The following is a 112,246-nucleotide window of genomic DNA, read 5'->3' as shown; positions in this document are numbered from 1 at the left end:
CGAGGCCGATGGCCGAATTGACGATGAAGAGGCCGACGAAGAACGACAGCAGCCCGAACGCGGTGAGGTTGAGATGGAAGCTGTCGGTGAGACGTTCCAGCTCGGTCTCGGCGCTCGGCTCGACCCGCTGCAATCGGTCGCCGACGACGCTTGCGAGCTGCGCGGGCTTGCCCTTCGGCTTGCCGATCAGCAGGTGCGAGACCTGATCAGGTTTGTTCAGCAGCCGCTGCGCCACGCCAATATCGACCACCAGTACGCCGGGCACGAGCTGGGGCAGCACATGCAGCGGCGGCAGCTTGGCGCCGCTGCTGATCGACGGCGTTGCGCCGTCCTGCTCGTGCAAATCACTCAGCGTCTCCTGCGCCACCAGCGTCTGGCCCGGCGCGGCAACGAAGCTGCTCAAATCCGCAGCCCCCAGGCGCGGCGCGTTGCCGACTTCAGCCGGCAGCGTCACCGGCTCGATGCCGAGCAGCCGCATCGAACGTCCATTGATCTGAACCCGGCCTTCCAGCACCGGCGAGACTGGCCAGCCTGCGCGGCGGAGCTTTACAAAGAGGTCCTGCGGAAACGTCGCCGCATTGGGCGCGACCAGCATCGCCGTGCGGACGCCGCCAAACGTCGCCGCCGCGCGATCATAGGCGTTGCGGGCCTGCTGGTTGATCGCCTGCACCCCGCTCCACAGCGCGGTCGCCGCGATCAATCCGATCAGAAGCGTCGCGAACTGCATCCTGTGCCGCCGCCAATGGCTCAGCAATACCGCGAGCACCCACAGCGCACGCCTCATGCGGTTCGCCCCGCATGGAGAACGATATGACGGTCGAGCGTGCCGGCGAGATGCAGGCTGTGCGTCACCATCAGGAAGCCGCAGCCGGTGCGCGCGACGAGGTCGCGCGCTAACGCCAGCACGTCGTCGGCGGTGGCTTCGTCGAGGTTGCCGGTCGGCTCGTCCGCGAGCAGCAGCGATGGCTTTGTCGCCAGCGCCCGGCCGATCGCGACCCGTTGTTGCTGGCCGCCCGATAATTGCTCTGGATAACGCTTGAGCAGGGTGCCGAGCCCGAGCCGCTCGACCAGCTCCCTGGTCCAGGCCGCATCATGCCGGCCGGCGATCCGCGCCTGAAAGGCGAGGTTGTCCGCGACCGACAGGCTCGGGATCAGGTTGAACTGTTGAAAGACCAGGCCGATCCGGTCACGCCGCAGCTCGGCGCGGCCGGCATCGGAGAGCTCCGTGACCTCGGCGTCCTCCAGCCGGATCGTGCCGCCATCGGCGGCATCGAGCCCGGCGATCAGGTGCAGCAGCGTGCTCTTGCCGCTGCCCGACTCGCCCGTCAGTGCGACGCGCTCGCCAGCCCTCAGGTCGAGGTCGACACCGCGCAGCACATGGACCGGCTCGCCGGCCGATGCGAAGGTTTTGGAGAGGTTTCGGATGCTCAGCAAGATCAATGCGCCGGACGGAATTAACTCAATGCTGCGTAGCACACTTACCGTGGAAATGCCGGGGTTGCGTTGCCGTTCCAGCCGTTGTTAGCTCGCAAGACGGCCGGATCAAAGGTGCCGAAAAAGACATGCAGGGAGAACGATGAGCGCTCAGGGAACGCCCAATGTGGCGGGCAGGACGGCAGGGGTGTCCCAGGGGGCAACACAGGCAACGCCGAAGGGCGCCTGGACCGTCACTTTTCTCCTCTTTCTCTTCATGGTGGTGAACTTCGCGGACAAGATCGTTGTCGGCCTCGCCGCCGTGCCGATCATGACCGATCTGAAGCTCGAGCCTGCGCAATTCGGCATGCTCGGCTCCTCGTTCTTCATCCTGTTCTCGGTCTCCGCGATCGTGGTCGGCTTCATCGTCAACAAGGTGCCGACGCGCTATGTGCTGCTGACGCTCGCGGTGATCTGGGCGCTGGCGCAGTTTCCGATGGTCGGCACCGTCTCTTTCACCACGCTCTTGATCTGCCGCATCGTGCTCGGCGCAGGCGAAGGCCCGGCATTCTCGGTCGCCGCGCATGCGATCTACAAATGGTTTCCGGACGAGAAGCGCACGTTGCCGACCGCGATCCTGTCGCAGGGCTCGGCCTTCGGCGTCATCCTCGCCGTGCCCGCGCTGAACTGGGTCATCGTCAATCACTCCTGGCACTACGCCTTCGGCGCGCTCGGAATCGCCGGTCTGATCTGGGTCTGTGCCTGGCTGGCGCTCGGCAAGGAAGGCCCGCTTGAGGACACGCAGTCGCTCGCTGTCAATGAGCCGAAAATTCCCTACATCCAGCTTCTGACCTCGCGCACCTTCCTCGGCTGCGTCATCGCGACCTTCGGCGCCTATTGGGCGCTCTCACTCGGGCTGACATGGTTCACCGCGTTCATCATCACGGGGCTCGGCTTCTCGCAGCAGCAGGCCGGCTTCATCTCGATCATGCCCTGGGTGTTCGGCGCCACCATCGTGATCCTGACGGGCTGGATCTCGCAGCTCATGACGGCGCGCGGTTACACCACGCGCATCTCGCGCGGTGTGCTCGGCTCGGTGCCGCTGATCATCGGCGGCCTGGTCCTGGCGACGATGCCGCACGTTCAGGGCGCGGGCCTACAAATCGCGCTGCTCGTCGTCGGCTCGGGCCTGTGTGGCGCGATCTATGTGGTCTGCCCGCCGATGCTCGGCGAATTCACGCCGGCCTCGCAGCGCGGCGCCATCATCGCGATCTACGGTGCGCTCTACACGCTCTCAGGCATCATCGCGCCGATGGTGATGGGCACCGTGATCCAGCGTGCCGGCAGCATGCTCAACGGCTACATGACCGGCTTCACCATCAACGCAGTGGTGATGGTCGGCTCCGGCGTCATCGGCCTGCTGCTGCTCTGGCCGAACACGGAAAAAGCCCGCCTGACGCGAGGTGCGGCCCCTCGGGAAGCCGAGCTGAAGCGCGCGGTCTCGCCAACGTAAGGGAGGCGAACTGCCGGCCCCAATCACCACCGTCGTCCCGGACAAGCGAAGCGCAGATCCGGGACCCATAACCACAGGAAGTGGTTTGGCGGAGCCTCGGAGTTGCCCGCTTAACCCGGCAACTTCTCCCTGGGGTATGGGTCCCGGCCTTCGCCGGGACGACAGTTGAGATTGAGGCGCGGCCTTCGTGCCTCACCAGCAATCCGAGTTAATTCATCCCTGCGCGCCCCGAATCAGCTTCCCCGGCCGGCGCCCCGTCGCCTTGCCGTGCCGCCGCGTCACCACGCCCGAGACGATCGTAGCGTCATAGCCGTCGACATCCTGAAGCAGGCGGCGCCCGCCGACCGGCAGATCGTAATGCACCTTCGGCGGATGCAGATGCAGCCGGTCGTAGTCGATGACGTTGACGTCAGCCTTGTAACCGGCAGCAATGAGCCCGCGATCGGTCAGCCCCACCGACAGTGCGGTCTTGCGCGACTGTGCCGCGATTACGAACGGGATCGTCAGCTTCTCGCCGCGCGTGCGGTCGCGGGTCCAGTGCGTCAGCAGGTAGGTGGGGAAGGTCGCATCGCAGATGATGCCGCAATGGGCGCCGCCGTCTGAAAGGCCGGGCACCGATTGCGGATCGATCAGCATCTCGCGCGTGGCATCGAGATTGCCGTCGGCATAATTGAGGAAGGGCACGTAGAGCATGCCGCGGCCTTCATCCGACAGCATCGCCTCATAGGCGAGCTCTTCCGGCTGTCGGCCCTGCTTGCGCGCCTGCGGGCCCAGCGCGTTCTCCGGCGGCTGTTCGTAATCCGGGGGATCGCCGAGCAAAAACATCTTGTCGTAGTTCGGACGGAAGAACAGCGGATCGTCGGTCGCGGTCGCCGTCTCGCTCAGGATCGCTTTGCGCACATCGCTTTGATGCAGCCGCGCCAGCCGCTCTTGCAGCGGCAGATGCGCGATCGCGTTGTAGCTCGGATGGGTCTGGAACGGGTTACGCGACAGCTCGAGCCCGAGCAGCAGGCCGACCGGGCGCGCCGCGATCTGCGCGGTGATGGAGAGGCCGCGCTTCGCCGCCGCATTGATCTCGTCCAGCGTCTGGCGCCAGCGGTTTGGCGATTTGTCGTTCTGCGTGATCGAGAACGAAATCGGACAGCTTGTGCTATCCGCCACCCGCAGCATCATCGGTAAATCTTCGTGGATGGTGGAGAGATCGAGCACGAATTGCAGCACGCTGCGACCCTGGCTGTGCATCGCGCCCGCAATCGCGGTGAGCTCGTCCTCGCCCGCCTTCAAGGTCGGCGTGAAATCGCCGGTCGAGGTGCGGTGGTTGAGCGTACGCGAGGTCGAGAAGCCGAGCGCGCCGGAGCGCACCGCCTCGCCCGCGAGCTTTGCCATTGCCGCATTGTCTTCCGCCGTCGAGGGATCGCGGCGCGCGCCACGCTCGCCCATCACATAGACCCGCAGCGCGGCATGCGGCAGCTGCGCGCCGACGTCGATGTCGAAATCGCGCTTGGATAGCCAGTCCATGTAATCCGGAAAGCTCTCCCACGCCCAGGGAATGCCGGCGCTCAGCACGGGCTCCGGAATGTCCTCGACGCCTTCCATCAGCTGGATCAGGCGGGTGTGATCGGCCCGCTTGCACGGCGCAAAGCCGACGCCGCAATTGCCCATGATCGCGGTTGTGACACCGTTCTGCGACGACGGCGTGATGTCCTGGCTCCAGGTGACCTGGCCGTCGTAATGCGTGTGCACGTCGACGAAGCCCGGCGTCACCAGTTTTCCGCGCGCATCGATCTCTTCTTTGCCCTTGGCGGAGACCCTGCCGACCTCGCTGATCCTGCCGCCGGTGATGGCGACATCAGCCTCGAACAGTTCGCCGCCATGCCCATCCGCGACGGTGCCGCCGCGGATCACAAGATCAGGGGTGCTCATGGTGTTTCTTCCCGTATTGTTTTGTTGTTGTGCGCGTCTCTCTCAGCCGTCGTCCCGGACAAGCGAAGCGCAGATCCGGGACCCATAGCCACAGGGACTAATTTGGCGAAGACTCGGAGTGACCAGTCTCGCGCCGCGATTTCTCCCTGTGGTTATGGGTCCCTGCTTTCGCAGGGACGACAGTTGAGTTCTTGGCTAAGCCTTGGCTTGCGTCTTCCGTTCCGTGAACGGCGACAGCACCACGGTCGCGACCATGAAGACCACGGATGCCCCGAACACCCAGTGCGGTGCGTTCTGGTCCATGATCCAGCCGAACAGCAGCGGGCTGACGATGCCGCCGAGATTGAAGCCGGTGGAGACGATGCCGAAGGCGCGGCCGGCAGCGCCGGGAGGCGCGGCGTTGCGCACCAGCATGTCCCGCGAGGGCGCGATCACGCCGGAGAGAAAGCCTGCACTCGCCATCGTGGCGGTCAAGGCCCAACCCGGCAGCGTCACCAGCGCGATCAGCAGCACGATCGCCGCATTCGCCGCAAAGCAGGCGGCGGCGACATAGCCATGGCGCTCGGTGTGGTCGGCGAGGAAGCCGCCTGCAAGCACGCCGGCGGCGCTGGAGCCGAGAAACGCGGTCAACGCGACGTTCGCGGCGGAGTAGGTCGCGCCGTAGCCGCTCATCAGCGCCACCACGCCGAAATTGTTGATGCCAGCGACCGACAGGCTGAGCAGCATGAACAGCGCGGTGAGCGTGATCAGTGCCGGCGTGATGACGGCCTGCCTCGGCATGTGCGCGTTGCCTGGCTTGGTCTTGTGTGCGCCGGCATCGGGGATGTTCATCGTCACCAGCAGCAGCGCCACCAGTACGCCGATCGCGCCCGATGCGATCAGCGCACCGACCCCGCCCGACACTGCGATCAGCGCGGCGACGATCGCCGGCGCAACGGCGCCGCCAAAATAGCCGGCAAAGGTGTGGATCGAGAATGCGCGGCCCATCCGTGCCTCGTCCATGTGCTCGGCCAGGATGGCGTAATCGGCGGGATGATAGACGCTGTTGGCGAGGCCAAGCAGCACGGCGCAGGCGATCAGCGAGGCGTAGCTCAGATGCAGGCCGAGCAGGATCAGCGCGAGCCCGCCGAGCGTCAGTCCGCCGAGCAGGATTCTGCGCGCGCCAAAATGGTCGACGAGATAGCCGGTGGGCGCCTGCGTCAGCCCGGAGACGACGGCCGACACGGTCAGCGCGAAGCCAAGCTCGACATAGCCGACGCCGAGCTGGCTCTTCAGGAACGGGAATAGCATCGGCAGGACGAGCAGATGGAAGTGGCTGACCCAATGCGCGATCGAAATCCCGGTCAGCGTGCGCAGCGCGCTGTCCGCCTTGCCTTGTTGCGGTGCGGCGAGAACGTCGACCATTACAGTTCCGTTTTAGACCCTGGAGGCGCGCAAACTATCGGGGACAGCGGTTATTTGTCCATGAACGCAGGCGCATGGCAGGTAGCGCGGGTGGCGGCGTGGGGAGACGCCAGGGACCCTCCACATCGTCGTCCCTGCGAACGCAGGGACGACAGCGGAGTTTGGGGATCCCTCACAATGGCTCGTCATCGTTCCCATAACGATCACGCTTCGGCGTTGCAAAATCGCCGTCCTCGTAATCGTCGTCGATCTCGCGCGGAGGGGGCGGCGTTTTCGCCTTGTCCTCCGATGCCTTCGTCTTGGGCGGCTCGCTCGGCTTGACGGTCTTGGCCATGACTGATCCCGGATGGTGATGCGTCATCCGCTTCTAGCCACAAAATCTATGCGGTTCCTGACCTATCGCAAGGGCCTGCGACGATGGTGTCAGGCGTGCATCACCGGCCCGCCCGCCTTTTTCCAGGCATCGATGCCGCCGGCGATGTGGGCGGTGTTGGAAAGGCCGGCTTCCTTGGCGGCGGCAACCGCCATCGCCGAGCGCTCGCCGAAGGCGCAGAAGAACACGACGCGACGGCCAGTGGCGGCGGCGACCTCGCGCAGCATGCCGCCAGGCTTGAGGCTTTCCTCGACGGACGGATAGGGTGTGTGCAGCGCGCCTTCGAGCATGCCGTGCTTGGCGCGCTCATTGCTCTCGCGCAGATCCACCAGCAGGATATCGGGCCGGCCGAGCGAGCGGATCGCCTCGACCGCGCTCAGCGCGCGGCCCTCCTTCTCCAGCTCTTCCTGATGCAGGCCGACCCGCATGTTGGCCGGCACGGCGACATCCATCATTTTCGGATTGGGCAGCTTCAGGTTCGCCATCAGCTCGATATAGTCGTCGACCGAGCGCACCTGGAGCCGCGGATTGTAGCGCTTCTCCTCGCCGATGGTGGAGACGGTATCGCCCTTGTAGTCGTGCGCCGGGAAGACCATCGTTTCGTCCGGCAGCTTCAAGAGCCGGTTGAAGATTGACTCGTACTGTGCGCGCGACGAACCGTTCTGGAAGTCGGTGCGGCCGGTGCCGCGGATCAGCAGCGTGTCGCCGGTGAAGACGCGGTCGCCCATCAGATAGGAATAGGAATCGTCGGTGTGGCCGGGCGTGTACATCACGTCGAGCGACAGGCCTTCGATGGTCACCTTGTCGCCGTCGGCAACGCGCATGGCCACCACGTCGGCCTTGGTCTGGTCGCCCATCACGGTCATGCAATGGGTGCGGTCGCGCAGCTCACCGAGCCCGGTGACGTGATCGGCGTGCAGATGGGTGTCGACGGCCTTGACCAGCTTGAGATCAAGTTCGCGCAGCAGCTGGCAGTAGCGGTCGACCTTCTCCAGCACGGGATCAAGGATCAGCGCCTCGCCGCCGGGGCGGCTGGCAAGGACGTAGCTGTAGGTGCCCGAAACGCTGTCGAAGAGCTGGCGGAAGATCATGGCAAGACCCGGCGTGAGCTGATTTCGAGGATTCTACTACGCCGGAGGCTAGAAAGAGAAGCAAATCACTGTGCAGGCGATAAAATTTAGAAGATTTTTATTGCGCGGGATGAGGCTGGGCGGGAGCTTTTTGTTGGGGGCGGATGGCCGGTCCACACAATCTGTGTCGTCCCTGCGAAAGCAGGGACCCATAACCACAGGGAGTAGTTTGGCGAAGATAAGCGCTCGGTACGCCTACCGCCGCGATCGATAGATCACGCGGAATGGGTCCCTGCGTTCGCAGGGACGACACGGGAGTATGACGCAAAAGGCCCTACGGCCTCACCACAATGTACCCATTCTCCGCCAGAAACAGGATCTGCCCCACGCCCACCTGCACCGGCGTCGCCGCGGGGATGAACTCCGGCCGCTTCCCCGTCTCCCGCTCGATCGTATCGACCGTGTTGAGGCAGATGTCGAAGCGCACGCCTTGCGCGATCAGGCTTTCGACTTGCTTGCGGCGCTCGTTGCCGGACAGCAGCAAATCGATGCCGGGACCGAAGGCGACGACTTCAACAGCGATCTTGTCAGGGTCGTAAGCTTTGAGCAGATTGTTGGCGACGCTCAGCACCAGCGCCTGCTTCTTTGCATCGCCATCAGAGAGCTGCAGCACGATCTTGTGCTCGGCGAACGGCTTGTCCTGAAGCGGCACTTGTTGCGCAAAAGCGAGCGGCATCGCCGCCCACACGAGCAGCGCCAGCAGCATTGCGCGAGCGATTTGTAGCCGCATCATCCCTATCCTGCAACGCCTGGATTGCCGTCGACGCCCTTGAGCGTGACGCCGGAACCGAGGCGCTCCTGAAACATCCGGCCCGAGCGCAGATATTTTCCGACGACGTCCCACACCGGCGCGCCCTGCTGGCCATTGACCGAGGCCCAGCCCGCGACCTTGTAGTGCCTGACGGCGCTGAGCGTCTTGCCATTGGCGAGCTTGAGCTCGGAGATGCGGCTGCCGATCGCGTTGGTGGGGCTGCAGGCGTAGCTGAGTCCACCGGCGCGCACCATGTCGCCGCCCTGCTGATAATAGGGATCGGCATTGAAGAGGTTGTCGCAGATGTCTTCCAGCACGTCCTTGATCTCAGCGCCCGTCATCTCCTGCACATAGGTCTCGGGATAAGTGATCGCGGTTTCCGCGAGCACATCCTCCATCGTGATAGGCTGGCCTGATAGCGCAGTGACGCCCCAGCGGAAGCCCGGCGACAGCGCGATCTCGGCGTTAAGCTCGGTGCGTAGCGCGGTGCAGATCAGCTCGTCGACGGGGCCGGCGAAATTGTCGCGGCGATAGAGCAGGCGGTCCGGCGTGGCGATCTTCTCCGACCAGTCGGTGACATGCGGCGCGCGCAGCTTTCCGATCAGCTCGGCCATGGCAGGGTCCGGCTTCAGCAGCTCGGAATAGACCGGCAGCAGATGATACCTGACATCGCTGATCTTGCCCTTGTCGAGCGCGAGATCGAGCACGGCGAGAAACTTCCCGTTCGAGCCGGCATTGGTGACGAGCGTCGTACCGCTCGCATTCTTCACGAGAATCGGCTGCGGCACTGCATCATGGGTGTGACCGCCGAGGATGACGTCGATGCCGGCGACACGGCTTGCGAGCTTGAGGTCGACGTCCATGCCGTTGTGCGACAGCAGGATCACCGCATCGACCTTGTCGCTGCCACGCAGGCTGTCGACATGCTTCTGCAGCTCTTCCTCGCGGATGCCAAAAGTCCAGTCCGGCGTGAAGCGCTTGGGATGCGCGATCGGCACGTAAGGAAAGGCCTGGCCGATGATCGCGACGCGATGGCCTCCGAGCTCTTTGATGGTCGAAGGCTTGAAGACGCGTCCCGTCGCCTTGTCGAAGGCAGCCGCGTCGTTGAACGCGGCTTCCTCGTTCAGGAAGACGTTCTGCGCCAGAAACTCGCCCTTGAAGCGTTCGAGGTTCTCGCGCAGCACCTGCTCGCCATAGGTGAATTCCCAATGCCCCGTCATCGCCTCGATGCCGAGCAGATTGGCGACCTCGACCATGTCGCGGCCCTGCATGATGTTGGCGAGTCCCGTGCCCTGCCAGAGGTCGCCGCCGTCAACCAGCATCGCATGCTTCTCGCCGACATCGCCGCGTAAGCGGTCGATCAGCGTCTTCAGATGGGCGAAGCCGCCGAGCTTGCCGAAGCGTCCGGCGGATTTTTCGAACTCAATACAGGTGAAGGCATAGGCATCGGCGCTGTCGGGCCGGATGCCGAAGCGCTCGAGGAAGGCGCGGCCGACCAGATGCGGCGGCCGTCCCGCCATCTCGCCAATGCCGATATTGACGCTGGGTTCGCGGAAATAGACCGGGTTGAGCTGCGCATGGGTGTCGGTGAGGTGCAGGATCCGCGCGTTGCCGAAGCGCTCGATGTCGTAAATGCTCGCGGCCTCGGCGCCACGCGCAAGCCGCGGCAGCGCAAGCGACGCGGCTGCAACGGCTGAGCTTTTCAGGAAATCTCGGCGGCGGATCGCCATCACAAATTCTCCGCGCCTATTTCTGGCAGTTCGACGGTTCCACTACGCTTCAGTCTAGCGGATTTCCATCGCCTTCCAGGCCTCTTTTTCAGACGTCGCCTGGAAGATGGATGCCCTTGCCAGTGCCTCGGCTTCCTTTGCGGCGGCTACGCCGCGGTCGAAATCGCCGCCATCGCCCGCCTTCCTGGCGGCCGCCAGCGTCGAGACGGTCGTGGTCCACTGGTTGCGCATACCGGCTGCCTCCTTGGAAGCGGCCTCCGCAGCGGCATAGGCCGCCTTGTAGTCTGCCTCGGTTGCCGCGCGCGCCATCGGCGCAAGGCTCAAGACAAGCAGCATGGCGAGAGGAAGTGACCACTTCATGGCCGCGCTCCCGGGCCTGATATCGGCAGGCCGTTGGCGACGTAGGACAGGAAATATTCGACGTCGCGATATTCGTCCGCCTGCGGCTCCAGCGGAACCGCGCGGGTCTGGCTGTTGCAGGTGATGAAACGGCGGCTGGTGGTGCCCATGCCGCTCCATTCGGAGCGGTAGATCGGCATCGCGTTCAAAATGCCGAGCGCCGGCGCCAAAATCTCGGCGCGGATGCGCTCGCCCGGGCTCTGCACATGGCAGCTCGCGCAGGAGAAATTCATCTGGCCGCGGCGGGTGTAGAAATAGCGCTTGCCGTTCTCGAACGCTGCGAGCGCGCGGGGATCATCCGGGATCTTGATGTCCATCAGCTTGCCGCGCGACGTGACCGCCATATAGGCGGTCAGCGAGGCCATCTCGTCCTTGACGTAGGAATAGGGGGCCTCGCCATTGGCCTCGCGGCAGCGGTTGAGCGCGAGCTCCAGCGTGACAACCTTGCCTTCCTTGGTGTCGAAGTAAGGATAGTTCTGGCGAATGCCGATGCCGCGGTTCGGGAAGCAGTCGGCGTAGGTCTTGCCGTTCTTGAACGGGGTCGCAAACATCTCCCTGCCGGCGTCGAGCGCGAACTCGTAGGGCGGGAATTCTTCCTTCTCCTGCCATTGCCGCTTCATGTCCTCGTTCATGGAATAAGGACCGTTGACGAAATCCTCGTGCTTCACGTTCGGGAATTTCTGGAAGAAGAAGTTCTGGAACGCCTTGGCGTCAGCGACGGGATCGACCTTGTCGGCCGCGACGACGCGCGGAGAGGCGAGCGCGAGCACGACGAGCGCGGCGCTCAACGAGCCAAGCAGGAGGGAGATGCGGGCCTTCATCACGCGATCTTCGCGGTGGTCGCGTCGGACCCACCCTTGTTGTCGGTCCAGGAGATCTTGAGGTCGTCGCCCTTCTTGGCGCCCCTGAAGCTGAACTTGACGTAAGGGTCCTTGGAGACGGCCGGGCCCCAATCGGCGACGAAGACGTCCTTGCCGTTACACGCGAACTTCAGCTCCTGGATGAAATGCGGCGGAATCAGCTCGCCCTTGGCGTTCTTGACGAAGCCGGAATCCATGGGGTGCTGGATCAGCGCCTGCACCTCGGTGATGTCGCCGTTTGCGGTGGCGCGGACGCGAATGCTGGATGCCATCGGATCAATCCTCCTAACCGCCGCAGCCGCCGACGGTGACTTTGACTTCCTTGGTCGCGCTGAAAAGCTTGCCGTCGGCTTCCACGATCGCGACCACATTGGTGGTCTTCGCCATCTTCAGGCGGTTGGCGACGCTCGGGATCGTGCCATCCGGAATCTTGTAGGAGGCCGCCAGCGCGTTCGGGTTCTCGGCGACGAAGAACGAGATCGAGGTGACCTTGTCCAGCGTCGTCGTCACCGAGATCGGCACCACGCCGCCATTCTCGGCGATCTCGGGCGCATCGAGCTTGACCTTGTCGGACGGCTCGGCGGTCTTGCCGTAGAGCGCCTTGATCGCGTCGGCCTCGCTCTTCTGCTTGAAAGCCTCTTCCGGATATTTGTCATTGGCCGCGGCGCGTACAGGCGCAAATGCGAGATCGCCGAGGCCGATCAGCGCGACCGAGACCGCGCCCTGAAGGATCAGGCGCCGCGTCGGATGGGGGCTGGTGTGTGTGGTCATCTCAGGTCTCATCTGGGTTTTCCGGGCCCGCCATTACAGCGTCTGCAGGAAATCAACGATCGCGTTGATCTCCTGGTCGGTCAGAATGCGGTTGCGGCCGAACGGCGGCATCATGGTCTGCGGGTTGCGCTTGGTTTCGTCGAACAGGATCGCGACCAGCTCGTTGCGGTCGGGGTATTTCGCCTTGAGATCCTTCAGCTCCGGCCCGATCGTGCCTGGCAGATCGCCGCCCTTGATGACGTGGCAGGTCAGGCAATTGCCCTTGCCACGGTCGAAGGCGAGCTTTTGGCCCTCGGCGATTGCGGACTGCGCCCACGCCGGGCGCGCGGCGAGACCGGTGAGGACGACCAGCGCGAGGAGCAGGGCGGGCTTGCGAGGAAAGGCGGTCAAGGCGTCGTTCCGAGGCTTAATATGTTTGCGAAAGATAGTGTTCAAAAGCACAAAGGGCATGCCCTGACAATCAAGACTATGCAGGCCGCAAAATGGAGTTAATATCTGCCGCATTGCAACTGAAGTGATCATTCGTCCGTAAGGCCTGTTGGGGCCAGTCAATTTCCGGGGTGTTTGACCCTGATCGCGTTTTCGTCTGCTTTCTCATTTCCGGGGACTCCAATTGGCTGAATATGTCGTTGAATTTGGCAGGGACGGCGGGAGGGTCGAATCTGACGGCCGTCTCGATGCGCCCGCCTTCCATCGCAATCACGAACCGCTCTGGGCGGCGCTCGAAAAGTATCTCACCGGGCGGTCGGGCGACGTGGTCGAGGTCGGCAGTGGAACCGGCCAGCACGTGGTCGATTTCGCCCGTCATACGCCTGATCTGGTCTGGTGGCCGAGCGACCTCAACCAGCGCCACGTGAAGAGCATCGAGGCCTGGCGCGTGCATTCGGGGCTGGACAACGTCCGCTCGCCGCTGCGGATCGATCTTGTCGATCCCGACTGGTGCCCGGAGATGAAGAGCGGACAGGGGCCGAACAATCTTGCCGCCGTGTTCTGCGCCAATGTCATCCACATCGCGCCCTGGGCGGTGGCCGTGGGCCTGTTCGCTGGCGCCGGCCGCTATCTGCGGTCCGACGGCCAGCTGTTTCTGTACGGCCCGTTCAAGCGCGACGGCAAGCACACCGCACTCAGCAACGCCGTGTTCGACACCTCGCTGCGCGAAGGCAATCCCGATTGGGGCGTGCGCGATGTCAGCGATGTCGAGACACTTGCGCGCGGTGTGGGCCTCCGTCTCGTCGATACTATCGACATGCCGGCGAACAATCTGACGCTGGTGTTTGGGCGCGGTGAGGCGCGAGGCCTCTAGGCCTCGCCATCCCGCCAGCCGATCTTGTCCTTCAAAAACTGGTAGCCCAGCACCTCGAAGCCGGCGCGCTCCTTGTTGTCCTTGCCGTAGCCGTGACCGCCCGCGGCCGGCTCGTAGAACCAGGCCTCGTAGCCCATCGCCTGCAGCTTGGCGGCCATCTTGCGTGCGTGGCCGGGATGGACGCGGTCGTCGCGCCGCGTCGTCGCGATCAGGATCGGTGGATAGGGCTGGCCGGGTTTTGCGTTGTGGTAGGCGGAGTAGGTCTTCAACCACTCCCATTCCTCGGGCTTGTCGGGGTCGCCATATTCCGCGATCCAGCTCGCGCCCGCGAGCAGCTTTGTGTAGCGGCGCATGTCGATCAGCGGGATGGTGCAGAACAGCGCGCCGAAGCGCTCCGGATAGCGCACCAGCATGTTGGTGATGAGGATGCCGCCGTTCGATCCACCTTGCGCGGCGATGCGTTTCGGCCTGGTCACGCCGCGACGAACGAGATCGGCGGCGACGGCTGCGAAATCGTCGTGCGAGAGCTTCTTGCCGGCGAATCGTCCCGCATCGTGCCAGCGCGTGCCGAACTCGCCGCCGCCGCGCAAATTCGCCTGCACAATCGTGCCGCCGCGCTCCAGCCAGAGCTTGCCGAGCGACGAATTGTACTGCGGCTTTACGGCGAGCCCGAAGCCGCCATAGGCGGTCATGTAGACCGGCGCATCGCCGGCCACGCCTGCCGGGCCGGTCTGCACATAGGGAATGCGCTCGCCGTCAACTGAGATGGCCTCGTGCTGCGTGACCACGAGGCCATCGGCGTTGAACGTCTTGGGCGCCTGCTTCAAGACGGTCGGACTTTCGACGCCGCGCTCGATCAGCATCAGCGACGGCGGCGTGAGCGGGTCCTGCACATTGGCGAGCAAATCGCCATTGCTCTCGGAGGAATGGCGGTCGAGTGGCCAGATATCGATGACGCCAATGTGAGGGAGCCCGCCGAGTGTCTTGCGGCTCCAGCCCGAAGCAGATGGCGTGCAGATCTCGAAGCGTGGCTTGAGCTCATCGAGGATCGACAGTACCAATTTGCCGGCGGCCCAGAACAGGCCTTGCAGCGCGCGCCGCGGTCCCGGCTCGAACAGGATTGCAAAATCGCGGCCGCCGGCGATGAACGTCGAGAGGGAAATGCCGAGGACTGTGTCGGTGACATATGTCCGGCCTTCGACAGACCAGTCCGTGCGCAGCTTGATCGCGAACCAGTCGCCGTGCGCCTGCATCCAGATGCCTGTCGGCAGATCGAGCTTTGTCGTCGTGCCCGCTGCGTCGCGCAGCCAGATCGCATGATTGAAGAAGTCGATCTGGTCGACGATCCAGACCCGCGGCGCCGATCCGGTGTTGTCGGACATGCCGTAGATCATCATGTGATCGGCGGTGGTTTCGATAATCGTTTGCGCCTGATCGACAGGCTGGCCGCGCCGCCACAGGCGAACCGTCCGCGCGTATCCCGAGCTCGTCGCCATGCCCTCGCCATACGCACTCGACAGCAGCAGCGTGTCAGCGTCGAGCCAGTCGACGCCGCTCTTGGCCTCGGGCAACGTAAAACCGTCCACCACGAAGGTCTTCGTGCCGATGTCGAATTCGCGCAATGTGACGGCGTCGCTGCCGCCGCGCGACAGGCTCAAAATTGCCCGCGAGCTTCCCGGGATCGTGGCGATCTGGCTCAGCAGCCAGTCCTCGCCTTCGCGTGCGGCAAGCTGGTCGATATCCAGCATGGTCTCCCACGCCGGATCGGCCCTGCGAAACTCTGCCAGCGTGGTCCGCCGCCACAGGCCGCGCGGATGGGTGGTGTCCTTCCAGAGGTTGTGCAGGTCCGTGCCGCGCCGGCTGACATAGGGGATGTTGTCCGGACGATCATAAATCGCCGCAAGGGCGTCGCGGTCGCGTTCGAACGCCGCGCCGCCGAATCTGTCCAGCGTCAGGCTATTCTGCCGCTCGACGAAATCGAGCGCGCGGGCGCCTTCGATATCCTCCAGCCAGAGCCAGGGATCGTCGTCGGGAGCACTGAGCGTAGGCCTGTTATCGAGGGACATGAACGAAACTCCCCAAAATCGCGGCGGATAGGATTTGATCGAGTGCAGGCCGTCAAGAGCGCGGCCAGCTATCATCGGCCCGATTGCGTCAGAGGCATGGCCTGCGCCCGTTTGCGCTGGTTGCCCGGCCCTTTCGGCCCCTCCATAGTGCCGGGAATCACCAAGCCTGCTTGAAGAGACTTTCTGGCGGAAATGCCGATGATCGACGTGACTGCAGCCAATGAGATCGCCGACGACGCCCGTGCGCGTGCGAACGTGGTGCGCCTTGCCGCGGCTCAGGCGCTGACCGGTGCCAACTCGGCGGTGATCTTCGCCACCGGCTCGATCGTCGGCGCGACGCTCGCACCCGACATGTCGCTCGCGACTGTGCCGCTGTCGATGTACGTCGTGGGGCTTGCCGCCGGCACACTGCCGACCGGCGCGATCTCGCGCCGCTTCGGCCGCCGCTGGGCCTTCGTGATCGGCACCGGTCTCGGTGCGCTCACCGGCCTGCTCGGCTCGTTCGCGATCCTGCACGCCTCGTTCGCACTTTTTTGTCTCGCGACCTTCCTCGGCGGCCTCTACGGCTCCGTGGCGCAATCCTATCGCTTCGCGGCGGCCGACGGCGCCAGCGCGGCCTATCGGCCGAAAGCTGTCTCGTGGGTGATGGCGGGCGGCGTGTTCGCCGGCGTGCTCGGTCCGCAGCTCGTGCAATGGACCATGAATATCTGGTCGCCTTATCTGTTCGCGTTCAGCTTCCTGGTCCAGGCGGCCGTCGCGCTGATCGCGATGGGCATCGTCGCCGGCGTCGACATGCCGAAGCCGGCTCCGGCCGATCTGCATGGCGGACGGCCGCTGCTGACGATCGTGACCCAGCCGCGCTTCATCGCAGCCGCATTGTGCGGCGTCATCTCCTATCCCATGATGAATCTGGTGATGACCTCGGCGCCGCTCGCCATGAAGATGTGCGGCCTGAGCCTGTCCGATTCCAATTTCGGCATTCAGTGGCACATCGTCGCGATGTATGGGCCGAGCTTCTTTACCGGTGCGTTGATCGCCCGCTTCGGCGCGCCGAAGATCGTCGCCGCCGGGTTGCTGCTGGAAGCCGGTGCCGCCGGCATCGGTCTCTCCGGGGTCACCGCGATGCATTTCTGGGCGACGCTGATCGTGCTCGGCGTCGGCTGGAATTTCTCCTTCATCGGCGCTTCCGCTTTGGTGTTGGAGACGCACCGTCCGCAGGAGCGCAACAAGGTGCAGGCGTTCAACGATTTCCTGGTGTTCGGCATGATGGCGATCGGCTCGTTTTCCTCGGGCCAGTTGCTTGCGAATTACGGCTGGTCTGCGGTGAACATGGTGGTGTTCCCGCCGGTCGTGCTCGGCCTCGCCGTGCTCTCGCTCGCCTCCTTTGCCCGCCGTAGGGCGCGGCTGGATGCAGCGATGGGCGAGTTCCCGGACGCGATCTGAGTTGGCAGGAGGCTGTCAGCAACGTTGATAGTTCGATCCCGGTCGAAGTGATTTTCGGGAGCGGGATTGTTACATGATGCTCGTCATGGACAGACGAGCGTAAAGCGAAGCGCTCGCGGGGGAAGCTTCAAGGAGAAGCGCAAATGCTCGACAATCCCCGGCCCGACACTCCGATCGACGAATCCTCGCTCGGCTACGAAGGCTGGCGCATCGTTGCCGTCTGCTTCCTGCTCGCGACCTTCGGCTGGGGCCTCGGCTTCTATGGCCAGAGCGTCTATGTCGCCGAGCTGCAGCGCGCACGGGGCTGGCCGGCCTCGCTGATCTCTTCCGGCACCACGTTCTTTTATCTCTTCGGCGCGCTGCTCGTCGTCTTCGTCGGCGAAGCCGTCCGAAAATATGGCCCACGCATCTGCCTGATCGCCGGCACGCTGGCGATGGCGGCCGCCGCGGTCGCGATCGGCGCGGTGCGCGAACCCTGGCAGCTCTATCTGGCGGATGCCGTACTCGCCTTCGGCTGGGCGGGCACGAGCCTGGCCATGATCACCAACACCATCAGTCTCTGGTTCGACCAGAGGCGCGGCATGGCGATCAGCCTGGCGCTGAACGGCGCCAGTTTTGGCGGCATCGTCGGCGTGCCGCTGCTGGTGACCTTGATCGGCCATACCGGCTTTGCCAATTCAATGTACGCCGCAGCCGGCGCCATGCTGGTGCTGCTCGTGCCGGTGATTTTGCTGGTGGTCGGCCGGCCGCCCGATCTCCATGGCTGGCACGGGGCGACGAAGGCCAGGCCGCAATCGTCGAAGGAGATCCGAAAGAGCGCACTGCGCGATGTCGGCTTTCTCACGGTGACCATTGCATTCGCGCTGGTGCTGTTCGCGCAGGTCGGCTTCATCGTGCACCTGATCTCGTTCCTCGACCCCGTGATCGGGCGCGAGCGTGCGGCCGTGGCGGTCGCGGTGCTCACCGCGATGGCGGTGGTCGGCCGGGTGCTGTTCTCGATGGTGATCGATCGGCTCAACCAGCGGCTCGCATCCGCGCTGTCGTTCCTGAGTCAGGCCGCCGCGCTGTGCGTCGTCATCAATCTGCACAACGATTATGCGCTGATCGCGGCCTGCGCGGTATTCGGCTTCTCCGTCGGCAATCTCATCACGATGCCATCGCTGATCGTGCAGCAGGAGTTCGATAGTGCCTCGTTCGGCGTGCTGATCAGTCTCAACACCGCCATCAACCAGGTGACGTACGCATTCGGCCCGGGTGTCGTTGGCGTCTTGCGTGATTGGTCCGGCGGCTATGCGCTGCCGTTCTACCTCTGCATCGCGCTGGAGGTGGCGGCGGCGGCGCTGATCATGGTGCGGGGGAAGCCAAAAACAAAACTCTCGTAGGGTGGGCAAAGGCGCGCAGCGCCGTGCCCACGATTTCTCAATGAGTCAGCAAGAGTCCGTGGGCACGCTTCCGCCTTCGCTCTTCGAGCCACGGCGGACAAGCCGCTTTGCCCACCCTGCGGCACCACGGCATAGAGGCGCGACGCCGTCTCCACACACTCCGTCATTGCGAGCGCAGCGAAGCAATCCAGAATCTTTCCGCGGAAACGGTCTGGATTGCTTCGTCGCTTCGCTCCTCGCAATGACGAGGGGAGCGAGCGGGGCATCATGCCTCGCGCTGCTTCAGCAGCCCCCCCACATCCAGCCGCTTCGTAAACATCGCCAGGTTCCCGTCCGGCCCAAACGGCCATTGCTCCCGCGGCTTGTCCCAATACAGCTCCACGCCGTTCTCATCGGGATCGCGCAAATACAGCGCCTCGCTGACGCCGTGGTCGCTGGCGCCGTCCAGCGCAATGCCGGCTGACAGCACGCGATGCAAAGCGTCCGCCAGCGCCGGCCGGGTCGGATAGAGGATCGCGGTGTGAAAGAGCCCCGTCGTCCCCGGTGGCGGCGGTGAGCCACCCTTGCTTTCCCAGGTGTTGAGCCCGATGTGGTGATGATAGCCGCCGGCGGAGATGAAGGCCGCGCCTGATCCCATGCGCTGCATCAACTCGAAGCCAAGTACGCCGCAATAAAAGCCGAGGGCGCGATCGAGATCGGCGACCTTGAGGTGAACATGGCCGATCCTTGTGCCGGCATCGACGGTTGGGGTTTGAGACATGGTGTTGCTCCGTTAGTGTACTCCACTTAAGCCGGGCATCGGGACAGCGCTACGGCTCTATCCCGAAACCCAGGGTTTCCGGATACGCAACTGCGCATCGGAATGGGCAACTATGACAGCTCCGGCACCTCGCCCTCGGGCAGTTCGAACGCGAACGTGTTCAGCGTCATCGACACCATCGTGTAATAGCCGCAAAGACCAATCACCTCGACGACGCCGCGTTCGCCGAGCAATTTGACCGCCTCGTCGTAGAGCCCTTTCTCGACGCCGTGGCCCTCATGCAGCGATTTCGCGACGTCGTAGATCATCTTGCCTTTGGGATCGTCGAAGTCAGGCGTGCGGCGATCGCGGATCGCGTCGATGATTTTGGGATCCATGCCGCCGGCAAGCGCGAGGCGCTTATGCGCATACCATTCGTAATGCGCAGTCCAGTGCCGTGCCGTCACCAGGATCGCGATCTCCGAGAGCTTTGCCGGGAAGATCGTATCGTAGCGCAAGACTTCGCCGAGCCGCGTCGCATGACGGGCCATGTCGGGGCTGTTGAGCCAGGCCATCATCGGGGCCGGGGGCTTGCCGCGCTTGCCGGCAATCGACTCGTCATAGGTCTGCCGCTGGCTCTCGTTCATTTCGCCAGGCGAAAGAAGTTTCAGGCGCATTCGCGTTTCCTCTTTGTTTTCAAGCACCGTCGCTGTCACGACTATAGCGGATGGCGCGGCACGGAAGTGGTTGAATTCCACGGTGCGATGGCCCAGAGTCATCGGCAACAAGTCTTTTGGATTAGTGGAAACGATCATGAGCGAATCTGAAGCCGCCGATCTCGAAACATTCCGCAGCGAAACGCGCGCCTGGCTCGAAGCCAATTGCCCGCCGGAGATGCGCAAGGCCGCGGCATCCGACGCCGACGTGTTCTGGGGCGGACGGAATACGAAATTCTCTTCCGAGCCGCAGCGCATCTGGTTCGAGCGCATGCGCGACAAGGGCTGGACCGTGCCTGACTGGCCGAAGGAATATGGTGGCGGTGGCCTGAGTGCTGCTGAGCACAAAGTGCTGCGTTCCGAGATGACGAAGATGGGCGCGCGTCCGCCGCTGTCGAGCTTCGGCATCTGGATGCTCGGACCGGCTTTGCTCAAGTATGGCAATGAGGCGCAGAAGAGGGAGCATCTGCCGAAGATCGCGGCGGGCCTGATCCGCTGGTGCCAGGGCTATTCCGAGCCGAACGCCGGCTCCGATCTCGCCTCGCTGCAGACCCGCGCCGAGAGCGATGGCGACGATTTCGTCATCACGGGGTCGAAGATCTGGACGTCCTATGCCAACTACGCCGACTGGATCTTCTGCCTGGTGCGCACCGACTCGGCTGCGAAGAAGCATGACGGCATCAGCTTCATCCTGTTTGACATGACCTCGAAGGGCGTGACGACCAAGCCGATCCTCCTGATCTCCGGTTATTCGCCGTTCTGCGAAACCTTCTTCGACGGCGTTCGCGTGCCGAAGTCGCATGTGGTCGGCACCGTCAATCGCGGCTGGGACGTCGCAAAATATCTGCTCCAGCACGAGCGCGCGATGATCTCAGGCATGGGCGAGCGCGGCGTCGGCCGGCCGCTGGGCCAGATCGCGGCTGATTCCGTCGGCTCGGATACGCTGGGGCGGCTGGATGATTCGATGTTGCGCGGCCGGATCGCGAACTTCGACGTCGATGAAGCCGCTCTTGCGGCCTGCGCCGAGCGCGCGGTCGATCTCGCCAAGGCCGGCCAGGCGCATCCGGCGTTCTCGTCGGCGATGAAATATTACGGCACCGAGCTCAACAAGCGCCGTTACGAGATCCTGATGTCCGCCGGCGGCGTCGATGCGCTGGAATGGGAGAGCGAACGCTCGCGGCAGGGTGCTCGTCCGCGCGCATGGCTGCGCACCAAGGCGAACTCGATCGAGGGCGGCACGACGGAGGTGATGCTCGGCATCGTCGCCAAACGCATCCTCGATCTGCCGGGGGCCTAAAAGGAAGTCCTCATCCTGAGGAGCGGCCGCAAGGCCGCGTCTCGAAGGATGGCCTCTGGTTCGAGACGGCGCTGACGCGCCTCCTCACCATGAGGGTAACCATCGAATTCAGTCAAAATAGTACTTTTTGGAGCCCGTCATGGCCCTCGTCCTCACCGAAGAACAATCGATGCTCCGCGACAGCGCGCGCGGGCTGATCAGCGACAAGGCGCCGGTGGCGCACCTGCGCGGCTTGCGCGACAGCAAGGATCCCACCGGCTTCTCCAAGGAGTTTTGGCACTCCTTCGCCGAAATGGGTTTTGCCGGCCTCTTGGTGCCGGAAGAGTTCGGCGGCAGCGGGCTTGGTTTCATGGAAGCCGGCGTCGTGATGGAGGAGATCGGCCGCACCTTGATGCCGTCACCGTTTCTCGCCACCAGCGTGGTCGCGGCCTCGGCGCTGAATCGCGGCGGCAATGCTGCGCAAAAGTCAGAGTATCTGCCGAGGGTTTCCAACGGCTCGCTGCTCGCGACGCTCGCGATCGACGAAGGCGCGAAACATCGTCCGCTTCAAACCAATCTCCAGGCCGTGCGCGCCGGCAACGGTTTCAAGCTCAGCGGTGCCAAGGCACTGGTGGTCGACGGCCACGTTGCCGACCTCTTCATCGTTGCCGCGCGCACTGCCGGCTCCGCCGGCGAGCGCGACGGCTTGACGCTGTTCCTGATCAATCCCAAGGCCAAGGGTGTTGCGATCGAGCGCACCATCATGGTCGACGCGCACAATGCGGCGCGAATCGCGCTTTCCAACGTCGAGGTCAATGCCGACAGCGTGCTCGGCGAGGTTGATCAGGGCGCCGCCCTGCTCGACGGCGTGCTCGACATCGGCCGCGGCGCGGTCGCCTCCGAAATGGTTGGCTTGAGCGAAGAGGTCTTCAACCGCACGGTCGAGTACCTCAAGAGCAGAAAGCAGTTCGGCAAGCTGATCGGCGAATTCCAGGCGCTGCAGCACCGCGCCGCCGAGCTCTATGTCGACATCGAGATCACCCGCGCCGCCACCATGAAGGCGCTGCAGGCGCTGGATGCCGACGTCGCCAAGGCTGCCACAGCCGTCGCCGTCGCCAAGGCCCGCGCCGGCACGACCGCCACCCGCGCGGTGCAAGAAGGCGTGCAGATGCACGGCGGCATGGGCATGACCGACCAATTCGACATCGGCTTCTTCATGAAGCGCGCCCGGGTCTGCGAGGAGCTGTTCGGCGACGCGAGCTATCACACCGAGCAGCTGGCGCGGGCGCGGGGGTATTGAGGGGCTGCAGTCGCCTCGCTCTCCGCTGTCATCGCCCGGCTTGACCGGGCGATCCAGTACACCGCGGCCTCTCGGTTCATCACTGGTGTCTCGGAGTACTGGATCGCCCGCCCCAGTGCGCAATTGCGCACAAGGCGGGCGATGACAGTTGAGAGGGGAGAAGGAGCCTACCTCAAGCTCGTCATTGCGAGCGACTTGTCCGCCATAGCTCGAAGAGCGACGGCGGAAGCGAAGCAATCCAGACTGTCACCGGGCGGAGGGATTCTGGATTGCTTCGTCGCTTTGCTCCTCGCAATGACGAAGAGCTACCTGATCGGCGGCGCGTACTGCACGCCACCGGCGTTCCACAGCTGATTCATCCCCCGCGGGATCTTCAGCTGCGACTTCGCGCCGATATTGCGGTCGTACATCTCGCCGTAGTTTCCGACGTGGCGGATGATGCGGACGACCCAGTCCTTGGTCAGGCCGAGCTGCTCGCCGTAATTGCCCTCGGTGCCGACCAGCCGCATCACTTCGGGCTTCTTGGATTTCAGCGCCTCGTCGATGTTCTCCGAGGTGACGCCGAGCTCTTCCGCGTTGATCATCGCGTAGAGCGTCCACTTCACGATCATCATCCAGTCGTCGTCACGCTGGCGCACGACGGGGGCGAGCGGCTCCTTGGAGATCATGTCGGGCAGGATCATCTGGTCGCCGGGCTTGGACATGTTCAGCCGCAGCGCATAGAGCTGGGAGACGTCGGCGGTGAGCGTGTCGCATTTGCCGGTGTCGTAGGCCTTCACCACGTCTTCCAGCTTGTCGAACTTCACCAGCTCATACTTCATGTTGTTGGCGCGGAAATAGTCGGCGAGGTTGAGCAGCGTGGTGGTGCCGGCCTGCACGCAGATCTTGCTGTCGGCGAGATCGAGGGAGGTTTCCTTGTTGCGTGACCGCGGCACCATAAAACCTTCGCCGTCGTAATAGGCCACGGCCGGGAAATAGAGATCGTAGTCGAGCTCACGCGACATGCTCCAGGTCGAGTTGCGCGAGAGGATGTCGACCTTGCGGCTCTGCAATTCCTTGAAGCGCTCGCTGGCGTCGAGCGGCACGAACTTCGCCTTGCTCGGATCGTCGAAGATCGCCGAAGCCACTGCGCGGCAGAAATCGACGTCGAAGCCGGACCAGTTGCCCTTGTCGTCGGGGATCGAGAAACCCGGCAGGCCCTTGTTGACGCCGCACAGCACTTCGCCACGGCGCACCGTGCGCTTCAGCGTGCGGGTGTCGTAGAACTCGTAGATGACGGCCAGGGCGCCGACCAGGACGGCGACCGCGAGCCCGATCAGCAGGCCGCCTCGAAATGTGCGCATCATGTTGCTCTCTCGAATGAATCGGGAAAAGGAATTCTAGCGAAGGCGGGATGTTTAGAGTTCGGGCTTCTGTCGGATGACCACCTTGGTGCCGACAGGAACGCGATCGTAGAGATCGGCGACGTCATTGTTGACGAGACGGAAGCAGCCCGAGGACACCTTGGTGCCGATCGTATCGGGACGGTTGGTGCCATGGATGCGGTAGACCGTGGTGCCCAAATACATCGCGCGGGCGCCGAGCGGATTGCCGGGGCCGCCGGCCATGAAGCGCGGCAGATAGGGCTGGCGCTGGATCATCTCCGGCGGCGGCGTCCAGTCCGGCCACTCCTTCTTGTTGGTGATGTTCACCAGCCCCTGCCACTGGAAGCCGTCACGGCCGACGCCGATGCCATAGCGGATCGCGCGCCCGCCCGGCTGGACCAGATAGAGGTGGCGCTCGGTGGTCGAGATAATGATGGTGCCGGGCGGTTCGGTCGTGCGGTAGTACACGACCTGCTTCTGCCATTCCGGATCGAGCTGGTAGCTGTCGTCGGCGACCAGACCGGGCTCGTCGCCGCGGTCCGGCTGCTGCGCGAAGGCGTGCGGCGCGGCCAGGATCAAGCCGATTGCGGCCACAAACGCCCCGGTCAGGCGACGAAATTCCGTCATTTCAAGCTCTCCCCGCTGCCACAGCGCACATCGTTAGCAACCATCTGAACTCAGGGGCAGCTTCGTGGCAAGTTCAAGGCGCGTTCGTCTGGTATGTCATGAGAATGCTTTGGTTTTTTGACGGCACCCGGCAATGCCACAAACAGGGGATGGCGCGAAAAACAGTAAGCTGGGCTCGATGCGCTCCCTCCCTCGCTTGCGGGGAGGGTTGGGGGAGAGGGTGCTTCCTCCAGGGAGACTCCCCAAGAGGAGAGAACCCTCACCCGGCGCTACGCGCCGACCTCTCCCGCAAGCGGGAGAGGCTCAGACCGAACTTGCGGAAAGATCAGCTTCGACCATTGGCCCGGGGGGGCCGCTAAATCTGACTGGCCTCCGGCCCAATCCCTAGCCGGCGAACGATCTCGGCGCCCACGGCGCGCGCCTCGACCCGCGATCCGATGCGGGGGCTGCGAAACCGTCCTCCGGACTGCAACCGGATCACCACGATGCAGTGCTCGTCCTCGGATCGGCCGCGGCGGTCGACCGTGATCGCTTTGACGTTGTGACCCTCGATATGGTCCGCGCGTGGTGCGCCGTCGCCCCAGAGGCGTTCGACGCGGATATCGCCCTCGCGGACGATCCAGAAGGCGCCGGTCACGAGGTTGGCGTATCTGTAAACCGCGAATGCGGCGAGCGCGCCGAGCGGCAGCAACAGGATATCGACATGGCTGGGCGGCCATCCGCGCCAGAGCTTGTAGGCGTAGGGCACGGCGGACAAGGCGACGGCGATCAACGCAACGATCCGGATGTCCCGCGCGGAAAACGCCTCGAGAGGCTCGCCAAGATGCATCTCGGGATTGCTGGCATCGAGCGGATTGCGGGGTGCCTCGACATTGGGAACGTCGAACTGCGTGGCGACCCGGGCCACGGTGTCGCGAACATGGGTGACGTCCGAGATCGGCGGCGACGTCAGGCGCTCGCCCGAAGCCAGCGTGAAAACAAGTTGAAAGCGGGCTTTCACCCTCTTGCTGCCGGGAACCTGCAATCCGCTGATGTCGTCCTTTGCGACGATCCGCGTCTGGAGTTTTCCAAACGGACGCTGACGCCCGATCAGGATCTCCTTCGGCGTAATGATCCAGACCACTGCCGGCGCCATCATGATGCCGACGACGAACCCCGCTCCCACCACCAGCGCGACCACCGATATGACGATCTCCAGGGCATCGTGCGTGAACAGGCCCGGCGTGAAACACAGCGCAACGGCCGCAGCAGAGCCGGCCACGACCAGCCGCTGCGCGATCGAGGAACCTTCACGAAGGCGGATGTCGTTGCTGGTGGTCGCGTCGTCCATTGCTGCGGCTGATTTTCGTCGGCGCGAACCTCCACGGACGGGTCCGTGAAGTCAAGCAACAACGCAAAGCCGCCGTTCCCTGGCGTCAGCTGTCGGCGTTCAGCAGCTTGGCCACGGTGCGGTCGATCTCATCGTAGCGGCCTTCGCCTTCGTGCTGGAACACGATCTTGCCGGTCTGGTCGATGATGTCTTGCGCCGGCCAATACTGGTTGCGGTAGGCGTTCCAGGTCTTGGAATCATTGTCCTGCGCCACCGGATAGGTGATGCCGTGGCGCTTCAGCGCAGCCTGGACGTTGGAGGCCGAGCGCTCGAACGGGAATTCCGGCGTGTGCACGCCGACCACGACGAGGCCCTTATCCCTGTACTTGGCGTAGAGGTCGGTGACATGCGGCAGCGTGTTGACGCAGTTGACGCAGCCATAGGTCCAGAAGTCGACCAGCACGACCTTGCCGCGGAGGTCGGCGATGTTCAGCGGCTTCGAGTTGAACCAGTTGCTGATGCCGGCGAAGTCGGGTGCGGTCGTCGCCTGGCTGGCGGCCGCGACCTTGATCGGCGCCGCGGGCGTGGCCTCGTCGCAGATGCCGGGAATGACGGCGCCGGTGACGGCGAATCCGATCAGGGCGGCGGAGACGGCGAGCAGTTTGAAAGTCATGGACGTGTACTCCGTTGAGAGGTGAAGCGATCACAGGCCGATCTGGCCGGTGGGGTAGAATCCGGTGAGCCACGCCACGATCAGCGTGTCGTATTGGAAGTAGGCGGCGAGCGCGAAGGCGATCACGACCACGCCAAAGCCCTGCTGCAGCCGCGGCGAGATGCGGGCGAGGCTGCGCACGCGCGTGGTCGCGGCCTGGCCGCCATAGGCGATCGCCAGCATCGGGATCGCCGCGCCGATCGCGTAGGCGATCAGCAGCGTGCCGGCCCAGGCGAGGTTCTTCGAGGTCGCGACCAGCGTCAGGATCGAGCCGAGCACGGGACCCGCGCAGGGCGTCCAGACCAGCCCGAGCGTGGTGCCGAGCAGGAGCCCGCCGAGCGCGCCCTCGCGTTGCATGCCGCCCGCAGCGCCGAGATCGAGCCAGCCATTGAGCCGGATCGACAGCCATTCGAATGGCGCCGGCCACAGCATCAACAGGCCAAAGCCGAGCAGCAGGATTGCCGCCGCCTCGCGCAGCACATTCGGATCGAAATCGAACAGCCGCGTCAGCGCCCCGAGCAGCAGCGCGACCGCGGAGAAGGACATGACGAAGCCGAGCGCGATCATCGCGGGGCGCAGCTGCGAAGAGCGCCCGATCGAGGCGCCGAGCAGGATCGGCAACATCGGCAGCGTGCAGGGGGCCGCGATGGTGAGGATGCCGGCGAGGACAGCGAAGAGGAGCTCGAGCATGGGGCACTCGTGATTGATGTCACGAGGGCAGTTCGGGATGGAGCGGCGATCGTTACGTGGTGTCACGCGCTCGTGACGCAGCGGCTGCTGATGCCCGCCCCTCGAATACAAAACGACCCGGAGGGGGGCATCCCGTCCGGGTCGTTGGAGGTCTTGGGAGGTTTAACGAAACCCTATGTGATCCTTATAGGGACGAAGTTTTTCCGCCTGATGTTGTGCTTTGTTTCATTTGTTTCGTCGGCGGTAACGCTTTCGTGTCCCGGGATGGGCCCTCAAAGCAGGCGCTATCCCGTTGAAATTACTGGTCTTAGGCGGCGAAACGGTCGACGCCACAACCCTTAAGCAGATCGGCGAGCTGCTTGCGGGCATAGAACATCCGGGTCTTCACCGTGCTCTGGGGGATGCCGATGATCTGCCCGACCTCCTCCACCGACTTCTCATGGTAATAGACGAGGGTGATGATCTCGCGATGCGCGGGTGACAGTTTCTGCACGCAGGCGCGCAGGATGGCGCTGGTGTCGCTGCGGTCGAGCGAGGTCTCGGGCGTATCGCAATCATCAGGGATCTGGCGCACGTCTTCCTGGTCAATGTCCTCGAAGCGGCGCTGGCGCAACGCGGTCAGCGCCTTGAAGCGGGCGATCGAGAGCAGCCAGGTCGAGACCTGCGAGCGGCCCTGGAATTGGCCGGCGGTCCGCCAGACGTCCAGAAACACCTGGCTGACCAGGTCTTCCGCCGTGGTGGCGTCACGCACAATGCGCAGGATGAAGCGATAGACCCGCACATTGTGACGGCAATAGAGAATGTGCATCGACGTCCGGTTGCCGCCGGCAATGCTTTCGAGAAGCATATCGTCCGAAGTCGCCTGAGCGGCAATGATGCTCTGGCTGGCTTGGGCGTTGATGGCGATGACGTTCGGCATTGACTTAGCTCCCCGGTGCGCCGCAACCGAGCGGCGTTTCCTTGGACCAAAGTGTTAATGAGCCAACGTTTCGGGACGTCTGCACGAAAAGCGGAAAATGGTTTCGTGGGCCGCCAAATTGTTTCGTCGGACAAGGCACGACGAAACATTGGAGACAAAAGAGCGTGCAATTTCAATGTGCGGAAAATACGGGAGTGCGGATTTGGATTGGCAGGAACCAATTTCCGGGGCTTGCGTTGCGTGCGCGACCGCACACTCCTCCTTCTCCTTCGCCGGGGGGCCTACGCCTTCTCGCCCGCGGGCGAGAACAGATAGCCGCCGCCGCGGATGGTGCGGATCACGGCCGGCTTGGTCGGATCGGGCTCGATCTTGCGGCGGATGCGCATGATGCGGAGGTCGACGGCGCGGTCGAAAGCTTCGGCGTCGCGCGCGTTGGCCAGCTCCAGCAGGCGCTCGCGCGACAGCACGCGCTTCGGATTGGCCGCGAACACCTTCAGCAGCCCGAATTCGGACGCGGTCAGCGGATGCTCGTTGCCCTCGTCATCGCGCAGGGCCTGGGCTTCGAGGTCCAGCCATTTGGTGCCGAAGCGCACCAATTGATCCTTATCCGACTTCGCGGCCGCGTCCACCGCCACGATCTTCACCGGCGCGCTCCGCCGCAGCACCGAGCGGATGCGCGCCATCAGCTCGCGAAGCTCGCAGGGCTTTGCCACATAATCGTCGGCGCCGAGCTCGAGGCCGACGACGCGGTCGATCGGGCTCGCGGTCGCCGTCAGCATGATGACGGGAACGTTGATGCGACTCTTGAGGTCGCGGATGATCGAGAGGCCGTCTTCCTCGGGCATGTTGAGGTCGAGCACGACGAGGTCCGGCATGCTGCCGTCGATCGCGGTGCGCAAGGACTTGCCGCCGTCGCACAGCGTCACGGTGAAGCCGTGCATCTTGAGGTAATCTCCGACCATCTCCCGGGCCGGGGCCTCATCGTCGACGATCATGATGTGCTGGCTTTGTGTCATGTCACTTCAGCATTTTTGCAGATCTCAGGACTCAAATCACGGCATCTCGGTCGCGGGCAGGGTGATGGTGAAGGTCGAGCCCTTGCCCGGGCCGTCGCTCTCGGCGGTCACCTCGCCGCCATGCATGTCGATAATACGCTTGACGATGGACAACCCAAGCCCCGTCGAGCTCTCACCTGCCGTCGGCTTTGCGGATAGCCGCTGGAATCGACCGAACAGGCGGCCGAGATCCTCTGGCGACAGGCCGGCGCCCTCGTCGCTGACGCGGATGATGGTGTCGTGGCCCTCATGGGTGACCGCGACGGTGATCTTGCCGGCGATTGGCGAGTATTTGATGGCGTTGCTGATGAGATTGTCGATGGCTTCGCGGATGCGGTCGGTGTCGCACATGGTGACGATATTGGCCGGCGCGGTGACGCTGATCGCCTGCTGCTTGTTGACGGCGAGCGGCTGGTTGGCCTCGGCGACCTCCTTCACCAGCGCGGCGACGTCGACCGGCTCGCGGCGGATGGTGATGTCGAAGGCATCAGCCATCGCGTCCGAAATCAGATGATCGACCATCGTGGTCAGCCGCTTGGTGGCGTCGCGGATGTGATCGACCTGGGCGACCACGCCGCCTGCCGAGGCGCCGGTCGAGATCAGCTCCTTCAGCATCTCGGTGCGGCCGAGGATGACGCCGAGCGGGTTCTTCAGATCGTGCGCGACGGTACCCAAAATCTCATTCTTGAAGCCGTTGGCGCGCTGCAGCCGCAGCCACTGCGCCGACAGCCGGCGGTTGGCCTGCATCAGTGCACGGGTGCGCTGGGCGACGCGGTCTTCCAGCTGGGTGTTGGCGTCCTGGAGCTGCTGGTAGAGGATGACGTTGTCGAAGGCGATCGAGAGCCGGCTCGAGAAGATCTCGACCAGCGAGCGATCGGTCTCGGACAATTCGCGCTCGGCCTGGAGCAGCACCACGACCTCGCGGCCAGAGCCGGTGCGCAAATAGATCACGCTGCGATGGTCGGCGAACTCGTTCTTTCGGCCCTGGAAGGCGGCCTCCACCATCGCGCGCAAATCAGGGTCGAGCGCCTTCGACGAGGTGGTGCCGATGAAGCGGCTGTAGCAGCCGCTGCCCGCGAGCACCGAGAGCTCGGGATCGACGCCGCCATTGTCGCGCAAAACCAGTATACCGGCGCAGTCGACATTGAGCAGCGAGGCGAGCTGGGTCAGCACGCCCTCGGCGAGCCGCTGCATCGACTTGAAGTCGTACAGCGTCGAGGCGGCATCGATGATGATCTCGAGCCCGCGCCGTGTCTGCAGCATGCGCTCCAGTTGCTGGTAGGAACGCAGCGCCGCGGTCAGCGAGGTGAACAGCTTGTCGGCGGTTAGCTCGGTCTTGGCCTTGTAGTCGTTGATGTCGTACTGCACGATCACGCGCCGCTCCGGCGCCTGGCCGGGCTGTCCGGTGCGCAGGATGATACGCACGGTTTCGTTCTTGAGCTCGTTGCGGATGTATTCGACCAGCTCGAGGCCGGCGACGTCGGTCTCCATGATGACGTCGAGCAGCACCGCGGCGATGTCGTTGTGTGCCGCCATCAGCTTGCGACCTTCCGCCGCGGAATGGGCGGAGAGGATTTCCAGGCCCTGGCCGTTGAGGCTGTAGTCGGACAGCGCGAAGCGGGTGCCGTCATGCACGGCGGGATCGTCGTCGATGACGGCGATCTTCCATTTCCGGGCGTCAATATCCTCCGACGCGGTGCCGGTGTCGTCGATCAGGTGGAGGACATCGTCCTGTTCGGCCATTGAGAAGTCCCGTCACTTTCTGTGCTTGGCGCGCCGCCCTTGGCGATCCGCGGCATGATAATCCGAAAAGTGGTGCCTTGTCCCAGCTTGGATTCCAGCATCATTCGCCCGCCGAGCTGCTGGGTGACGAGGTTATAGACGATATGAAGCCCAAGTCCCGTGCCACCTTCATTGCGCCGGGTGGTAAAGAATGGGTCAAAGGCCTGGCGCTGCACGTCGGGGGTCATGCCGGCCCCGTCGTCGGCGAAGATGATCTCGATATCGTCGGTGCCGCGCGGCCGCGCCGAGATCGTGATGGTGCCGGCGCGCCCGTCGGCGAAGGCGTGATTGGCGGCGTTGAGGAACAGATTGGTCAGGATCTGGCCATAGGAGCCGGGATAGCCGTCGAGCAGCAGGCCCTCGGGCACGTCGACCTGGAGCGTGATCGGCGAGCGCTTCAGCACGGGCCGCAGGCTTGCAATGATCTGGTCGGTGGCTTCGCTCAATGAGAACTGCCGCCGCTCGACATGGGAGCGGTCGACCGCGACCTGCTTGAACGACTGGATCAACTCGCCGGCGCGGGTGAGATTGGCGACGAGCTGCTGCGAGGCGTCGCGCGAGGACTGCACGAATTCCTCCAGCTGCGAGCGGCGCAGGCCCCCATCGCCTTTGAGCTGGGCCTCGAAAATCTCGGTACGCCGGGCAAAACTGGAAGCGACGGTCAGGCTGATGCCGATCGGGTTGTTGACCTCATGCGCGACGCCGGCGACGAGTCCGCCGAGCGCGGCGAGCCGCTCGGCATCGATCAGATTCTGCTGCGCGGTGTTGAGCTCGAGCAGCGCGCTCTCGGCCTTTTCCTTCGACGCGCGCAGCTCGTCCTCGGTCTCGCGCTTCGCGATTGCGTTCTCGCGGAATACTTCCACCGCGCGCGCCATGGCCCCGACCTCGTCGCGTGCCTTGGTCCCCTGCACCTCACGGCCGAGATCGCCGAGCGTGATCGCGCGCATTGCGGCCATGATCTGCAGCAGCGGCAGCCGGATCGACAGTGTGATCAGGACGCCTGCGGTCAGGATGATGCCGAGGAAGATCACCGCGATCGACAGCACCCGCCGCGAGATATCCGCCAGTGTACGGTCAAACGTCTCCTGCGCCTTCTGCTCGCGCCGGCGCATCTTTGTCGAGAGGTCGTCGATGGCGCCGATCGCCTCGGCCTGGCTGGCGTCGATGGTATTGCGCAGCAATTCGGTGCGGTTGGTCAGTTGCTCGGACAGCTTTGCAAAGCCCTCGCGCAGCGCCATGGTGCGGGCTCCGAGCTTTTGCAGCGCCATGCGCTGGAGGTCGTTGTCGGCAAGATCGATCATGACCGGAATGGTGGTCTCGATTGTCTCGGTGTTGTGCCGCGCATCGTCGGCGGCGCCCGGCGACAGCGACAGATAATAGGAATTGGCCGCGACCAGCATCGCCGTGAAAGCCTCGCGCGACTTACCGAGCGAGGGCCAGATCAGCGCGTCGCGATGGCCGGTGGCGCCCTCGATGATCGAGTACAGGCCCGCCATGTCCTTGGCCGGGCCCTGCACCTGCTCCTCATAGGTCTTGGCGATGGTGGCCTGCACGGTGCGCAGCTCGCCGAAACCGTTGAGGAAGCGGTCGGTGGTGCGCTCCAGCTCCTCGACCGAGCCCGACAGCATCGGGTCCTTGGCGGCGCGGTCGGTCAGCGTGCCCAGCACGGCCTCGCGCAGCAGCAGGATCTCGGCGAACAGGTCCGGACTCGGCTGGTTGATGTAGCGATGGATCAGGTTCTGAAGACGTCCGGTCTCGCTTTCCAGCAGCGCCAGAATGCGGTCGGATTCGCGCACCTGGCGCACGTCGTCCCAGGCCGAGCTCAGCACCTGCGCGCCGTTCCAGATCATCGCCACCAGAACGATCACCACGGCGGAGTTCAGCGCCGCGATGGAGAGGATGCGCCAGCGGATCGGCACCGCCCGCAACACGCCAACGAGGCGCGCGCGCAGCCGCCCGATCCGGCCGGGCGGCCGCTCTGCGAACTCGCTGTGTCCGGGCGCAATCAAGCGGCCTCACTCCACCTTGCGAATGCGTTCGATCAGCGCGGCCGCGGCGGGATCCTGCGCGGCCTTGGCGTAGATCGGCGCCATCGCGTCCTCGAACGGCTTGCGGTCGATATCCTTGACGACGATGATGCCGGCGGCCTCCGCCTTGCGCTGCGACTGTTCCTCGAGGTCGCGCCACTTCTCGCGCATGAACTGGCTGGAGCGCAGCGCGGCCTCACGGAAAATCTGCTGGTCGTCGGCCGACAGGCTGCGCCAGGCCTTGAGCGAGATGACCAGCACCTCCGGGCTCATCGTGTGCTCGGTCAGGGTGTAGTAGCCGGCATTTTTGTAATGGTCTGTCGTCACGAAGGATGGCCAGTTGTTTTCGGCGCCGTCAATCAGATGGGTCGCGAGCCCCGTGAGCACCTGCCCATAGGGCAATTCGACCGGCTCGGCGCCGAGCGAGCGAATCATCTGGCTCATCAACTCCGACTGCTGCACCCGGATCCGCAATCCCCTGAGATCGGCGATGCTCTTCACCGGATGGACCGCATTGTAGATCGAGCGTGCCCCGGAATCGTAGAAGGCGAGCCCGACGAAGCCGTAGGGCTCGAAGCTGCCGAGGATCTCGTTGCCGATCGGCCCGTCCAGCACCTTCTGCATGTGCTCGATGGACCGGAACAGGAACGGCATGGCGAGCACGTTCATCGCCGGGACGAAATTGCCGATCAGGGCGACGTTGGTCCGGTTGAGGTCGATCGCGCCGGCGCGGGTCTGCTCGATGGTCTCCTTCTCCTCGCCAAGCTGGCGGGAGTGAAACACCTTGATCTCGTGCCGGCCGCCGGTGCGCTCGGCGATCAGCGCGCCCATGTAGCGCAGCGCCTGGACGGTCGGGTAGTCCTCGGCCTGGGTGTCGGCGGCGCGGAATTCACGCGCTGCAGCACTCGTCGCGCAGATGGCGAGCAGAAACGCGACGAAGATCACCCCGGTCCGCGAGAGTTCGGCACGGTTTAGCACTGGCACACTCAACCCCTCGGAGATGGAGTCTATGGCGGGACCAAAAGGTTCAATGCAATCTAAAGCGTTTTCAAGCGAAGTGGATACCGGTTCGCGTAAAGAAAACGCGTCAAACTAAGAATCCAGAGCCCGTTCCGATCGGAACGGGCTCTGGCAGATAGTAAAGGGAAGGCTATCCTGCCCGGGGCGGCCTGGCGATTGTGCGGCGCGGCCCGCCTTCATTCCCGGTTGAAACCGCAAGGCCCGCGCCTTAAGCAGGGTGCGGTCGCCTTTTGCCGCTTGATCCGGGAAGAGCCATCGTGACTTCAGCATTGCGCCTCTTGCAGGTCGCCGCCGCCTCCCTGGCCCTCACATTGAGCTGTGAGGCACGCGCCACGACCGACATCGCGTGGTGGCACGCCATGTCGGGCGAACTCGGCAAGCAGCTCGAAAAGCTCGCCTCCGACTTCAACGCAGCGCAGTCCGATTACCGCATCGTGCCGAGCTATAAGGGCAGCTACACCGAGACGGTGACGGCTGCGATCTTCGCTTTCCGCTCGCGCAGCCAGCCCGCGATCGTCCAGGTCAACGAGGTCGCCACCGCCACCATGACCGCGGCCAAGGGCGCGATCTACCCCGTGTACAGCATGATGCGCGACATGGGCGAGCCGTTCTCGCTCGACGACTATCTTCCGGCGGTCTCCGGCTACTACACCGATGCCGCCGGCAATCTGCTGTCGTTCCCGTTCAACTCGTCGACGCCGATCCTCTATTACAACAAGACCATGTTTCGCGACGCCGGTCTCGATCCCGAGACCCCGCCGAAGACCTGGCCCGAGCTTGGGCTCGCCGCAAAGCGCCTGCGCGAGCGCGGCGCTGTCTGTGGCTTCACCACGTCGTGGCCGTCCTGGATCCATGTCGAGAATCTCTCGGCCTTCCACAATCTGCCGCTTGCGACCCGCGCCAACGGCTTTGCCGGGCTCGATGCCGAGCTGACCATCAACAACCCGGTGGTGGTCAAGCACATCGCCCAGCTCGCCGAATGGCAGAAGACAAAACTGTTCGACTATAGCGGCCGCGGCCAGTCAGCCGAGCCGCGCTTCCAGAATGGCGAATGCGGCATCTTCATCGGCTCCTCGGCGACGCGTGCCGATATCAAGGCGAATTCAAAGTTCGAGATCGGCTACGGCATGATGCCGTACTGGCCCGACGTGAAGGGCGCGCCGCAGAACTCGATCATCGGCGGCGCCACGCTGTGGGTGCTGCGCGACCGGCCGCGCGAGGAATACAAGGGCGTGGCGCGGTTTTTCGCCTATCTGTCGCAGCCCGGCGTGCAGGCCGCCTGGCACCAGAACACCGGCTATCTGCCGGTCACCCGCGCTGCCTACGAGCTGACGCGCGCGCAAGGTTTTTACGAACGCACTCCGGGCTCGGCGATCTCGTTCGAGGAGATCACGCTGCATCCGCCGACCGAGAACTCGAAGGGCATCCGGCTCGGCTCCTTCAATCTGATCCGCGGCACGATCGAGGAGGAGCTGGAGCAGGCCTTCTCCGGCCAGAAGAGCGCGCAAGCCGCGCTCGATGCCGCAGTCGAGCGCGGCAACAAGCTGCTGCGCCAGTTCGAGCGCGCCAGCCCGGATAGGTAGATCTGCCTGAGCGCGCGCCTCGTCCTTCGAGACGACCGCTTTGCGGTCTCCTCAGGATGAGGCTAAGTGACACCAGAGCCTGCCAAGTTTGCCGCGACACACTCCGCCCTCATCCTGAGGAGCTCGCGAAAGCGAGCGTCTCGAAGGATGGCCGCACGGACATTGCCTTCGATGACACTGCCTCACTTCACCGACGCCCAGGCCTTTCGTGCCTGGCGCTCTCAGCCTCAGCAATGGTTGCCGATCGCGCTCGACATCGCGCGCAGCCACGGCATCGACGTCGGCTCGCCGCATGTGTTCTCGACCGGCACCAATCTCGTCGTCGGGCTCGGCGAGAAACTCATCCTGAAAATCTTCTCGCCGCTGTTGCGCGCGCAATTCGTCTCCGAGCGCGGTTCGCTGATGCAGCTTGTGAACCGGCTGCATCTGCCGATCCCCGAGATCGTCGCGGAGGGTGAGCGCGATGGCTGGCCTTATCTGATCATCACGCGCCTCGCCGGCACGCTCGGCTCGGAGGTCTGGCCGTCATTGCCCGAAGCGCAGAAGGAACGCGTGCTGCGCCAGATGGGCGAGACCATTGCCGCCGTGCAGCGCGCACCGCTCGGCCCGCTGGCGCATATCGAGCCGCGCTGGGATTCGTTCATGCGCGCACAGATGAACCGCTGCAAGGCGCGGCACACGCGTCTCGGTCTCGCGCCAAAATTTATCGCCGGCCTCGATGATCTCCTGCGTGACGCAACGACGCTGATTCCCATGGACGCGCCGCCGGTGATCCTGATCGGCGAATACATTCCGGAGAACTTCCTGCTCGCCTGCCGCGATGGCGACTGGTCGCTTGCCGGCCTGTTCGACTTTGGCGATGTCCGGGCGGGCTGGCGCGACTACGATCTGCTCGGCCCGAGCGCGTTCATGGCGGCGGGCCGGCCGGGCAGGGTGCGCAACCTGCTTGAAGGCTTTGGCTATGAGAAGCCGGACTACGCGCTGAAGCGGCGCCTGATGGCCTTGATGCTGCTGCACCAGGCCAGCGACCTCAACAGCCACATCTGCATCGCAGGCTGGCAGGACAAGGTGGACGATCTGGTCGGGTTGCAGAACCTGATCTGGGCGGAGTGATCGCGCTCCATCAGCCGTCATTGCGAGCGTAGCGAAGCAATCCAGACTGCTCCGGCGGAAAGACTCTGGATTGCTTCGCTACGCTCGCAATGACGAGTTCGAGGCGCGAGCTTTCATCCTCCCGATAGCTCGCGGAGGTCATAGCGTTCGTCTATGCATGTTTAATAAGCGGCAAACGATGTGGGCCTATTTAATAAGCAAATGCTCTTCTTTGTATGCAATGATTAAGATCTGAGCGTTGGCGCTCTATCGCCGATTTCTGTGATTTGTCCGATATATCAGTGCCTTAGGGTGCTGCTTTATCTCTCATTAAGCCTTGGCACGAACCTTGCGAATCCTGTTCCAACCAGAAACTTCCGTGTTGGAGCAGTCTCATGAAACGTCGCGATTTCCTCAAATCTGTGTCCGGATTGGCCGCCGGCGCGGCGCTTCCGGTCGTGCCACAGGTCATCTCCTCGGCCTATGCCGACGCGCGCTCGGAGACGCTGCTGATCGTCTCCGAGGGCGGCCCGAATAATCTCGACATCCACGGCGTCGGCACCAACGTGCCCGGCTATGAAGTCTCCTGGAATTGCTACGACCGGCTGATCAGCCACGAGATGAAGACCGGTCCCGGCGGCGTGCCCTATTACGACCGCGACAAGTTCAAGCCTGAACTCGCCGAGGAGTTCAAGATCGACGACATGTCGGTCACCTTCAAGCTGCGCAAGAATGCCAAATTCCACGACGGCGCGCCCGTCACCGCCAAGGACGTGAAGTGGTCGCTCGATCGCGCCGTCAGCGTCGGCGGCTTCCCGACCTTCCAGATGAGCGCAGGCTCGTTGACCAAGCCGGAGCAGTTCGTCGTCATCGACGACCATACGGTGCGGGTCGATTTCCTGAAGAAGGACAGGCTGACGATTCCCGATCTCGCCGTGATCGTGCCCTGCATCGTCAACTCCGAACTGGTGAAGAAGAATTCGAGCGAGAAGGATCCCTGGGGTCTTGAATTCACGAAACAGCAGACCGCGGGCTCCGGCGCCTACAAGGTGACGAAGTGGACCGCCGGCACTGAAGTGGTGATGGAGCGCAACGAGGACTGGGCCTGCGGTCCGCTGCCGAAGATCAAGCGCGTGATCTGGCGCATGGTGCCGCAGGCCGGCAACCGCCGTGCGCTGCTGGAGCGCGGCGACGCCGACATTTCCTACGAACTCCCGAACAAGGATTTCCAGGAGATGAAGGCCAGCGGCAAGCTCAATGTGGTGTCGCTGCCGTTCTCCAACGGCATCCAGTATATCGGCATGAACGTCACCAGGCCGCCGTTCGACAATCCAAAGGTTCGCCAGGCGGTCGCCTACGCGCTGCCCTATCAGAAGATCATGGACGCCGTGATGTTCGGGCTGGCGAACCCGATGTTCGGTGCGCCGAAGGACAAGCCCACCGAAGTCGCCTGGCCGCAGCCGCATAAATACAACACCGACATGGAGAAGGCGAAGGCGCTGATGGCGGAAGCCGGCCTCGCCAACGGCTTTGAGACCACGATCTCGTTCGACCTCAACTTCGCCGGCGTCAACGAGCCGCTCTGTGTGCTGGTGCAGGAGAGCCTCGCCCAGATCGGCATCAAGACCACCATCAACAAGGTGCCTGGCGCCAACTGGCGCACCGAATTGAACAAGAAGGAAATGCCGCTCTTCACCAACGTGTTCTCGGGCTGGCTCGATTACCCCGAATACTTCTTCTACTGGTGCTATCACGGCAACAATTCCGTCTTCAACACCATGAGCTACAAGTCGGCGGAGATGGACAGGCTGATCGACGGCGCGCGCAACGCCGTGGCGATCGGCGACATGGCGACCTATGACACCGACGTGAAGGGTTTTGTCGATCTCGCCTACACCGACATCCCGCGTATCCCGCTCTACCAGCCCTTCGTCAACGTCGCGATGCAGAAGAACATCAGCGGCTACCAATACTGGTTCCACCGCCGCCTCGATTATCGCGCGATGGCGAAGGGGTGAGGCGTGATTGGCGCGAGCGACATGGCCGCGACTCTGGCTGTCCTTTCGAGTGAGGTGGGCGCCGCTCTCTCATTCCCTCTCCCCTTGTGGGAGAGGGGCAGGGTGAGGGGTAGCCACGAACTCCGACCTCGCTTGGGGCAACCCCTCACCCCAACCCTCTCCCACAAGGGGAGAGGGGGCGCGGCGGCACGCGCAGCTCGATCTCGTTTCCACACCACGAGGTCATCATGCTGACCATGATCGGCAAGCGCCTGATGTTTGCGATTCCCTCGCTGATCGGCGTCGTCATCGTCACCTTCCTGCTGACGCGCGCACTGCCGGGTGATCCGGCCGCATATTTTGCAGGTCCCGCCGCCACCAAGGAGGCCGTCGAGCAGATCCGCAAGAAGCTTGGCCTCGACAAGCCGCTGATCGAGCAGTTCTTCCGCTACACCAACGATCTCGCGCACGGCGATTTCGGCAACTCGCTCACCACCGGCCAGCCGGTCGCAGCCGAAATCCGTAATCGCCTGCCGGCTTCTGCCGAGCTGACGCTGCTTGGCCTGATCGTCTCCATCGTCATCGCCATTCCGCTCGGTGTGCTCGCGGCAACGCGGCCGGGATCATGGGTCGATCATCTCTGCCGAATAACAACAACAGCGGGCGTCTCGCTGCCGGTATTCTTCACCGGCCTGGTGCTGGTCTATTTCTTCTATTTCCGGCTCGGCTGGTCGCCGGCGCCGCTCGGGCGGCTGGACGTCTTCTACAGCGCGCCGCCGGCCGTGACCGGCTTCTATCTGATCGACACCTTGATCGCACGCGACTTCGAGGCATTTCGCTCGGCGCTGAGCCAGCTCATCCTGCCGGCCACGACGCTCGCGATCTTCTCGCTGGCGCCGATCGCGCGCATGACGCGGGCCTCGATGCTGGCGGTGCTGGCTAGCGAATTCGTCCGCACCGCGCGCGCCAGCGGACTGTCGCCGGCGACCGTCATCGTCACCTACGCCTTCCGCAATGCGATGCTGCCTGTGATCACCACGCTCAGCATGGTGTTCTCGTTCCTGCTCGGCGCCAACGTGCTGGTGGAAAAAGTGTTCGCCTGGCCCGGCATCGGCTCCTACGCGGTGGAAGCGCTGATCTCGTCCGACTTCGCGCCGGTGCAGGGCTTCGTCCTGACCATGGCGGTGATGTACGTGCTGCTCAATCTCGTGATCGACATTCTCTATGGCGTGATCGATCCGCGCGTGCGGCTGGAGGGATAGCGCATGATCCGCAAAAGTGGAGACCGGTTTTCCCTCGCGACAAACGCGGAACGCGTTTGCGCGGAGATCATGCGCAAAAGGAGGGAGGCATGAGCACCGTTGCGCCTGCTGTTGAACCGGCCGGGCCTGCGCGAACCTCGGGACTCGTCGCGATCCTCGAACAGACCCGCTACGTTCTCGGAGAGAACAAGGTCACGGGCTTTTCCTTTGCTCTGCTGATCGTCATTCTCCTGGCCGCGATCTTCGGTCCCTATGTGGTGCCATACGATCCGCTGGCGTCCGATACCGCCGCGGCGCTGAAAGCGCCGTCCGCCGCGCACTGGTTCGGCACCGACCAGCTCGGTCGCGACATCTTCAGTCGCGTCGTGGTGGCGACGCGGCTCGACACCTTCATCGCGGTCGCCTCCGTCGTGCTGGTGTTCCTGATGGGCGGCCTCGCCGGCATCGCGGCGGGCTATTTCGGCGGCTGGACCGATCGCATCGTCGGCCGCATCGCCGACACCATCATGGCGTTCCCGCTGTTCGTGCTGGCGATGGGCATTGTCGCTGCGCTCGGCGACACCGTGCAGAACATCATCCTGGCGACCGCCATCGTGAACTTCCCGCTCTATGCCCGCGTCGCGCGCGCCGAGGCGAATGTCTGCCGCAATGCCGGCTTCGTGCAGGCGGCGCGGCTCTCCGGCAACGGCGAGTTCCGCATCCTGCTGGTGCACATCCTGCCGAACATCATGCCGATCATGATCGTGCAGATGTCGCTGACGATGGGCTACGCCATTTTGAATGCCGCCGGCCTGTCCTTCATCGGCCTCGGCGTCCGACCGCCGACCGCCGAATGGGGGATTATGGTCGCCGAGGGCGCGGGCTTCATGGTCTCAGGCGAATGGTGGATCGCGCTATTCCCCGGCCTCGCGCTGATGATCGCGGTGTTCTGCTTCAACCTCCTCGGCGACGGCCTGCGCGACATCGTCGACCCCCAGCGGAGGACGTGATGGCTGCCGGTTATCGACAAAAATTATTCAATGATTCCAACGTTGCCCTACTGTGCATGGGGTTGTTTTCGAGTTCGTTGAGTGACGGGAGGCCTTCATGACCGCCCAGCCGCTGCTCGACGTCCAGGATCTCACCGTCGAATTCACCACCCGCCGCGGCATCGTGAAGGCCGTGCAGCACGTCAACATCTCCGTCGCCAAGGGCGAGACGCTCGCCATCGTCGGCGAGTCCGGCTCCGGCAAGTCGGTGACATCATACGCGGTGATGCGCATCCTCGATCGCGCCGGCAAGATCGCCGAGGGCTCGGTGATGTTCTCCGGCATCGACGTCAAGGCCGCGACTGAAAGCCAGATGCGCGATCTCCGCGGTCGCGAAATCTCGATGATCTTCCAGAACCCGCGCGCCGCGCTCAATCCGATCCGCAAGGTCGGCGACCAGATCGAGGATGTGCTGCGCACCCATGTGCAGCAGGCGATGGTCTCGGATCGCGGAGAAAAGGCGATCGAGGCGCTGGAGCAGGTCAAGATCGCCCGCCCGCGCGAGCGCTATCATGCTTTTCCGTTCGAGCTGTCAGGCGGCATGTGCCAGCGCGTCGTCATCGCCCTCGCGCTCGCCTGCAATCCGCAGCTCCTGATCGCGGACGAGCCGACCACCGGCCTCGACGTCACCACCCAGAAGGCGGTGATGGATCTGATCGTCGAGCTGACCAGGCGCAAGGCGATGTCGACCATCCTGATCACCCACGACCTCGGCCTGGCCGCCGCCTATTGCGACCGCGTCGTCGTGATGGAAAAGGGCCGTGTGGTCGAGACCGCGAAGGCCGCCGACATTTTTGCTGATCCGCAGCACCCCTACACCAAGAAGCTGATGCGCGCGACACCGCGGTTAGGTGTGAGCTTGCGGGACCTGTTGCCGGAGGAGGAGGGGGCTGCGCCCGTGGCGGTCGTCCCGGTCACGGCAGCAGGCGCGGAGAGACAGCAGCCTCTCCTGCTCATCGAAAAGCTGGTCAAGGAATATCCCCGCCAGGGCGCCACCGCCACGCTTGGAAAGCTGTTCGGCCGCACACCGCCGGTCGAGCCGGACGTGTTCCGCGCCGTCGACGGCATCAGCTTCGCGATCGGGCACGGCGAGAGCGTCGGCCTCGTCGGCGAATCCGGTTGCGGCAAATCGACCACGTCGATGATGGTGATGCGGCTGCTCGACCAGACCTCCGGCCTGATCCAGTTCGACGGCGAGGACATCGGCGCGATCGCGCCCGCCTCCTTTGCACGGCTGCCGCAGCGTAGCCGCATCCAGATGGTGTTCCAGGATCCGACCGACAGCCTCAACCCGCGCTTCACTGCAGCGCGCGCCATCGCCGACCCGATCATGCAGCTCGGCGACATCAGGGGGCGTGACGCGCTCCGCGCCCGCTGCGAGGAGCTGGCCACCATGGTCGGCCTGCCCCACAATCTGCTCGATCGCTTTCCGCACCAGCTCTCCGGCGGCCAGAAGGCCCGTGTCGGCATAGCCCGCGCCATCGCCCCGCATCCCAAACTCATCGTCCTCGACGAGCCGACCGCGGCGCTCGACGTCTCGGTGCAGGCCGTGGTCCTGAACCTGCTCCAGGACCTCAAGGCGCGGCTAGGTATGAGCTATCTGTTCGTCTCGCATGATTTGAATGTAGTGCGCTTGTTGTGCGATCGTGTCATTGTGATGCGGACAGGGCGGATCGTCGAAGAGGGTTCTTCCGAAAGGGTCCTCAGCGATCCGCGGGACGACTATACCAAGGAGCTGCTGACGGCGATTCCGCATCCGCCGTTGCAGATTCACTGAGAGTGCACTGATTGTTTGGGAGCGTGATGGCAGAGCCGCTGGACGATTATATCGACGCCGTATCGAAAGCGCTGTCGCTGCCGGTCGAGGAGGCCTGGAGGCCCGCGGTGCGCGCCAATCTCGAAGTCTCGCTACGGCTCGGCCGCCTCGTTGACGAATTCGCGCTGCCGGATGAGACCGAGCCGGCGCCGATTTTCACCGTCTGAGCCGCCATGCCCATCAAGCCAGAGATGATGGCCTCCGAGATCGCGAGCGCGGTTGCCGGCGGCAAGATGTCGGCACTCGATGCCACTGAAGCCGCGCTTGCGCGCATCAAGCAGCACGACACCATCCTCAACTCCTTCACCGACGTCACCGCCGATCGCGCCCGTGCGAAAGCACGTGCGCTCGATGCCGAGATCGCCGCCGGCAAAACGGTCGGCCCGCTCGCCGGCGTGCCTTTCGCTGTCAAGAACCTGTTCGATGTCGCGGGTCTGCCCACGCGGGCCGGCTCGAAAATCAACCGCGACCTCGCGCCCGCAAAACGCGACGCGACGCTGATCGAGCGGCTGGAAGCGGCCGGCGCCGTGCTGGTCGGCGCGCTCAACATGGGCGAATACGCTTACGACTTCACCGGCGAGAACATCCACGAGGGCCCCTCGCGCAATCCGCATGACACGACGCGAATGACCGGCGGTTCGTCGGGCGGTTCCGGGAGCGCCGTCGGTGGCGCGCTGGTGCCGATTGCGCTCGGCTCGGATACCAACGGTTCGATCCGCGTGCCCTCGTCCTTCTGCGGAATTTTTGGTTTGAAGCCGACCTACGGCCGGTTGTCGCGGGCACGCTCGTTCCCGTTCGTCGCGAGCCTCGATCATCTCGGCCCGTTCGCGCGCTCCGTCACCGATCTCGCGCTCGCCTATGACGCGATGCAGGGGCCGGATGCGGACGATGGCGCCTGCACCACGCGCGGGCTGGAGCCGACGCTGCCGCTGCTCGCTAATCCGATCTCGGACCTGCGCATCGCGATCGCCGGGGGCTACTTCCAGAACAACGTCTTTCCGCAAGCTGTCGAGGCCGTCAGCTGCGTCGCCAAGGCGCTTGGCGCCGCGGAGGTCGTGGATGTGCCGGAAGCCTCGCGCGCTCGTGCAGCCGCCTATGTCATCACGACGACGGAAGGCGCCTCGCTGCATCTCGATCGTCTGCGCAAACGGCCGAACGATTTCGATCCCGCCGTGCGCGACCGGCTGATCGCGGGCGCCATGGTGCCCGCGCCGCTCGTTGATCGTGCGCAAAAATTCCGCCGCTGGTATCGCGCGCAGTTCGCCGAGATATTTAGGTCGGTCGACGTGCTGATCGCGCCGGCAACGCCCTGCACCGCGCCAAAGCTTGGCCAGGTGAATTTCAATCTCGACGGCGTCGAACTGCCGGTGCGCGCCAATATCGGCATCCACACCCAGCCGATCTCGTTCATCGGTTTGCCCGTGGTTGCGGTGCCGGTGCCGCTCGAGCCGCTGCCGATCGGCGTGCAGATCATTTGCGCGCCGTGGCGCGAGGACATCGCGTTGCGCGTCGCCTACGCATTGGAGAAGATGGGCGTCGCCACCGCGCCCGCGCCGAGAGGACTTTAAATGGAGATCGATCTCCCCGACGTGATCGCGGAAGTCAAAGCCGCGTTCGGACGCTATGAGCAGGCCCTCGTCACCAACGACGTCGCCGTGCTCGGCGAGCTCTTTCGCAACGATCCCCGCACGCTGCGCTACGGCATCGGCGAGAATCTCTATGGCCACGAGGCGATCTCCGGCTTCCGCGCGGGACGCTCGCCGGTCGGCCTCAATCGTCGCACCGCAAAGACCGTCATCTCGAGCTACGGTCGCGATACGGCTGTCGCCTCCACTCTGTTCTATCGCGACATGGCTCCCGGCAAGGTCGGCCGGCAGATGCAGACATGGATTCGCTTTCCGGAGGGCTGGCGCGTCGTCGCCGCCCATGTCAGCATCATCGACGAGTCGAAAGAGACCTGATCGTATGACGCTTGACGACCTTCCGCAGGGAACACTGGCGGCCGAGCCGGTGGTGCCGCGCGTCGACCGGGCGCAGCCCAGCGTGCACAAGATCACGCGCGCCGAGGAGTTGCGGCTTCAACTGGCCGACGAGATCGTGCGAGGAGCCCTGGCCCCCGGCGCGCCACTGGACGAGACCGACATCGCGCGGCGCTTCAGCGTCTCGCGGACGCCGGTGCGTGAGGCGCTGCGTCAGCTCGTCGCGAGTGGCTTGGTCGAATCGCGCGCGCACCGCGGTGCGGTGGTGGCGCAGCCGTCGGTCGAGCGGCTGACAAGCATGTTCGAGGCGATGGCGGAGCTCGAGGCGCTGTGCGCAGGCCTCGCCGCCGAACGGATGTCGGCTGCCGAGCGTCACGGCCTGGAGGCCATCCACGAGGAACTGCGGGTTCTCAGCTACGCCGGCAATCCCGATCGCTTCCACGAGGTCAATGAGCGCTTCCACAATGCGATCTATGCGGGATCGCAGAATGGCTACATCGCCGAGATCACGCTCGCCACCCGCGTGCGCGTGCAGCCGTTCCGCCGCGCCCAGTTCCGCAATCTTGGCCGTCTCGCAAAGTCGCAAGCCGAGCACGACTGCGTCGTCGTCGCCATCATGCGCGGCGACAAGCAGGGCGCTGCCGCCGCCATGCGCGCGCATATCGAATTGGTGCGCGGGGAGTATGAGATCTACGCGGTGTCGGTTTAGAGCCGCGCACTCGGTGCCCTAGGGTGGGCAAAGGCGCAAAGCGCCGTGCCCACGATCTTTCCCGATTGATGGCGGTGGTGGGCACGCTGCGCTTTGCCCACCCTACGGCACCTACGTCGTCGCGGCTTCCTTCATATACGCGCGCCAGCCGCCATACGCCGTGATGTCCCGCGCCTCGCCCAGCACTTCCGGCTCGACGAGAAATCCCTTCACCGAGCGGCCGCCGGCAAGCCGGATCGTGCCGATCGCCATCGGTGAGGGAATCGCGTTGACGAATTTTCCGAACGCCGAAGATGACAGCGACCAGATCTCCAGTTCGACCGACGCGCCCTTGCCGGTTTCGACGCGCAGCAGGCCCGGCTTCGGCGGCGTGGTCTTCAGCGCAAAGAGCCTGTAGTCCGGTGCGGTCGTGGTTGCCTCGATCAGCTTCGCGTTCAGCGCCTTCAATTCGCCATTCAGCGCCATGCCCGAGAGATGCGCCCCGACCACCGCGATCGAGATCGCGTCGCCGCTATTTGCCGGCAGGGGCGCGAGCGGTGCCTGCGCCACACCCTTCGCGCCAAGTGTCAGTTTCGTATCGGCATGGAACAGGCGGCCGATGCTCGCCAGCATCGCATCGCGGCCTGCGGGCGCCAGCAAAGTGATCCCGAACGGAATGCCGTCCGCGCGCATCGCCGCCGGCACGGCGAGGCCGCAGAGATCGAGCAGATTCACAAAGTTGGTGTAGGTGCCGAGCCGGCTGTTGAGTTCGATTGGATTGGCCAGCACCTGCGCGGTCGTGTATGCCGTAGGTGCCGTCGGCAGCACCAGTGCGTCGATATTGGTAAAAGTGCGCTCGACGATCTTGCGCAAGCCCTGCAAGCGATAGAGTGCGGAGAAGGTGTCCGCCGCCGTTAGCCGCGCGCCGGCCGCGGTGATCTCGCGCGTTACGGGATGAATAGAATCGGGCGCGGACGCCAGCAGATTCTTGATGACGAGATAGCGCTCGGCGACCCATGGACCCTCATAGAGCAGCCGCGCCGTCTCGTAGAACGGCTCGAGGTCGAACTCGACCAGCTCGGCGCCGAGTGTAGTCCAGCGCTTCAAGGCTTCGCCGTAAGCGGCTTCCGCCTTCTTGTCGCCGAAGAAGATCAGCTGCCCGTTGCGCGGCACGCCGAGGCGCAGATTTGCCGGGAACGGCGTGATCGCGCCCAGCGGCCGGTCGCGCGAGAACGGATCGGCCTGGTCGGGGCCGGCCATCACGGAGAGAGCGAGCGCGGCGTCGTCGACCGTCAAAGCAAATACCGAGACGCAGTCGAGCGTGCGGCAGGCCGGCACGAGACCCGCGGTCGAGATCATGCCGAGGCTTGGCTTCAGCCCGACGATGTTGTTGAGCATGGCCGGCACGCGGCCGCTGCCGGCGGTGTCGGTGCCGAGCGATAGTGGCACAAGCCCCGCGCCGACGGCCACAGCCGAGCCCGAGCTCGATCCGCCGGGAATGAGATCCTCGCGGATCGAATTCTTGGGAATGCCATAGGGCGAACGCACGCCGACGAGGCCGGTCGCGAACTGATCGAGATTGGTCTTGCCGATGATGATGGCGCCGGCCGCGCGGAGCCGTTCCACTGCGGTGGCGTCATGCGTCGGGGTATAGGAGAAAGCCGGGCAGGCCGCCGTGGTCGGAAAGCCCAGCGCGTCGATATTGTCCTTCACCGCGACCGGCACGCCGTAAAGGGGCTGGCTGGCTGCATTCTTCGTCGCCAGCTTCTCGGCCTCCGCGATCGCGTCCCTCTCGTCGCGCAGGCTGATGAACACGGCGGGATCGTTATGATCGCGGATGCGCTGATAGGTTCGCGCGATCGTCTGCGCCGGCGTCATCGTGCCCGCGCGATGTGCGGCCACAATCGCGGCGATCGTTTCAGGCTGCTGAGCCCCCATGGTGATAAAACTCCGGCAACAGGTCTTACCCGGATTGAAGCAAGCGATGTGCCATTGTGTACATTATCCGGGCAGCGGCGTCGCTCCCGATATTATTGTCAGATCAGTGGCTTGGTATTGCGCTGATGAGCGAGCGGGCTGTCACGGCAACGCCCCGTTCAAGGCAATTGCTCAATTCATGGGCAGTTAGTATCAGGTGAAGCCAGCGAGGATCTGAAGCAGCCGCTCCCGGTTGGCCTTGCCGATCTTCGCTTCGACATGCCGTTCGTGCTCGGCGGCGAGGCGCTTGAATTTGGCCAGTGCGGTCTCGCCCGGCGCTGTGAGGTGCAGGGCGTGCGAGCGCCGGTCCGATTTCGACTTGATCCGCTTCACCAGCTTGCGCTGCTCCAGGCTGTCGAGCAGGTGCACGAGGCGCGCGCGCTCGATACCGAGGCGTTTTGCCACCGCCATCTGCGACAGCCCGGGATTGGCGCCGATCAAAGTCAGCACCGAATATTGCGTCGGCCGGATGTCGACGTCGCCGAGCGTCTTGATGAAGTCCTGAAAGATCCAGATCTGGAAGCGCCGCACCGCGTAGCCGGCGTGGCCGACCAGCGCGTCGAGCCCGATCTCGTCCGCGTCGATGCGCCGCGTAGCGCCATTGCCGGTGCGTTTGCGGGGGGAAGGCTGGGCTGCGCTGGCTGTCACATCGTGTCTCCTGCCGGGCGACCTTAGCGCTTCGACAGTGCCAACGGAAGATTGTTGTTGACGACAACAATTGTCCCGCTCAACATTGTCGCCAAGGCAGCCCGGAACGAGGCCGCGGCCGGTCCCGGGCGTCTGGGGCGAGGAGGAAGCCATGACGTCAGCCACTCGCGGTGACGCTTCGAGCCTGTTCGCAACGCCGAAGACCGTCGCCGAGCATCGCGCCGACGGCAGCATCTTGCTACGCTCGCCGGAGCCTCTGCGCGACGGCGCGCGGTGCATCGGAGACTGGCTGGAGCAATGGACGCGGCAGACGCCTGATGCGATCTTCCTCGCCGAGCGTGACAGCGCCGACACGCCCTGGGCCACCATGACTTACGCGGGTGCCCTGCGGCGAGTACGCGCGGCAGCGTCGTGGATACTGGAGCAGGGGCTCAGCGCGGCGCACCCCGTCGTCATTCTCTCCGACAACAGCATCGATCATGCGCTGCTTGCGTTGGCTGCCCAGCATGTTGGCGTGCCCTCGGCCGCGATCTCGCCGGCCTATTCGCTGATGTCGAAGGATTTCGACAAGCTGAAGAGCATGATCGCGCTGCTGGAGCCGGGCGCGATCTACGTCTCCGCGACAAAACCGTTTGCGGCGGCGCTCGCTGCGATCAAGCCGCTGCACAGGGCGCAGATCATCAGTGGCAATGCTGGCGACGTCGATGCACTCGCCTTCCGTGCCATCGCGGCAACGCCTGAGACTGGCGGTGTCGCAAAAGCCTTCGCGGCAGTGACGCCGGACACCATCGCGAAGTTTCTGTTCACTTCGGGCTCGACCGGTGCGCCCAAGGCGGTCATCAACACCCAGCGGATGCTGACTTCGAGCCAGCAGGCCAAGGCGCAGACATGGACCTTCCTGGAGCAAGGTGGCGACGATCTCGTCATTCTCGACTGGCTGCCCTGGAGCCATACGTTCGGCGCCAACCACAATTTCAACCTCGTGCTGCGCAATGGCGGCTCGCTTTATATCGACGGCGGCAAGCCCGCGCCGGGGCTGTTTGCGACGTCGCTCGCGAACCTGAAAAGCGTAATGCCGACGGTCTATTTCAACGTGCCGCGTGGTTTCGACATGTTGATCGCGGCGCTGCGCGGCGATGAGGAGCTGCGCCGTCGCTTCTTCGGCGAGGTGAAGTTCGCCTTCTATGCCGGTGCCGCATTGCCGCAGAATCTGTGGGACGCGCTCGAAGAGCTTTCGATCAAAACTGTTGGTCGTGCGATGCCGATGGTCTCGGCCTGGGGCTCGACCGAGACGTCGCCACTGGCGACCGATTGCCATTTCCTTGCCGAGCGTTCCGGCAACATCGGCGTGCCGATTCCTGGAACGGAGCTGAAGCTTGTTACCTCCGGCGACAAGCTGGAGGTGCGCGTGCGCGGCCCCAACGTCACGCCGGGCTATTGGAAGGCGCCGGAGCTGACCAAGCAGGCCTTTGACGAAGAAGGCTTCTATCTCATCGGCGACGCCGTGAAACTTGCCGATGCCGAACGACCCGAGCGCGGCCTATTCTTCGACGGCCGCGTCGCGGAGGATTTCAAGCTCAACTCGGGCACATGGGTTAGTGTCGGCACACTGCGTGTCGCCGGCATCGCCGCGTTGGCGCCGCTTGCGCAGGACATCGTTGTGACCGGTCATGGCGGCAATGAGGTGCGCTTCCTGGTGTTTCCGAGCATCGTCGCTTGTCGCGCTCTTGCCGGTTTGCCAGAGGCGGTGGGCGTGAATGATGTGTTGGCGCATGACAAGGTCAGGACGGCCATTGCGCAGGGCCTTGCGACGCTGAAGCAGCAGGGCGCCAATTCCTCCGGCCATGCCACGCGCGCGCTGCTGCTCGCCGAACCGCCATCAGTCGACGGCGGCGAGATCACCGACAAGGGCTACATCAACCAGCGCGCCGTGCTGACGCGGCGAGCGGATGCGGTGGCGCGGTTGAACGATGATGCGTCGGGTGACTGGATCGGGCTCTAGCGATCGCCAAGCATGTAGGGTGGCGATCTTAGGCACGCTCGCAATGACGGGGATGGAGCTGTCCGTAAACTAGGTTAGCCAAACTGCCGCAATATCCTGCATGATTCCTTTGTTGCCGAAGCAACTAATCTGTGCGAACCGTTCTAGATAAGGATGACGGCGGGGAACCGCTGCGTTGGATCGGAGGAAACGATGCTCGGCAGAGAGGGTGCCGCGGGTAAATGCCGGCGCATGCCTGAGAGTGACGCGGGATCGCGCCCGGCGCATCGTCCGTCAGGCTTCGCTGCCGCCCGTCACCGCGCCGAGATTTTCGTGCAGCCGGCGCAGCAGGTCGATCAGCACCTCGCGCTCGTCCTTGCTCAAACAGGACAAAAGACGCCGCTCCCGCTCGAACGCCGCAACGATCACCTTGTCATGGGTGGTGCGCCCCTTCGCCGTCAGCGAAATCGAATGGGTGCGGCCGTCGTTCGGGTCGGTGCGGATCGACACATGCCCGCGCTTCTCCAGGCCGGCGAGCGTGCGGCTCACCGGGCCCTTGTCGAAGCCGATGACATGGCAGATGCGCGAGGCGGGAATGCAGGGCTCGATCGCCAGCAGCGACATGATCCTCCATTCCGTGACGTTGACGCCGAACTGCCGCTGATAGAACGCGGTCGCGCTGTTCGAGAGCTTGTTGGCGATAAAGGTGATGAACGCCGGGACGTAGCGATCGAGATCGAGCGTTGGCCCGATATCGGCGGGCGCAGGCTTTTGGCGGGATCTGTTCGAAGGCGGCATATCGGGGATCTGTCTCGCGGCGTGCCCAAAGACCTAAGGGCAAGCGCCGCTCTTTCACAAGATCAAAATAAGGGAGGACCTTTATGAGCGTACCCGGCTCGACCATATCAGGCGTCCCGCATCTCGGCGTCGATCCCTTCGACATGAGCTTTTTTGCCGACCCCTATCCCGCCCACGAGCTGCTGCGCGAGACAGGGCCGGTCGTCTATCTCGACAGATGGAAGCTCTATGGCGTGGCGCGCTATGCCGAGGTCCACGCCGTCCTGAACGATCCGGCGACGTTCTGCTCCAGCCGCGGCGTCGGCCTCTCCGACTTCAGGAAGGAGACGCCATGGCGGCCGCCGAGCCTGATCCTCGAAGCCGACCCTCCCGAGCACACCCGCACCCGTGCCGTGCTATCAAAGGTGCTGTCGCCGACCGTGATGAAGGGGCTGCGCGACCGTTTTGCCGCGGCGGCCGAGGAGCGGGTGGATGCGCTGCTGAAGCAACGCAGCTTCGATGCGATTGCCGATCTGGCCGAAGCCTATCCGCTGTCGATCTTTCCGGATGCACTCGGTTTGAAGCCTGAGGGTCGCGATCATCTCATTCCCTATGCGAGCCTGGTGTTCAACGCCTTCGGCCCGCCAAACGAATTGCGCAAGCAGGCGATTGCGCGCTCGGCGCCGCACCAGGCCTATGTCACCGAGCAGTGCCAGCGCGACAATCTCACGCCCGGTGGCATCGGCGCCTGCATTCACGCCCATGTCGATGAGGGCGCCATCACGGCGACGGAGGCGCCGCTGCTGGTGCGCTCGCTGCTGTCGGCCGGGCTCGACACGACGGTCAACGGGATCGGCGCTGCCGTCTATTGCCTCGCGCGTTTCCCCGATCAGTGGCAGCGCCTGCGCGGCGACCTCACGCTCGCGCGCAACGCCTTCGAGGAAGCCGTTCGCTTCGAAAGTCCGGTACAGACATTCTTCCGCACCACGACGCGCGAAGTCGAGCTATCAGGCGCGACCATCGGTGAGGGCGAGAAAGTGCTGATGTTCCTCGCTGCGGCGAATCGCGATCCGCGTCGCTGGGACAAGCCGGACAATTACGACATCACTCGCCGCACCTCCGGCCATGTCGGCTACGGCTCCGGCATTCACATGTGCGTCGGACAACTCGTGGCGCGGCTCGAAGGCGAGACGATGCTGTCGGCCCTGGCCCGCCGTGTTGCCAGCATCGAGATCACCGGCGAGCCGAAACGCCGCTTCAACAACACGCTACGCGGGCTCGACAGCCTGCCGGTGACGATCACACCGGCCTGACGCTGTCGGCGTCGGAAACAATAAAGGGGAGGGACCAATGAAGAACTTGAAGTGGCCGCTCGCGCTCGCTGCGAGTCTGATCGGCGGCGCGGCGAGCGCCGAGATATCCGACAATGTCGTGCGTGTCGGCGTGCTTAACGACATCTCCGGCATTTTTCAGGACACCAATGGCATGGGCTCGGTCGAGGCCGCGCGCATGGCGGCCGAGGACTTCAACGGCGGCGGCAAAGGCATCAAGGTCGAGATCGTCTATGCCGATCACCAGAACAAGGCGGACGTCGGCAACGCCATCGCGCGTAAATGGCTCGACGTTGAAGGTGTCGACGCCATCGTCGACGTCCCGAATTCGGCGGTCGGCCTTTCTATCAACACGCTGCTGCGCGACAGTCGCATGACCTTCCTGGCGTCGTCCACGGCAAGTTCGGATCTTACCGGCAAGGCCTGCTCGCCGAACACCATTCAATGGGTGAACGACACCTGGGCGACCGGCATCACTACGGCGGCGGCGATGATGTCGCGCGGCGGCAAGGACTGGTACTTCCTCACGGTCGACTACGCGCTCGGCAAAGGGATCGAGGCGGAGGCGCAAAAGTATATCGAGGGCCATGGCGGCAAGGTGCTCGGTTCCTCAAAGCATCCGCTCGGCACCTCCGATTTCGCCTCCTTCCTGTTGCAGGCGCAGGGCTCGAAAGCGCAAGTGATTGGGCTCGCCAATGCCGGCGGAGACACCATCAACGCCGTGAAGCAGGCCGCCGAGTTCGGCATTCAGCAGGGCGGCCAAAAGCTCGTCGCCTTCCTGCTCTTCATCAACGACGTTCACGGCATGGGCATCAAGGTCGCGCAGGGCCTGCAGCTCATGGAAGCCTTTTACTGGGACATGAACGATGACACCCGCGCGTTTGCCAAGCGCTTCGCCGCGCGTCCCGGCATGAACGGCAAGATGCCGAGCGGCAACCAGGCGGGAGTCTACGCGTCCACACTCGCTTATCTCAATGCGGTCGCGGCGACCGGCAGCGACAATGCCAAGCAGGTCGTGCCGGAGATGAAGACGTTCAAAGGCAAGGACAGGCTGTTCGGCGACACCGCGATCCGCCAGGACGGCCGCGTCGTGCATCCGATGTATTTGTTCGAGGTGAAGAAGCCGGAAGAGTCGAAGTATCCGTACGATTATTACAAGCTGATTTCGACGATCCCCGCGGAGCAGGCGTTCCGCCCGATGGCGGAGGGCGGGTGTGAATTGGTGAAGTAGGAATATAGCGGCGAGCGCGATGGCCCTTCACCTCGCCCCGCTTGCGGGGAGAGGTCGGATCGCTCTTGCGATCCGGGTGAGGGGGTACAGGTCTCACAGCTGTCTCATCCGCGGAGAGAGGCCCCTCACCCCAACCCTCTCCCCGTAAGAACGGGGAGAGGGAGATAATACCGCCTTACCCTACCTTGCTGCTCCCCTGCGTGATCAACCGCGCCGCGCGCTGGTCGCGGGCGTAGATCCAGAGCCAGCTCAGCGCGACGCTGAGGCGGTGGCGGAGGCCGATCAGGAAGTAGATGTGGGCGATGCCCCAGATCCACCAGGCGATGGTGCCACGCAATCTGATCCTGCCGAAGTCGATCACCGCGAGCCGCTTGCCGATCTGGGCGAGGCTGCCAGAGTGCTTGTAGCGGAATGCACCTTTGCTTTCGCTGCGCAGCCGCGCCTTGATGGTTTCGGCGACGTGCTTTCCCTGCTGCTTCGCTGCCGGCGCGATGCCTGGCACGGGCTTGCCCTCCCAGGCGTTGATGTTGATGGTGTCGCCGATCGCAAAGATTTCGGGATGGCCGGGGATGGTGAGGTCGTCTTCGACCTGCACGCGCCCGGCGCGATCGGCCGGTGCGCCCAGCCATTCGGCGGCGGGCGAGGCCCGCACGCCGGCGGCCCAGATCCGGGTTTTTGCGTCGAGCCGCGTGCCGCCGAAGACCACGCCATCGCGGTTGATGTCGGTGACGGCCTGGCCGAGCACGACTTCGACGCCGATCTTCTCCAGCGAGGCCTGCGCATAGGCCGAGAGGTCGTCGGGAAAGCCGGCAAGCACGCGCGGGCCGGCCTCAATCAGCACGACGCGCGCCTTGGTCGTGTCGATGTTGCGGAAATCGTCAGGCAAGGTGTGGTGCGCCATCTCGGCGATGGTGCCTGCAAGCTCGACGCCAGTGGGTCCCGCGCCGACGATGACGAAGGTCAATCGCGCGGCGCGCTTGGCCGGATCGGTCTCGCGCTCGGCGCGCTCGAACGCTACCAGGATGTGGCGGCGCAGCGTGGTCGCGTCTTCCAGCGTCTTCAGGCCCGGCGCCCATGTCTCCCATTCGTCATGGCCGAAATAGGCGTGGCGCGCGCCGGTCGCGAGCACCAGCGTGTCGTAGGGCACTTCGGTGCCGTCATCGATCTGCACGCAACGGCGCGTCGCATCGACGCCGCTGACGGTCGCAAACAGTGTCGTCACCTCGCGCCGGTCGCGCATCAGGTGCCGGACCGGCCAGGCGATCTCGCTCGTCGAGAGCGAGGCGGTCGCGACCTGGTAGAGCAGCGGCTGAAACAGGTGATGGTTGCGGCGGTCGATCAGCGTGATCTCGACCGGCGCGCCCGCAAGCCGGTGGGTCGTCTCCAGCCCGCCGAAGCCGGCCCCGACGATGACGACGCGATGTGGTGTCGTGGTCATGATGCACCCTTGAATCTCGCTGCACTATTCTCTCATTTAAGTGCGGATTGGGTGTCGCGGTCCAATAGTCGTCATCAATCGGGGAATAGGCTCGGCGTATCGATCCGCCGCGAAAAAGCGCCGCAGCCCCCGCCGAAGTAAGTAGAATTATATTTCTTGCCATCCCCGTTTGGGGCGAAATATGGTGCAGGGGTGGGCGCTGAGCCATTGGCGGCGCGACAGATTTTGCGATCAATAGAGACAGGCCCGGGGCGGCGAACACCCCGTTTCCGGGACCAATAATAAGGAGGGGAGTGGTTATGAGGACGGCATTCTGGCTGGCGGGCGCAGCAGCGCTGGTTCTGGCAAATCCGGCATTCGCCGGGGACACCATCAAGATCGGTTTCGTTTCGACATTCAGCGGCCCGACCGCCGTGATCGGCAACGACATGCGCAACTCCTTCGAACTGGCGCTGGATCACATGGGCCGCAAGATGAACGGCAAGCCGGTCGAAGTGATTTACGAGGACGACGGCCAGAAGCCGGATGTCGGCAAGCAGAAGACCGAGAAACTGGTGCAGTCCGACAAGGTCGACTTCATCGTCGGCTACATCTGGTCGAACGTTTTCCTTGCCTCGCTAAAAACCGCGGTCGACTCGCAGACCTTCATGATCTCGGCCAATGCCGGTCCGTCGCAGGTCGCTGGCGAACTGTGTTCGCCCTATGTGTTCTCGACCTCGTGGCAGAACGACCAGACGCCGGCCGCCATGGGCCTCTACATGAACCAGAAGGGCGTCAAGAGCGTGTTCCTGATCGGGCCGAACTACGCGGCCGGCAAGGACATGCTCGCGGGCGTGAAGAGCACGTTCAAGGGTGAAGTGAAGGGCGAGGAATACACGGTCTGGCCGAGCCAGCTCGATTTCTCCGCCGAGCTCTCAAAGGCCCGTGCCTCCGGCGCCGAGTCGATCTTCGTGTTCTATCCGGGTGCGGCCGGCGTGCAATTCCTCAATCAATATGCGCAGGCGGGCCTGAAGAGCACGATGCCGCTCTACACGGCTTTCACCGTCGACGAGCTCTCGCTGCCGCTGCAGAAGGAGAACGCGCTCGGCGTGCCCGGCGCGCAGGAATGGGTGAACGATCTTCCGAACGAGCAGAACAAGCGCTTCGTCGCCGACTACCGCAAGAAGTACACCGGCCTGCGCCCGACCTATTATGGCGCGCAAGCCTATGACGCGGCCCAGTTGATCAACAGCGCGGTCGTTGCGGTCAAGGGCGACACCAGCAAGAAGGACGCGATGAAGGCCGAGATGGAGAAGGCCAACTTCAAGTCGCTGCGCGGTCCCTTCAAGTACGGCAACAACCACATCCCGGTGCAGAACTTCTACCTCCAGGACGTGGTCAAGGACGGCGACGGCCAGCTCTCGCTGAAGACCGTCGCGACCATCGTGGAGAACGACCAGGATCGCTTCCACGACAAGTGCGCGATGAAGTGAGCTCTTTCCTCTCCATCTCCCCGTTCTTACGGGGAGATGGTCTCCTTCGTCATTGCGAGCGCAGCGAAGCAATCCAGAGTCTTTCCGCGGAGGGACTCTGGATTGCTTCGTCGCAGGGGCTCCTCGCAATGACGGCGTGGGGAGAGTGTCCTACACCCGCGGCATGCTCGCGGGCCGTACCTCGCGGGCCTGCGCCGCGAGCCTGATCCCGGCATTTGCCGCGCCAAACCCCTGATAGTTCCTGCGCTCGACGATCTCGAAGAAGAAGCGCTCATCAAAGATGTGGGTGTAGACCTGGAAGAATTCGCCGTCGCCCTCGCGGTCGTAGAGGATGTGGTTGGCGCGGAGCTTTGCCATGATTTCGGGCGCGAGGTCGTATTTGGCTTCGATGTCGTCGTAATAATTATCCGGAATATCGAGGAAGTCCGCGCCGCGGGCGCGCATCGCGGCGACGGTGGCAAAGATATCCTGGCACGCAAACGCGACGTGCTGAACGCCTGAGCCAAAAAACTCCGAGATGAATCGCGCCGGCAGTGTGCGGTTGGCGGAGGAGCCATTGAGCACGAAGCGCAAGCTCTGGTCGCCATTGATGACGGCCTGGCTCTGCACGAGGCCTCTGGGATCTGCGATCTCCATCTGCGGCAGGCGCTTGAGATCGAGGATGCCGGTGTAGAACAACAGCCAGGACAGCATCTCGTCGTAGGGCATCGACTGCGCGATATGGTCGACCGCGAGCAGCGCATCTGCGCTTGCGTCGCTCGCAACAGATGCGAAATCCGTGTCCCAGTTTTTGCCGGCCTGGTCGAGGAAATAAAGCAGGCTGCCGCCAACGCCGTGGATCGCCGGGATCTCCAGCTCGCCCGGTCCGACCGGCTGGTAGAAGGTGCGCGCCTTCAGCGTCTCGGCCCGCTGCATCGCGAGGCCGGCGTTGTCGACATCCAGCGCAATGGCGCAGACGCCCGGGCCGTGCGTGACATAGTGCGAATGCGCAAAGCCGTCAGCCTCGCAATTGATCACGAGCTCGACCTTGCCCTGCGACCAACGTTCCACCGCCTTGCTGCGATGCTCGCCGGTCTTGCGGAAGCCGAGCTGTGAAAACAGATGCGCAAGCTCGCCGGCCTTGGTCTCGTTGACCGCGAATTCGATGAATCCGGTGCCGCCGCTCTTGGCCTTCGGCGCCAGCGGCTCGCCGACGAGCTTTGGCCAATCCGGGGCGAGCTGGTCCTGCAACAGGATCAGCGAGCGCAGGCCGTCGACCGCGGTCTGCACCGCCGAGCCGGCGCGGAACTGGTCGTTGAAGATCTCCAGCGACCACGGACCGGAATAGCCGGTCGCGGCGATCGCCTGCATGAACTCGCCGACCGGCAGATCGCCCTGGCCGGGGAAGGAGCGGAAGTGCCGGCTCCACGACAGGATGTCGAGCTCGAGCTTTGGCGCGTCGGCCAACTGCACCAGAAATATCTTGTCGCCGGGGATCGAGGCCATGGCCCGCACCGGGAAGCCTGGCGCCAGCGCATGAAAGCTGTCGAGGATGACGCCGATCGCGGGATGATCGGCGCGACGTACGATCTCCCAGGCATCGCGATAGTCGTTGACGTGGCGGCCCCAGGCCAGCGCCTCGTAGCCGACGCGCAAAGACCGCTTGGCGGCGCGATCGCCGAGCTCGCGAAAATCATCCGCGGCGCGGTCGATGCCACCGAGCGAGTGAGGGGAGACGTTGGAGCAGATCAGCAGCAGATCGGTGCCGAGCTCCTGCATCAGATCGAACTTGCGTTCGGCCCGCGCAAAATTGCGCGAGCGCTGCGGCTCGGGCATGCCCTCAAAATCGCGGAACGGCTGGAACGCGCAGATCTCGAGATTGAGGTCCTTGCAGAGTTTTGCGATGTCGCGCGGTCCTGCGCCGAACGACAGCAGGTCGTTCTCGAAGATCTCGACCGCCTCGAAGCCGGCGGACGCGACCGCACGAAGTTTTTCGTCCAGCGCCCCTGAGAGGGAAACGGTCGCGATCGAGCGCTTGGTCATGCTGTCTGCTCCATGATTTGGCCCGGCGATATTTTCTGGCCCGTGCGTGCCGCTTCGCTGACGGCCTCGACGACCGCGAGCGTAGCCATGGCGTCCTCGACGGAGATCAGGGGCTGCTCACGGCCAGCAATCACAGCGAGGAAGTGCCTCAGCTGCTCGACCAAGGGATCGTACCCCGCGAGTGCGACAGGATTGCGCGATAGCGGCGCATGCCAGCCCGGATTTTGCGGATAGGACCACAGCTCCATGGTCGGAACCGAGAGCGAGCCGTTCGTTCCGGCGAAGACGTAACAGGGCTGATCCTGTCTTGGGTAGACCGCGTTCTCTCCCGCGGTGAGCTCCCAGCTCCACGGCGCCGGCGTCGCATCCGAGACGGTCACCGTTCCCAGCGCGCCATTGGCGAAGCGCAGCAGCAGCGCGGCGGTGTCCTCGACAGCGAAGCCGCGAACCTTGTTCGAGGTCAGCGCCTGCACCTCGATGATCTCGCCGCAGATGAAGCGGAGATTGTCGATGTCGTGGATGAGGTTGATGAGCAGTGGGCCGCCCCCGTGCTCGCGCCGCCACGTCACATCAAAGTAGTCGTCGGGCTTCTTCAGGAGCCATAACCCGACCACGGCCGTGAGTTGTCCGAGCTTGCCGCTCGCCACCGCTTCGCGCGCGGCCTTGATAATCGGATTGTGCCGGCGGTGATGACCGACCAGCATCGGTACGCCGGCCCGCCTGATCGCCGCACACAGGCGCTGCGCGGCCGCGACCGTGTCAGTCACGGGCTTCTCGATCAGGCCAGGTACGCCGGCTTGGGCGCAGTCGAGCGCCATCTGGAAGTGCAGCGCGTTCGGCGAGGCGATGATCAGGCCGTCGGGCTTCTCGTCCGCCAGCAGCGCGCGGTGATCCGCATGCCAGGGCGTGTTGCGCGTCTGCGCAAACTCTTTCGCCGCGGGGGAAGGATCGGCGATCCCCGCTAGCACGCAGTCTGGCGAGGCCTCGATCAATTCGATATGGCGGCGGCCGATCAGGCCGGCGCCGGCGACCGCAATGCGCATTGGCGCGTTCATGCCGCGCTCTCCTCCATGGCGCCGCCGAGGAACAGCTGGCCGATGCGCGGATCGTTCAGGATGCGATCCGCCTTGTCGACCATACGGGTCTGGCCGAGTTCGAGCACGATGCCGATATCCGAGATCTCCAACGCCGAGCGCGCGTTCTGCTCGATCATCAGGATGGTGACGCCGCGGTCGCGCAAGTCCTTCAGAATGTCGAAGGTCTGCTGCACCATCAGCGGCGACAGGCCGATTGAGGGCTCGTCGATCAGCACCAGTTTCGGCTCGAGCAGCAGCGAGCGCGCGATCTCAAGTTGCTTCTGCTCGCCGCCCGAGAGCGTCGAGGCCTGTTGCGCGGACTTCCGGCGCAGCGCAGGGAACAGGTCAAGCGCGGCTTCGATCCGCGTCGGCAGGTCGATGCCTTTCCCGGCCGAAACCCCGCCAAGCTCGATGTTGCTGCGGACTGAGAGCTCCGGGAAGATGTTGCGGCCTTGCGGCACGTAGCAGATGCCGGTGTTGAGCAACGCGCGCTGGCTCAAATTGGTGACGTCGCGGCCGGCAAAGCTGATCTTGCCCTCACGCAGCTTGAGCAGGCCGAAGATCGCCTTGAACACGGTGGACTTGCCGGCGCCGTTGGGGCCAATGATGGTGGTGATCGTGGCCTGCGGCACGGCGAAAGTCGTGCCGTTCAGGATCGTCATCTTGCCGTAGCCGCCGACGAGATTCTGAATCGAGAGGATCGGATCGCTCATGGCTCGCGCTCCCTAATGCCCGAGATAGGCTTCGATCACGGCGGGATTCTTCCGGACTTCATCCGGCCGCCCCATCGCCAGCACCTTGCCTTCCGCCATCACCATCACGCGCGAGCACAGCGACATCACGAATTCCATGTTGTGCTCGATCACGACGAAGGTCGCGTTCTTCTCGCGGTTGATCGCGACCAGCCGCTCCTTCAGATCCGACAGCATGGTCGGGTTGACGCCGCCGGCGGGTTCGTCGAGCAGCACCAGGCGCGGTCCGCCCATGAAGGCCATGGCCGCGTCCAGCAGCTTCTGTTGGCCGTAGGACAGGCCGCCGGCCGGCTCGTCGGCGAGATGATCGAGCTTGAAGAAGCCGATCATCTGGTTGGCGGTATCAGTCAGCCCGGCGTCGGAGCGGCCGACCAGGCGCGAAGCCATGTTGCCCTGGTGCTCCTGTCCTGCGAGGATCAGGTTCTCGCGCACCGAGAGCTTTGGAAACACTTGCAGAAGCTGGAAGGTGCGGCTGACGCCGAGCTTGTTGAGCTCGGCGGGCCGCAGGCCGGTGACGAGCCTGCCGTCGAGCTTGACCTCACCGCCGGTCGGCGTCAGCTGGCCGAGGATGCAGTTGAACAAAGTCGACTTGCCGCAGCCGTTCGGGCCGATCAGGCCGAGGATCTCGCCCTCGCGGACGTCGAAGGAGACGCCGTCCACCGCGGTGATGCCGCCAAAGCTCTTTCTGATATTGGTGACTTCGAGGACCGCACTCATTGCGCCGTCTCCAGGCGAGATTTGGCGACGGCGCGCAGCGCGGAGGCCGCCTTGGTGCGACGTTCAGCCAGATGTCGATCGAGGATTCCCAAAATTCCGGTCGGCGACCAGATCAGAAGTCCCATCACCGCGATCGCGTAGAGCATCAGGTAATAGCCTTCGGTGAAGCGCAGCCATTCCGGCAGCAGCACCGCGATCATCGCGCCTAGGAACGGGCCCAGGAAGAAGCCGGCACCGCCGACGATCACCATCATCAGGAGATCGAGCGAGAGCGACAGGTTGAACGGCACGGGGTCGATATATTGCGTCAGCGGCGCATAGAGCGCGCCGGCCACGCCGCCGAGCGCCGAGCCGATCGCAAAGGCCATCAGCGTGTAGCGGCGGGTATCGATGCCGAGTGACTGCGCGCGCAGCGGATTTTCGCGCAGCGCCATGAAGGCGCGGCCCCAGGGCGAGCGGATCAGCCACCAGACCGCGAGCGACACGATCGCGAGCGAGCCGAGGCAGACATAGTAGAACGGCAGTGGCTTGCTGGTCGCGATCCCGAAGACATGCGGGCGCGGAATGTTGGAGATGCCGTAGATGCCGCCGGTGAGCCAGCTCTCGTTACGGAACACGAGGAAGGCCAGCGTCGAGAAGGCCAGCGTGACGAAAGCGAGGTAATGGTGCTGCACGCGCAGTGCCGGGTAGCCGAGCACCCAGCCGACCGCGAAGGCGAGCATGATCGCCACTACGATGGCGGCCGGCAGCGGCCAGCCGTGGGTCGTCATGATCGCCGAAGCATAGGCGCCGATGCCGACGAATGCACCCTGCGCCAGCGAGACCTGGCCGGCATAGCCGAGCGTGAGGTTGAGGCCCATCGCGGCAATCGTCATCACCGCCCACTGGCTCAGGATGAACAGGCCGTAGCGGTTGAAGTTCATGGGAATGACGATCAGGCCGGCCATGACGATGAGGGCGAGCGCGATCTTCAGGGGTCTGGCGAAGCCGCTCATACCGTGCGCTCCTCGGCGCGGCCAAGCAATCCTTGCGGCCGGAACAGGATGACGACGATCAGGAAGATCATCGGCACGGCAGCGCGGTACTGCGTCGAGATGTAGGCTGCCGCGAGGTTGTCGAGCACGCCGATCAAGAGGCCACCTGCGATCGCGCCGCGCACCTGGTTGAAGCCGCCGACGATCGCCGCGATGAAGGCCGCCTGGCCCAGCACTTCGCCGCTCGAAAATTTTGCCAGATAGATCGGCGTGATAAGGAGAGAGGCCAGCGCGACCAGGAAAGCGTTGATCAGGAAGGTCAGCAGGATCATGCGCTCGACGGGCACGCCGATGATGCGTGCCACCGTCGGATTCTGCGCCGCCGCCTGCATCTGATGGCCGAGCGAGGTACGGTTGAGAAGCGTCGTCAGGCCGAAGACAGCAAGGATCGCGACCACGAGCACGCTGATGCTTTGCAGCGACACCACGTGTCCGAACACGGCGATGTCGCCGGTCGGCACGATCGAGGGGAAGGGCGAAGCTTCGGCGCTGAAGAACTGCTTCACGGCTTCCTTGATCCCGATTGCGAGCGCCATGGTCGCGATTGCGAGCGGTAGCACGCCGTGGCGCATCATCGGATCGACCAGCAGCATCTTGAAGCCGAGGCCGAGCAGGATCATCGAGAGGAGAGTGCCGAGGATGATTGCGAGCCAGAACGGCGCGCCGGCATGCATCGCCGCCAGCATCAGGAACGCAGGCAGCATCACGAACTCGCCTTGCGCGAAATTGATGGTCTGCGAGGTCTGCCACAGCAACGTGAAGCCAACTGCGACCAGCGCATAGATCGCGCCAGTGGCCAGTCCCGCGACCAGAAGGTCGAACAGATTGGACATGGGTTCTCTTGATCGTTAGAGCCCGAGTGAACTCGACGCGAATTCAGGTCTATCGCTCCCTCTCCCCGTAAGAACGCGGAGAGGGAGAAGAAAGACGAAGAGCCTCACTTTACCTTTGGCAGCACCTGCTTCACGACTTGCTTGCCTTCGACCACCTCGACCAGAAAGCTCTGGCGGTCGATGTCGCCGTTCTCATCGAAGGTGACGTCCATCAAAATGCCCGGCTCGTCGGCGGCCTTGATGGTGAGGCCATGCAGCGTTGCTGCAAACGCCTTGGAATCGACCTTGCCCATTTTTTCGGTGGTGGCCTTCACCATGTAGACGGCGAGGTAGCCCTTCAGGCCGTTATGGTCGGGCACGTAATTGTACTTCTTGGAGAAGCGGTCACGGAATCCCTTGATCAGGTCGACCGGCGCGTCCGTGGTGAGGCCGACATGGCCGCGCGCGCCGTTGGCGGCGTCGCCGGCGAGCTCGATCACCTTCTGGCCGATCAGCGTGGTCTCGCCCATCAGCGGCGCGGTGACGCCCTGGCGCTTCAACTCTTTCAGGATGCGCGCGCTTTCTTCCTCGTTCAGATAGACGAAGACGGCATCGGGATTAGCAGCCTTGATCTTGCCGACGTCGGCGGCGAAATCGGCTTGTCCCGCTTCGGTCGAGAGGTCGGCGACGACCTTGGAGCCGAGGCGCTCGAGTTCCTTGATCACGACGTCGCGTCCGCCGCGGCCGAAGTCATTGTTGACCCAGACCACCGCGACCGACTTCGCCTTCATGTCGTCGTGGATGTATCTTGCGACCTTCGGCATCGAGGACTGCTGGCCGAATGAGGTGCGGAACAGGAACTTGTTGCCGGCCTGCGTCAACTCGGCGGCTTCGCCGCCCATGATCTGGGCGATGCCCGCTTCGGCTGCAAGCGGGGCCGTGACCTTCACCGACCCGGAATAGCCGGGCCCGAGCAGCACATAGGGCTCGGCATCGAGCGCCTTCTGCACCTGCGCGCGGGCGACGCCGGGGTTGGACTGCGAGTCGGCGTGGGTGACTTCAAGCTTGCGGCCGAGCACGCCGCCCTTGGCGTTGATCTCCTCGATCGCGAGGTCGATGCCGTTCTTCCAGTTGGTGCCGACAGTGGCTCCGCCGCCCGAGAGCTCAGCGACGTCGGCGAGCTTGATCGCCTGTGCGAAGGCACCCGTGGTCGCGATTGCGGTGAGTAGCGCACCCACCAGTAGCGTTGATTTCATCGTCCTCTCCTCCCGTTTCAATTTTGCAAGCGGCCTTGTGTCCGGCCGCTTCGCCTCAAGCTGCCTGATAGGCGGCGCTGCGCGCGGCCATCACGGCGTCAAATGCCTCTCCCATGACTTCGGTCGACGGGGCAAGGCCTGTGAACAGTTCGAAAGCGTCGGCAGCCTGGTAGATCGCAAGCTCGCGCCCGGTCATGATCCGCGCGCCCTTGGCCTGGGCTGCCGCCAGCAGCGGCGTGATCAGCGGCGAATAGACGGCATCCGCGACCCACATTTTGTCATGCAGCAGCGCCGCCGGAACCGGCGTGCCCCGGTTCGGCAGCATGCCGACCGGTGTGCCGTTGACGAGGCCAGTCGCGCCATCGAGCGCGTCCTCGACGCTTGCGGCTACCCTGGCGCCACCTTGGCTGGCGAGCAGCGCGGCGAGCTTCCCGGCGCGCGCCGGCTCGCTGTCGAAGATGCGGATGTCGGCCACCTTCAGGCTTGCCAGCGCAAAGGCGATTGCCTTGCCGACGCCGCCCGTGCCGATCACGGCCACCGCATTTCCGGACGGTGCCAGCAGCGTCGCGACCGCGCGCGCAAAGCCGGTCGTGTCGGTGTTGTGGCCGATCAGACGGCCGTCCTTCACGACCACGGTATTGACCGCGCCCATGGCGGCCGCGCCCGGCGCCAGCTCGTCGAGCAGCGGCACCACCGCCTCCTTGTAGGGAAAGGTGACGTTGACGCCGGCAAAGCCGAGCCTTCGCACGCCCTCGAGCATCATGCTGAGCCCGGTCGTGTCGGCGCCTGCGACCTCGATGAGCTGGTAATGGCCGCGCAGGCCGAGCGCCTCGGCGGCGCGCTCATGCATGGCAGGAGAGGCGGAATGGGCGATCGGCGCGCCGATCAGGCCGGTCAGGAGCTTTTTGGGGGCAGCAGGTCCGCGGCTAGACATGATCCACTATCGTCTCGTGAGGCGCGTTGATGTCCGGCCATTAGCCGGGAAATTCGCACCATTCCAAGAGGGACGATAGTCTTTCCCCCGCCTAACACAATTATCCATTTATCCAGCAAACCTAACATAATGTTATTTCTTCCGCCCGCGCGCCGGGGCGGCCTTGCCGTTGCCGCGGGACGGTTCGACCGCACGCATCTCGGCGCGCAGGGATTCGATGAAATGCTCGACATGGAGCGACAGCGGCGCGCCGCGCTTGACCGCGATGTAGGTGTCGAACCGGGTCGGCTCGGTGATCTTCAACAACTCGATCCCGGGATATCCGCCATGGGCCACCGTGAACTGGTCGATGATGGCGATGCCGAGTCCAGCCTTCACCAGTGCGCAGACCGTGGTGCCGAAGCGCGCGCGGATGGTGATGTTGTACTCCAGCCGGTTGCGCGCAAAAATCTCGGCCATGATCCGGCCGTAGGGATCGTTGGGATCGATGCCGATCAGCGGATAGCGGGTGATCTCGGCGGCCGAGACCTGCTTGCGGCCGGCAAGCTCGTGGCCCGGCGGCACGACGCAATAGAGCTCGCCCGAGGCGAGCGGCATAAAGTCGAGGCCGGAATGCTCCAGCCGGTAGCTCATTGCCACGCACTCCCCGCGGCCGAGCATGAGATAGTCGATCGCTTCCTCGAGCTTGAGGATGTTGATGTCGATGCCGAGATCGGGGTAGCGGCGGCGGACGCGCTCGATCGCGCGCGGCACCATCACCTGCGAGATGCTCGGCACCGAGCCGATGCGCAGCTCCGACAACCCGCCGCGGCCGATCTTCGAGATGATCTCGGAGAGGTCATCGACCTTCTTGTAGACGCCGTTGATCTGTTCAAAAATGTTCTCGGCTTCCGGCGTCGGGAAGTAGCGCCCGTTCTGCCGCTGGAAGAAGCGGATGCCGAGCGATCGCTCGGTGTATTTGACCAGCCGGCTGATCCCTGGCGCCGACACGTTCAACAGCTTCGCCGCGCCGCCAATGGTGCCCGTCACCATCACGGCACGGATCACTTCAACCTGGCGCAGAGTCATCATGTTTGAGGCAGTCCCGTTCGACGATCGTAAGGTGCGATCATCTCACGAGAGACGTGAAGTCATCCAGCGGCAAATGTCGGGCTGCGTCGCCGCGCGACCGGTTTCATCCGCGGTGTTTGCTGCAGTTGCTGCTCAGCTCGCCGGACTCTCGGGCGAGGCGCTGTCGACGAGCTTGGGGCGCTCGCTTTGCAGCACCTCGCGCGCGAACTCGATGATCTTCTGCTTGTTTGCCGTATCGTTGACGGCGAAAAACACGCGGTTCAATTCCAGGCCGAGCACGCTGTTGAGGGCGATGTTCTCGTCTTCCATCGTGGCTTTCCCGCTCTAGACGCCTTAGGTGTAACTCGACGTCACTTCCTCCACAAGTAGATGAAATCCCGAGGTCGCATGCCACACCGGGAAATTACGGACGCGGTGAATTGAGGCTGCCCCCAAAGACGTGCTATACCGAGCGGCGAGGGTCAGGAAACGCACCGATGTCCGCCGTGGATTATGGCCGGGAAGCGCTGGACTTCATCGAAGGGCTAGGAGCCTATGGCAGGGTTCCGGATGCCATGGATGCGCTCGCGCTTGCGTTTGGCCGCTATGGCTTCGAGCACATCATCGTCACCGGATTGCCGAATCCCGATCAGCGCTTTTCCCAGATGGTTCTGGCCAAGAAATGGCCTGCGGAGTGGTTCAGCCTCTACACCGAAAAGAGCTATGACCGCGTCGATCCCGTGATCAGGAAGTGTCGCCACACGGTCAATCCGTTCGAATGGTCGGAAGCGCCTTATGATGCGGAGCTCGAGCCGGGCGCGGTGGAAGTGATGCGGCGCGCCGCCGATTTCCGCATGTCGCGCGGTTTCGTCGTGCCGATACACGGCTTGACCGGTTATGAGGCCGGCGTCTCGCTCGGCGGCGTTCATCTCGATCTCAATGTCCGCAGCAAGCCGGCACTGCATTTGATTGCGATGTACGGCTTCGACCACATTCGCCGTCTGCTCGCGCCGTCGCCGCATCCATCGGCGCGCCTGACGCGTCGTGAGCGCGAGGTGATCGCCTGGGCATCGCAGGGCAAGTCCGCCTGGGAGATCGGCGAGATCCTGAACATCACACAGCGCACCGCGGAAGAGCATCTTGCAACCGCCGCGCGCAAGCTCGGCGCCGTCAACCGGACGCATGCGGTCGCGATCGCGATCCGCCAAAGAATCATCAACCCCTGAAATCGGCGCCTACTGGGAATTTTCCCAATAGTCGGTCTGGCCGTTTTCGCTGAGGCTGCCCCCATTTCAAACCATGGGGGAGTTCATGATTCATGTAATTTCTGCCGTCAACCGGCACCTCTACGAAGACGTCCTCGAGCAGCATTTCCGGGTGCGTCACGAGATTTTCGTCGAAGAGCGGAAATGGGAGGGGCTGCGCAAGCCCGACAGCCGCGAGATCGACGCCTATGACAACGAGGACGCGATCTATTTGCTGGCTCTCGAGAGCCGCCGCGTGCTCGGCGGCTCTCGCCTGTATCCGACCACCAAGCCGACCATGATGAGCGAGGTCTTCCCCCATCTCGCCGTGGTGCGAGGCTGCCCGGTCGATCCGCAGGTCTGGGAGTGGTCGCGCTTCTTCGTGACGCGCGAGCGCCGCGACGGCGCGTTCAATCTGCAGCTGATGGCGGCGACGCAGGAGTTCTGCCTCGATCAGGGCATCGAGCGGCTCTGTCTGGTGATGGAGACCTGGTGGTTGCCGCGCTTCCATGACATCGGCTTCCTCGTCACGCCGCTCGGACTGCCGGCGCTGGTCGAGGACTCCTGGACCATGGCCGCGACCATCGAGGTCCGCCAGGATTCGCTCGACATCGTGCGCGACCGGATCGGGATGAAGAACGTCGTCCATCTGGATGGACCGCGTCTCGATTGCATCGCCCGTGCCAACCTCTGCGGCCGCACCGCCGCGCAACGAAAGAGCGCCTGAAATGTCGAACATGATGCGAGACAGCCAAATCATGGCGCAAACCAAGGACGAGAATCTTGGCTATATGTCCGACATGGCGCTCGAGTTGGCGCAGATGGCGGAAGACACCGGGTTGGCGACGCTGGCCTACCTGTTCCGGATGGCGGCGCTGGAGGCCTCGACGGCCAACAGGGAGCTCGCCGAGCCGGACGGTCTGCCCCGCCAGATCACGTCGCACTAGACCCGCTCTTCATTCGGATACGAGCCGCACCCTCTTCCCGGCAACGGGAGGAGGGTTATCGTTTGGGTGCGGCAGGCTGACCCACCCCGCGCGGCAGCCTCCTTGCCGGTCGATTTTGCAAGACCGTTTCCGACCCTATGCGCGGCCATGCAACAAAGTGCATGTCTGGCGCGGAATCGCTCTTGCCTCGGAACGATACTGCCATTACCCATTTTTCCGCCTTGTAGAGGCGGGGGAGCTCTTTCACTGATGGCGACTGTGTTCGAACATCGGCGCGCATTTTTATGCGCCTGAAAGAGTCTTGATGCTGCTCGTCGTCGAACAGTTCTTGAACGGATTGCAGTTCGGCCTGTTGCTGTTCCTGCTCGCGGCCGGCCTGACGCTGGTGTTCGGGATCATGGATCTCGTCAACCTCGCGCACGGTTCGCTCTACATGATGGGCGCCTATTTCGCCGCGACCTTCGCGGCGTGGACCGGCAGCTTCCTGCTCGGCGCGCTGCTCGCGTTGGGTGCCACGCTGATCCTCGGCATCGTGCTGGAGATGAGCGCGTTGCGGCATCTCTACGGTCGCGACCATCTCGACCACGTGCTCGCGACCTTCGGCCTGATCCTCTTCTTCAACGAGGCCGTGCGGCTGATCTGGGGCCCCGCGGGCCTGGCGCTGCCGCTGCCGGCCTGGCTCACGGTGCCGGTGCCGATCCTGCCTGGTATTCACTATCCCGCGTATCGCCTCGCCATCATCGTCGTGGCACTGCTGGTGGCGCTGCTGCTCTATCTCGGCGTGATGCGCACCCGCATCGGCATGCTGATCCGCGCCGGTGCCTCCAATCGCGAGATGATCGGCGCGCTCGGCATCAACATCAAGCTGCTCTACACGCTGGTGTTCGGTCTCGGTGCAGCACTCGCTGGATTGGCAGGCATGATGCAGGCGCCGATCCTCACCGTGCAGATCGGCATGGGTGAGAACATCCTGATCCTCGCCTTCGTCATCATCGTGATCGGCGGTATCGGCTCGATCCGCGGCGCGTTCCTCGCTGCGATCTTCGTCGGCATGATCGACACGCTAGGTCGCGCCTTCCTGCCCAATTTGTTGCGGCAGGTGTTGAGTGGCGCCGCGGCCTCCACCGCCGCACCCGCGCTATCGTCCATGCTGATCTACCTGCTGATGGCGACCGTGCTGGTGGTGCGGCCGGAGGGGCTGTTTCCGGCCAACCGTCGATGAAGGCTTTCCCGGTGAGCAAGGCCGTCACGGCCCTGATGCTGGCGGGCCTCGTGCTGCTGCCGCTCTATTCGTATCTGTCCGGCAACATCTTCATCATGACGCTGTTCACCCGCATCGTCATCCTGGCGCTGGCGGCCGCGAGCCTCAACCTCATCATGGGCTTTGGCGGCATGATGAGTTTTGGCCACGCCGCCTATCTCGGCATCGGCGGCTACGCGGTCGGAATGCTCGCGCAGGAAGGTGTCGGCTCCGGCTTCATCCAGTTTCCGGTCGCGCTCGCTGCGTCCGCGATCTACGCGCTGGTGATCGGCGCGCTCTCTCTGCGTACGCGCGGCGTCTATTTCATCATGATCACGCTCGCCTTCGCGCAGATGGCCTATTACGTCGCCTCGGGCCTCGCACGTTACGGCGGCGATGACGGCTTGACCGTCTACAAGCGCAGCGACTTCTCCGGCCTGATCAACCTGTCGAACCGCACGCAGTTCTACTATCTCTGCCTGGCCTGCCTGTTTGGCGTCATCTTCCTGATCTGGCGCATCGTCAATTCGCGCTTCGGTCTCGTCGTGCAGGGCCTGCGCTCCAACGAGCAGCGCATGCAGGCGATCGGCTTCCCCGCAAAACGCTACCAGCTGGTCTGCTTTGTCATATCAGGGACCATGTGCGGCCTCGCCGGCGCGCTGCTCGCCAACAATACCGATTTCGTCAGCCCGGCCGTGATGTACTGGACCCGCTCCGGCGATCTCATGGTGATGGTGATCCTGGGCGGCATCGGCACGCTGTTCGGCCCTGTCTTGGGAGCAGTGGTCTATCTGCTGCTGGAAGAATTTTTGTCGCAGATCACCGAATATTGGGCGCTGATCATGGGCCCGCTGTTGCTGCTGGTCGTGCTGTTCGGCCGTGGCGGCATCATGGGGCTGCTGGGGAGGCTCAATCGTGGCTGAACCGCTGCTCCGCGTCGAAAAGCTGGTGCGGCGCTTCGGCGGCATCACCGCGACGGACAACGTCTCGCTCGACGTCGCGGCCGGCGAGTTGCACGCCATCATCGGCCCGAACGGCGCCGGCAAGACCACGCTGATCAGCCAGCTCACCGGGCATCTCGAGCCGCATTCCGGCAGCGTCGCGCTGGCGGGGCGCGACATCACATATCTGCCGGCCTACCGCCGCTGTGCGCTGGGCCTCGCACGATCGTTCCAGATCACCTCGTTGCTGCTCGACTTTACCGCCGCCGAAAATGTCGCGCTCGCGGCGCAAGCGCATGCCGGCACCTCGTTTCGCTTCTTTGCCAATGCGCGCAAGGAGAAGGGCCTGCGCGACGCCGCGCAGGCCGCGCTCGACCGTGTCGGCCTGTTGCATCGCGCCGACGTCGTGGTGTCCAGGCTCAGCCATGGCGAACGGCGCCAGATCGAGCTTGCCGTCGCGCTGGCCAGCAAACCGAAGCTGTTGTTGCTCGATGAGCCGATGGCCGGTCTCGGCGTCACCGAATCCCAGCGTATGGTGCAACTGCTCCAGGAGCTGCGCAAAGAAGTCTCGATCGTGCTGGTCGAGCACGACATGCCGGCAGTGTTCGCGCTCGCCGACCGCATTTCGGTACTGGTCTATGGCCGCGTCATCGCCTCCGGCGATCCGGCCGCGATCCGCGCCAACGAGGACGTCAAGCGCGCCTATCTCGGCGACCAGCATGTGGTGACGCACCATGGCTGAAACGTTGCTCGACGTCGACGGTATCGAGACCTGTTACGGTCTCTCGCAAGTGCTGTTCGGCCTGTCCTTGTCGATCAAGCCCGGCGAGATGGTCTCGCTGATGGGCCGCAACGGTATGGGCAAGACTACGACGATCCGCTCGATCATGGGCCTGACGCCGGCGCGCGCGGGCAGCATTCGTTTTGCGGGCACCGAGGTACGGCAGCTTCCGTCGTACCGGATCGCCAAGCTCGGCGTCGGCCTCGTGCCGGAGGGACGCCAGATCTTTCCGAACCTCACCCTGCGCGAAAATCTCGTCGCGGCCGCCGCGGACCGCTTCGGCAGCGCCAGTCCCTGGACGCTCGCAGCGATCTACGTGCTGTTCCCGCGGCTGGCCGAGCGCGCCGCCAACATGGGCAACCAGCTCTCCGGCGGCGAGCAGCAGATGCTCGCCATCGGCCGTGCGCTGATGACGAACCCAAAGCTCCTGATCCTGGATGAAGCGACCGAGGGGCTGGCGCCGCTGATCCGCGAAGAGATCTGGAACTGCCTGTCGCTCCTGAAGAGCCGCGGACAGTCGATCCTGGTCGTCGACAAGAACGTCGACCACCTCGCCCGCATCTGCGACCGGCACTTCATCATCGAGCGCGGTAAGACCGTGTGGAGCGGCACGTCGAACGAGCTGATGGCCGAGTCCGATCTGCAGCACAAGTATTTGGGGATTTGAGTTCTCGCCCGCTCCTCGCAATGAGGGTGAGCGAGTCGCTGCCTCTCACCAATAAATCCCGTGCCGATGCAGTTCGCGGATCACGCGCGCCTCGGTAGATGGCTGGCGGCGCTTCGGCTTGGCCTGTTCCGCAATCGGCTGAACTGGCGTCGCGGCCGGAGCGGTCGCGGTTTACGCTGGTGTGGTCGGCGCAGATGAAGCTGGTGTGGTGGTCGCCGTCTGCACACTTGCCGGTGGCGTTGCGATCGGAGCTTGAGTTGCCTGCGGTGCTGCCGGCTGCTCGGTCGCCGGGGTCGCATTTATCGCTGTGAGGCTGAGGCTCCGCGAACCACCGGCATCAGCTTGCGTTGCAAGCAGCGACATCGCCGTCGCGATCAGGAGGAGCTTGCGCATGAAAGCTCCTGTTATCCGGTCAGCCTCTCTTACCTAAGCCCTCGACCGACCGCTAACGGGCGAGGTGATGTACGCCAATTTCGACCAGCGTGGTCCGGCAGGACAGGCGATAAATCAGGCTGAACAATTGACTGAACATGACCCACTCCACTGTTGATCACGAAGGGCAACGATAGACCTCGCGCTTTTCAGGCGCTTTTCGAGGCGCCGGGAAAACGGCTTCGTCGGAGTGCGGAGTGGTGTCGTCTGAACCGGCGGATGAAGTCGCCTCACGGCGGCGTGAGGCTGACTTCCGTCAAAACATCTCGAAATATTCGCGGTGCTCCCAATCGGTCACCTCCGACAGGAAGCGATCGATCTCGGCATTCTTGATGTGGGTGTAGTAGTCGATGAACTCCGCGCCGAACTTCTCGCGGAAAAACGGATCGTCTTTCAGCGCGGAGACCGCATCGCGCAGGCTTTTCGGCAAAAGCGGGGCCTTGGTCTCGTAGGGCGTGTCGGCCGAGGGACCGGGATCGAGCTTGCGGTCGACGCCGTCGAGGCCCGCGAGGATCTGGGCTGCCATGTAGAGATAGGGATTGGCGGCCGGCTCGCCGACGCGGTTTTCCAGGCGCGTGGCGGCATCGCCCGCGCCGCCGAGCACCCGGATCATCACGCCGCGATTGTCGCGACCCCAGATCGCGCGGTCGGGCGCCAGTGAATAGGAGCGGTAGCGCTTGTAGCCGTTGATGGTCGGCGTGGTGAACACGGTGGCCGCACGGGCATGATCGAGCAGGCCGGCGAGCCAGGCGCGGCCGAGCGCGCTGAGTAGATCGCCGCCGTCCTTCGCCATGAATACGTTGTCACCGGTCTCACGCGAGACGATCGACTGATGCAGGTGCCAGCCGCTCGCAAACAAATTCGGCAGTTTCGGCCGGCACATGAAGGTGGCGTGATAACCGTGGCGGCGCGCGATCTGCTTCACGGCGCTGCGAAACAGCACCATGTTGTCGGCGGGCTCCAGGCCCTTCTTCGGCGCGAAGGTGAACTCGCATTGGCTCGGGCCGAATTCGACCTCGACGGAGCGCAACGGCAGCCCCAGCGCGACGATGTCACGGCGCAAAATCTCCAGCACCGGTTCCATCTGATCGAAGCGCTGCTCGGTGAGGTATTGATAGCCGTGGGAAAGGAGGCTCACCGACGGCGGCGTGCCGGGCTGACCCGCGTCTTCGGCGCGCAGATGCGGGTCGTCGAGCTTGAAGATGTGGAATTCAACCTCGAGGCCGGCGACGAAATCGTGGCCACGGCCGCCGAGTTCGTCGAGCACCTTGCGATAAAGCCCGCGCGTCGCGAACGGCACGGGGCGGCCGTCATTGAAATAGAGATCGCAGAGAACCCAGCCCGTGGTCGGCGCCCACGGCAGCGTACGGAAAGTCGTGGGGTCGGCGACCATCAGCACGTCGGCTGCGCCTTCCATTTCCTTCATGCCGAACCCGCCGCCAGATGTGAACACCGGAAACACCGTGCGGTGCGAGGTGTCCTTGGCGAGCATGGTGGTGGTGATGGAGCAGCCGCTCTCCAGCGAAGCAATCGCCTCGGAGGCGATGATGGTCTTGCCGCGCAAGATGCCGTGCTGGTCGGGGAAGGCGAGGCGGATGACCTCGAGGTTCTTGTCCTCGACGACACGGCGCATCCGCGCTGTGGCATCCTTCTGTTCATCCGACCACAGCGCATGACGCGCGACGAAAGTCACTTCATCACTCCCTCAACTTCCGTAGGGTGGGCAAAGGCGCAAAGCGCCGTGCCCACCATTCTTCGTTGTAGACGAAAGACGTGGTGGGCACGCTTCGCTTTGCCCACCCTACGGGGTGCGTGCACAAACGTCACTCCGCCGCCGTCAGCCGATGCACGTTGTCGGCGATCTCCTTCGGCACCGGCGCGGTCCACGGCGCGCCGCGGCGGCGCTTGACATCGACTTCCATCCAGTAGGTTTCCCATCCGCGCGTCGGCCCGACGCCATCCATCGTCGCCGGGCCCTGGATCGAACGTGCGTTGGCCTCGTCCAGGAACAGCATCGGCTTTTCGCCGCTGCCGACCTTCTCGATCTCCTGCCGCAGCAGGCGGCGATATTGCACGATCGCCTTGTCGCTCGAGCCGAGATGCTCCTTGGTGCGGTCCTGGATCGCACCCATCGACTCCACGGCCCACTGGTCGTGGACATTGATGTCGTTGCCCATGCCGGTATAGGTCGCGGTCTGCTGCTCGTGCGGATCGAAACCGTAATCGTTCCTGCGGTTCTTGCGCGAGGTGTAGTCGGGTAGCTCGTAGAGTTCGAGCCGCTGCTCGCGCATCTTCTTTTTGTCGACCGGGTTCGCATAGCTGGTGAAGATCGCGTACCAGTAGCAGTTCTCGTCGTCGACCGGCACGTGCCACTGCGTGATCGTCATCTCCGTGCTCATGGGGATGACGAAGCCGTGCGGGAACAGCTGGTTGGTGACGCGCACATGCGTCCGCTCCTCGTCGATCTCGCGCAGCGCGATCAGCCGCAGGCCGTATTCGGTGTGCTCGACATTGATGATCGGGCGGTCGTATTCGCGCAGGATTTTTGTCATCGGCAGCTCAGAGCCGGCCGATGCACCGCGGAACTGCTTGCCGTAGGCGGTAGAGGTGTCCTCGTCCTCGAAGAAGCGATGCAGATAGGAGGCGTGCGCGGGATCGATGCCGACCTCGAGCGCCTGCAGCCAGTTGCAGGCCATGTGGCCCTTGAAAGCAAAAGTGTGCGTGCCGGGCGCGACAAAACAGTCGAGTTCCGGGAATGCCGGCGGCTCACCCTCGCCCGGATAAGCCCAGAGGATGCCGCTCTTCTCCACCACGGGATAAGAGCGCTGACGGACGTTCTGGCAGAGCTTCGAATCCTTCGGCTCGGCCGGCGTCTCGATGCACTGGCCGGTCGCGTCGAACAACCAGCCATGGAAGGCGCAGCGCAGGCCGCCATGTTCGAGCCGCCCGAAGGCGAGGTCGGCGCCGCGATGGGCGCAATGACGATCGATCAGTCCGTGGCGACCAGTCTCGTCGCGAAACAGCACCAGGTTCTCGCCGAGCAGCCTGACCGGACGGATCGGCCGCTCGCCCTCGAGTTCGTCGACCAAAGCCGCCGGCTGCCAGTAACTCCGCATCAGCTTTCCGCAAGGGTCTTTCGGCCCGGTACGGGTGATCAGGTCGTTCTGCTCCTGGCTCATCATGGCGGTCGCGTCCTTTTGCGGGAGGGCGTTTTGTTCGCCTATTGAACGAATGGGCGAATTATGACATGCCTTGGACCGGCAGCAAGCACTATTTTGCAGGACTATCCCGAGCCATGCCCAAGCCAAAGCGGAGCGAGACTGACGAGCGTGCGACGGATTTCGTCGAGAGCCTCGATCGCGGCCTGCGCCTGCTGCAATGCTTCGGCACCAATGCGGGTCCGATGACGCTGAGCGATCTCGCTCGCGCCGCCGAGTTGCCGCGAGCCACCGCGCGGCGCATGCTGTTCACGCTTCAGCGCGGCGGCTTTGTCAGTGGCGATGGAAAGCTGTTCTCGCTGACGCCGCATGTGCTGACACTGGCGGCATCGTACCTGCGCTCCAACCAGATCGTCACGGTCTTGCAACCAGTGCTCGATCGGGTCGCGACTGCGGCCAATGAAATCTCCTCGCTCGCGGCGCTCGACGGTGACGAGGTCGTGTTCGTCGCACGCAGCAGCCCAGCTCGGATGTTCTCCGGCGGTTTGGAGATCGGCTACCGGTTGCCGGCCTTCTGCACCTCGGTCGGCCGCGCCATGCTCGGCCAGCTCGACGATGTGGATTGTCTCGCGCGCCTGAAAAAGATGAAGCGCGAAGCGCTGACGCCGCAAACGATGCTCGATCCCAAGGTACTGCTCGCGCGCATCGCCGCCGATCGCGCGCAGGGTTATTCGCTGGTTGACCGCGAGGCCGAGCCGCATTTCCGCTCGATCTCGGTGCCCGTGCGCCGCTACGACGACGTGATCGTCGCCGCCATCAACATGGGCGCCCATGTCGATCGCGTACCGGCGCAGGAATTGATCGAGCGATTTTTGCCGTTGTTGCAAGAAGGGGCGGCGTCGGTGCGCTCGCAGCTCTTGTAGCTCGTGCGCTGCGCTAACTCCGCCCTACGAAGCTCGATTCCGCATCCAGTCGGCAAGGCCTGATATTGCGCGATCGAGGTCCTGCCGCGCGGCGCTATCTGTCACCGTCTCCTCCAGCGCGCCGCGCATGCATAGCATCCAGGCGTCGCGCTCGGCATCGCCGATGGCAAAGCCGATATGCCGCTGCCGAAGCCGCGGATGGCCCTTCTCGACCGAATAGCGTTTCGGGCCGCCGGTCCATTCGGTGAGATAGCGCTTCAGCACGTCCCTGATCAGGCCAAGGTCGTCCGCATGCATGGCGCGGATAACCTCCGCCTCCGGCAGCGTGTCCATGCGGTCGTAGAAGCGATCGACAAGAAGGTCGATCGTGGCTCTGCCGCCGATCCGCTCGAACATGGAGGTGGTGACGTCGGTGGAGGTCATCGTGAGTCCGAGTGGTTGCTGCTGGCCAGGATATAGTGACACTGTGGCGCGCCCACAAACTCCACTGTCGTCCCGGACAAGCGAAGCGCAGATTCGCGAAGACTGGCCGTTCGGGATTGGCAACGCGCACAATCGATGGATCGCGCGGTATGGGTCCCTGCGTTCGCAGGGACGACAGCGGAGGATTACAGCGCCACGCTGCGCAGCCCAAAGCTCCGGGCTTCGTTTTGCAGCACGGGCCGCACCGCATCGATCAGCCGCGCGGCCGCGGCATCGACGCTGAGTCCCGCGGTGTCCACCACCGCTGTCGCGCGCGCGTACAGCGGCTCGCGGCTCAAGAGGATGTTGCGTAGTTCCGCCATCGCCGAACGATCATCGGCCATCGGACGCAGATCGCCTTGGCGGCGGACGCGTGCCATGTGCTCTTCCGGCTCGGCCTTGAGCCAGATCGTGTAGAACGAGGACAGGATCTGGTCGAAGGTCAGCGGCTCCGACACGATGCCGCCGCCGGTCGCCAGCACCATCAGTTCGTTGCGCGCGAGCAACTGCTGCAACGCCGCCTGCTCCATGCGACGAAAGCCTTCCTGGCCGTAGAGCGCGATGATCTCGGCGACCGAGAGGCCGTTCTGCTGCTCGATCTCCTTGTTGAGCTCGACAAAACTCCAGCCGACTTTCTTCGCCAGCATCCGCCCAAGCGTCGATTTGCCGGCGCCGCGCAGGCCGATCAGCGCGATGCCACAGAACGGCGCGCGTCGCGGCGCTGTCGCGCTGCCACCAGCGAGCAGGTCCTTGGCTTGTGCGATCTGCGCAGGCGTCGCCTTGCGCAGGAGATCGCGAAACATCTGCCAGTCCGGCGTCGGATCGGCTGAGGGGAGCAAATCTTCCAGATGCGCGCCCATCGCATCTGAGACGCGGCGCAGCAGCACGATGGAGACATTCCCCTTGCCGCTCTCGAGCTGCGCGATGTAGCGCTCCGAAATTCCTGATACCTTGGCGAGCACTTTGCGCGACATGCCACGCAACGCGCGCATGGTGCGCACGCGCTGGCCGAGCTGTTCGAGAAAGCGGGATTCGGCGTCGGGACTGTCGGTCATGAGCCTTCTTTAGCGGATGCCTTCTTTAAGGAGGTCCTGCGGCGCGCTTTAATGAAACATAATGCCTGCTGGCATTGACAGCAAGCTGTCACAGTGTCTTTCTATGAATTATAATTCTAAATTCAGGGGAGGCGACCGTGAGCGAGGGGTCCTACAACGCGGTGACCTGGCTGCTCGACCGTAACGTCGAGGAAGGCCGGGGCAACAAGCTCGTCTTCGACGACACCGTCTCGCGGCTCACCTATGGCGAGCTGCAGCGCGAGACCCGTCGCGCCGCCAACATGCTGCGCCGTCTCGGCGTCCGCCGCGAAGAGCGCGTGGCGATGATCATGCTGGATACGGTCGATTTCCCGATCGTGTTCCTGGGCGCGATCCGCGCCGGCATCGTGCCGGTGCCGCTCAACACGCTGCTGACCGCGGACCAATACGCCTACATCCTCGCCGACTGCCGTGCGCGCGTGCTGTTCGTATCCGAGGCGCTCTATCCCGTCATCAAGGATGTCGTCGGCCGCATGCCGGACCTCGAGCATGTCGTGGTCTCCGGCGCCAAGCAGAATGGCCACAAGCAGCTCGCCGAAGAGATTGCGGGAGAAAGCGATCAGTTCACGACGGCTGCGACACATCCCGACGAGCCGGCATTCTGGCTCTATTCGTCGGGCTCGACCGGCATGCCCAAGGGCGTGCGCCACATCCATTCGAATTTGCAGGCAACCGCCGACACCTATGCGAGCCAGGTGCTGGGCATCCGCGAGAACGATGTTGGCCTCTCCGCCGCAAAGCTGTTCTTCGCCTACGGTCTCGGCAACGCGCTGACCTTCCCGATGTCGGTTGGTGCGACGACCATCTTGAACAGCGAGCGACCGACGCCGGCGCGCATGTTCGAACTGATGAACCGCTACAACCCATCGATCTTTTACGGCGTGCCGACATTGTTCGCGGCGATGCTGAACGACGAAGCCATGAAGGGTGAGCGCGGCGGCCAATCTCTGCGGATCTGCACCTCTGCCGGCGAAGCGCTGCCGGAATCGGTCGGCAATAGCTGGAAATCGCGCTTCGGCGTCGACATTCTCGACGGCGTCGGCTCGACCGAGCTGCTGCACATCTTCCTGTCGAATGCACCCGGCGACATCAAATACGGCTCCTCCGGCAAGCCGGTGCCGGGTTACGCGGTGCGGCTCGTCAACGAGGCTGGCCAGGACGTCGCCGACGGCGAGGTCGGCGAGCTCCTGGTCGACGCCCCCTCCGCCGGCGAGGGTTACTGGAACCAGCGCCACAAGAGCCGCCGCACGTTTGAGGGACCATGGACCCGCACCGGCGACAAATATATCCGCGACGTCGAGGGCCGTTACACCTTCTGCGGCCGCGCCGACGACATGTTCAAGGTCTCCGGCATCTGGGTCTCGCCCTTCGAGGTCGAGAGCGCGCTGATCACGCATCCCGCTGTGCTCGAGGCCGCCGTCGTGCCGGAAGCAGATCCGGAAGGCCTGCTGAAGCCGAAGGCCTTCGTCGTGCTGCGCCCGGGCGCGGCGACGAGCGACTTGCAGGAGATGCTGAAGGATCACGTCAAGCAGAAGATCGGCCCGTGGAAATATCCGCGCTGGATCGACGTGGTGGACGCGCTGCCGAAGACCGCGACGGGGAAGATTCAGCGATTCAAGCTGCGCGAGGGCGCGAATTGAGTGACAGCATGACCAATCTCGCCCCCACCGGCTTTCTCTCGATCGGCATGGCCCGCCTCGAATACAAATGGCTCGCGCCGCAAAGCTCTGAGGTCCCCACCATCGTCATGCTGCACGAAGGCCTTGGCTCGGTCGGCCTGTGGAATGATTTTCCGGAACGGCTCCAGCAAGCCACCGGCGCCGGCATCTTCGTCTATTCGCGCGCGGGCTATGGCCAATCGAGCCCGGTCGCGCTGCCGCGGCCGCTCGACTACATGCAACGCGAGGCGCTCGATGTGCTGCCGAAAGTGCTGGACGCCATTCCCTTCAAGCGTGGCCTGCTGCTCGGCCATTCCGACGGCGCCTCGATCGCGACGATCTATGCCGGCGCGCATCAGGATCACCGCCTGCAAGGCATCGCGCTGATCGCGCCGCATTTCATCGTCGAGGACATCTCGGTGAAGTCGATCGCCGCGATCAAGACAACCTACGAGACCACCGACCTCAAGGCAAAGCTCGCGCGCTGGCACAAGGACGTCGACAACGCCTTCCACGGCTGGAATGGCGCCTGGCTCGATCCAAAATTCCGCGACTGGGACATCTCGGAATATCTGGCCTATATCCGCGTTCCTGTCCTGGTCGTGCAGGGGAAGGACGACCAATATGGAACATTGCGGCAGGTCGAAATTGCTCAGGAAGAGTGCTATTGTCCGGTAGATTTAGAAATCATTTCAGACGCGGGTCATTCCCCGCATCGTGAAGCGCCCGGAGCGACGCTTGACGCGATTGAGCAATTTGCAAAAGCGGCCCTGCGCGACGATCAGGGACTCGGGGTACGCGCCGCATGACCATGCGGAGGCACATCCGTGAATGTGTCTTCACATGCGAGCGGTCCGTTGCCGTGGCCGCGATGGGCCTATGTGCCCGGCGAGACCGCCGAGCTGGATGCCGACTACGAGACGCTCGACATGGCCAAGGCGCTGGTGCCGCCGGCCTTCCGCGGCTACGTGCCGGCCCGCCATCCGGCACTGCGCTATGGGCTCGCACTGAACGACCGCGGTTATTTCTGGGAATCGCAGGAGGTGCTGCAAGCGCTGTGGGCCGCGGCTCCGCAAGGCGGCCGCGAGCGTATCCTGCTGCGAGCCTGCATCCATGTCGCCAACGCCAATTTGCGGCTGCGCATGCAGAAGGCGCATTCGGCCGTGCGCCTGTTTGGAGATGCGCTCACCGAACTGCGTGCGCTGACCTCCCGCAAGGCGGCCCCGGCCGGCGACGGCGTTGTCGAGAGCTTTCCGGTGCTGGCGCTGACGGCCTTGCTCCAGGCCAAGCTCGGCCGTCCCCAGCTCACCAAGGCCGACTGGATCGGGCTCGGTGCCATCGTGCGGTCCCAAGCGCCCTCATGAAACAAAGTGCATGTATCGGCGATTGGAGACTGGACGTGCTCCGCAACATGCATTATTGTGCATCTAACGGTAAAACCAAGACGAGCTCAAGGGTGGCCCATGGCCGGGGAAGATCGGCGCCTCGCAGGCGGCGCGACATTCATCGATTTCCAGACCGAACCGTCCCGCTACAAGCACTGGAAGCTGGCGGTCGACGGTGACGTCGCGACACTGACCATGGACGTCGACGAGAATGGCGGCCTGTTCGAGGGCTATCTGCTCAAGCTCAATTCCTATGATCTCGGCGTCGACATCGAGCTTGCGGACGTGGTCCAGCGGCTGCGCTTCGAGCATCCCGGGGTGAAGGTCGTGGTGATGCGCTCGGCCAAGAACCGCGTGTTCTGCGCCGGTGCCAACATCCGCATGCTCGCGGGCTCGACCCATGCGCACAAGGTGAACTTCTGCAAGTTCACCAACGAGACCCGCAACGGCATGGAAGATTCGTCGGAGAATTCCGGCCAGCGTTTCATCACGGTCGTGAACGGCTCGGCCGCCGGCGGCGGCTATGAGCTCGCGCTTGCGACCGACCATATCATCCTCGCCGATGACGGCGCCTCCGCCGTGGCACTGCCCGAAGTGCCGCTGCTCGCGGTGCTGCCCGGCACCGGCGGTCTCACCCGTGTCGTCGACAAGCGCAAGGTGCGCCGCGACCACGCCGATTTCTTCTGCACCATCGAGGAAGGCGTCAAGGGCAAGCGCGCCGTGCAATGGCGGCTCGTCGACGAGATCGCGCCGAACTCGAAGCTCGAGGCCAAGGTCGTCGAGCGCGCCAGGGAATTCGCAGGCCTCTCGAAGCGCGCCGGCAGCGGCAAGGGCATCGCGCTGACGCCGCTCAATCGCGTCATCGACGAAACCAGCATGCGCTACGGCTTCGTCACGGTCGATATCGACCGCGCCGTACGCGTCGCCACCATCTCGATCAAGGCGCCGGAGGCGGCAACACCCGCTGACATCGACGGCATGATGGCGCAGGGGTCATCGTTCTGGCCGCTGCAGGTGGCACGCGAACTCGATGATGCCATCCTTCATTTACGCATCAACGAGCTCGAGATCGCCATGCTGGTGTTCAAGAGCCATGGCGACCGCGCCCACGTGCTCGCATCCGACGCCTTCCTCGAAGCCAACAAGGCGCACTGGCTGGTCAACGAGATCCGTCATTACTGGAAACGCGTGCTCAAGCGCATCGACGTCACCTCGCGTACGCTGGTGACGCTGGTCGAGCCCGGCTCCTGCTTCGCGGGCACCTTGGCCGAGCTCGTCTTTGCCGCCGACCGCTCCTACATGCTGATCGGCACGCGCCAGGGCGACAACCAGCCGCCGCCGTCGATCGAACTGTCAGCCATGAATTTCGGTCCGTATCCGATGAGCCATGGCCTGACGCGACTGGAGTCGCGCTTCCAGGCCGATCCGGCGGACGTGGAGCGCGCGGAAGCCACGCTCGGCACCGCGCTCGATGCCGAACAGGCGGAAGAGCTCGGCCTTGTGACCTTCGCGCTCGACGACATCGATTGGGACGACGAGGTCCGCGTGTTTCTCGAAGAGCGCGCCAGCTTCTCGCCCGACAGCCTCACCGGCATGGAAGCGAGCCTGCGCTTCGTCGGCCCCGAGACGATGGAATCAAAAATCTTCTCGCGCCTGACCGCGTGGCAGAACTGGATCTTCCAGCGCCCGAACGCCGTCGGCGAGGAAGGCGCGCTGCGGCGCTACGGCAGCGGGCAGAAGCCGAAATTCGATATGACGAGAGTGTAGCGAACAGGGAGTGGCGAATAGCGAACAGGGATCTCCATTCGCGACTCGCCATTCGCTATTCGCGGGAAACGATCAGGTTCAACGCGGGAGAGCTCCCAATGAATATGAACATCATGAACGTCGACTACTCGACCAAGATTCCGAATAACGTGAATCTCGCTGAAGACCGCCAGGTGCTGAAGGCGCTCGAAGGCTGGCATCCCGGCTACATGGATTGGTGGAGCGACATGGGGCCGGAAGGTTTCCAGGAATCGCTGGTCTATTTGCGGACCGCTTACTCCGTCGATCCGCGCGGCTGGGCCAAGTTCGACTATGTCCGCATGCCCGACTATCGCTGGGGCATTCTGCTTGCGCCGCAGGAAGAGAATCGCGTCGTTCCCTTCGGTGAGCATTTTGGCGAGCCTGCTTGGCAGGAAGTCCCGGGTGAATATCGTGCCATGCTGCGCCGCCTGATCGTGATCCAGGGCGACACCGAGCCCGCCTCGGTCGAGCAGCAGCGCCATCTCGGCAAGACCGCGCCGTCGCTCTACGACATGCGCAATTTGTTCCAGGTCAACGTTGAGGAAGGCCGCCATCTCTGGGCGATGGTCTATCTGCTTCAGAAATATTTCGGCCGCGATGGCCGTGAAGAAGCCGATGATTTGCTGCGCCGTCGCTCCGGCGATGCCGACGCGCCACGCATGCTGGGCGCCTTCAACGAGGCTACGCCGGACTGGCTGTCCTTCTTCATGTTCACGTACTTCACTGACCGCGACGGCAAGATGCAGCTGCACTCGCTGGCGCAGTCGGGTTTCGATCCGCTGTCGCGCACCTGCCGCTTCATGCTGACCGAGGAAGCGCACCACATGTTCGTGGGCGAGACCGGCATTACCCGCGTCGTGCAGCGCACCTGCGACGCGATGCGTGAAGCCGGCATCACTGATCCGACCGACATCGCCAAGGTCCGCGCGCTCGGCGTGATCGATTTGCCGACGATCCAGAAGAAGCTGAATCTGCACTACACGCTGTCGCTTGATCTGTTCGGTTCGGAAGTCTCGACCAACGCGGCGAATGCCTTCAACACCGGCGTCAAGGGCCGCTATCACGAGACCCAGATCGACGACGATCACCAACTCAAGAACGCGACCTATCCAGTGCTGAAGTTCATCGACGGCGAGATCAAGCTGGTCGACGAGCCGGCGCTGACCGCGCTCAACATGCGCCTGCGCGACGATTACAGCCAGGATTGCGTCAAGGGCATGCTGCGCTGGAACAAGGTCATCTCGACCGCGGGCTACAACTTCCAGCTCAAGCTGCCGAACGTCGCCTTCCATCGCCACATCGGCGAGTTCAAGAGCATCCATGCGACGCCGGATGGTCTCTTGATCGACGAGGCGACCTGGGCGAAGCGCAAGGATGATTGGCTGCCCTCGACCGCCGACGGTGACTTCATCACCTCGCTGATGCAGCCCGTCACCGAGAGCGGCAAGTTCGCCTCCTGGATCTCGCCGCCGAAAGTCGGCATCGACAACAAACCTGGCGATTTCGAATACGTGAAGATCGAGACATAGGTGTCAGGGCCTAACGCTCGAACCAAACAAAGACTGTCATCACCCGCGAAAGCGGGTGATCCAGTGTTCCAGAGACGTTCGTTGATTTACCGAGAGGCCGCGGCGTACTGGATGCCCCGGTCGAGCCGGGGCATGACAGCGAGTGTGTGGTGAGGGCGAGGCGCTGGCCGTCGCCTACCCCGCAATCTCCAGCCCGGCATTCGCATAAACCACACCGCCATCGACCGCGATCGTGTTGCCGACCACGTAATCCCCCGCACGCGAGGCGAGATAGATCGCGACGCCCGCCATATCTTCGTCGGTGCCGATGCGCCGGGCCGGAATGCGCTTGGCGACGTCATCCGAGTGGTCGCGCGCGGCGCGGTTCATGTCGGACTTGAACGCACCCGGCGCGATCGCGGTGACGTTGATGTTGTCCTTGATCAGCTTCGTCGCCATGCGCCGCGTCAGATGGATCACCGCGGCCTTGCTCGCGGCATAGGAATAGGTCTCGCCCGGATTGACGAAGATGCCGTCGACGGACGCGATGTTGATGATCTTGGCGGGCCGCTCGTGCGACGCCGCCGCGCGCAGCGGTTTGGCCAGCGCCTTGGTCAGGAAGAACAGCGACTTGACGTTGAGGTCCATCACCTTGTCCCAGCCGTTCTCGGGGAATTCGTCGAACTCCGCGCCCCAGGCAGAGCCGGCATTGTTAACGAGGATGTCGAGCTTCGGTTCCAGCTTGATGATTTCGGAGGCGAGCTTGTCGCAGCCTTCAACGGTCGAGATGTCGATCGGCAGCGCGATGCATTCGCCGTCATATTGCGCCGAGAGCTCTTTCGCCGTGGCTTCGCAGGGACCTGCCTTGCGCGCGGTGATGTAGACCTTGGCAGCGCCTTGCGCGAGGAAGCCTGCCGCGATCATTTTGCCGATGCCGCGCGAGCCGCCGGTCACGAGTGCGATACGGCCTTTGAGCGAGAATAGATCGTTGAGCATGGTGCCTCCCTTGGTTGGCGACGTTTTGAGCGTGGCGGGGAGGGGAGTCAACTATGCCGCGGCAAACCTGCGAAACCCGTTCCACATCGCGGTCGCCGCGCCCGATGTCAGCACCGGCAAGATCCGCGCATCCTGGTAGTTGCCGTTGAGCGAGACGCGCGGCAGCGCGGTCATGTGGCCGGCGTTCTCGGCGAACAGCATGCCGGGCCGTGTCGTCACCGCGGTCTTGAAGCCGGCGGACGCGGCCAGCGCGAATTCACGCATCCCCGCTGCGTCGCGGTCGCCATAGGGATAGGCGAGATGCAGCACCGGACGCTCCAGCGCGTTCTCGATCCGCATCCGGCTTACTGCCATCTCCTGCGCGGCGATCTCCTCGCTCTGCTTGGCGAGATTGCAATGGCTGACGGTGTGAGCGCCGATCGTGACCAGCGGGTCGGCCGCGAGCCGCTTCACCTCGTCGAAGGACAGGCAGAGGCTGCGGCACAGCGCTTCCATGTCGATACCGTGCGCGGCGCAGAGCGCTTCGATCTCGCGCTTCAGATCCTGCTCGCCCGGCAGCGCGCGCAGCCAGTCATGCAGGCGGTCAAACGCCGCCTGCTTCGCGGCTGGCGTCGTTGCATCGAGCCGGAGCGCGGAATGGCCGATTCTTACGTCGACCTGCTCGGCCCTGGCGATGACGGCCTCGAGCGCAGCCCACCACAGCCGTCCGGTACCTTCGGCGAAGTCGCTGGCGACGTAGATGGTCGCGGGCGCGTCAAATTCGCGCAGCACAGGCAGGGCGTACTCCCAGTTGTCGCGATAGCCGTCGTCGAGTGTAAAGGCGGCGATGCGGCGGTCGAAGCGGCCCTGCACCAGCCGTTCGTGCAGCTCGTCCATGCTGACGATGTCGATCTCGCGCGAACGCAAATGGCACAGCGTCGCGCGCAGGAAATCGGGCGTGACTTCGAGATGCCGGTTCGGCTGGAACGCGCCCTCACGAGCCGGCCGCACATGGTGCAGCATGAAAATGGCGCCGACGCCCGACAGCAGCGGACGCAGCAGATGGTGCGCCCCGCTGAAATAGAGTGCTCCCAGCCCGGCGCGAATGACGTTGTTACGGAGTTGTTTCATGACCGGCTGGTCGACCCTTGGGCATTCCGCCCCCAATTTAAAGAATGACCCTTGAAGAAAAAGTTATTCCAATTGTCCACGCGCGGCCCCTGAAAGGGCCCCATTTCCGGTTTGACAGCCTGCCAAGGGTTTGTTTTGTCTCCGGTTCCAGAGTTCGGGTCGTCGAATGCAGATGCTTTTCAGGTGGGCCAGCAAATGGTGGCCGGGGCTGATTCCCCTGGCCGTCATGTGGGGATTTGCGGTCTGGAACAACACTTTGCCGGTCGAGGCGGACCTGACGGCCCGCAGCTCGGCTGCGCTCAAGGACACCGTCCTGGACAAGACCCGGATCGCCGTGGATGGCCGTGACGTCAGCCTGGCCGCGGATGCCTTCTCCGAGGAGGGGCGGCGGGACGCCGTGACAACCGTCGAGATGGTTCCCGGCGTGCGGCTGGTCGATGACCAGACCCGCCTTGCTCCGGAAGCAAAGCCCTTCGTCTGGAACGCCGAGCGTGACGTGGTGCGGGTGACGCTGTCGGGCTCCGCGCCGCTGCCGTCGATGAAGGCGCGCCTGGCGGAAGCCGCGCGCAAGGAGGTCAACGGGACCGAGGTCGCCGATCAGATGGGCCTGGCGCGCGGCGCGCCGGCGCGTTTCGAGGCGGCCGCGATGCTGCTGCTCGACCAGATCGGCAAGCTGAAGAACGGCAAGATCACGATCTCCGACACCAAGGTCAATCTGTCGGGCATGGCGCGTGACCTCGGCGGCCGCGAAGCGATTGCGGCTGCGCTGAAAAATCTGCCCGAAGGCTTTTCGATCGCCGCCAACGAGATCCAGGCACCGCCTTACATCTTCCAGGCCTACAAGGATCCTGTCGCCGCCACCGTGACGCTGACCGGCTACGTGCCCGACAATGACGTGCATGCGGCGATCGCAACCAGCGCGGCGCGAAAATTCTTCACCGAGAAGGTCGTCGACAATCTCAAGGCCAGCATCGGCGCGCCCGGCTCCTTCAACACCGCCGTGGTTGCAGCGCTCGGTGCGCTGTCACGGCTGTCGACCGGCACGCTCGTGGTGTCCGATCGCGAGGTGAAGCTGTCGGGCGATGCGCTGTACGAAGGTGCGGCCAACGACATCCGCGCCGGCCTTGGCAAGGACTTTCCAAAAACCTGGCTATACAAGCCTGAGATCACCGTGAAGCCCGCGGCGGGGCCGGTCGACGGCACCGTCTGCCAGCAATTGTTCTCGGAGCTTCTGGCCAAGGGCAAGATCCGCTTTGAATCCAAGCGCGCCGACATCGATCCCGACTCCGCCGGCATTCTCGATCATCTGATCGAGACGGCGCTGCGCTGCCCCACCACCAATATCGAGGTTGTGGGCCACACCGATGCCGACGGCGAAGATGCTTTCAACCAGGCGCTTTCCGAGAAGCGCGCGCAGGCGGTGATCGCCTATCTGGTCAAGGCCGGTTTACCGGCCGACCGCTTTACCGCGGTCGGTTACGGCAGCACGCAGCCGGTCGCGGGCAATGACAGCGATGCTGGCAAGGCGCAAAACCGCCGCATCGAATTTCTGGTGAGGTGACGATGCCCTATCTCGTCTCGTTCCATATGGGCTGGCTGATCGGCTCGGTGCTGCTCGGCTTCTGCATGGGTTGGATCTCGGTGGTCCAGCGCGGCAATGGCACCTCGAAAGTCACGGCGCGCTGGCTCGCCGCGCTGGTCGCGGGCCTGGTCGCGGCCTCCTTCGCGCATGTGGTCCCGGGCCGCATCGGCTATTGGCTCGACCTCGGCCTGATCATGTTCGCCTGCTACCTCGTCGGCTGCACCATCGGCGCATGGTTGCGCTATTGGGTGGTCTCGCGCAGCCAGCCTGCGGCCGCTCTGTGATGTTGCCTTGCACCCGACCACCGGGGCAGGCGGCTGGGCCGAGGGCTGTGGGCAGATCGGAAAACCGTGAAGGACAGCTCTGCTCGCCGCCTCTTTCAACAGGTGGATGCAATCCATAGATTGATTTCGACTTAAGGCGCAGCGGAACATTGTCCGGTCGGAATCATCAAAACTTCATGGCCCCTGCGCAGGATTGCCATGGAGATTCGTGTCAGCCCTGCCGCCGAAAGCGCCAAACCGTGCATCCTCAGCCCGCAAACCTGCCTAAAATATTGAAGCCACGTGATTTTGTTCACATTGGCGAATTCCACTCCGCCCCGAAACGCGCTAGTGGAGGGGCGGGGGGCATGCGCGAGGCCGGAGCCGGCGGTGAGGGTTCGTTGAGTGCCTGTGCGTCGTCCGCCTGTTCGCCGGCCACCCTGGCCGCTGAAGCGTTGTTCGAGGTCTAGATGCTGGAAGCCATACGCAGGGCGATGACGTTTCTGCGCCAGAAGCAAATCCTGCATAAGCTTGGAGTTGTGATCAGCGTCGCGGTCATCGGCATCGCTTGCTATGTGCTCTACCACATGCTGCGCGGCATCGACATGCTCGAGGTGATCGAAGCGATCAAGAGCACCGAGCCGCGCCAGATTGCGATGGCTGCGCTGTTCGTCGCCGCAGGCTATTTTACCCTGACCTTCTACGACCTGTTCGCCGTGCGCGCGATCGGCCACTCCCAGGTGCCCTATCGCATCAACGCGCTCGCGGCCTTCACCAGCTATTCGATCGGCCATAATGTCGGCGCCAGCGTCTTCACCGGCGGCGCGGTGCGCTATCGCATCTATTCGGCCCATGGGTTGAACGCGATCGACGTCGCAAAAATCTGCTTCCTCGCCGGCCTCACCTTCTGGCTCGGCAATGCCGCCGTGCTTGGCCTCGGCATTTCCTATCATCCGGAGGCGGCCTCCGCGATCGACCAACTGCCGCCCTGGCTGAACCGGATCGTCGCGATGATGATCATCGTGGGGTTGGTCGGCTATGTGGTCTGGGTCTGGACCCAGCCCAGGGTCGTCGGCCGCGGTCCCTGGACCGTGATGCTGCCGGGCGGTCCGCTGACGCTGCTCCAGATCGCGATCGGGATCATCGATCTCGCCTTCTGCGCGCTCGCGATGTATGTGCTGGTCCCCGACGAGCCCAATCTCGGCTTCGTCGTGGTCGCGGTCATCTTCGTCTCGGCGACGCTGCTCGGCTTCGCCAGCCATTCGCCCGGCGGGCTAGGGGTGTTCGACGCCGCCATGCTGGTCGGCCTCTGGCAGATGGACCGCGAGGAACTGCTCGGCGGTATGCTGCTGTTCCGGGTCCTCTATTATCTGTCGCCCTTCGTCATCTCTGTATTCTTGCTGACGTTTCGCGAGGTTATCATCGGCGCCAGATCCAAACGACTGCAGCAGGCGGCGCTCAAGCTCGACCCCGGCCCGGCGCCTAAAGCCGCCTATGTGAGAGAGCGCCGCGACAGCAGCGGCGCCTGACCGGCGTAAAGGCAACAAGGAGAAGCCAGTCCCGATGGCGATCGACGCTCCCTCGTCTCCCAGGGTGCAGCCCTGGTCCGACCGGCTGCGCCACTCGACCATCATCCTGATTGCCGCTGCGCTGGCGTTGTCGGTCGTGGTCTCGCTCGGCGAATTGTCGGTGATGCGGGCCGTGACGGTGTTCTTCTGCATCGCCGCTGCCGCGCTGATCCCCTGGCGGCTGCATGATACCGCTGCCTCGCGCGAGGACACCCGCCGCGTCAATCCGGTCGAGAGCGCCGCGGTGGCCGCCGTCGTCGCCGGCATGCCGGATCCGGCCGTGCTGCTCGATCGCGCCGGCCGCGTCATCCATCTCAATGCCGCCGCCGCCCAGCTCGCGCCGGCGCTGCGCAAGAACGAGCTTGCCCAGTTCGCGCTGCGTTCGCCGGAGATCATCACGGCGCTGCGCGAGTCCATTGCCACCACGGAGTCGCGGCGCGCAACCTATCTCGACCATGTGCCGGTCGACCGCTGGATGGAGCTGACAATCACGCCGGTTCCGGTGCCGACCAATTTCGGCGGCGCCGACAAATGCATGCTGATGACCTTCCACGATCAGACGCCCCTGCGCAGGGTCGAAGAAATGCGCGCCGACTTCGTCGCCAATGCCAGTCACGAATTGCGCACGCCGCTGGCCGCTCTCTCCGGTTTCATCGACACGCTGCAGGGCCAGGCCAAGGACGATCCCAAGGCGCGCGAGCGCTTCCTCGGCATCATGCACAACCAGGCGACCCGCATGGCGCGCCTGATCGACGATCTGCTGTCGCTGTCGCGGGTGGAACTGTCGGCCCATGTGCGGCCGGACACGCTGGTCGACCTGCTGCCGATCATCTTCCAGGTCGCCGATGGGCTCGAGCCGCTGGCCCGGGAACGTCAGGTCGAGGTCGAGACCCATCTGCCGGAAACGCCGGTGATGATCGCAGGCGACCGCGAGGAATTGCTCCGTCTGTTCGAGAATTTGATCGAGAACGCGCTCAAATACGGCGCCTCCGGCGGCCGCGTCATTGTGTCGCTGACAACGACCCCAGCGACTGATGGAACTCAGGAAATCCGGGTCATGGTGCGGGATTTCGGCCCCGGCATCGCGCCCGAGCACCTGCCGCGCCTGACCGAGCGCTTTTACCGGGTTGACGTCGGCGACAGCCGTTCCCAGGGCGGGACGGGGCTCGGATTATCGCTCGTGAAACATATTCTTAACCGTCACCGCGGCCGTCTTTTGATCGAAAGCGTGCCCAAGCAGGGCGCCACTTTCATCGCCTGTTTTCCCCAGGCCAAGACTTTAGTTTAGGGCTTAAAGACTAGCAATTTCAATTACTTATCGGTGTCATTCGACTGTCACGAAACCTTCGTAAAAGCACAGCCGACCGCTCCTAAAGGGGCGTCGCGGGGAGCGCGATCGGGCGCTGATGGCGCTTCGTTCCCCTGTATGGAGACCAGCATGAATTTCATCAAAACCATCGTCGCTGCCGGCTTGGTCGCCGCAACGACGACGTCAGCTTTCGCTGCCGACATCACCGGTGCCGGTTCGACCTTCATTTTCCCGGTCCTCTCCAAGTGGGCGGATACTTACAAGAAGGAATCGAACAACGGCGTGAACTACCAGTCGATCGGTTCCGGCGCCGGCATCAAGCAGATCCAGGCCAAGACCGTGACCTTCGGTGCGACCGACGCTCCGTTGAAGGCCGATCAGCTCCAGAAGGACGGCTTTGCCCAGTGGCCGATGGTCATGGGCGGTATCGTCCCGGTTGTGAATGTTGAAGGCGTGAAGGCCGGCGATCTCGTCCTCGACGGCGCCACCCTTGCCGACATCTTCATTGGCAAGATCACCAAGTGGGATGACGCAGCGATCAAGAAGCTGAACCCGAATGCCAAGCTGCCGTCGGAAGCGATCGCGGTCGTTCACCGCGCGGACGGTTCGGGCACCACCTTCAACTTCACCAACTATCTCTCCAAGACCAGCGCTGACTGGAAGAGCAAGGTCGGTGAAGGCACCGCCGTCGAGTGGCCGGTTGGCGTCGGCGCCAAGGGCAACGAAGGCGTTGCCGGCAATGTTGCCCAGACCAAGAATTCGATCGGCTATGTCGAATACGCCTATGCGAAGCAGAACAAGCTGACCTTCACCAAGATGGTCAACAAGGCCGGCAAGACTGTCGACCCGACCAACGACTCGTTCCAGGCCGCGGCTTCCAACGCCGACTGGACCAGCGCTCCGGGCTACTACCTGATCCTCACCGACCAGCCCGGCGACAAGTCCTGGCCCATCGTCGCGACGACCTTCGTGCTGATGCACAAGGAAGCCGTCGACAAGGCCTCCTCGCAGGAAGCCCTGAAGTTCTTCAAGTTCGCCTTCGAAAAGGGTGCGAAGTCTGCCGAGGAGCTCGACTACATCCCGATGCCCGACAACGTCGTGAAGTTGATCGAAAAGACCTGGTCGGCTGACATCAAGAGCTAAGCGCTCACATCTCGTGTCCCGGACGCGGTGCAGCACGTAGTGCTGCTCCGCTGAGCCGGGATCCACAAGAACCAGGCCCCGGATCAGCGTCGCAGCTGGCGCCGCATCCGGGGCATGAGACCAACAGAAAGCGTATATTCTTGGTACAGGGGATCGGCGTGGCAGAGATGGCCGTTCAAAGCGATGTAATCGACGACGCAGGACCATACGATCGCGCCAAGGCCTTGAGCGCGTTCAAGCTCGGCGACGTCACCTTCTACTGGATTACGCGGCTCAGCGCGATCTCGGTGCTTCTTATTCTCGGCGGCATCATCCTGTCGCTGATCGTCGGCGCCTTCCCGGCGATGAAGGAGTATGGCTTCGCGTTCCTGTGGACGCAGCGCTGGGCTCCGTCGGCCGATCCGCCCGTGCTCGGCGCGCTCGGACCGATGTACGGCACGCTCGTCACCTCCTTCATCGCGATGCTGATCGCCATTCCTGTCGGTCTCGGCATCGCCATCTTCCTGACCGAGCTCTGCCCGCAATGGGCGCGCCGCCCGATCGGCATGGCGATCGAGCTGCTGGCCGGCATTCCCTCGATCATTTACGGCATGTGGGGCTTCTTCGTGTTGGGCCCGTTCCTGGCCAACACCTTCCAGCCCTTCATGATCAAGATATTCGACGGCGTCCCGGTGCTGGGCGCGATCTTCGCGGGTCCCCCGTCTTATCTCAGCCTGTTCAACGCCGCGCTGATCCTCGCGATCATGGTGCTGCCCTTCATCACCTCGATCTCGGTCGACGTGTTCAAGACGGTGCCGCCGGTGCTGAAGGAAGCTGCCTACGGTGTCGGCTGCACCACCTGGGAAGTCGTGCGCAGCGTGGTGATCCCCTACACCCGCGTCGGCGTCATCGGCGGCGTCATGCTGGCGCTCGGCCGCGCGCTCGGCGAGACCATGGCGGTGACCTTCATCATCGGCAACTCGTTCCGCATCTCGTCGTCGATCTTCGCGCCGGGCACCACGATCTCGGCGGCGATCGCCAGCGAGTTCGCCGAAAGCGACGGCCTGCACCAGTCCGGCCTGATCCTGCTCGGTCTGCTGCTGTTCGTGCTGACGTTCTTCGTGCTCGCCGGCGCCCGGCTGATGCTGATGCGTCTGGAAAAGAAGGCGGGGAAGTAACATGAACCCGATTTACGCACGCCGCCGCCGCAAGGACGTCGTGGTCCGCGCGCTCTGCATCGGTGCCGCCGCGTTCGGCGTCACCTGGCTCGCGCTGATCCTGATGACGCTGCTCTATAACGGCCTGGCAGGCCTGAACCTGGAGCTCTTCGCCGCGGACACGCCGCCTCCGGGCTCGACCGAAGGCGGCCTGCGCAACGCCATCGTCGGCTCGGTGATCATGACCGTGATCGGCGTCGGCATCGGCGCGCCGCTCGGCCTGTTCGCCGGCACATATCTCGCCGAGTACGGCCGCAACGACAGGCTCACCTCGGTGATCCGTTTCATCAACGACATCCTGCTCTCGGCGCCCTCGATCATCATCGGCCTGTTCATCTATGGTGCGGTGGTGGTGCCGATGCGCGGCTTCTCGGCGATCGCAGGGGCGCTCGCGCTCGCGGTGATCGTGATCCCGGTGGTGCTGCGGACGACCGAGGACATGCTGCTGCTGGTGCCGAACGCATTGCGCGAGGCCGCGTCCGCGCTCGGCCTGCCGCGCTCGCTGGTGATCAAGCGCATCGCCTATCGCGCGGCGCGCTCGGGCCTCATCACCGGCGTCATGCTGGCCACCGCCCGCGTCGCCGGCGAGACCGCGCCGCTGCTGTTCACCGCACTGTCGAACCAGTTCTTCAGCCTGGGCCTGAACAAGACGATGGCCAACCTGCCGGTGACCATCAACAACTTCGTGCAGAGCCCATATGCCTACTGGAAGCAGTTGGCCTGGAGCGGCGCCCTGCTGATCACTTTGACCGTGCTTGCCCTGAACATTGGCGCGCGCATCCTGAGCGCCGAGAGGACTGCAAAATGAGCGAAATGTCTGTTTCCGTCAGTGCGCCCACCGTTCATCCCGGCTCGCAGCCGCTGCCCGACGCTCCGGCCAAGGTGACGGTTCGCAACCTCAACTTCTATTACGGCGAGCACCACGCGCTGAAGAACATCAATCTGGCGCTCGGCACCAACCGTGTCACGGCCTTCATCGGCCCGTCGGGCTGCGGCAAGTCGACCCTGCTGCGCATCTTCAACCGGATGTACGATCTCTATCCGGGCCAGCGCGTCACCGGTCAGCTGATGCTCGACCAGACCAACATTCTCGACCCCAAGCTCGACCTCAATCTGCTGCGCGCCCGCGTCGGTATGGTGTTCCAGAAGCCGACGCCGTTCCCGATGACGATCTACGAGAACATCGCCTTCGGCATCCGTCTCTATGAGAAGATCTCGAAGTCCGAGATGGACGACCGTGTCGAGAAGGCGCTGCGCGGCGGTGCTCTCTGGAACGAGGTCAAGGACAAGCTCAACGCCTCCGGCCTGTCGCTCTCCGGCGGCCAGCAGCAGCGCCTCTGCATTGCCCGCACCGTCGCGGTGCGGCCCGAGGTGATCCTGTTCGACGAGCCCTGCTCGGCGCTCGACCCGATCTCGACTGCCAAGGTCGAGGAGCTGATCCAGGAGCTGTCCGAGAACTACACGATCGCGATCGTGACCCACAACATGCAGCAGGCGGCGCGCGTTTCCGACAAGACCGCCTTCATGTATCTCGGCGAGCTGATCGAGTTCGACGACACCAGCAAGATCTTTACGTCGCCGACCGACCGGCGCACGCAGGATTACATCACCGGCCGGTTCGGCTGAGGAGACAGGACATGGGTTCTGAACATACCGCAAAAGCCTTCGACACCGACCTCCAGGAACTCACGCGCCTGGTCGCCGAGATGGGCGGCATCGCCGAGCGCATGATCGTCGATTCCGTCGACGCGCTGATCCGCCGCGACGTCGCGCTCGGCCAGCGCGTCGTCACCATCGACGCCGAGCTCGACGCGCTCCAGAAGAAGATCGAGGAGCGCGCCGTGCTTACCATCGCGCGTCGCCAGCCGATGGCGGTCGATCTGCGCGAGATCGTCGGCGCCATGCGCGTTGCGACCGATCTCGAGCGCATCGGCGACCTCGCCAAGAACATGGGCAAGCGCGTCGCGGCGCTGGAGACGGATTTCCATCCGCTCAAGCTGTTCCGTGGCCTCGAGCACATGACCGACCTCGTGCAGCAGCAGGTCAAGTCGGTGCTGGACGCCTATGCCGCGCACGACCTGCCGGCGGCGATGGCGGTGTGGAAGGGCGACGAGGAAGTCGACGCCATCTGCACCTCGCTGTTCCGCGAGCTCCTCACCTACATGATGGAGGATCCGCGCAACATCTCGTTCTGCATCCACCTGATGTTCTGCGCCAAGAACATCGAGCGGATCGGCGACCACGCCACCAACATTGCCGAGACCGTGTTCTACATGATCGAAGGCCAGGCCATCACCGATAAGCGGCCGAAGGGCGACATGACGACCTTCGCCACGACGGTCCCCAATACTTGAATCCTTAAGGAGCGACGACCCCATGGGCGCACGCATTATGGTGGTTGAAGACGAAGAAGCTCTGACCGAGCTTCTCCGCTACAACCTCGAAGGCGACGGCTATGACGTCGAGACGGTGATGCGCGGCGACGACGCCGACACCCGTCTCAAAGAGCACATCCCCGATCTGATCGTGCTCGACTGGATGCTGCCGGGTCTGTCCGGTATCGAACTCTGCCGTCGGCTGCGGACGCGGTCCGACACCAAGCAGCTGCCGATCATCATGCTCACCGCGCGCGGTGAGGAAAGCGAGCGGGTGCGGGGCCTGGCGACCGGTGCCGACGATTACATCGTCAAGCCATTCTCGGTGCCCGAGCTGCTCGCGCGCGTGAAGGGCCTGCTCCGGCGCGCTAGCCCTGAGCGGCTCGCAACCGTCCTGGCTTTCGGCGACATCGAGCTCGATCGCGAAAAGCGCCGCGTGGCGCGTTCGGGCCGACCGATCGATCTCGGCCCGACCGAATATCGCCTGCTGGAGTTTTTCCTGGAGCACCCCGGCCGCGTGTTCTCGCGCGAACAGTTACTCGACAGCGTCTGGGGCCGCGACATCTACATCGACGAGCGCACCGTCGACGTGCATATCGGCCGCCTGCGCAAGCTGCTCAATCTCGGCCGCGAGCAGGACCCGATCCGCACCGTCCGCGGCGCCGGATATGCGCTGGATGATCGGTTTGCCAAGGCGGAGCAGGCGCAAAGTTTGTGAGCTGATGTAGCGAGCTCTCGCTGCACATTCCGATGTCGTCGCGGCCTTCGCCGTGACGACATTGAACTTGTTGTAGGGCCGTCGGCGCGCGACGGCTCCAGCTTAATCGCAATACGAACTCAGCGCGGTCCCGGCTTCACCGGCGCGCGCCGACGATCCGACGCCGGCTGATACGCAACGCGCGAGTGCTGGGCGCAGTAGGGCAGGCCCGAAAGCGCCTTGCCGCCGCAGAAGAAGAAATCCGGGCTCGAGGGATCGCCGACCGGCCAGTGGCAGGTCGCCTCGTTCAATTCGAGCAGCGATAGCCGCTGGCTCATCGGCACCACATTGTCGTAGGTGACCGGCTCGGCCTCGACCTCGACCTCGAAGGCCTGCGCCAGCGCGGTGTTGCCCCGCGCGATCGGCCGGCTCACCCGCATCATGTGCTGCGCGGGACGCGCCTTGCGCGGCCGGGGAGCGGCCGACGACGGGCTCTTGGCGCGGCCGGACAGACCGAGCCTGTGCACCTTGCCGATTACGGCATTGCGGGTGACGTTGCCGAGCTCGGCCGCGATCTGGCTGGCCGAAAGTCCGGCCTCCCAGAGCTTTTTCAACTGCTCGACGCGATCGTCGGACCAGGTCAAAACCGTCATTGCACCCTTTCCTTCGCCGCGGGCCAACCATCCTGGGGCCGCACGGCGAATGCCTAAGCCTTAAAAACCCGTGCCGCCCGAATCCCTTAAGGCTCGCCGGGCGCAATGAGACGCCCGAACGTTAACGCCGGTACATGAGGACTTTTGGGATCAGAACCGCTGCACGAGATGTCGTATCTGACAAGCCAGACGCTACAATATGGCGTGACTCGCGCGCAAGAGTCCGCCGACTCGCTTCCACATGTTCCGTGGCGAAATCCCGCGAAATCGTCACCGCAAGACTACGGATTTAGCGTTTCGCGAGGCTTTCGGGCGGCATTGACACCCGTTTCACCAAGCCTAAGATAGTCATGCGTGCCGCCCTTAAAAGGCGGCACGTTTCGTTTTCCGGGCCGGTGAATGGTGCGTTGCGCAATGCACACCACGCCGTCCGCAACATTCAAGTGACCGTCATGACGAATAGCGCAGCCCCGCATTTGCTCCCCGTTTTCGCCAGATCCGACCTCGGTTTCGAGCGCGGCGAGGGCTGCTGGCTGATCGCGACCAATGGCGATCGCTATCTCGATTTCACCTCGGGCGTGGCGGTGAATGCGCTCGGCCATGCCCACCCCGCGCTGGTCAAGGCGTTGCAGGAGCAGGCGACCAAGCTCTGGCATATGTCGAACCTGTTTCAGAGCCCGGACGGCGAGAAGCTTGCCGCGCGCCTCTGCAACGAGAGCTTTGCGGACTTCGTGTTCTTCTGCAATTCCGGCGCCGAAGCGCTGGAGGGCGTGATCAAGCTGGTCCGCCATCATCACTTCTCCAAGGGGCATCCGGAGCGCTACCGCATCATCACTTTCGAAGGCGCCTTCCATGGCCGCACGCTGGCCACGCTGGCAGCGACGGGATCTGCAAAATATCTCGAAGGGTTTGGTCCGCCGATGGAAGGCTTCGACCAGGTGCCGCATGGCGATATCGAGGCCGTAAAGAAGGCGATCGGTCCGGAGACCGCCGGCATCCTGATCGAGCCGATCCAGGGCGAGGGCGGCGTGCGTTCGGCGACTCCTGCTTTCCTGAGGGCGTTGCGCCAGCTCTGCGATGAGAAGGGCCTGCTGCTCGCGTTCGACGAGGTGCAGACCGGCATGGGGCGCACCGGCGATCTCTTCGCCCATCGCCGCACCGGCGTCACACCCGACGTGATGTCGCTGGCGAAGGCGCTCGGCGGCGGCTTCCCGATCGGCGCGGTGCTGGCGACTGCGGACGCAGCCTCCGGCATGGGGCCCGGCTCGCACGGCTCGACCTTCGGCGGCAATCCGCTGGCGATCTCGGCCGCGAACGCCGTGCTCGACGTCATGCTCAAGCCCGGCTTCTTCGACCACGTGCAGAAGATGTCGCTGCTGCTCAAGCAGAAGCTCGCCTCCGTGATCGACCGTCATGGCGATGTCGTCAGCGAAGTCCGCGGCGAGGGGCTCCTGATTGGCATCAAGGCCGTGGTGCCCTCCGGCGACCTGGTCGCTGCGCTGCGCAACGAAAAATTGCTGACCGTCGGCGCCGGCGACAACGTGGTGCGTTTCCTGCCACCCTTGATCGTCAGCGAAGCCGAGATCGAAGACAGCGTCGGGCGGCTTGAACGTGCCTGCGTTGCGCTCTCCGGCAACAAGCGGGCGGCAAGCTGATGAGCAAGACGCCAAAGCACTTCCTGGATATCAACGAGCTGCCGCTGTCGGAGCTCAAGAGCATGCTCGCGGCCTCCTCCGCCATGAAGGCGAAGCAGAAGGCGCATCAGCCGGTCAAGCCGCTCGAAGGCAAGACGCTGGCGATGATCTTCGAGCGTCCGTCGACCCGTACGCGCGTGTCGTTCGACGTTGCCATGCGCCAGCTCGGCGGCGAGCCCATCATGCTCACCGGTGCCGAGATGCAGCTCGGCCGCGGCGAGACCATTGCTGATACCGCGCGCGTGCTGTCGCGCTATGTCGACGCCATCATGATCCGCATCCTCAATCACGAGGCCCTGCTGGAGCTTGCGGCGAACGCGACCGTGCCCGTGATCAACGGCCTGACGCGGCGCTCGCATCCGTGCCAGGTGATGGCCGATCTCTTGACTTACGAAGAGCATCGCGGCCCGATCGAAGGTCGCACTGTCGCCTGGACCGGCGACGACAACAATGTGCTGGCGTCCTGGGCTCATGCGGCCGAGCGCTTCAAGTTCAAGCTGAATGTCGCAACGCCGCTGGAACTCGCCCCCAAGAAGGTGATGCGCGACTTCATCAAGGCGACCGGCGCGTCGATCGTGCTCGGCACCGATGCGGAAGCCGCCGTGAAGGGTGCCGATTGCGTCGTCACCGACACCTGGGTGTCGATGGGCGACAAGGAAGGTGAGCACCGCCACAACGTGCTCAAGCCCTACCAGGTCAATTCCAAGCTGATGTCGCTGGCCAAGCCCGACGCGCTGTTCATGCACTGCCTGCCTGCCCATCGCGGCGAGGAGGTCACCGACGAGGTGATCGACGGTCCGCAATCGGTCGTGTTCGACGAGGCCGAAAACCGCCTGCACGCGCAGAAGGGCATTTTGGCCTGGTGCTTTGACGCGGTGAAGTAATCATCTTGTAGCCCGGATGGAGCGCAGCGTAATCCGGGGTTCTCAACGCGCGGAAGACCTCCCCGGATTGCGCTGCGCTCCATCCTGGCTACGCAGCCCGTCGTTCCGCGGACGACGGAATGCGGGCGTGCCTCTTTCATTTTACCTCGATCGACCCCAGATAATGCGCCATGGTTTCCCAATCCCCTGACATGAACACCGGGCTCGAGGGCCCGGTTCGTGCGCCGTCCGCGGTTCCCGTCGATGACGCCGTGCTGCCCTACGAGGTCGACGCGCTCGATGTGCGTGGGCGGCTGGTGCGGCTCGGTCCCGCGCTCGACGAGATCCTGACCAAGCACGATTACCCGGCACCCGTCGGCAAGCTGCTCGGCGAGGCTATCGTGCTGACGACGCTGCTCGGCTCGGCGCTGAAGTTCGAAGGCCGTTTTATTCTGCAGGCACAGACCGACGGGCCGGTGTCGTTTCTGGTGGTGGACTATCAGGCGCCGGATCGCCTGCGCGCCTATGCGCGCTTTGATGCCGAGCGCCTCGGTGATGCCAAGGATACTGGCATGCACTCCGGCGCGCTGCTCGGTCATGGTCATCTCGCCATGACCATCGACCAGGGGCCCGACATGAGCCGCTACCAGGGTCTGGTTGCGCTCGATGGCGGCAGCCTGGAAGACGCCGCCCACGAATATTTCCTGCGCTCCGAGCAGATCCCGACCCGCGTGCGCCTCGCGGTCGGCGAGGAGTGGCGCTCGAGCGACGGCGGCAAGCATCGCTGGCGTGCCGGCGGCATGCTGATGCAATTCCTGCCGAAGGCGCCGGAGCGGGCGCGGCAGGCGGATCTGCATCCCGGCGACGCGCCCGAAGGCGCCGAGGTGCACGCCATCGCTGAAGACGACGCGTGGGTCGAGGCGCGCTCGCTGATCGAAACCGTCGAGGACGTCGAGCTGATCGATCCCGATCTCTCCGGCGAGCGGCTGCTCTATCGCCTCTTCCACGAGCGCGGCGTGCGCGTGTTCAATCCGATGGTCCTGAAAGCGCAATGCTCCTGCTCGCGCGACGCGGTCGCGTCGATGCTGAAGAGCTTTTCGCCGGATGATCGCAGCGCGATGGTCAAGGACGACAAGGTCGTCGTGACCTGTGAGTTCTGCTCATCGGTGTACGAGTTCACGCCGGATGAAGCGGGCGTCGAAGACGCGTAACATCGTTCTCGTAGGGTGGGCAAAGCGTAGCGTACCCACCATTTTGTCAGTGAATTCGAGCGAGATCGCGGGCACGGCGCTTTGCGCCTTTGCCCACCCTACGGCACCTGCGCTCGCCTAATTCAACACCCGCTTATGATCCGGGCTGTCGAGCGAAAACGTCGGCACATCGATCTCGAAACGTTCGCCGCTTGCGCTGACCATCTGGTAGCGGCCGGTCATGAAGCCGGAGGCGGTCGATAGCGGCACGCCGGAGGTATATTCGAAGCGTTCGCCGGGGGCCAGAGTCGGCTGCTCGCCAACCACGCCTTCGCCCTTCACCTCCTGCTGCCGGCCGGAGGCGTCGGTGATGACCCAGTGCCGCGTCTTGAGCTGCACGGTCTCGTCGCCGGAATTGATGATGACGATGGTGTAGGACCAGAAAAAGCGCGAGCGGTCGGCCGACGACTGCTCCGGAACAAAGTTCGGCTCGACGGTCACTTCGATCTGGCGGGTCACGGCGCGGTACATGATTGCCATCATAGCGAAAACCCCGCCGGGAACCAAACGCCGCAGCGCCCTTTCGCGACATCGTCCCGCCAGAATTGGCGGGGAAGTACACCCGTATGTGATCCGGCCGCTTTGCGAGGCGGCGACCGGACCGGTACACTTCTTTGAACGTCGCGATTTGCGGAAGGGTTTATGGGCCCCGATGACCATTGCCGATCAAGTGACGGGATCGACGATTGCGGGAGCCGCGGGCGCCAAACCCGTGGCAGCGGAGCCGCGCGCGCCGGCCATCACGCTGCCTGCCATCGGCGAGCGCGAGCTCAGGCTCGACCTGTTTCGCGGCCTCGCGCTTTGGCTGATCTTCATCGACCATCTGCCGCCGAATTTGCTGACCTGGTTCACGATCCGCAATTACGGCTTCAGCGACGCCACCGAAATTTTCATCTTCATCTCCGGTTACACCGCCGCCTTTGTCTACGGTCGCGCGATGCTGGAAAACGGTTTCGTGATCGCCACCGCGCGCATCCTGCGCCGGGTCTGGCAGATCTATGTCGCCCACGTCTTCCTGTTCACGATCTTCCTCGCCGAGATATCCTACGTCGCGACCAGCTTCGAGAACCCACTCTATACCGAAGAGATGGGGATCATGGATTTTCTCAAGCAGCCCGACGTCACCATCGTGCAGGCGCTGCTGCTGCGTTTCCGTCCCGTCAACATGGATGTGCTGCCGCTCTACATCGTGCTGATGCTGGCGCTGCCTTTGATCCTGTGGTCGATGAAGTGGCGGCCCGACGTCACGCTCGCGCTCTCGGCCCTGCTCTATGCGGCGACCTGGGAATTCGACCTCTACTTCACCGCCTATCCGAACGGCTTCTGGGCGTTCAATCCTCTCGCCTGGCAATTGCTGTTCGTGTTCGGGGCATGGTGCGCGCTCGGAGGTGCGCGACGGATGTCGCGCATTCTGGCCTCGCCCGTGACGATGTGGATCTCGATCGCCTATATCGTGGCGGCATTCTATGTGACGCTGACCTGGTACGTGCCGCAGCTCTCGCAGTTCATGCCGAAGCGGCTCGAGCAGTGGATGTATCCGATCGACAAGGCCGACCTCGACGTGCTGCGCTTCACGCATTTCCTGGCGCTGGCTGCGCTCATCGTGCGCTTCCTGCCGCGGGAGTGGCCGGGCCTGAAGTCGCCCTGGCTGCGGCCGCTGATCCTGTGCGGCCAGCATTCGCTGGAGATCTTCTGTCTCGGCGTCTTCCTGGCCTTTGCCGGCCATTTCATCCTGGCCGAGGTTGCCGGGGGACCAGCCATGCATGCGCTGATTAGTCTCTCCGGAATCCTGATCATGTGGGCGGTGGCCTGGGTGATTTCGTGGTACAAGCGCGTGGCTGACAAGAGCGGTGCGAAAACCAAAATCGCCGTCGGCAACGCCGATCTGGCGGGAGGGGGCTGATGAAGGCGAAGGTTCTCCTGAGCCTGATCTTGCTGTGCGGTGGTCTGGTCGCGCCATCGGCGCGCGCGGGCGATGCCGTGCCTGCCGCGCCGGCAGCGTGCGAATTGCCGCCCTATCTGCTCGCCACCGACAGCCAGCTCCACAAGGTCGCCGACACCGTCAAAGCCGGCAAGCCGCTCGAGATCCTGGTGATCGGCAGCCGCTCCACGACCATTCCCGCCTCTGAGGACAGCTCCTATCCGGCGCGCATGCAGGTCATTTTAAAGGACAAGCTGCCGCCCGCGGAGACGGTGCACGTCTCCGTAGAAATACAGAGCAAGAAGACGGCGGAGGAAGCCGCCGGAACCTTCGTTAAGCTGATGGAAGCAAAAACGCCTACTTTGGTCATCTGGCAGACCGGGACCGTGGATGCTATCCGCTCCATCGATCCCGACGATTTCCGCGGCGCGGTGACCGAAGGGGTCGCTGCGTTGCAAAATGCGGGGGCTGACGTCGTCTTGATGAATTTGCAATACAGCCCGCGTACCGAAACCATGATCTCGGCGGCGCCTTATCTCGACAATATGCGGGTGGTGGCGCAGGAGCATGACGTCCCGCTGTTCGACCGTTTCGCGATGATGCGGCAGTGGAACGACCAGGGTCAGTTCGATCTGTTCAGCCCCTCCCGCGGCCCTGAGCTGGCGAAGCAGGTCCATGATTGCATCGGCCGGGCGTTGGCACAGTTCGTGATCGACGCTGCCCATCTGGGGCCGGCCCCGCAGCAGAATTGAGGTCTAGCGTTAATGAGTTCTCTCCGCCCTTTTGGCCTGTCGACATGGCTGGCCGCGTCCGCGGCGGCGGCGCTGCTGATGCTGACGCCGGCGTTGCAGGCACCTGCCCGCGCACAAGCCGCCCAGGCGACGCCCGCGCCGGAGCAGGCCGCTAACCCCGCTCCGGCATCTTCCTCCCAAACGACCGTTGCAGCGACCAGCCCGGCGGCCGGCGAGCAGCGCGGCCTGACCTCGCGCGCCATCGACAAGGTGAAGCAGGTCGCGAAATCCGCCGGCGACATTTTCAGCCGCGTGCCCTGTTTGTCGCCGAAGGGCGGCGCGAAAGCGATGGGCTCGCTACCGCATGTCGCGAACAAGCTCATCGCCGGCAAGCCCGTCGTGATCGTCGCATTTGGCTCGTCGTCGACGGCGGGCTACGGCGCGAGCTCACCCGACTTCAACTATCCGAACCGTCTCGCCGCGCAGCTGCGCCGGCAGTATCCGACCGCTGACATCACCGTCATCAATGCCGGCGTCGGCGGCGAGGACGCGCCCGAGATGATGAAGCGCCTCCAGAAGGAGGTGATCGACGTGCATTCGGATCTCGTGATCTGGCAAGTCGGCACCAATGCCGTGCTGCGCAACCTCGATCCCGGCGACACCGCCAAGTTGGTCGAGGACGGCATCGGTCGCATCCAGGCTGCAGGCTATGCCGACGTCGTGCTGGTCGATCCGCAATATTCACCGCGCGTCACCGAGCGTCCAGAAAGCGCTGGCAGGATGGTGAAGCTGCTCGGCAAGGTCGCCCAGCTCCGTCACGTCGGCATCTTCCCGCGCTTCGAGGTGATGCGCGACTGGCACGAGAAGCAGGCGCTCCCGGTCGAGAGTTTTGTCATCGCCGACGGCTTGCACATGAACGATTGGGGCTATGCCTGCTTCGCCCAGCTGCTCGGCGACGACATCATCCGATCCGTCGGCCAGATCAAGCTCGGCGTCAACGTGCCGGCAGACGTGCGGACGTATCGACCGATGTAGGTGCCGTAGGGTGGGCAAAGGCGCAAAGCGCCGTGCCCACCATCGTCATCGAGATCGTGAATGGTGGGCACGCTTTCGCTTTGCCCACCGTACGAGATCCCGCTCGCTCACGCCTTCTCGAGCGCCGCCGTCAGATCCTCGATCAGATCATCCGCATGCTCGAGCCCGGCCGAGAAGCGAATGAATCCTTCGCCGATCCCGAGCTCGGCGCGCACGTCCGGCTTCAGGCGCTGATGTGTCGTCGTCGCCGGATGCGTGACGAGGCTCTTGGCATCGCCGAGATTGTTCGAGATCTTCGCAAGCTTCAGCTCGTTGAGCACGCGGAATGCCGCGGCCTTGCCGCCCTTGACCTCGAAGCCGACCAGCGTCGACCCGCCGCGCATCTGCTTTTTCACCAGTGCGGCCTGCGGATGATCGGCGCGGCCGGGATAGACCAGTCGCGCAATCTTGGGATGGCTCGCCAGTACGTCGGCGATGCGGCCTGCGGTGTCGGTCTGCGCGCGCACGCGCACGCCGAGCGTCTCCAGGCCCTTGAGCAGGACCCAGGCGTTGAACGGCGAGATCGACGGGCCGGTCTGGCGCATGAAATTGTGGATGTGCTCGGTGATGAAGGCTTCCGAGGACAGGATGATGCCGCCGAGACAGCGGCCCTGGCCGTCGATGTGCTTGGTCGCAGAGTAGACGACGACGTCGGCACCCAGCGCCAGCGGGCTCTGCCAGATAGGCGTCGCGAACACGTTGTCGACGACGAGCCGCGCGCCGCCGTTATGCGCGATCTCCGCGATTGCGGGAATGTCGAGCACGTCGAGTGTCGGATTGGTCGGGCTCTCCAGGAAGAACGTCTTGGTGTTCGGCTTGAGCGCACGCTGCCACTGGTCGAGATCGAAGCCGTCGACCAGCGTCGTCTCGATGCCATAGCGCGGCAGCAGATCCTGGATGACGTAGAGACACGAGCCGAACAGTGCCTTCGAAGCCACGACATGATCGCCGGCTTTCAGCGGCGCCAGGATCGCGGTCGTCACCGCCGCCATGCCGGTTGCTGCCGAGCGGGCGGCTTCGGCGCCTTCGAGCTCGATCATGCGGCGCTCGAACATCGCGATCGTCGGGTTCGAGTAGCGCGAATAGATAAAGCCTGGATCCTCGCCCTTGAACCGCGCCTCGCACTCCTCGGCGCTGTTGTAAACGTAGCCCTGGGTCAGGAACAGCGACTCCGACGTCTCGCCATATTGCGAGCGCAAGGTGCCGGAATGGACCAGACGGGTTTCGGGACGGTAGTGCGTGGCGGACGCCGGGGACTTCGACATAGGACCTCCTCTGCGTGACCATCGAAAATGGTCACAAAAAAACCGGCCTGGATATCTCCACGGGCCGGGATCACAGAGGTCCCCGGCCTGTTTAGCGACTTATTTAACGTGGCTGCAAGCCGGCCGGCTCAAATCACCACGGGATAAGTCATCCTCATATTCCGCAATGCCCTTTCCGTCAAGACGTCCATCGGATAGCCGTAAAACGCTAGTATTTCCCGCATGTCGGGACGCGTTTGTCCCCGGATGAGGACCCCCGGTTGAGTTTCACCGTCGCTGCCGACGCCAATGGTATCCTGCCCGACCGCATGATCGCGGCGATGGCGGAAGCGGGGCTCATCCTGCCCGCATACGATTTCGTCGAGAGCCAGATCCAGCCGGCGAGCCTCGATCTGCGCCTCGGCGATATCGCCTATCGCGTCCGCGCGAGCTTCCTGCCTGGCCCCGGCGCCACCGTCGCCGAGCGCATCGACGAATTGAAGCTGCACGAGTTCAGCCTCGCGGACGGTGCGGTGCTGGAGACCAACTGCGTCTACATCGTGCCGTTGCTTGAAAGCCTCGCACTGCCGCCGGACATCGTCGCGGCGGCGAACCCCAAAAGCTCCACCGGGCGCCTCGACGTCTTCACCCGCGTGATCGCCGACGGCACCCGCCGCTTCGACATGATCGGTGCCGGCTATCACGGTCCGCTCTATGCCGAGATCAGCCCGAAGACATTTCCAGTGCTGGTCAGCGAGGGCTCGCGGCTGTCGCAGGTCCGCTTCCGCACCGGAGACGCCATCCTCAACATTGACGAACTCGAGGCGTTGCATGCGACTGAGCGTCTCGTCGATGTCGACGATGCCGATCTCACCGGCGGCGTTGCCGTCTCGGTCGACCTGTCCGGCCAAAAGGCGAATGGATTTGTCGGCTACCGCGCCAAGCGCCACACCGGCGTGGTCGATGTCGATCGTCGCGCGGGCTATGCGGTCGAGGACTTCTGGGAGCCGATCGCGGCGCGTCCCGACGGCAGATTGATCCTCGATCCCGGCGAGTTCTACATCCTCGCGTCGAAAGAGGCCGTGCAGGTCCCGCCCGACTATGCCGCGGAGATGGTGCCGTTCGATCCGCTGGTCGGCGAATTCCGCGTGCACTATGCCGGCTTCTTCGACCCCGGCTTCGGCTATGCCGGCGCCGGCGGCCAAGGCGCGCGCGCCGTGCTGGAAGTGCGCTCGCGCGAAGTGCCGTTCATCCTCGAGCACGGCCAGATCGTCGGCCGTCTCGTCTATGAGAAAATGCTGGCCCGCCCCGACGCCATGTACGGCCAGCGCATCGGCTCCAACTACCAGGCCCAGGGCCTGAAGCTGAGCAAGCATTTTCGGGTGTAGCTGCATACTCCGCTGTCATGCCCCGGCTTGACCGGGGCATCCAGTACGCCGCGGCCTCTCGATTTAATCACTGCCGCCTCTGGAATACTGGATCGCCCGATCAAGTCGGGCGATGACACCGAATGTGTGTCAGGATGTGCAAAATCCAGCGACATGCGAGGTCTCGCCATGACCGATCAATCCCAACTCGACGGAAACATCCTCAACGACGTCGCCGATGCGCTGATCTATTCGGATCGCTCCGGCACGATCACGCGCTGGAATCGCGCGTCCACCGCGCTGTTCGGCTTCACGGCAGGAGACGCGCTCGGCCAGAATCTCGATCTGATTATCCCCGAGCATCTGCGGGCCGCCCACTGGAAGGGCTTTGAGGCCGCGCTTGCCAGCGGCGCGATGAAGCTTGCGGGCCGGCCGACGCTGACCCGCGCGTTGCACAAGAGCGGACGCAAGCTCTACATCGAGATGACTTTCGCGCTGGTGAGAGATGCCGGGGGCGCGGTTCTCGGATCGGTTGCGATGGCACGTGACGTCACCGAGCGCGTCGAACGCGAGCGCGCGGCCAAGACCTCGCAAAATTCGTGATGCGGAATTGACGCGCCGTCGTGCAGGGCGTCCTGCGCGAAGGTCAGGTTGCCTGCTGCCGGGCGCGGTGACACACTCGATCAAAATAGCGATCGGGAGTGAGAGCATGACCGCAGCAGACGCCGCGCAGGACGCGCAATGGAAACGCTGGCGCGCGGTCGCCGACCTTTATCACGCCTATTTCACCGGCCTCATCCTCACCGTGGTCACGCGACGCGGCACGGCGGATGCCGCCGAATTCGTCTTCCGCGTGTTTCGCCGCCAGCAGCAGGAGCGCTTCCTGCCCGGCTTGGAAAAGCTCGGCCTCAGCCATCTGCCGCCGGCGGTGGCAGCCGCGCGATATCACTACCTCTCCAACTGGATCGGCGGCGTCCACGTCGAATACATGTATGAGAGCGATACCAAGGCCTGGATCCGCTATCCGCCGCCGCGCTGGATCTGGAAAGGCACCGCGATCTGCGGCGTGCCGGGCGAGGTCTCGCGTGCGATGCTGCGCGGCTGGCACGCCAACAACGGCGTCGCGCTCGGCGATACCAGGCTCGGCTTCGTCTGCACCAAGCAGAGCGTCGACGGCCAGGACGGGCTCGAAGGCTATTATCACCAATACGACCATCCGCTCGAGCTCGACCAGCGCCTGGTGTTCGCGCGGCATCAGGAAGCGCCGCCGTTCGATGCGAAGACCGCGCCGGCTCTGCCTGTGGCGAGTTGGCCAAAGCAACGGCTCGAAAAGGCCTATCGCAACTACGCCATGGAATATGTGCGCACGGCCGCGCCTGTGATGGTGCAGCTGTTCGGGCCGGAGGATGCCGGCTATCTCCTGCACCTCACCGGCAAGCTGATCGGCATGCAGTATTTCGACGAGGTCTCAGCGGCGCTGTCGGCGACACGTGGCGGCGCGAGCGAGTTCGCATCGTTCCTCAACGCGCTGTTCGCAGCGCAGGACGATGCGGCCGAGACAGAGCAATCCGAAGGCACGTTCGAAATCCACCAGCTGAGCTGGAAGCTGATGGACGACGTCGCCGATTATCACCGCGCCTGCGCAAAAGTGCTGGAGGGGCTGTTCGAGGGGCTCGCTGCGGGATGCGGCCGGCACATCGGTGTGCACCTGCGCTCGACAGCAGCTGGTCGCCCGCCGCTGATCTGGACCATCGGTTAATTCCACCGCTTGAAATGCGCTGCCGCAGGGCACGCCTGCACCTGACGCAGGAGGAATCGGCAGCCGTCGTGCTAACAAGTGCCGACGCGCCTTCCGCGCGAGCAAATTTATTAGCACACCTATGCATTGCCGCGCCGCAGATGGCGCTTGTGCCCGGGAGAGGACATGACGGACATCGCCGAGATCCCGGTCGATGAGGAAGAGCGTCCGCTGCCGCCGCCACCGCGCCCCATGCGGAGCGCGCTGACTGACGGGCCGATCCTGCGCACGCTGCTCAGCCTCGCCTGGCCGAACGTCGTCGCGCTGTCCGCCGGCACCTGCGTGGTGATCGCGGAGACCTCCTATATCGGACGTCTTGGCGTGGAAGCGCTGGCCGCGATGGCACTGGTGTTTCCGACAGTGATCCTGACCATGGCCATGTCGGGCGGTGCCATGGGTGGTGCCGTGGCGTCGGCCATCGCACGTGCGCTCGGCGCCGGCGATCGCGAGCGCGCCGGGACGCTGGCCGCGCATGCCCTCCTGATCGGCATCACCTTCGGCCTCGTGTTCATGCTGGGCATGCTGATCTTCGGGCCCAAGGTGCTCGAGATGCTCGGCGGGCGCGGTGATGTGTTGGCGCATGCGATCGCCTACACGCAGGTGTTTTTCGGCGGTGCCGTGCTGCCCTGGCTGCTCAACACCATGGCGGGCGTGCTGCGCGGCACCGGCAACATGAAGCTGCCATCGCTTCTGATCCTCAATTCCGCGGTCTGGCAGATCGTGCTCGGCGGCACGCTGGGCCTCGGGCTCGGACCGATGCCGCAACTTGGCATGCGCGGCGTCGCGGCCGGCGCGCTGATCGCCTACTCCATGAACATCTGCGTGATGGGCTGGTACTTGTTTTCAGGTCGTGCGCGCGTGGTTCCAAAGCTGCGCGGGCTTCGTATCCAGTGGGCAATGTTTTTCGATATCCTGAAGGTCGGCGCGATCGCCTGCTTCTCGCCGCTGCAATCGGTGCTGACGATCTCGATCTTCACCCACATGCTGGCCAAATTCGGCACCGCGATCCTCGCCGGCTATGGTATCGGCGCGCGGCTCGAATTCTTGCTCACCTCGATCGCATTCTCGTTCGGCATCGCTTCGGTGCCGATGATCGGCATGGCGGTCGGCGCCGGCCGCATCGCGCGCGCACGGCGCATCGCCTGGATCGCAGGCGCGAGTGCTTTCGTTGCCGTCGGCGCGCCGGCGTGCCTGGTTGCGCTGTTTCCCGACCTCTGGGTCGACATTTTTACGGACAGCGCGACCGTGCGCGCGACCAGCCATCAATATCTTTCGACAGTGGCACCGTTCTACGCCTTCATCGGCCTTGCCTCGACGATGTACTTCTCGTCGCAAGGCGCGGCCAAGGTGATCGGCCCGGTGCTGGCGCAGACGGCGCGCCTCATCTACATCGCGACCTGCGGCTGGTGGCTGTCGACGCACGACGCCACCGCGCAAAATTATTTCTGGCTTGCTGCGAGCTCGATGGTCATGCTCGGCCTGCTCTCGTGCTCGAGCGTGGTCCTGACCCGCTGGGGACCGCGCGGGAGTAAACCTGCGATCAGACCGGTGCTTTCGACTGCCGACTAGCGGTGCTTGTGGCGGCGATGGCCGCCGCCGCCGACATTGGCAAGCCGCATCAATTGCGGGATCATCGCCATCATGTCGCCGCCGCCGGCGCCGCCAAGCATGCCCGTGAAATCGCCGCCGCCGATGCCGCCGATTCCCATCGGCATGGGGACTCCGCCCATCGGCGCGTAGCCGCTGTAATTGCCGCCGCCGAAATTGCCGCCGGCGAGGCCGCCCATCCCGCCGCCACCCATCATGCCACCGAGCCCGCCGCCGCCATTCTCCATCATGCGGCTCATCATCGGGCCCATGGTTTGCATCAGCATGGCGAAGCGGCGCTTGCCCATCTTTGCCTTCATCATCTCCAGCATCGGCGCCATCTGGGTCATCATGTCCTCGCCGCCGGCACCGCCACCGCCGAGAAACTGCGCCTTGGCCGGTGAGCTCGCGAGCGAAAACAGCAGCAGGACGGCGGCCGCCCGGCAGATCACCTTGTCCGCACCTCTCATGGCATGCTCCTCGCGTGCGTGGCGTCGCCGGGAGAGCGAGTCCGACCGGACGCGCGGCCATGGTTACGGCCGATGAGGGCGGGGTTCTGTGAGAAAGATCACGCAGTAGCCGGAAACGCCTTGTGCATGGCGATCACGGCCGCCTTCGTCTGCTCCTGCACGTAAGCCGCAAGCTCGTTCGGCAGCATGTCGATGATCCAGATCAGGCGGCATTTCGCCTCGCCCTCGGCGATCACCTGCACCGAGGCGCTGTAATGCTTCAACCGTTCGCTGTTGATCGCATAGACCAGCCGCTGCCGCACGTCGTCGCAATCGACCAGTATCTCGCGTGCGACCGAGCCATTGGCGAAAGTGACGACGCGCGCATCGCCATCAAGCGTGCAGGCGGTCACAAAGCCCGGCACCAGCCGCCGATGCAGCGCGCCGAAATCGCGCACCGCGTCCCAGACGTCGCGGGCCGGAGCGGGGAGGGAGACGTCGTTGTGGATGGAGGCCATACTAGTTTCCTTGAATGAAGTGTCGCCGATTTCGCGAGCTGTCGCCACAAGCACCGTCATTGCGAGCGCAGCGAAGCAATCCAGAGATGCTTCTGCGGAGACAGTCTGGATTGCTTCGTCGCAAGAGCTCCTCGCAATGACGGAGCGCGCGGCGATCGCTCAGCTACAAACCGCCTCGACATTATTGCCGTCAGGATCGATCAAAAACGCCGCATAATAGGTCGGGCTGTAATCCTTGCGCGGCCCGGCGCCGCCATTGTCATGGCCGCCGCTCTTCAGACCTTCGTTGTGAAATGCCTTCACCGAATCATGGTCCTTGGCGCGAAACGCGATATGAGCGCCGTCGGCCTTGCGGCCCTTGTTCAGATGCAGCCAGAGCGCCGGCGCGCCCTTCGGCCCGAGGCCGGCATAGCCGTCGCCGCTCGAGCACAGGACGTAACCGAGTGGCGCCAGCACCGCGGTGTAAAAACGCGTGGCGGCGTCGAGGTCGGCAACGCGCAGTCCGATATGGTCGTACATGGTCGTCTCCATTGCAAAGCGCGCCGCTTGGTGGCGCGCGCCGGAGACGAACCTAGTCAGTTGAGGGCGAACTGCTCTTGGAGAATCTTGCGCTTCCCCGTTGACGCCTGCCGGAACTTGGTCGGCGACATGCCGGCGGCGCGGTGGAAGGTGCGGACGAA

107 protein-coding genes and 1 riboswitch (2 of these 108 running past the window's edge) are annotated in these 112,246 nt (G+C 64.0%); of the genes, 53 read left to right on the top strand and 54 right to left on the bottom strand.

The window, feature by feature from the left end; translation table 11 throughout:
* Together ABIA96_RS06750 and ABIA96_RS06745 are read right to left on the bottom strand one after the other, a co-directional pair.
* Positions 1–784: the 5' end (the start) of an ABC transporter permease gene (locus ABIA96_RS06750; protein WP_354136238.1), read on the bottom strand. The gene continues 1,679 nt to the left of window position 1, outside the view; only the first 784 of its 2,463 coding nucleotides appear in the window; it begins with the start codon at positions 782–784; its stop codon lies off the left edge, out of view.
* A complete protein-coding gene (locus tag ABIA96_RS06745; RefSeq protein ID WP_354136237.1) occupies positions 781–1,434 on the bottom strand; it encodes an ABC transporter ATP-binding protein in 654 nt (217 codons plus the stop codon). Before ABIA96_RS06745 ends, ABIA96_RS06750 begins: the two co-directional genes overlap by 4 nt.
* 142 nt (positions 1,435–1,576) lie before the next feature.
* Between ABIA96_RS06745 and ABIA96_RS06740 the strand changes: the two genes are divergently transcribed.
* Positions 1,577–2,926: an MFS transporter gene (locus ABIA96_RS06740; protein ID WP_354136236.1), complete on the top strand. Its 1,350-nt coding sequence runs from the start codon at positions 1,577–1,579 to the stop codon at positions 2,924–2,926.
* Positions 2,927–3,139: 213 nt separating this feature from the next.
* Here the strand turns inward: ABIA96_RS06740 and ABIA96_RS06735 are convergent, their stop codons facing one another.
* From ABIA96_RS06735 to soxX, 11 genes are all read right to left on the bottom strand, one after another.
* On the bottom strand, positions 3,140–4,849 hold the full coding sequence (locus ABIA96_RS06735; protein ID WP_354136235.1) for an N-acyl-D-amino-acid deacylase family protein: 1,710 nt from the start codon (positions 4,847–4,849) through the stop codon (positions 3,140–3,142).
* Between the two features lie 195 nt (positions 4,850–5,044).
* On the bottom strand, positions 5,045–6,253 hold the full coding sequence (locus ABIA96_RS06730; RefSeq protein ID WP_354136234.1) for an MFS transporter: 1,209 nt from the start codon (positions 6,251–6,253) through the stop codon (positions 5,045–5,047).
* A 172-nt stretch (positions 6,254–6,425) separates the two neighbouring features.
* Complete coding sequence (locus ABIA96_RS06725; protein WP_354136233.1) at positions 6,426–6,587, bottom strand: hypothetical protein; 162 nt, start codon at positions 6,585–6,587, stop codon at positions 6,426–6,428.
* Positions 6,588–6,676: 89 nt separating this feature from the next.
* Positions 6,677–7,717, bottom strand: a complete 1,041-nt coding sequence (locus ABIA96_RS06720; RefSeq protein WP_354136232.1) for an MBL fold metallo-hydrolase — start codon at positions 7,715–7,717, stop codon at positions 6,677–6,679.
* Positions 7,718–8,030: 313 nt separating this feature from the next.
* Positions 8,031–8,489: a DsrE family protein gene (locus ABIA96_RS06715; protein WP_354136231.1), complete on the bottom strand. Its 459-nt coding sequence runs from the start codon at positions 8,487–8,489 to the stop codon at positions 8,031–8,033.
* 2 nt (positions 8,490–8,491) lie between these two features.
* Complete coding sequence (soxB, locus tag ABIA96_RS06710) at positions 8,492–10,237, bottom strand: thiosulfohydrolase SoxB (protein WP_354136230.1); 1,746 nt, start codon at positions 10,235–10,237, stop codon at positions 8,492–8,494.
* Positions 10,238–10,291: 54 nt separating this feature from the next.
* Positions 10,292–10,597, bottom strand: a complete 306-nt coding sequence (locus ABIA96_RS06705) for a hypothetical protein (protein ID WP_354136229.1) — start codon at positions 10,595–10,597, stop codon at positions 10,292–10,294.
* The gene (gene soxA / locus ABIA96_RS06700) at positions 10,594–11,457 is read right to left on the bottom strand and encodes a sulfur oxidation c-type cytochrome SoxA (RefSeq protein ID WP_354136228.1); all 864 of its coding nucleotides are present in this window, start codon (positions 11,455–11,457) and stop codon (positions 10,594–10,596) included. Before soxA ends, ABIA96_RS06705 begins: the two co-directional genes overlap by 4 nt.
* On the bottom strand, positions 11,457–11,768 hold the full coding sequence (gene soxZ, locus ABIA96_RS06695) for a thiosulfate oxidation carrier complex protein SoxZ (RefSeq protein ID WP_354136227.1): 312 nt from the start codon (positions 11,766–11,768) through the stop codon (positions 11,457–11,459). The genes soxA and soxZ overlap by 1 nt, the downstream gene beginning before the upstream one ends.
* A 13-nt stretch (positions 11,769–11,781) precedes the next feature.
* Positions 11,782–12,267, bottom strand: a complete 486-nt coding sequence (soxY, locus tag ABIA96_RS06690; protein WP_354136226.1) for a thiosulfate oxidation carrier protein SoxY — start codon at positions 12,265–12,267, stop codon at positions 11,782–11,784.
* A 33-nt stretch (positions 12,268–12,300) separates the two neighbouring features.
* Positions 12,301–12,657, bottom strand: coding sequence for a sulfur oxidation c-type cytochrome SoxX (gene soxX / locus ABIA96_RS06685; protein ID WP_354136225.1), 357 nt, complete (start codon positions 12,655–12,657; stop codon positions 12,301–12,303).
* A 223-nt stretch (positions 12,658–12,880) separates the two neighbouring features.
* On the opposite strand from soxX, the gene ABIA96_RS06680 reads away from it, so the two are divergent.
* The gene (locus ABIA96_RS06680; protein WP_354136224.1) at positions 12,881–13,570 is read left to right on the top strand and encodes a DUF938 domain-containing protein; all 690 of its coding nucleotides are present in this window, start codon (positions 12,881–12,883) and stop codon (positions 13,568–13,570) included.
* Here the strand turns inward: ABIA96_RS06680 and ABIA96_RS06675 are convergent.
* Positions 13,567–15,636 carry a prolyl oligopeptidase family serine peptidase gene (locus tag ABIA96_RS06675; protein WP_354136223.1) on the bottom strand — a complete coding sequence of 690 codons (2,070 nt, stop codon included), beginning with the start codon at positions 15,634–15,636 and terminating at the stop codon, positions 13,567–13,569. The genes ABIA96_RS06680 and ABIA96_RS06675 overlap by 4 nt on opposite strands.
* Before the next feature lie 198 nt (positions 15,637–15,834).
* Here ABIA96_RS06675 and ABIA96_RS06670 point away from each other — a divergent pair, with 198 nt between their 5' ends.
* Both ABIA96_RS06670 and ABIA96_RS06665 read left to right on the top strand, forming a co-directional pair.
* Positions 15,835–17,079, top strand: a complete 1,245-nt coding sequence (locus ABIA96_RS06670; RefSeq protein ID WP_354136222.1) for an MFS transporter — start codon at positions 15,835–15,837, stop codon at positions 17,077–17,079.
* Between the two features lie 143 nt (positions 17,080–17,222).
* Positions 17,223–18,461 carry an MFS transporter gene (locus ABIA96_RS06665; protein WP_354136221.1) on the top strand — a complete coding sequence of 413 codons (1,239 nt, stop codon included), beginning with the start codon at positions 17,223–17,225 and terminating at the stop codon, positions 18,459–18,461.
* A gap of 265 nt (positions 18,462–18,726) precedes the next feature.
* Here the strand turns inward: ABIA96_RS06665 and ABIA96_RS06660 are convergent, their stop codons facing one another.
* Complete coding sequence (locus ABIA96_RS06660) at positions 18,727–19,221, bottom strand: VOC family protein (RefSeq protein WP_354136220.1); 495 nt, start codon at positions 19,219–19,221, stop codon at positions 18,727–18,729.
* Positions 19,222–19,331: 110 nt separating this feature from the next.
* Positions 19,332–19,877 (bottom strand): carboxymuconolactone decarboxylase family protein, encoded by a 546-nt coding sequence (locus tag ABIA96_RS06655; protein ID WP_354136219.1) that lies wholly within the window; start codon positions 19,875–19,877, stop codon positions 19,332–19,334.
* Positions 19,878–20,013: 136 nt separating this feature from the next.
* On the opposite strand from ABIA96_RS06655, the gene ABIA96_RS06650 reads away from it, so the two are divergent.
* Positions 20,014–21,213: an acyl-CoA dehydrogenase family protein gene (locus tag ABIA96_RS06650; protein ID WP_354136218.1), complete on the top strand. Its 1,200-nt coding sequence runs from the start codon at positions 20,014–20,016 to the stop codon at positions 21,211–21,213.
* Between the two features lie 139 nt (positions 21,214–21,352).
* Entirely contained in the window at positions 21,353–22,492 is a 1,140-nt protein-coding gene (locus tag ABIA96_RS06645) for an acyl-CoA dehydrogenase family protein (protein WP_354136217.1), read from the top strand.
* Positions 22,493–22,797: 305 nt separating this feature from the next.
* Here ABIA96_RS06645 and ABIA96_RS06640 read toward each other — a convergent pair whose 3' ends face one another.
* From ABIA96_RS06640 to ABIA96_RS06595, 10 genes are all read right to left on the bottom strand, one after another.
* A complete protein-coding gene (locus tag ABIA96_RS06640) occupies positions 22,798–23,835 on the bottom strand; it encodes an amino acid ABC transporter substrate-binding protein (protein WP_354136430.1) in 1,038 nt (345 codons plus the stop codon).
* Between the two features lie 54 nt (positions 23,836–23,889).
* The gene (locus tag ABIA96_RS06635; RefSeq protein WP_354136216.1) at positions 23,890–24,483 is read right to left on the bottom strand and encodes a L,D-transpeptidase; all 594 of its coding nucleotides are present in this window, start codon (positions 24,481–24,483) and stop codon (positions 23,890–23,892) included.
* Between the two features lie 355 nt (positions 24,484–24,838).
* Complete coding sequence (locus tag ABIA96_RS06630; RefSeq protein ID WP_354136215.1) at positions 24,839–25,813, bottom strand: hypothetical protein; 975 nt, start codon at positions 25,811–25,813, stop codon at positions 24,839–24,841.
* 85 nt (positions 25,814–25,898) lie between these two features.
* Positions 25,899–26,465: a thioredoxin family protein gene (locus ABIA96_RS06625; RefSeq protein ID WP_354136214.1), complete on the bottom strand. Its 567-nt coding sequence runs from the start codon at positions 26,463–26,465 to the stop codon at positions 25,899–25,901.
* Positions 26,466–26,495: 30 nt separating this feature from the next.
* A complete protein-coding gene (locus ABIA96_RS06620; protein WP_354136213.1) occupies positions 26,496–27,194 on the bottom strand; it encodes a cytochrome c biogenesis CcdA family protein in 699 nt (232 codons plus the stop codon).
* 307 nt (positions 27,195–27,501) lie between these two features.
* Complete coding sequence (locus tag ABIA96_RS06615; protein WP_354136212.1) at positions 27,502–28,113, bottom strand: sigma-70 family RNA polymerase sigma factor; 612 nt, start codon at positions 28,111–28,113, stop codon at positions 27,502–27,504.
* Positions 28,114–28,394: 281 nt separating this feature from the next.
* A complete protein-coding gene (locus ABIA96_RS06610; RefSeq protein ID WP_354136211.1) occupies positions 28,395–29,129 on the bottom strand; it encodes a response regulator in 735 nt (244 codons plus the stop codon).
* Positions 29,130–29,165: 36 nt separating this feature from the next.
* Positions 29,166–30,911 carry an ATP-binding response regulator gene (locus ABIA96_RS06605; protein ID WP_354136210.1) on the bottom strand — a complete coding sequence of 582 codons (1,746 nt, stop codon included), beginning with the start codon at positions 30,909–30,911 and terminating at the stop codon, positions 29,166–29,168.
* On the bottom strand, positions 30,881–32,959 hold the full coding sequence (locus ABIA96_RS06600) for a sensor histidine kinase (RefSeq protein ID WP_354136209.1): 2,079 nt from the start codon (positions 32,957–32,959) through the stop codon (positions 30,881–30,883). The genes ABIA96_RS06605 and ABIA96_RS06600 overlap by 31 nt, the downstream gene beginning before the upstream one ends.
* A gap of 6 nt (positions 32,960–32,965) precedes the next feature.
* Positions 32,966–33,961 carry a TRAP transporter substrate-binding protein gene (locus ABIA96_RS06595; protein WP_354136208.1) on the bottom strand — a complete coding sequence of 332 codons (996 nt, stop codon included), beginning with the start codon at positions 33,959–33,961 and terminating at the stop codon, positions 32,966–32,968.
* Between the two features lie 293 nt (positions 33,962–34,254).
* On the opposite strand from ABIA96_RS06595, the gene ugpB reads away from it, so the two are divergent.
* The 10 genes from ugpB to ABIA96_RS06545 all read left to right on the top strand — a co-directional run bounded on the left by ugpB (position 34,255) and on the right by ABIA96_RS06545 (position 45,463).
* On the top strand, positions 34,255–35,580 hold the full coding sequence (gene ugpB, locus ABIA96_RS06590) for a sn-glycerol-3-phosphate ABC transporter substrate-binding protein UgpB (RefSeq protein ID WP_502918801.1): 1,326 nt from the start codon (positions 34,255–34,257) through the stop codon (positions 35,578–35,580).
* Between the two features lie 171 nt (positions 35,581–35,751).
* Entirely contained in the window at positions 35,752–36,693 is a 942-nt protein-coding gene (locus ABIA96_RS06585; RefSeq protein ID WP_354136207.1) for an aminoglycoside phosphotransferase family protein, read from the top strand.
* Between the two features lie 374 nt (positions 36,694–37,067).
* A complete protein-coding gene (locus ABIA96_RS06580; RefSeq protein ID WP_354136206.1) occupies positions 37,068–38,690 on the top strand; it encodes an ABC transporter substrate-binding protein in 1,623 nt (540 codons plus the stop codon).
* 227 nt (positions 38,691–38,917) lie between these two features.
* Entirely contained in the window at positions 38,918–39,931 is a 1,014-nt protein-coding gene (locus ABIA96_RS06575; RefSeq protein ID WP_354136205.1) for an ABC transporter permease, read from the top strand.
* An 89-nt stretch (positions 39,932–40,020) separates the two neighbouring features.
* Positions 40,021–40,920 carry an ABC transporter permease gene (locus ABIA96_RS06570; protein WP_354136204.1) on the top strand — a complete coding sequence of 300 codons (900 nt, stop codon included), beginning with the start codon at positions 40,021–40,023 and terminating at the stop codon, positions 40,918–40,920.
* A gap of 97 nt (positions 40,921–41,017) precedes the next feature.
* Positions 41,018–42,736, top strand: a complete 1,719-nt coding sequence (locus tag ABIA96_RS06565) for a dipeptide ABC transporter ATP-binding protein (RefSeq protein ID WP_354136203.1) — start codon at positions 41,018–41,020, stop codon at positions 42,734–42,736.
* Positions 42,737–42,762: 26 nt separating this feature from the next.
* Entirely contained in the window at positions 42,763–42,942 is a 180-nt protein-coding gene (locus tag ABIA96_RS06560) for a DUF4089 domain-containing protein (RefSeq protein WP_354136202.1), read from the top strand.
* A 6-nt stretch (positions 42,943–42,948) separates the two neighbouring features.
* Positions 42,949–44,343, top strand: a complete 1,395-nt coding sequence (locus ABIA96_RS06555; RefSeq protein WP_354136201.1) for an AtzE family amidohydrolase — start codon at positions 42,949–42,951, stop codon at positions 44,341–44,343.
* The gene (hpxZ, locus tag ABIA96_RS06550; protein WP_354136200.1) at positions 44,344–44,736 is read left to right on the top strand and encodes an oxalurate catabolism protein HpxZ; all 393 of its coding nucleotides are present in this window, start codon (positions 44,344–44,346) and stop codon (positions 44,734–44,736) included.
* Positions 44,737–44,740: 4 nt separating this feature from the next.
* Positions 44,741–45,463 (top strand): GntR family transcriptional regulator, encoded by a 723-nt coding sequence (locus tag ABIA96_RS06545; RefSeq protein WP_354136199.1) that lies wholly within the window; start codon positions 44,741–44,743, stop codon positions 45,461–45,463.
* A 111-nt stretch (positions 45,464–45,574) separates the two neighbouring features.
* Here ABIA96_RS06545 and atzF read toward each other — a convergent pair whose 3' ends face one another.
* Positions 45,575–47,380: an allophanate hydrolase gene (atzF, locus tag ABIA96_RS06540; protein WP_354136198.1), complete on the bottom strand. Its 1,806-nt coding sequence runs from the start codon at positions 47,378–47,380 to the stop codon at positions 45,575–45,577.
* 192 nt (positions 47,381–47,572) lie between these two features.
* Positions 47,573–48,067, bottom strand: coding sequence for a MarR family winged helix-turn-helix transcriptional regulator (locus ABIA96_RS06535; RefSeq protein WP_354136197.1), 495 nt, complete (start codon positions 48,065–48,067; stop codon positions 47,573–47,575).
* A 151-nt stretch (positions 48,068–48,218) separates the two neighbouring features.
* On the opposite strand from ABIA96_RS06535, the gene ABIA96_RS06530 reads away from it, so the two are divergent.
* The gene (locus ABIA96_RS06530; protein WP_354136196.1) at positions 48,219–50,069 is read left to right on the top strand and encodes a feruloyl-CoA synthase; all 1,851 of its coding nucleotides are present in this window, start codon (positions 48,219–48,221) and stop codon (positions 50,067–50,069) included.
* 273 nt (positions 50,070–50,342) lie between these two features.
* Here ABIA96_RS06530 and ABIA96_RS06525 read toward each other — a convergent pair whose 3' ends face one another.
* Positions 50,343–50,846: a MarR family winged helix-turn-helix transcriptional regulator gene (locus tag ABIA96_RS06525; RefSeq protein WP_354136195.1), complete on the bottom strand. Its 504-nt coding sequence runs from the start codon at positions 50,844–50,846 to the stop codon at positions 50,343–50,345.
* 83 nt (positions 50,847–50,929) lie between these two features.
* Between ABIA96_RS06525 and ABIA96_RS06520 the strand changes: the two genes are divergently transcribed.
* Together ABIA96_RS06520 and ABIA96_RS06515 are read left to right on the top strand one after the other, a co-directional pair.
* Positions 50,930–52,138 carry a cytochrome P450 gene (locus ABIA96_RS06520; RefSeq protein ID WP_354136194.1) on the top strand — a complete coding sequence of 403 codons (1,209 nt, stop codon included), beginning with the start codon at positions 50,930–50,932 and terminating at the stop codon, positions 52,136–52,138.
* 37 nt (positions 52,139–52,175) lie between these two features.
* Positions 52,176–53,387, top strand: a complete 1,212-nt coding sequence (locus tag ABIA96_RS06515) for an ABC transporter substrate-binding protein (protein ID WP_354136193.1) — start codon at positions 52,176–52,178, stop codon at positions 53,385–53,387.
* 175 nt (positions 53,388–53,562) lie between these two features.
* Here the strand turns inward: ABIA96_RS06515 and ABIA96_RS06510 are convergent, their stop codons facing one another.
* On the bottom strand, positions 53,563–54,825 hold the full coding sequence (locus tag ABIA96_RS06510; RefSeq protein WP_354136192.1) for an NAD(P)/FAD-dependent oxidoreductase: 1,263 nt from the start codon (positions 54,823–54,825) through the stop codon (positions 53,563–53,565).
* Between the two features lie 299 nt (positions 54,826–55,124).
* Between ABIA96_RS06510 and ABIA96_RS06505 the strand changes: the two genes are divergently transcribed.
* Positions 55,125–56,297, top strand: a complete 1,173-nt coding sequence (locus tag ABIA96_RS06505; RefSeq protein WP_354136191.1) for an ABC transporter substrate-binding protein — start codon at positions 55,125–55,127, stop codon at positions 56,295–56,297.
* Positions 56,298–56,447: 150 nt separating this feature from the next.
* Here the strand turns inward: ABIA96_RS06505 and ABIA96_RS06500 are convergent, their stop codons facing one another.
* From ABIA96_RS06500 to ABIA96_RS06455, 10 genes are all read right to left on the bottom strand, one after another.
* Positions 56,448–58,319 carry a bifunctional sugar phosphate isomerase/epimerase/4-hydroxyphenylpyruvate dioxygenase family protein gene (locus ABIA96_RS06500; protein ID WP_354136190.1) on the bottom strand — a complete coding sequence of 624 codons (1,872 nt, stop codon included), beginning with the start codon at positions 58,317–58,319 and terminating at the stop codon, positions 56,448–56,450.
* Positions 58,316–59,374 (bottom strand): Gfo/Idh/MocA family protein, encoded by a 1,059-nt coding sequence (locus tag ABIA96_RS06495; RefSeq protein WP_354136189.1) that lies wholly within the window; start codon positions 59,372–59,374, stop codon positions 58,316–58,318. The genes ABIA96_RS06500 and ABIA96_RS06495 overlap by 4 nt, the downstream gene beginning before the upstream one ends.
* Complete coding sequence (locus ABIA96_RS06490) at positions 59,371–60,108, bottom strand: ABC transporter ATP-binding protein (RefSeq protein ID WP_354136188.1); 738 nt, start codon at positions 60,106–60,108, stop codon at positions 59,371–59,373. The genes ABIA96_RS06495 and ABIA96_RS06490 overlap by 4 nt, the downstream gene beginning before the upstream one ends.
* Positions 60,109–60,120: 12 nt before the next feature.
* Entirely contained in the window at positions 60,121–60,864 is a 744-nt protein-coding gene (locus tag ABIA96_RS06485) for an ABC transporter ATP-binding protein (RefSeq protein WP_354136187.1), read from the bottom strand.
* On the bottom strand, positions 60,861–61,859 hold the full coding sequence (locus tag ABIA96_RS06480; protein WP_354136186.1) for a branched-chain amino acid ABC transporter permease: 999 nt from the start codon (positions 61,857–61,859) through the stop codon (positions 60,861–60,863). Before ABIA96_RS06480 ends, ABIA96_RS06485 begins: the two co-directional genes overlap by 4 nt.
* Entirely contained in the window at positions 61,856–62,731 is an 876-nt protein-coding gene (locus tag ABIA96_RS06475; protein WP_354136185.1) for a branched-chain amino acid ABC transporter permease, read from the bottom strand. The genes ABIA96_RS06480 and ABIA96_RS06475 overlap by 4 nt, the downstream gene beginning before the upstream one ends.
* Before the next feature lie 104 nt (positions 62,732–62,835).
* Positions 62,836–63,966 carry an ABC transporter substrate-binding protein gene (locus ABIA96_RS06470; RefSeq protein WP_354136184.1) on the bottom strand — a complete coding sequence of 377 codons (1,131 nt, stop codon included), beginning with the start codon at positions 63,964–63,966 and terminating at the stop codon, positions 62,836–62,838.
* Between the two features lie 55 nt (positions 63,967–64,021).
* The gene (locus tag ABIA96_RS06465; protein ID WP_354136183.1) at positions 64,022–64,900 is read right to left on the bottom strand and encodes a shikimate dehydrogenase; all 879 of its coding nucleotides are present in this window, start codon (positions 64,898–64,900) and stop codon (positions 64,022–64,024) included.
* Between the two features lie 132 nt (positions 64,901–65,032).
* Positions 65,033–65,971, bottom strand: a complete 939-nt coding sequence (locus ABIA96_RS06460) for a LysR family transcriptional regulator (protein ID WP_354136182.1) — start codon at positions 65,969–65,971, stop codon at positions 65,033–65,035.
* 132 nt (positions 65,972–66,103) lie between these two features.
* On the bottom strand, positions 66,104–66,280 hold the full coding sequence (locus ABIA96_RS06455; RefSeq protein ID WP_354136181.1) for a hypothetical protein: 177 nt from the start codon (positions 66,278–66,280) through the stop codon (positions 66,104–66,106).
* A 167-nt stretch (positions 66,281–66,447) separates the two neighbouring features.
* On the opposite strand from ABIA96_RS06455, the gene ABIA96_RS06450 reads away from it, so the two are divergent.
* The 7 genes from ABIA96_RS06450 to ABIA96_RS06420 all read left to right on the top strand — a co-directional run bounded on the left by ABIA96_RS06450 (position 66,448) and on the right by ABIA96_RS06420 (position 71,770).
* Positions 66,448–67,176 carry a LuxR family transcriptional regulator gene (locus ABIA96_RS06450; protein WP_354136180.1) on the top strand — a complete coding sequence of 243 codons (729 nt, stop codon included), beginning with the start codon at positions 66,448–66,450 and terminating at the stop codon, positions 67,174–67,176.
* Between the two features lie 85 nt (positions 67,177–67,261).
* On the top strand, positions 67,262–67,921 hold the full coding sequence (locus ABIA96_RS06445) for an acyl-homoserine-lactone synthase (protein ID WP_354136179.1): 660 nt from the start codon (positions 67,262–67,264) through the stop codon (positions 67,919–67,921).
* A 1-nt stretch (position 67,922) separates the two neighbouring features.
* Positions 67,923–68,141 carry a hypothetical protein gene (locus ABIA96_RS06440; RefSeq protein WP_354136178.1) on the top strand — a complete coding sequence of 73 codons (219 nt, stop codon included), beginning with the start codon at positions 67,923–67,925 and terminating at the stop codon, positions 68,139–68,141.
* Between the two features lie 304 nt (positions 68,142–68,445).
* Positions 68,446–69,363, top strand: coding sequence for a branched-chain amino acid ABC transporter permease (locus ABIA96_RS06435; RefSeq protein ID WP_354136177.1), 918 nt, complete (start codon positions 68,446–68,448; stop codon positions 69,361–69,363).
* A complete protein-coding gene (locus ABIA96_RS06430) occupies positions 69,360–70,304 on the top strand; it encodes a branched-chain amino acid ABC transporter permease (protein WP_354136176.1) in 945 nt (314 codons plus the stop codon). The genes ABIA96_RS06435 and ABIA96_RS06430 overlap by 4 nt, the downstream gene beginning before the upstream one ends.
* Positions 70,297–71,064: an ABC transporter ATP-binding protein gene (locus ABIA96_RS06425; RefSeq protein WP_354136175.1), complete on the top strand. Its 768-nt coding sequence runs from the start codon at positions 70,297–70,299 to the stop codon at positions 71,062–71,064. The genes ABIA96_RS06430 and ABIA96_RS06425 overlap by 8 nt, the downstream gene beginning before the upstream one ends.
* Positions 71,057–71,770, top strand: a complete 714-nt coding sequence (locus ABIA96_RS06420) for an ABC transporter ATP-binding protein (RefSeq protein WP_354136174.1) — start codon at positions 71,057–71,059, stop codon at positions 71,768–71,770. The genes ABIA96_RS06425 and ABIA96_RS06420 overlap by 8 nt, the downstream gene beginning before the upstream one ends.
* Before the next feature lie 171 nt (positions 71,771–71,941).
* Here the strand turns inward: ABIA96_RS06420 and ABIA96_RS06415 are convergent, their stop codons facing one another.
* From ABIA96_RS06415 to ABIA96_RS06405, 3 genes are all read right to left on the bottom strand, one after another.
* Complete coding sequence (locus ABIA96_RS06415; RefSeq protein ID WP_354136173.1) at positions 71,942–72,163, bottom strand: superantigen-like protein SSL4; 222 nt, start codon at positions 72,161–72,163, stop codon at positions 71,942–71,944.
* Between the two features lie 295 nt (positions 72,164–72,458).
* On the bottom strand, positions 72,459–73,895 hold the full coding sequence (locus ABIA96_RS06410) for a glutamine synthetase family protein (protein ID WP_354136172.1): 1,437 nt from the start codon (positions 73,893–73,895) through the stop codon (positions 72,459–72,461).
* Positions 73,896–74,025: 130 nt separating this feature from the next.
* Positions 74,026–75,384, bottom strand: a complete 1,359-nt coding sequence (locus tag ABIA96_RS06405) for an aromatic ring-hydroxylating dioxygenase subunit alpha (RefSeq protein ID WP_354136171.1) — start codon at positions 75,382–75,384, stop codon at positions 74,026–74,028.
* Between the two features lie 113 nt (positions 75,385–75,497).
* Between ABIA96_RS06405 and ABIA96_RS06400 the strand changes: the two genes are divergently transcribed.
* Complete coding sequence (locus ABIA96_RS06400) at positions 75,498–76,283, top strand: IclR family transcriptional regulator domain-containing protein (protein ID WP_354136170.1); 786 nt, start codon at positions 75,498–75,500, stop codon at positions 76,281–76,283.
* A 24-nt stretch (positions 76,284–76,307) separates the two neighbouring features.
* On the opposite strand, the gene ABIA96_RS06395 is transcribed toward ABIA96_RS06400, so the two are convergent.
* Positions 76,308–76,706: a group II truncated hemoglobin gene (locus ABIA96_RS06395; RefSeq protein WP_354136169.1), complete on the bottom strand. Its 399-nt coding sequence runs from the start codon at positions 76,704–76,706 to the stop codon at positions 76,308–76,310.
* Between the two features lie 185 nt (positions 76,707–76,891).
* Positions 76,892–77,800 (bottom strand): helix-turn-helix transcriptional regulator, encoded by a 909-nt coding sequence (locus ABIA96_RS06390; RefSeq protein WP_354136168.1) that lies wholly within the window; start codon positions 77,798–77,800, stop codon positions 76,892–76,894.
* A gap of 137 nt (positions 77,801–77,937) precedes the next feature.
* Here ABIA96_RS06390 and ABIA96_RS06385 point away from each other — a divergent pair, with 137 nt between their 5' ends.
* From ABIA96_RS06385 to boxB, 5 genes are all read left to right on the top strand, one after another.
* On the top strand, positions 77,938–79,479 hold the full coding sequence (locus tag ABIA96_RS06385; RefSeq protein WP_354136167.1) for a benzoate-CoA ligase family protein: 1,542 nt from the start codon (positions 77,938–77,940) through the stop codon (positions 79,477–79,479).
* Between the two features lie 8 nt (positions 79,480–79,487).
* Positions 79,488–80,306 carry an alpha/beta fold hydrolase gene (locus ABIA96_RS06380; protein WP_354136166.1) on the top strand — a complete coding sequence of 273 codons (819 nt, stop codon included), beginning with the start codon at positions 79,488–79,490 and terminating at the stop codon, positions 80,304–80,306.
* A gap of 18 nt (positions 80,307–80,324) precedes the next feature.
* Positions 80,325–80,861 (top strand): DUF309 domain-containing protein, encoded by a 537-nt coding sequence (locus tag ABIA96_RS06375; RefSeq protein WP_354136165.1) that lies wholly within the window; start codon positions 80,325–80,327, stop codon positions 80,859–80,861.
* A 99-nt stretch (positions 80,862–80,960) separates the two neighbouring features.
* Positions 80,961–82,649, top strand: a complete 1,689-nt coding sequence (gene boxC / locus ABIA96_RS06370; protein WP_354136164.1) for a 2,3-epoxybenzoyl-CoA dihydrolase — start codon at positions 80,961–80,963, stop codon at positions 82,647–82,649.
* A 98-nt stretch (positions 82,650–82,747) separates the two neighbouring features.
* A complete protein-coding gene (gene boxB / locus ABIA96_RS06365; protein ID WP_354136163.1) occupies positions 82,748–84,199 on the top strand; it encodes a benzoyl-CoA 2,3-epoxidase subunit BoxB in 1,452 nt (483 codons plus the stop codon).
* Positions 84,200–84,373: 174 nt separating this feature from the next.
* Here boxB and ABIA96_RS06360 read toward each other — a convergent pair whose 3' ends face one another.
* Positions 84,374–85,174, bottom strand: a complete 801-nt coding sequence (locus ABIA96_RS06360) for an SDR family oxidoreductase (RefSeq protein ID WP_354136162.1) — start codon at positions 85,172–85,174, stop codon at positions 84,374–84,376.
* Positions 85,175–85,225: 51 nt separating this feature from the next.
* Positions 85,226–86,284 carry a polysaccharide deacetylase family protein gene (locus ABIA96_RS06355; protein ID WP_354136161.1) on the bottom strand — a complete coding sequence of 353 codons (1,059 nt, stop codon included), beginning with the start codon at positions 86,282–86,284 and terminating at the stop codon, positions 85,226–85,228.
* A 166-nt stretch (positions 86,285–86,450) separates the two neighbouring features.
* Here ABIA96_RS06355 and ABIA96_RS06350 point away from each other — a divergent pair, with 166 nt between their 5' ends.
* From ABIA96_RS06350 to phoB, 10 genes are all read left to right on the top strand, one after another.
* Positions 86,451–87,845 carry an OmpA family protein gene (locus ABIA96_RS06350; protein ID WP_354136160.1) on the top strand — a complete coding sequence of 465 codons (1,395 nt, stop codon included), beginning with the start codon at positions 86,451–86,453 and terminating at the stop codon, positions 87,843–87,845.
* A 2-nt stretch (positions 87,846–87,847) separates the two neighbouring features.
* Positions 87,848–88,150, top strand: a complete 303-nt coding sequence (locus tag ABIA96_RS06345) for a hypothetical protein (RefSeq protein WP_354136159.1) — start codon at positions 87,848–87,850, stop codon at positions 88,148–88,150.
* 449 nt (positions 88,151–88,599) lie between these two features.
* Complete coding sequence (locus ABIA96_RS06340) at positions 88,600–89,658, top strand: putative bifunctional lysylphosphatidylglycerol flippase/synthetase (protein WP_354136158.1); 1,059 nt, start codon at positions 88,600–88,602, stop codon at positions 89,656–89,658.
* A gap of 34 nt (positions 89,659–89,692) precedes the next feature.
* The gene (locus tag ABIA96_RS06335; protein WP_354136157.1) at positions 89,693–90,985 is read left to right on the top strand and encodes an ATP-binding protein; all 1,293 of its coding nucleotides are present in this window, start codon (positions 89,693–89,695) and stop codon (positions 90,983–90,985) included.
* Between the two features lie 150 nt (positions 90,986–91,135).
* Positions 91,136–92,149 carry a phosphate ABC transporter substrate-binding protein PstS gene (pstS, locus tag ABIA96_RS06330; protein WP_354136156.1) on the top strand — a complete coding sequence of 338 codons (1,014 nt, stop codon included), beginning with the start codon at positions 91,136–91,138 and terminating at the stop codon, positions 92,147–92,149.
* A gap of 167 nt (positions 92,150–92,316) precedes the next feature.
* Positions 92,317–93,306: a phosphate ABC transporter permease subunit PstC gene (gene pstC, locus ABIA96_RS06325; RefSeq protein WP_354136428.1), complete on the top strand. Its 990-nt coding sequence runs from the start codon at positions 92,317–92,319 to the stop codon at positions 93,304–93,306.
* 1 nt (position 93,307) lies between these two features.
* On the top strand, positions 93,308–94,153 hold the full coding sequence (pstA, locus tag ABIA96_RS06320) for a phosphate ABC transporter permease PstA (RefSeq protein ID WP_354136155.1): 846 nt from the start codon (positions 93,308–93,310) through the stop codon (positions 94,151–94,153).
* Entirely contained in the window at positions 94,150–94,971 is an 822-nt protein-coding gene (gene pstB, locus ABIA96_RS06315) for a phosphate ABC transporter ATP-binding protein PstB (protein ID WP_354136154.1), read from the top strand. The genes pstA and pstB overlap by 4 nt, the downstream gene beginning before the upstream one ends.
* A gap of 11 nt (positions 94,972–94,982) precedes the next feature.
* Positions 94,983–95,699, top strand: a complete 717-nt coding sequence (gene phoU / locus ABIA96_RS06310) for a phosphate signaling complex protein PhoU (RefSeq protein ID WP_028155152.1) — start codon at positions 94,983–94,985, stop codon at positions 95,697–95,699.
* Positions 95,700–95,721: 22 nt separating this feature from the next.
* Positions 95,722–96,438, top strand: a complete 717-nt coding sequence (gene phoB, locus ABIA96_RS06305; protein WP_354136153.1) for a phosphate regulon transcriptional regulator PhoB — start codon at positions 95,722–95,724, stop codon at positions 96,436–96,438.
* Between the two features lie 119 nt (positions 96,439–96,557).
* Here the strand turns inward: phoB and ABIA96_RS06300 are convergent, their stop codons facing one another.
* Positions 96,558–97,070 (bottom strand): GcrA family cell cycle regulator, encoded by a 513-nt coding sequence (locus tag ABIA96_RS06300; RefSeq protein WP_045006078.1) that lies wholly within the window; start codon positions 97,068–97,070, stop codon positions 96,558–96,560.
* Positions 97,071–97,522: 452 nt separating this feature from the next.
* Here ABIA96_RS06300 and ABIA96_RS06295 point away from each other — a divergent pair, with 452 nt between their 5' ends.
* The 3 genes from ABIA96_RS06295 to ABIA96_RS06285 all read left to right on the top strand — a co-directional run bounded on the left by ABIA96_RS06295 (position 97,523) and on the right by ABIA96_RS06285 (position 100,838).
* Positions 97,523–98,725 carry an aspartate aminotransferase family protein gene (locus ABIA96_RS06295; protein WP_354136152.1) on the top strand — a complete coding sequence of 401 codons (1,203 nt, stop codon included), beginning with the start codon at positions 97,523–97,525 and terminating at the stop codon, positions 98,723–98,725.
* Complete coding sequence (argF, locus tag ABIA96_RS06290) at positions 98,725–99,648, top strand: ornithine carbamoyltransferase (RefSeq protein WP_354136151.1); 924 nt, start codon at positions 98,725–98,727, stop codon at positions 99,646–99,648. Before ABIA96_RS06295 ends, argF begins: the two co-directional genes overlap by 1 nt.
* 170 nt (positions 99,649–99,818) lie before the next feature.
* A complete protein-coding gene (locus ABIA96_RS06285) occupies positions 99,819–100,838 on the top strand; it encodes an Hsp33 family molecular chaperone (RefSeq protein WP_354136150.1) in 1,020 nt (339 codons plus the stop codon).
* 117 nt (positions 100,839–100,955) lie between these two features.
* Here ABIA96_RS06285 and apaG read toward each other — a convergent pair whose 3' ends face one another.
* A complete protein-coding gene (gene apaG / locus ABIA96_RS06280) occupies positions 100,956–101,360 on the bottom strand; it encodes a Co2+/Mg2+ efflux facilitator ApaG/CorD (RefSeq protein WP_354136149.1) in 405 nt (134 codons plus the stop codon).
* A 169-nt stretch (positions 101,361–101,529) separates the two neighbouring features.
* Here apaG and ABIA96_RS06275 point away from each other — a divergent pair, with 169 nt between their 5' ends.
* The 3 genes from ABIA96_RS06275 to ABIA96_RS06265 are packed head-to-tail and all read left to right on the top strand — an operon-like array spanning position 101,530 to position 104,564.
* Positions 101,530–102,780 carry an OpgC domain-containing protein gene (locus ABIA96_RS06275; protein ID WP_354136148.1) on the top strand — a complete coding sequence of 417 codons (1,251 nt, stop codon included), beginning with the start codon at positions 101,530–101,532 and terminating at the stop codon, positions 102,778–102,780.
* Positions 102,780–103,550, top strand: coding sequence for an SGNH/GDSL hydrolase family protein (locus ABIA96_RS06270; RefSeq protein ID WP_354136147.1), 771 nt, complete (start codon positions 102,780–102,782; stop codon positions 103,548–103,550). Before ABIA96_RS06275 ends, ABIA96_RS06270 begins: the two co-directional genes overlap by 1 nt.
* 12 nt (positions 103,551–103,562) lie before the next feature.
* On the top strand, positions 103,563–104,564 hold the full coding sequence (locus tag ABIA96_RS06265; protein ID WP_354136146.1) for an SGNH/GDSL hydrolase family protein: 1,002 nt from the start codon (positions 103,563–103,565) through the stop codon (positions 104,562–104,564).
* Positions 104,565–104,671: 107 nt separating this feature from the next.
* Here the strand turns inward: ABIA96_RS06265 and ABIA96_RS06260 are convergent, their stop codons facing one another.
* On the bottom strand, positions 104,672–105,868 hold the full coding sequence (locus ABIA96_RS06260; protein ID WP_354136145.1) for an O-succinylhomoserine sulfhydrylase: 1,197 nt from the start codon (positions 105,866–105,868) through the stop codon (positions 104,672–104,674).
* A gap of 70 nt (positions 105,869–105,938) precedes the next feature.
* A riboswitch (SAM riboswitch) is annotated at positions 105,939–106,018 on the bottom strand.
* 110 nt (positions 106,019–106,128) lie between these two features.
* Here ABIA96_RS06260 and ABIA96_RS06255 point away from each other — a divergent pair.
* From ABIA96_RS06255 to ABIA96_RS06240, 4 genes are all read left to right on the top strand, one after another.
* Entirely contained in the window at positions 106,129–107,235 is a 1,107-nt protein-coding gene (locus ABIA96_RS06255) for a 2'-deoxycytidine 5'-triphosphate deaminase (protein ID WP_354136144.1), read from the top strand.
* Positions 107,236–107,403: 168 nt separating this feature from the next.
* Positions 107,404–107,817, top strand: a complete 414-nt coding sequence (locus ABIA96_RS06250; RefSeq protein WP_354136143.1) for a PAS domain S-box protein — start codon at positions 107,404–107,406, stop codon at positions 107,815–107,817.
* Positions 107,818–107,923: 106 nt separating this feature from the next.
* Positions 107,924–108,973: a hypothetical protein gene (locus tag ABIA96_RS06245; protein ID WP_354136142.1), complete on the top strand. Its 1,050-nt coding sequence runs from the start codon at positions 107,924–107,926 to the stop codon at positions 108,971–108,973.
* Positions 108,974–109,138: 165 nt separating this feature from the next.
* Positions 109,139–110,581: an MATE family efflux transporter gene (locus tag ABIA96_RS06240; protein ID WP_354136141.1), complete on the top strand. Its 1,443-nt coding sequence runs from the start codon at positions 109,139–109,141 to the stop codon at positions 110,579–110,581.
* On the opposite strand, the gene ABIA96_RS06235 is transcribed toward ABIA96_RS06240, so the two are convergent.
* The 4 genes from ABIA96_RS06235 to ABIA96_RS06220 all read right to left on the bottom strand — a co-directional run.
* Positions 110,578–111,069 carry a hypothetical protein gene (locus ABIA96_RS06235; RefSeq protein WP_354136140.1) on the bottom strand — a complete coding sequence of 164 codons (492 nt, stop codon included), beginning with the start codon at positions 111,067–111,069 and terminating at the stop codon, positions 110,578–110,580. The two genes, ABIA96_RS06240 and ABIA96_RS06235, sit on opposite strands and share 4 nt — an antisense overlap.
* A 98-nt stretch (positions 111,070–111,167) precedes the next feature.
* Positions 111,168–111,566, bottom strand: a complete 399-nt coding sequence (locus ABIA96_RS06230) for an SRPBCC family protein (RefSeq protein ID WP_354136139.1) — start codon at positions 111,564–111,566, stop codon at positions 111,168–111,170.
* A gap of 159 nt (positions 111,567–111,725) precedes the next feature.
* A complete protein-coding gene (locus tag ABIA96_RS06225) occupies positions 111,726–112,085 on the bottom strand; it encodes a VOC family protein (protein WP_354136138.1) in 360 nt (119 codons plus the stop codon).
* Between the two features lie 56 nt (positions 112,086–112,141).
* On the bottom strand, positions 112,142–112,246 hold the end of the coding sequence (locus ABIA96_RS06220; protein WP_354136137.1) for a helix-turn-helix transcriptional regulator. 735 nt of this gene lie beyond the right edge of the window; the window shows 105 of its 840 coding nt (coding positions 736–840); its start codon lies off the right edge, out of view; the stop codon is at positions 112,142–112,144.

This window comes from Bradyrhizobium sp. LB11.1 (assembly GCF_040549385.1).
GTDB lineage: Bacteria > Pseudomonadota > Alphaproteobacteria > Rhizobiales > Xanthobacteraceae > Bradyrhizobium.
This window is presented reverse-complemented; position numbering and strand designations above follow the sequence as displayed.

Bases quoted from the DNA above. Each gene is read 5' to 3' on its own strand.
- ABIA96_RS06495 (WP_354136189.1), bottom strand. From the start codon at position 59,374: ATGAACGCGCCAATGCGCATTGCGGTCGCCGGCGCCGGCCTGATCGGC.
- ABIA96_RS06615 (WP_354136212.1), bottom strand. From the start codon at position 28,113: ATGCCGAACGTCATCGCCATCAACGCCCAAGCCAGCCAGAGCATCATT.
- ABIA96_RS06705 (WP_354136229.1), bottom strand. From the start codon at position 10,597: ATGAAGTGGTCACTTCCTCTCGCCATGCTGCTTGTCTTGAGCCTTGCG.
- ABIA96_RS06655 (WP_354136219.1), bottom strand. From the start codon at position 19,877: ATGCGCCTGAAACTTCTTTCGCCTGGCGAAATGAACGAGAGCCAGCGG.
- ABIA96_RS06335 (WP_354136157.1), top strand. From the start codon at position 89,693: ATGGCGATCGACGCTCCCTCGTCTCCCAGGGTGCAGCCCTGGTCCGAC.
- ABIA96_RS06465 (WP_354136183.1), bottom strand. From the start codon at position 64,900: ATGTCTAGCCGCGGACCTGCTGCCCCCAAAAAGCTCCTGACCGGCCTG.
- ABIA96_RS06360 (WP_354136162.1), bottom strand. From the start codon at position 85,174: ATGCTCAACGATCTATTCTCGCTCAAAGGCCGTATCGCACTCGTGACC.
- ABIA96_RS06490 (WP_354136188.1), bottom strand. From the start codon at position 60,108: ATGAGCGATCCGATCCTCTCGATTCAGAATCTCGTCGGCGGCTACGGC.
- ABIA96_RS06240 (WP_354136141.1), top strand. From the start codon at position 109,139: ATGACGGACATCGCCGAGATCCCGGTCGATGAGGAAGAGCGTCCGCTG.
- ABIA96_RS06640 (WP_354136430.1), bottom strand. From the start codon at position 23,835: ATGCGCACATTTCGAGGCGGCCTGCTGATCGGGCTCGCGGTCGCCGTC.
- ABIA96_RS06715 (WP_354136231.1), bottom strand. From the start codon at position 8,489: ATGATGCGGCTACAAATCGCTCGCGCAATGCTGCTGGCGCTGCTCGTG.
- ABIA96_RS06660 (WP_354136220.1), bottom strand. From the start codon at position 19,221: ATGTCTCAAACCCCAACCGTCGATGCCGGCACAAGGATCGGCCATGTT.
- ABIA96_RS06625 (WP_354136214.1), bottom strand. From the start codon at position 26,465: ATGACTTTCAAACTGCTCGCCGTCTCCGCCGCCCTGATCGGATTCGCC.
- ABIA96_RS06275 (WP_354136148.1), top strand. From the start codon at position 101,530: ATGACCATTGCCGATCAAGTGACGGGATCGACGATTGCGGGAGCCGCG.
- ABIA96_RS06340 (WP_354136158.1), top strand. From the start codon at position 88,600: ATGCTGGAAGCCATACGCAGGGCGATGACGTTTCTGCGCCAGAAGCAA.
- ABIA96_RS06350 (WP_354136160.1), top strand. From the start codon at position 86,451: ATGCAGATGCTTTTCAGGTGGGCCAGCAAATGGTGGCCGGGGCTGATT.
- hpxZ (WP_354136200.1), top strand. From the start codon at position 44,344: ATGGAGATCGATCTCCCCGACGTGATCGCGGAAGTCAAAGCCGCGTTC.
- ABIA96_RS06675 (WP_354136223.1), bottom strand. From the start codon at position 15,636: ATGTCCCTCGATAACAGGCCTACGCTCAGTGCTCCCGACGACGATCCC.
- ABIA96_RS06345 (WP_354136159.1), top strand. From the start codon at position 87,848: ATGCCCTATCTCGTCTCGTTCCATATGGGCTGGCTGATCGGCTCGGTG.
- ABIA96_RS06480 (WP_354136186.1), bottom strand. From the start codon at position 61,859: ATGAGCGGCTTCGCCAGACCCCTGAAGATCGCGCTCGCCCTCATCGTC.
- ABIA96_RS06450 (WP_354136180.1), top strand. From the start codon at position 66,448: ATGTCCGCCGTGGATTATGGCCGGGAAGCGCTGGACTTCATCGAAGGG.
- pstB (WP_354136154.1), top strand. From the start codon at position 94,150: ATGAGCGAAATGTCTGTTTCCGTCAGTGCGCCCACCGTTCATCCCGGC.
- ABIA96_RS06475 (WP_354136185.1), bottom strand. From the start codon at position 62,731: ATGTCCAATCTGTTCGACCTTCTGGTCGCGGGACTGGCCACTGGCGCG.
- ABIA96_RS06725 (WP_354136233.1), bottom strand. From the start codon at position 6,587: ATGGCCAAGACCGTCAAGCCGAGCGAGCCGCCCAAGACGAAGGCATCG.
- ABIA96_RS06230 (WP_354136139.1), bottom strand. From the start codon at position 111,566: ATGGCCTCCATCCACAACGACGTCTCCCTCCCCGCTCCGGCCCGCGAC.
- pstA (WP_354136155.1), top strand. From the start codon at position 93,308: ATGAACCCGATTTACGCACGCCGCCGCCGCAAGGACGTCGTGGTCCGC.
- ABIA96_RS06520 (WP_354136194.1), top strand. From the start codon at position 50,930: ATGAGCGTACCCGGCTCGACCATATCAGGCGTCCCGCATCTCGGCGTC.
- ABIA96_RS06445 (WP_354136179.1), top strand. From the start codon at position 67,262: ATGATTCATGTAATTTCTGCCGTCAACCGGCACCTCTACGAAGACGTC.
- soxY (WP_354136226.1), bottom strand. From the start codon at position 12,267: ATGACCACACACACCAGCCCCCATCCGACGCGGCGCCTGATCCTTCAG.
- apaG (WP_354136149.1), bottom strand. From the start codon at position 101,360: ATGATGGCAATCATGTACCGCGCCGTGACCCGCCAGATCGAAGTGACC.
- ABIA96_RS06400 (WP_354136170.1), top strand. From the start codon at position 75,498: ATGCCCAAGCCAAAGCGGAGCGAGACTGACGAGCGTGCGACGGATTTC.
- ABIA96_RS06235 (WP_354136140.1), bottom strand. From the start codon at position 111,069: ATGAGAGGTGCGGACAAGGTGATCTGCCGGGCGGCCGCCGTCCTGCTG.
- soxZ (WP_354136227.1), bottom strand. From the start codon at position 11,768: ATGGCATCCAGCATTCGCGTCCGCGCCACCGCAAACGGCGACATCACC.
- ABIA96_RS06415 (WP_354136173.1), bottom strand. From the start codon at position 72,163: ATGCGCAAGCTCCTCCTGATCGCGACGGCGATGTCGCTGCTTGCAACG.
- ABIA96_RS06530 (WP_354136196.1), top strand. From the start codon at position 48,219: ATGACGTCAGCCACTCGCGGTGACGCTTCGAGCCTGTTCGCAACGCCG.
- ABIA96_RS06635 (WP_354136216.1), bottom strand. From the start codon at position 24,483: ATGACGGAATTTCGTCGCCTGACCGGGGCGTTTGTGGCCGCAATCGGC.
- ABIA96_RS06300 (WP_045006078.1), bottom strand. From the start codon at position 97,070: ATGACGGTTTTGACCTGGTCCGACGATCGCGTCGAGCAGTTGAAAAAG.
- ABIA96_RS06440 (WP_354136178.1), top strand. From the start codon at position 67,923: ATGTCGAACATGATGCGAGACAGCCAAATCATGGCGCAAACCAAGGAC.
- pstC (WP_354136428.1), top strand. From the start codon at position 92,317: ATGGCCGTTCAAAGCGATGTAATCGACGACGCAGGACCATACGATCGC.
- ABIA96_RS06510 (WP_354136192.1), bottom strand. From the start codon at position 54,825: ATGACCACGACACCACATCGCGTCGTCATCGTCGGGGCCGGCTTCGGC.
- phoU (WP_028155152.1), top strand. From the start codon at position 94,983: ATGGGTTCTGAACATACCGCAAAAGCCTTCGACACCGACCTCCAGGAA.
- ABIA96_RS06580 (WP_354136206.1), top strand. From the start codon at position 37,068: ATGAAACGTCGCGATTTCCTCAAATCTGTGTCCGGATTGGCCGCCGGC.
- argF (WP_354136151.1), top strand. From the start codon at position 98,725: ATGAGCAAGACGCCAAAGCACTTCCTGGATATCAACGAGCTGCCGCTG.
- pstS (WP_354136156.1), top strand. From the start codon at position 91,136: ATGAATTTCATCAAAACCATCGTCGCTGCCGGCTTGGTCGCCGCAACG.
- ABIA96_RS06380 (WP_354136166.1), top strand. From the start codon at position 79,488: ATGACCAATCTCGCCCCCACCGGCTTTCTCTCGATCGGCATGGCCCGC.
- ABIA96_RS06390 (WP_354136168.1), bottom strand. From the start codon at position 77,800: ATGACCGACAGTCCCGACGCCGAATCCCGCTTTCTCGAACAGCTCGGC.
- ABIA96_RS06605 (WP_354136210.1), bottom strand. From the start codon at position 30,911: ATGGCCGAACAGGACGATGTCCTCCACCTGATCGACGACACCGGCACC.
- ABIA96_RS06570 (WP_354136204.1), top strand. From the start codon at position 40,021: ATGAGCACCGTTGCGCCTGCTGTTGAACCGGCCGGGCCTGCGCGAACC.
- ABIA96_RS06620 (WP_354136213.1), bottom strand. From the start codon at position 27,194: ATGCTCGAGCTCCTCTTCGCTGTCCTCGCCGGCATCCTCACCATCGCG.
- ABIA96_RS06460 (WP_354136182.1), bottom strand. From the start codon at position 65,971: ATGATGACTCTGCGCCAGGTTGAAGTGATCCGTGCCGTGATGGTGACG.
- ABIA96_RS06575 (WP_354136205.1), top strand. From the start codon at position 38,918: ATGCTGACCATGATCGGCAAGCGCCTGATGTTTGCGATTCCCTCGCTG.
- ABIA96_RS06545 (WP_354136199.1), top strand. From the start codon at position 44,741: ATGACGCTTGACGACCTTCCGCAGGGAACACTGGCGGCCGAGCCGGTG.
- ABIA96_RS06295 (WP_354136152.1), top strand. From the start codon at position 97,523: ATGACGAATAGCGCAGCCCCGCATTTGCTCCCCGTTTTCGCCAGATCC.
- ABIA96_RS06430 (WP_354136176.1), top strand. From the start codon at position 69,360: ATGAAGGCTTTCCCGGTGAGCAAGGCCGTCACGGCCCTGATGCTGGCG.
- soxB (WP_354136230.1), bottom strand. From the start codon at position 10,237: ATGGCGATCCGCCGCCGAGATTTCCTGAAAAGCTCAGCCGTTGCAGCC.
- ABIA96_RS06650 (WP_354136218.1), top strand. From the start codon at position 20,014: ATGAGCGAATCTGAAGCCGCCGATCTCGAAACATTCCGCAGCGAAACG.
- ABIA96_RS06735 (WP_354136235.1), bottom strand. From the start codon at position 4,849: ATGAGCACCCCTGATCTTGTGATCCGCGGCGGCACCGTCGCGGATGGG.
- ABIA96_RS06355 (WP_354136161.1), bottom strand. From the start codon at position 86,284: ATGAAACAACTCCGTAACAACGTCATTCGCGCCGGGCTGGGAGCACTC.
- ABIA96_RS06470 (WP_354136184.1), bottom strand. From the start codon at position 63,966: ATGAAATCAACGCTACTGGTGGGTGCGCTACTCACCGCAATCGCGACC.
- boxB (WP_354136163.1), top strand. From the start codon at position 82,748: ATGAATATGAACATCATGAACGTCGACTACTCGACCAAGATTCCGAAT.
- ABIA96_RS06270 (WP_354136147.1), top strand. From the start codon at position 102,780: ATGAAGGCGAAGGTTCTCCTGAGCCTGATCTTGCTGTGCGGTGGTCTG.
- ABIA96_RS06265 (WP_354136146.1), top strand. From the start codon at position 103,563: ATGAGTTCTCTCCGCCCTTTTGGCCTGTCGACATGGCTGGCCGCGTCC.
- soxA (WP_354136228.1), bottom strand. From the start codon at position 11,457: ATGAAGGCCCGCATCTCCCTCCTGCTTGGCTCGTTGAGCGCCGCGCTC.
- atzF (WP_354136198.1), bottom strand. From the start codon at position 47,380: ATGGGGGCTCAGCAGCCTGAAACGATCGCCGCGATTGTGGCCGCACAT.
- ABIA96_RS06525 (WP_354136195.1), bottom strand. From the start codon at position 50,846: ATGCCGCCTTCGAACAGATCCCGCCAAAAGCCTGCGCCCGCCGATATC.
- ABIA96_RS06455 (WP_354136181.1), bottom strand. From the start codon at position 66,280: ATGGAAGACGAGAACATCGCCCTCAACAGCGTGCTCGGCCTGGAATTG.
- ABIA96_RS06435 (WP_354136177.1), top strand. From the start codon at position 68,446: ATGCTGCTCGTCGTCGAACAGTTCTTGAACGGATTGCAGTTCGGCCTG.
- ABIA96_RS06285 (WP_354136150.1), top strand. From the start codon at position 99,819: ATGGTTTCCCAATCCCCTGACATGAACACCGGGCTCGAGGGCCCGGTT.
- ABIA96_RS06250 (WP_354136143.1), top strand. From the start codon at position 107,404: ATGACCGATCAATCCCAACTCGACGGAAACATCCTCAACGACGTCGCC.
- ABIA96_RS06565 (WP_354136203.1), top strand. From the start codon at position 41,018: ATGACCGCCCAGCCGCTGCTCGACGTCCAGGATCTCACCGTCGAATTC.
- ABIA96_RS06555 (WP_354136201.1), top strand. From the start codon at position 42,949: ATGCCCATCAAGCCAGAGATGATGGCCTCCGAGATCGCGAGCGCGGTT.
- ABIA96_RS06260 (WP_354136145.1), bottom strand. From the start codon at position 105,868: ATGTCGAAGTCCCCGGCGTCCGCCACGCACTACCGTCCCGAAACCCGT.
- ABIA96_RS06665 (WP_354136221.1), top strand. From the start codon at position 17,223: ATGCTCGACAATCCCCGGCCCGACACTCCGATCGACGAATCCTCGCTC.
- ABIA96_RS06405 (WP_354136171.1), bottom strand. From the start codon at position 75,384: ATGATGAGCCAGGAGCAGAACGACCTGATCACCCGTACCGGGCCGAAA.
- ABIA96_RS06485 (WP_354136187.1), bottom strand. From the start codon at position 60,864: ATGAGTGCGGTCCTCGAAGTCACCAATATCAGAAAGAGCTTTGGCGGC.
- ABIA96_RS06225 (WP_354136138.1), bottom strand. From the start codon at position 112,085: ATGTACGACCATATCGGACTGCGCGTTGCCGACCTCGACGCCGCCACG.
- ABIA96_RS06720 (WP_354136232.1), bottom strand. From the start codon at position 7,717: ATGATCTTCCGCCAGCTCTTCGACAGCGTTTCGGGCACCTACAGCTAC.
- ABIA96_RS06560 (WP_354136202.1), top strand. From the start codon at position 42,763: ATGGCAGAGCCGCTGGACGATTATATCGACGCCGTATCGAAAGCGCTG.
- ABIA96_RS06420 (WP_354136174.1), top strand. From the start codon at position 71,057: ATGGCTGAAACGTTGCTCGACGTCGACGGTATCGAGACCTGTTACGGT.
- ABIA96_RS06505 (WP_354136191.1), top strand. From the start codon at position 55,125: ATGAGGACGGCATTCTGGCTGGCGGGCGCAGCAGCGCTGGTTCTGGCA.
- ABIA96_RS06645 (WP_354136217.1), top strand. From the start codon at position 21,353: ATGGCCCTCGTCCTCACCGAAGAACAATCGATGCTCCGCGACAGCGCG.
- ABIA96_RS06730 (WP_354136234.1), bottom strand. From the start codon at position 6,253: ATGGTCGACGTTCTCGCCGCACCGCAACAAGGCAAGGCGGACAGCGCG.
- ABIA96_RS06670 (WP_354136222.1), top strand. From the start codon at position 15,835: ATGATCGACGTGACTGCAGCCAATGAGATCGCCGACGACGCCCGTGCG.
- boxC (WP_354136164.1), top strand. From the start codon at position 80,961: ATGGCCGGGGAAGATCGGCGCCTCGCAGGCGGCGCGACATTCATCGAT.
- ABIA96_RS06630 (WP_354136215.1), bottom strand. From the start codon at position 25,813: ATGGACGACGCGACCACCAGCAACGACATCCGCCTTCGTGAAGGTTCC.
- ABIA96_RS06245 (WP_354136142.1), top strand. From the start codon at position 107,924: ATGACCGCAGCAGACGCCGCGCAGGACGCGCAATGGAAACGCTGGCGC.
- ABIA96_RS06610 (WP_354136211.1), bottom strand. From the start codon at position 29,129: ATGACACAAAGCCAGCACATCATGATCGTCGACGATGAGGCCCCGGCC.
- ABIA96_RS06740 (WP_354136236.1), top strand. From the start codon at position 1,577: ATGAGCGCTCAGGGAACGCCCAATGTGGCGGGCAGGACGGCAGGGGTG.
- ABIA96_RS06500 (WP_354136190.1), bottom strand. From the start codon at position 58,319: ATGACCAAGCGCTCGATCGCGACCGTTTCCCTCTCAGGGGCGCTGGAC.
- phoB (WP_354136153.1), top strand. From the start codon at position 95,722: ATGGGCGCACGCATTATGGTGGTTGAAGACGAAGAAGCTCTGACCGAG.
- ABIA96_RS06585 (WP_354136207.1), top strand. From the start codon at position 35,752: ATGACACTGCCTCACTTCACCGACGCCCAGGCCTTTCGTGCCTGGCGC.
- ABIA96_RS06395 (WP_354136169.1), bottom strand. From the start codon at position 76,706: ATGACCTCCACCGACGTCACCACCTCCATGTTCGAGCGGATCGGCGGC.
- ABIA96_RS06515 (WP_354136193.1), top strand. From the start codon at position 52,176: ATGAAGAACTTGAAGTGGCCGCTCGCGCTCGCTGCGAGTCTGATCGGC.